This window comes from Pontibacter saemangeumensis (genome assembly GCF_039541895.1).
Classification (GTDB): domain Bacteria; phylum Bacteroidota; class Bacteroidia; order Cytophagales; family Hymenobacteraceae; genus Pontibacter; species Pontibacter saemangeumensis.
In genome coordinates, this window is record NZ_BAABHC010000002.1 from 173,015 (window position 1) to 288,357 (window position 115,343).

The 115,343-nt window shown below is 52.4% G+C and carries 86 protein-coding genes (2 of these 86 running past the window's edge); 36 read left to right on the top strand and 50 right to left on the bottom strand.

All coding sequences use genetic code 11. The features are described from left to right. Nucleotides 1-865: the beginning of a beta-L-arabinofuranosidase domain-containing protein gene (locus ABD920_RS02355; RefSeq protein WP_345156540.1), read on the bottom strand. The gene continues 1,508 nt to the left of window position 1, outside the view; 865 of the gene's 2,373 nt are visible here — the first part of the coding sequence; its start codon is at nt 863-865; the stop codon falls past the left edge of the window. Between the two features lie 365 nt (nt 866-1,230). Here ABD920_RS02355 and ABD920_RS02360 point away from each other — a divergent pair, with 365 nt between their 5' ends. Further along, nucleotides 1,231-2,214 carry an ABC transporter ATP-binding protein gene (locus ABD920_RS02360; protein WP_345156541.1) on the top strand — a complete coding sequence of 328 codons (984 nt, stop codon included), beginning with the start codon at nt 1,231-1,233 and terminating at the stop codon, nt 2,212-2,214. Between the two features lie 266 nt (nt 2,215-2,480). On the opposite strand, the gene ABD920_RS02365 is transcribed toward ABD920_RS02360, so the two are convergent. Then, entirely contained in the window at nt 2,481-2,660 is a 180-nt protein-coding gene (locus ABD920_RS02365; protein ID WP_345156542.1) for a hypothetical protein, read from the bottom strand. Between the two features lie 891 nt (nt 2,661-3,551). Here ABD920_RS02365 and ABD920_RS02370 point away from each other — a divergent pair. After that, nucleotides 3,552-7,718, top strand: a complete 4,167-nt coding sequence (locus tag ABD920_RS02370; RefSeq protein WP_345156543.1) for an InlB B-repeat-containing protein — start codon at nt 3,552-3,554, stop codon at nt 7,716-7,718. Between the two features lie 364 nt (nt 7,719-8,082). On the opposite strand, the gene hrpB is transcribed toward ABD920_RS02370, so the two are convergent. Then, nucleotides 8,083-10,533 (bottom strand): ATP-dependent helicase HrpB, encoded by a 2,451-nt coding sequence (gene hrpB / locus ABD920_RS02375; protein ID WP_345156544.1) that lies wholly within the window; start codon nt 10,531-10,533, stop codon nt 8,083-8,085. Nucleotides 10,534-10,769: 236 nt separating this feature from the next. Between hrpB and ABD920_RS02380 the strand changes: the two genes are divergently transcribed. Continuing rightward, the gene (locus ABD920_RS02380) at nt 10,770-11,639 is read left to right on the top strand and encodes a hypothetical protein (RefSeq protein WP_345156545.1); all 870 of its coding nucleotides are present in this window, start codon (nt 10,770-10,772) and stop codon (nt 11,637-11,639) included. A 427-nt stretch (nt 11,640-12,066) separates the two neighbouring features. Then, nucleotides 12,067-12,612, top strand: a complete 546-nt coding sequence (locus ABD920_RS02385; protein WP_345156546.1) for an REP-associated tyrosine transposase — start codon at nt 12,067-12,069, stop codon at nt 12,610-12,612. Between the two features lie 73 nt (nt 12,613-12,685). Here ABD920_RS02385 and ABD920_RS02390 read toward each other — a convergent pair whose 3' ends face one another. Further along, complete coding sequence (locus ABD920_RS02390; protein ID WP_345156547.1) at nt 12,686-13,057, bottom strand: hypothetical protein; 372 nt, start codon at nt 13,055-13,057, stop codon at nt 12,686-12,688. A 360-nt stretch (nt 13,058-13,417) separates the two neighbouring features. Between ABD920_RS02390 and ABD920_RS02395 the strand changes: the two genes are divergently transcribed. Both ABD920_RS02395 and ABD920_RS02400 read left to right on the top strand, forming a co-directional pair. After that, complete coding sequence (locus ABD920_RS02395; RefSeq protein ID WP_345156548.1) at nt 13,418-14,629, top strand: alpha/beta hydrolase family protein; 1,212 nt, start codon at nt 13,418-13,420, stop codon at nt 14,627-14,629. A 456-nt stretch (nt 14,630-15,085) separates the two neighbouring features. Next, nucleotides 15,086-15,727, top strand: a complete 642-nt coding sequence (locus tag ABD920_RS02400; protein WP_345156549.1) for a c-type cytochrome — start codon at nt 15,086-15,088, stop codon at nt 15,725-15,727. 815 nt (nt 15,728-16,542) lie between these two features. On the opposite strand, the gene ABD920_RS02405 is transcribed toward ABD920_RS02400, so the two are convergent. The 4 genes from ABD920_RS02405 to ABD920_RS02420 form a co-directional block, all read right to left on the bottom strand. After that, nucleotides 16,543-16,962, bottom strand: a complete 420-nt coding sequence (locus ABD920_RS02405) for a hypothetical protein (RefSeq protein WP_345156550.1) — start codon at nt 16,960-16,962, stop codon at nt 16,543-16,545. Between the two features lie 53 nt (nt 16,963-17,015). Continuing rightward, nucleotides 17,016-17,432, bottom strand: a complete 417-nt coding sequence (locus ABD920_RS02410) for an STAS/SEC14 domain-containing protein (protein ID WP_345156551.1) — start codon at nt 17,430-17,432, stop codon at nt 17,016-17,018. A gap of 179 nt (nt 17,433-17,611) precedes the next feature. After that, nucleotides 17,612-18,286 (bottom strand): DUF4403 family protein, encoded by a 675-nt coding sequence (locus ABD920_RS02415; protein WP_345156866.1) that lies wholly within the window; start codon nt 18,284-18,286, stop codon nt 17,612-17,614. Between the two features lie 157 nt (nt 18,287-18,443). Next, a complete protein-coding gene (locus ABD920_RS02420; protein WP_345156552.1) occupies nt 18,444-19,115 on the bottom strand; it encodes a hypothetical protein in 672 nt (223 codons plus the stop codon). 705 nt (nt 19,116-19,820) lie between these two features. Between ABD920_RS02420 and ABD920_RS02425 the strand changes: the two genes are divergently transcribed. Then, nucleotides 19,821-21,308, top strand: coding sequence for a PQQ-dependent sugar dehydrogenase (locus ABD920_RS02425; protein WP_345156553.1), 1,488 nt, complete (start codon nt 19,821-19,823; stop codon nt 21,306-21,308). A gap of 105 nt (nt 21,309-21,413) precedes the next feature. Then, complete coding sequence (locus ABD920_RS02430) at nt 21,414-21,797, top strand: spore germination protein GerW family protein (protein WP_345156554.1); 384 nt, start codon at nt 21,414-21,416, stop codon at nt 21,795-21,797. 472 nt (nt 21,798-22,269) lie between these two features. Here ABD920_RS02430 and ABD920_RS02435 read toward each other — a convergent pair whose 3' ends face one another. Then, nucleotides 22,270-22,488 carry a YgaP family membrane protein gene (locus tag ABD920_RS02435; RefSeq protein ID WP_345156555.1) on the bottom strand — a complete coding sequence of 73 codons (219 nt, stop codon included), beginning with the start codon at nt 22,486-22,488 and terminating at the stop codon, nt 22,270-22,272. 421 nt (nt 22,489-22,909) lie between these two features. Here ABD920_RS02435 and ABD920_RS02440 point away from each other — a divergent pair, with 421 nt between their 5' ends. Beyond that, nucleotides 22,910-23,695 carry a bestrophin-like domain gene (locus ABD920_RS02440; protein WP_345156556.1) on the top strand — a complete coding sequence of 262 codons (786 nt, stop codon included), beginning with the start codon at nt 22,910-22,912 and terminating at the stop codon, nt 23,693-23,695. A 363-nt stretch (nt 23,696-24,058) separates the two neighbouring features. Here the strand turns inward: ABD920_RS02440 and ABD920_RS02445 are convergent, their stop codons facing one another. Next, a complete protein-coding gene (locus tag ABD920_RS02445; protein WP_345156557.1) occupies nt 24,059-25,807 on the bottom strand; it encodes an ABC transporter ATP-binding protein in 1,749 nt (582 codons plus the stop codon). A gap of 386 nt (nt 25,808-26,193) precedes the next feature. Between ABD920_RS02445 and ABD920_RS02450 the strand changes: the two genes are divergently transcribed. From ABD920_RS02450 to ABD920_RS02460, 3 genes are all read left to right on the top strand, one after another. Continuing rightward, on the top strand, nt 26,194-27,003 hold the full coding sequence (locus ABD920_RS02450; protein WP_345156558.1) for a tRNA pseudouridine synthase A: 810 nt from the start codon (nt 26,194-26,196) through the stop codon (nt 27,001-27,003). 372 nt (nt 27,004-27,375) lie between these two features. Then, on the top strand, nt 27,376-28,053 hold the full coding sequence (locus ABD920_RS02455; protein WP_345156559.1) for a hypothetical protein: 678 nt from the start codon (nt 27,376-27,378) through the stop codon (nt 28,051-28,053). Between the two features lie 253 nt (nt 28,054-28,306). Further along, a complete protein-coding gene (locus ABD920_RS02460) occupies nt 28,307-29,143 on the top strand; it encodes an alpha/beta fold hydrolase (protein ID WP_345156560.1) in 837 nt (278 codons plus the stop codon). Between the two features lie 78 nt (nt 29,144-29,221). On the opposite strand, the gene ABD920_RS02465 is transcribed toward ABD920_RS02460, so the two are convergent. Then, complete coding sequence (locus tag ABD920_RS02465) at nt 29,222-29,707, bottom strand: DUF6644 family protein (RefSeq protein ID WP_345156561.1); 486 nt, start codon at nt 29,705-29,707, stop codon at nt 29,222-29,224. 2 nt (nt 29,708-29,709) lie between these two features. Further along, nucleotides 29,710-30,063 carry a DUF6152 family protein gene (locus tag ABD920_RS02470; RefSeq protein ID WP_345156562.1) on the bottom strand — a complete coding sequence of 118 codons (354 nt, stop codon included), beginning with the start codon at nt 30,061-30,063 and terminating at the stop codon, nt 29,710-29,712. A 391-nt stretch (nt 30,064-30,454) separates the two neighbouring features. Here ABD920_RS02470 and ABD920_RS02475 point away from each other — a divergent pair, with 391 nt between their 5' ends. Both ABD920_RS02475 and ABD920_RS02480 read left to right on the top strand, forming a co-directional pair. After that, on the top strand, nt 30,455-31,573 hold the full coding sequence (locus tag ABD920_RS02475) for an SGNH/GDSL hydrolase family protein (RefSeq protein ID WP_345156563.1): 1,119 nt from the start codon (nt 30,455-30,457) through the stop codon (nt 31,571-31,573). Nucleotides 31,574-31,762: 189 nt separating this feature from the next. Then, complete coding sequence (locus ABD920_RS02480; protein ID WP_345156564.1) at nt 31,763-32,470, top strand: hypothetical protein; 708 nt, start codon at nt 31,763-31,765, stop codon at nt 32,468-32,470. A gap of 93 nt (nt 32,471-32,563) precedes the next feature. Here ABD920_RS02480 and ABD920_RS02485 read toward each other — a convergent pair whose 3' ends face one another. Both ABD920_RS02485 and ABD920_RS02490 read right to left on the bottom strand, forming a co-directional pair. Beyond that, nucleotides 32,564-35,029, bottom strand: a complete 2,466-nt coding sequence (locus ABD920_RS02485) for a TonB-dependent receptor (protein WP_345156565.1) — start codon at nt 35,027-35,029, stop codon at nt 32,564-32,566. Between the two features lie 290 nt (nt 35,030-35,319). Further along, entirely contained in the window at nt 35,320-36,048 is a 729-nt protein-coding gene (locus ABD920_RS02490) for a hypothetical protein (protein ID WP_345156566.1), read from the bottom strand. Between the two features lie 536 nt (nt 36,049-36,584). Between ABD920_RS02490 and ABD920_RS02495 the strand changes: the two genes are divergently transcribed. Beyond that, a complete protein-coding gene (locus tag ABD920_RS02495) occupies nt 36,585-39,659 on the top strand; it encodes a PAS domain-containing protein (RefSeq protein ID WP_345156567.1) in 3,075 nt (1,024 codons plus the stop codon). Nucleotides 39,660-40,069: 410 nt separating this feature from the next. After that, nucleotides 40,070-40,588 carry a hypothetical protein gene (locus ABD920_RS02500; protein WP_345156568.1) on the top strand — a complete coding sequence of 173 codons (519 nt, stop codon included), beginning with the start codon at nt 40,070-40,072 and terminating at the stop codon, nt 40,586-40,588. A 7-nt stretch (nt 40,589-40,595) separates the two neighbouring features. On the opposite strand, the gene ABD920_RS02505 is transcribed toward ABD920_RS02500, so the two are convergent. Genes ABD920_RS02505 through ABD920_RS02515 form a run of 3 tightly spaced genes read right to left on the bottom strand, consistent with a single transcriptional unit; the run spans nt 40,596 to nt 43,580 of the window. Next, on the bottom strand, nt 40,596-41,276 hold the full coding sequence (locus ABD920_RS02505; RefSeq protein WP_345156569.1) for an ABC transporter ATP-binding protein: 681 nt from the start codon (nt 41,274-41,276) through the stop codon (nt 40,596-40,598). Between the two features lies 1 nt (nt 41,277). Continuing rightward, on the bottom strand, nt 41,278-42,537 hold the full coding sequence (locus ABD920_RS02510) for an ABC transporter permease (protein WP_345156570.1): 1,260 nt from the start codon (nt 42,535-42,537) through the stop codon (nt 41,278-41,280). After that, nucleotides 42,534-43,580, bottom strand: coding sequence for an efflux RND transporter periplasmic adaptor subunit (locus tag ABD920_RS02515; RefSeq protein WP_345156868.1), 1,047 nt, complete (start codon nt 43,578-43,580; stop codon nt 42,534-42,536). The genes ABD920_RS02510 and ABD920_RS02515 overlap by 4 nt, the downstream gene beginning before the upstream one ends. Nucleotides 43,581-44,372: 792 nt before the next feature. Between ABD920_RS02515 and ABD920_RS02520 the strand changes: the two genes are divergently transcribed. Together ABD920_RS02520 and ABD920_RS02525 are read left to right on the top strand one after the other, a co-directional pair. After that, complete coding sequence (locus tag ABD920_RS02520) at nt 44,373-45,143, top strand: glucose 1-dehydrogenase (protein ID WP_345156571.1); 771 nt, start codon at nt 44,373-44,375, stop codon at nt 45,141-45,143. 243 nt (nt 45,144-45,386) lie between these two features. After that, nucleotides 45,387-48,053, top strand: a complete 2,667-nt coding sequence (locus ABD920_RS02525) for a cation-transporting P-type ATPase (RefSeq protein WP_425568536.1) — start codon at nt 45,387-45,389, stop codon at nt 48,051-48,053. Nucleotides 48,054-48,308: 255 nt separating this feature from the next. Here ABD920_RS02525 and ABD920_RS02530 read toward each other — a convergent pair whose 3' ends face one another. Together ABD920_RS02530 and ABD920_RS02535 are read right to left on the bottom strand one after the other, a co-directional pair. Beyond that, nucleotides 48,309-48,794 carry a hypothetical protein gene (locus ABD920_RS02530; protein WP_345156572.1) on the bottom strand — a complete coding sequence of 162 codons (486 nt, stop codon included), beginning with the start codon at nt 48,792-48,794 and terminating at the stop codon, nt 48,309-48,311. Between the two features lie 12 nt (nt 48,795-48,806). Next, nucleotides 48,807-49,961 (bottom strand): zinc-dependent alcohol dehydrogenase, encoded by a 1,155-nt coding sequence (locus ABD920_RS02535; protein ID WP_345156574.1) that lies wholly within the window; start codon nt 49,959-49,961, stop codon nt 48,807-48,809. A gap of 396 nt (nt 49,962-50,357) precedes the next feature. Between ABD920_RS02535 and ABD920_RS02540 the strand changes: the two genes are divergently transcribed. From ABD920_RS02540 to ABD920_RS02555, 4 genes are all read left to right on the top strand, one after another. Then, nucleotides 50,358-50,768, top strand: coding sequence for a DoxX family protein (locus ABD920_RS02540; protein ID WP_345156575.1), 411 nt, complete (start codon nt 50,358-50,360; stop codon nt 50,766-50,768). Between the two features lie 162 nt (nt 50,769-50,930). Beyond that, nucleotides 50,931-51,380 (top strand): tellurite resistance TerB family protein, encoded by a 450-nt coding sequence (locus ABD920_RS02545; RefSeq protein WP_345156576.1) that lies wholly within the window; start codon nt 50,931-50,933, stop codon nt 51,378-51,380. 458 nt (nt 51,381-51,838) lie between these two features. Then, complete coding sequence (locus ABD920_RS02550; protein ID WP_345156577.1) at nt 51,839-52,894, top strand: AI-2E family transporter; 1,056 nt, start codon at nt 51,839-51,841, stop codon at nt 52,892-52,894. 125 nt (nt 52,895-53,019) lie between these two features. After that, on the top strand, nt 53,020-53,850 hold the full coding sequence (locus tag ABD920_RS02555) for an IS5 family transposase (protein ID WP_345156578.1): 831 nt from the start codon (nt 53,020-53,022) through the stop codon (nt 53,848-53,850). Between the two features lie 92 nt (nt 53,851-53,942). Here the strand turns inward: ABD920_RS02555 and ABD920_RS02560 are convergent, their stop codons facing one another. Together ABD920_RS02560 and ABD920_RS02565 are read right to left on the bottom strand one after the other, a co-directional pair. After that, on the bottom strand, nt 53,943-54,563 hold the full coding sequence (locus ABD920_RS02560) for a cupin domain-containing protein (protein WP_345156579.1): 621 nt from the start codon (nt 54,561-54,563) through the stop codon (nt 53,943-53,945). Nucleotides 54,564-55,237: 674 nt separating this feature from the next. Beyond that, on the bottom strand, nt 55,238-55,606 hold the full coding sequence (locus tag ABD920_RS02565; RefSeq protein WP_345156580.1) for a hypothetical protein: 369 nt from the start codon (nt 55,604-55,606) through the stop codon (nt 55,238-55,240). A 228-nt stretch (nt 55,607-55,834) separates the two neighbouring features. Here ABD920_RS02565 and ABD920_RS02570 point away from each other — a divergent pair, with 228 nt between their 5' ends. From ABD920_RS02570 to ABD920_RS02580, 3 genes are all read left to right on the top strand, one after another. Beyond that, on the top strand, nt 55,835-56,158 hold the full coding sequence (locus ABD920_RS02570) for a hypothetical protein (RefSeq protein ID WP_345156581.1): 324 nt from the start codon (nt 55,835-55,837) through the stop codon (nt 56,156-56,158). 331 nt (nt 56,159-56,489) lie between these two features. After that, a complete protein-coding gene (locus tag ABD920_RS02575; RefSeq protein WP_345156582.1) occupies nt 56,490-57,854 on the top strand; it encodes a Gfo/Idh/MocA family protein in 1,365 nt (454 codons plus the stop codon). Between the two features lie 250 nt (nt 57,855-58,104). Continuing rightward, nucleotides 58,105-58,533 (top strand): hypothetical protein, encoded by a 429-nt coding sequence (locus tag ABD920_RS02580; RefSeq protein WP_345156583.1) that lies wholly within the window; start codon nt 58,105-58,107, stop codon nt 58,531-58,533. Nucleotides 58,534-58,629: 96 nt separating this feature from the next. Here ABD920_RS02580 and ABD920_RS02585 read toward each other — a convergent pair whose 3' ends face one another. Continuing rightward, the gene (locus tag ABD920_RS02585) at nt 58,630-59,193 is read right to left on the bottom strand and encodes a retropepsin-like aspartic protease (RefSeq protein WP_345156584.1); all 564 of its coding nucleotides are present in this window, start codon (nt 59,191-59,193) and stop codon (nt 58,630-58,632) included. A 205-nt stretch (nt 59,194-59,398) separates the two neighbouring features. Continuing rightward, complete coding sequence (locus ABD920_RS02590) at nt 59,399-61,819, bottom strand: ABC transporter permease (RefSeq protein ID WP_345156585.1); 2,421 nt, start codon at nt 61,817-61,819, stop codon at nt 59,399-59,401. 251 nt (nt 61,820-62,070) lie between these two features. On the opposite strand from ABD920_RS02590, the gene ABD920_RS02595 reads away from it, so the two are divergent. Next, complete coding sequence (locus ABD920_RS02595; RefSeq protein WP_345156586.1) at nt 62,071-63,429, top strand: sigma-54-dependent transcriptional regulator; 1,359 nt, start codon at nt 62,071-62,073, stop codon at nt 63,427-63,429. Next, entirely contained in the window at nt 63,419-64,771 is a 1,353-nt protein-coding gene (locus ABD920_RS02600; RefSeq protein WP_345156587.1) for a sensor histidine kinase, read from the top strand. The genes ABD920_RS02595 and ABD920_RS02600 overlap by 11 nt, the downstream gene beginning before the upstream one ends. A 429-nt stretch (nt 64,772-65,200) precedes the next feature. Here the strand turns inward: ABD920_RS02600 and rfbD are convergent, their stop codons facing one another. The 3 genes from rfbD to ABD920_RS02615 form a co-directional block, all read right to left on the bottom strand. After that, nucleotides 65,201-66,052 carry a dTDP-4-dehydrorhamnose reductase gene (gene rfbD / locus ABD920_RS02605; RefSeq protein WP_345156588.1) on the bottom strand — a complete coding sequence of 284 codons (852 nt, stop codon included), beginning with the start codon at nt 66,050-66,052 and terminating at the stop codon, nt 65,201-65,203. 86 nt (nt 66,053-66,138) lie between these two features. Beyond that, a complete protein-coding gene (locus tag ABD920_RS02610; protein ID WP_345156589.1) occupies nt 66,139-66,882 on the bottom strand; it encodes a LytR/AlgR family response regulator transcription factor in 744 nt (247 codons plus the stop codon). Beyond that, nucleotides 66,879-67,943 carry a sensor histidine kinase gene (locus ABD920_RS02615; protein WP_345156590.1) on the bottom strand — a complete coding sequence of 355 codons (1,065 nt, stop codon included), beginning with the start codon at nt 67,941-67,943 and terminating at the stop codon, nt 66,879-66,881. The genes ABD920_RS02610 and ABD920_RS02615 overlap by 4 nt, the downstream gene beginning before the upstream one ends. 278 nt (nt 67,944-68,221) lie before the next feature. On the opposite strand from ABD920_RS02615, the gene ABD920_RS02620 reads away from it, so the two are divergent. The 4 genes from ABD920_RS02620 to ABD920_RS02635 all read left to right on the top strand — a co-directional run bounded on the left by ABD920_RS02620 (nt 68,222) and on the right by ABD920_RS02635 (nt 73,606). Beyond that, nucleotides 68,222-71,263 (top strand): TonB-dependent receptor, encoded by a 3,042-nt coding sequence (locus ABD920_RS02620; RefSeq protein ID WP_345156591.1) that lies wholly within the window; start codon nt 68,222-68,224, stop codon nt 71,261-71,263. Between the two features lie 110 nt (nt 71,264-71,373). Next, nucleotides 71,374-72,048: a YceI family protein gene (locus ABD920_RS02625; RefSeq protein ID WP_345156592.1), complete on the top strand. Its 675-nt coding sequence runs from the start codon at nt 71,374-71,376 to the stop codon at nt 72,046-72,048. Nucleotides 72,049-72,704: 656 nt separating this feature from the next. Continuing rightward, the gene (locus tag ABD920_RS02630; RefSeq protein ID WP_345156593.1) at nt 72,705-73,067 is read left to right on the top strand and encodes a hypothetical protein; all 363 of its coding nucleotides are present in this window, start codon (nt 72,705-72,707) and stop codon (nt 73,065-73,067) included. A gap of 194 nt (nt 73,068-73,261) precedes the next feature. Further along, a complete protein-coding gene (locus tag ABD920_RS02635; protein WP_345156594.1) occupies nt 73,262-73,606 on the top strand; it encodes a hypothetical protein in 345 nt (114 codons plus the stop codon). Between the two features lie 16 nt (nt 73,607-73,622). Here the strand turns inward: ABD920_RS02635 and ABD920_RS02640 are convergent, their stop codons facing one another. Further along, nucleotides 73,623-74,672: a chemotaxis protein CheB gene (locus tag ABD920_RS02640; RefSeq protein ID WP_345156595.1), complete on the bottom strand. Its 1,050-nt coding sequence runs from the start codon at nt 74,670-74,672 to the stop codon at nt 73,623-73,625. Between the two features lie 327 nt (nt 74,673-74,999). Between ABD920_RS02640 and ABD920_RS02645 the strand changes: the two genes are divergently transcribed. Continuing rightward, nucleotides 75,000-78,953, top strand: a complete 3,954-nt coding sequence (locus ABD920_RS02645; protein WP_345156596.1) for a CheR family methyltransferase — start codon at nt 75,000-75,002, stop codon at nt 78,951-78,953. 568 nt (nt 78,954-79,521) lie between these two features. On the opposite strand, the gene ABD920_RS02650 is transcribed toward ABD920_RS02645, so the two are convergent. The 3 genes from ABD920_RS02650 to ABD920_RS02660 form a co-directional block, all read right to left on the bottom strand. Next, nucleotides 79,522-80,727 carry a glycoside hydrolase family 1 protein gene (locus ABD920_RS02650; protein WP_345156597.1) on the bottom strand — a complete coding sequence of 402 codons (1,206 nt, stop codon included), beginning with the start codon at nt 80,725-80,727 and terminating at the stop codon, nt 79,522-79,524. A 210-nt stretch (nt 80,728-80,937) separates the two neighbouring features. Beyond that, nucleotides 80,938-82,290, bottom strand: a complete 1,353-nt coding sequence (gene glf / locus ABD920_RS02655; protein WP_345156598.1) for a UDP-galactopyranose mutase — start codon at nt 82,288-82,290, stop codon at nt 80,938-80,940. Next, the gene (locus ABD920_RS02660) at nt 82,215-83,468 is read right to left on the bottom strand and encodes a glycosyltransferase family 1 protein (protein ID WP_345156599.1); all 1,254 of its coding nucleotides are present in this window, start codon (nt 83,466-83,468) and stop codon (nt 82,215-82,217) included. Before ABD920_RS02660 ends, glf begins: the two co-directional genes overlap by 76 nt. Before the next feature lie 516 nt (nt 83,469-83,984). On the opposite strand from ABD920_RS02660, the gene ABD920_RS02665 reads away from it, so the two are divergent. Further along, nucleotides 83,985-85,766, top strand: a complete 1,782-nt coding sequence (locus ABD920_RS02665; RefSeq protein WP_345156600.1) for a glycoside hydrolase family 2 protein — start codon at nt 83,985-83,987, stop codon at nt 85,764-85,766. A 197-nt stretch (nt 85,767-85,963) separates the two neighbouring features. Here the strand turns inward: ABD920_RS02665 and ABD920_RS02670 are convergent, their stop codons facing one another. Continuing rightward, the gene (locus tag ABD920_RS02670; RefSeq protein ID WP_345156601.1) at nt 85,964-86,221 is read right to left on the bottom strand and encodes a hypothetical protein; all 258 of its coding nucleotides are present in this window, start codon (nt 86,219-86,221) and stop codon (nt 85,964-85,966) included. A 202-nt stretch (nt 86,222-86,423) separates the two neighbouring features. Here ABD920_RS02670 and ABD920_RS02675 point away from each other — a divergent pair, with 202 nt between their 5' ends. Then, nucleotides 86,424-87,050, top strand: a complete 627-nt coding sequence (locus ABD920_RS02675) for an HAD-IB family phosphatase (RefSeq protein ID WP_345156602.1) — start codon at nt 86,424-86,426, stop codon at nt 87,048-87,050. A gap of 191 nt (nt 87,051-87,241) precedes the next feature. After that, nucleotides 87,242-87,520, top strand: coding sequence for a hypothetical protein (locus tag ABD920_RS02680; RefSeq protein WP_345156603.1), 279 nt, complete (start codon nt 87,242-87,244; stop codon nt 87,518-87,520). A 400-nt stretch (nt 87,521-87,920) separates the two neighbouring features. Here the strand turns inward: ABD920_RS02680 and ABD920_RS02685 are convergent, their stop codons facing one another. The 19 genes from ABD920_RS02685 to ABD920_RS02775 form a co-directional block, all read right to left on the bottom strand. Continuing rightward, on the bottom strand, nt 87,921-89,876 hold the full coding sequence (locus ABD920_RS02685) for a tetratricopeptide repeat protein (protein WP_345156604.1): 1,956 nt from the start codon (nt 89,874-89,876) through the stop codon (nt 87,921-87,923). After that, entirely contained in the window at nt 89,873-90,337 is a 465-nt protein-coding gene (locus ABD920_RS02690) for a DUF1569 domain-containing protein (protein WP_345156605.1), read from the bottom strand. Before ABD920_RS02690 ends, ABD920_RS02685 begins: the two co-directional genes overlap by 4 nt. Before the next feature lie 404 nt (nt 90,338-90,741). Beyond that, nucleotides 90,742-92,166 carry a phytoene desaturase family protein gene (locus ABD920_RS02695; protein WP_345156606.1) on the bottom strand — a complete coding sequence of 475 codons (1,425 nt, stop codon included), beginning with the start codon at nt 92,164-92,166 and terminating at the stop codon, nt 90,742-90,744. Nucleotides 92,167-92,451: 285 nt separating this feature from the next. Beyond that, complete coding sequence (locus ABD920_RS02700; protein WP_345156607.1) at nt 92,452-93,495, bottom strand: adenylate/guanylate cyclase domain-containing protein; 1,044 nt, start codon at nt 93,493-93,495, stop codon at nt 92,452-92,454. Next, nucleotides 93,495-93,872, bottom strand: a complete 378-nt coding sequence (locus ABD920_RS02705; RefSeq protein ID WP_345156608.1) for a response regulator — start codon at nt 93,870-93,872, stop codon at nt 93,495-93,497. The genes ABD920_RS02700 and ABD920_RS02705 overlap by 1 nt, the downstream gene beginning before the upstream one ends. A gap of 178 nt (nt 93,873-94,050) precedes the next feature. Next, nucleotides 94,051-96,228 (bottom strand): ATP-binding protein, encoded by a 2,178-nt coding sequence (locus tag ABD920_RS02710; RefSeq protein WP_345156609.1) that lies wholly within the window; start codon nt 96,226-96,228, stop codon nt 94,051-94,053. Next, nucleotides 96,225-98,456 (bottom strand): ATP-binding protein, encoded by a 2,232-nt coding sequence (locus ABD920_RS02715; RefSeq protein WP_345156610.1) that lies wholly within the window; start codon nt 98,454-98,456, stop codon nt 96,225-96,227. Before ABD920_RS02715 ends, ABD920_RS02710 begins: the two co-directional genes overlap by 4 nt. Further along, a complete protein-coding gene (locus tag ABD920_RS02720) occupies nt 98,453-100,573 on the bottom strand; it encodes a tetratricopeptide repeat-containing sensor histidine kinase (protein WP_345156611.1) in 2,121 nt (706 codons plus the stop codon). The genes ABD920_RS02715 and ABD920_RS02720 overlap by 4 nt, the downstream gene beginning before the upstream one ends. A gap of 5 nt (nt 100,574-100,578) precedes the next feature. Beyond that, nucleotides 100,579-101,001 carry a VOC family protein gene (locus ABD920_RS02725; protein ID WP_345156612.1) on the bottom strand — a complete coding sequence of 141 codons (423 nt, stop codon included), beginning with the start codon at nt 100,999-101,001 and terminating at the stop codon, nt 100,579-100,581. A gap of 28 nt (nt 101,002-101,029) precedes the next feature. Then, complete coding sequence (locus ABD920_RS02730; protein WP_345156613.1) at nt 101,030-103,069, bottom strand: sensor histidine kinase; 2,040 nt, start codon at nt 103,067-103,069, stop codon at nt 101,030-101,032. A 503-nt stretch (nt 103,070-103,572) separates the two neighbouring features. Beyond that, nucleotides 103,573-104,844, bottom strand: coding sequence for a threonine ammonia-lyase IlvA (gene ilvA, locus ABD920_RS02735; RefSeq protein ID WP_345156614.1), 1,272 nt, complete (start codon nt 104,842-104,844; stop codon nt 103,573-103,575). Between the two features lie 6 nt (nt 104,845-104,850). After that, on the bottom strand, nt 104,851-105,897 hold the full coding sequence (gene ilvC / locus ABD920_RS02740) for a ketol-acid reductoisomerase (RefSeq protein ID WP_345156615.1): 1,047 nt from the start codon (nt 105,895-105,897) through the stop codon (nt 104,851-104,853). A 129-nt stretch (nt 105,898-106,026) separates the two neighbouring features. Next, nucleotides 106,027-106,635: an acetolactate synthase small subunit gene (gene ilvN / locus ABD920_RS02745; protein WP_345156616.1), complete on the bottom strand. Its 609-nt coding sequence runs from the start codon at nt 106,633-106,635 to the stop codon at nt 106,027-106,029. 14 nt (nt 106,636-106,649) lie between these two features. Next, nucleotides 106,650-108,383 carry a biosynthetic-type acetolactate synthase large subunit gene (ilvB, locus tag ABD920_RS02750; RefSeq protein ID WP_345156617.1) on the bottom strand — a complete coding sequence of 578 codons (1,734 nt, stop codon included), beginning with the start codon at nt 108,381-108,383 and terminating at the stop codon, nt 106,650-106,652. Then, a complete protein-coding gene (gene ilvD / locus ABD920_RS02755; RefSeq protein ID WP_345156618.1) occupies nt 108,346-110,064 on the bottom strand; it encodes a dihydroxy-acid dehydratase in 1,719 nt (572 codons plus the stop codon). Before ilvD ends, ilvB begins: the two co-directional genes overlap by 38 nt. Nucleotides 110,065-110,873: 809 nt before the next feature. After that, nucleotides 110,874-111,992, bottom strand: a complete 1,119-nt coding sequence (gene leuB, locus ABD920_RS02760; RefSeq protein ID WP_345156619.1) for a 3-isopropylmalate dehydrogenase — start codon at nt 111,990-111,992, stop codon at nt 110,874-110,876. Then, nucleotides 111,980-112,576, bottom strand: coding sequence for a 3-isopropylmalate dehydratase small subunit (gene leuD / locus ABD920_RS02765; RefSeq protein WP_345156620.1), 597 nt, complete (start codon nt 112,574-112,576; stop codon nt 111,980-111,982). The genes leuB and leuD overlap by 13 nt, the downstream gene beginning before the upstream one ends. Then, entirely contained in the window at nt 112,576-113,970 is a 1,395-nt protein-coding gene (gene leuC, locus ABD920_RS02770) for a 3-isopropylmalate dehydratase large subunit (protein ID WP_345156621.1), read from the bottom strand. The genes leuD and leuC overlap by 1 nt, the downstream gene beginning before the upstream one ends. Before the next feature lies 1 nt (nt 113,971). Continuing rightward, nucleotides 113,972-115,138: a 2-isopropylmalate synthase gene (locus ABD920_RS02775; RefSeq protein WP_345156622.1), complete on the bottom strand. Its 1,167-nt coding sequence runs from the start codon at nt 115,136-115,138 to the stop codon at nt 113,972-113,974. Nucleotides 115,139-115,304: 166 nt separating this feature from the next. On the opposite strand from ABD920_RS02775, the gene ABD920_RS02780 reads away from it, so the two are divergent. Next, nucleotides 115,305-115,343, top strand: the 5' end (the start) of a protein-coding gene (locus ABD920_RS02780) for a hypothetical protein (protein ID WP_345156623.1). Its footprint extends 1,506 nt past the window's final position; only the first 39 of its 1,545 coding nucleotides appear in the window; its start codon is at nt 115,305-115,307; the stop codon falls past the right edge of the window.

Sequence of the window (115,343 nt, forward strand, 5' to 3'; positions counted from 1 at the left end):
CTGCATCGGCCCAGGCTTTGTCACCGGCCACCTCGGCCACGCGCTTGTATCCGATCACCTTCGGAATCTGGGTATTGGCGTGCAGCCCGTTGAGCGCGTCTTTTCCCTGCAAAAGCGGGTCCAGGATGGTTTGGTGGGAGAATTTCCGGGCCAGATCCAGGTATTTACCTTCTCCGGTGATGGCGGCCACGTCAGCAAACACCTCGTTCATGCCGCCGTGCTCGCTGCGCAGCATGTCCTGCATCTGAGCTTCAGACAAACCATCGGTCAGTTGCAGGCACCAGTCCGCATATTTTACCAGCATGCCTTTTGCCTTCTCATTCCCGGCGATCAGGTAGGCGTCCCGAAGCCCTGCGTACGTTTTATGGATGTTGTACCAGGGCACCCACTTATCGTTGAGGGAAAAGGTCCCGGCATCGATGTTTCCTTTAGCTATTTCGTGCCACATCGCCTCGCCTCCCGGCACGCCCCCGATATAACCGTTTCCGTTCTTCTGCTGGCAGGCTTCCAGTTGATCAACTATATAGGTGAGCCGCTGCTGCAATTCTTTGTTGCCCGTGGAGGCGTACATCAGCGAAAGTGCCGTCAGGTAATGCCCCCCTATATGGCCATCCAGGCCTGTGTTTTCCCAGTTTCCATAGCTTTTTGCTGTCGTCTCTATACCGGCTTCGCGCAGGTAAGGCACCAAGAGCCGGTCCGGGTCCAGGGCCAGGATATACTGCATGTCTGTCTGCTGCGCCTGGCGAAACGGACTCTCCAGCAACGTAACGGAAGTAAGGGGAAAACTCTCCACCTGGCCCGCCTGGCTATAGCTGAGGGTCGGAAGAAAAGAAAGCAGTGCAAAGCCTAAATACCTGGTCATCATATAGGTCCTGTTTAGATTTCAATTATAACCAATGCAAACAAAGATTCAAGATACATATAAAGTGTCACAAAAACACGTATTTTAATTGCCTTGTTGCTTCCTTTTTAATCAGTCAATCATGTCTTTCCTTAAAAAACTTAAATGTGTCAGCCGCATCACATCTGTTCCCCGAGCATAGCCCGCCCACACCTCCCGCCTCGCAGTTGAGGCAGAATCCTTGCAGAGTTTCCATATCTTTGCCTTTTGAAAGGCTTTTCCTACTTGATTTAAATTAAATAAAGCCAGGTTATATATAGCCGTGTGCCCTAGGTCTGCTTAGCCCTCTGAATAATGATTATAAAAAAACGTCAGTCCCCTTCAATCCTATGAATTTCTTAGAAGTAAACGGTGTCAGTATTGAGGAGGAAGGGGCATTTGTTTTGAAGGACATTAGCTTCTCCCAGGGGGAGTTACAGAAAATCGCCATCGCCGGAGAAACGGGCTCTGGTAAAAGCACGCTTCTGAAGATTATTGCAGGTTATATACAGCCCGGTGCCGGTGCTGTTTTCTTTGAAGAGACAAGAGTGAAAGGCCCTGCAGAAAAACTGGTGCCAGGCCATCCGGGAATCGCCTACCTGTCGCAGCAGTTTGAGCTGCCCAAGTCCTTGCGGGTGGAACAGGTGTTGCGCTATGCCAATACGCTGACGGCAGCAGAGGCGGAAACCTTATATGCGGTGTGCCGGATCAGCCATCTCCTCCACCGGAGAACAGATCATTTGTCCGGGGGAGAACGGCAACGCATCGCCATGGCCCGGCTGCTCACTTCCGCTCCCAGGCTGTTGCTGCTCGACGAGCCCTACTCCAACCTGGACATGGTGCACAAGGAGTTGCTGAAAGCCGTTATCCGTGACATCGGGGAAGAGCTGCACATCACCTGCACGCTGATCTCCCACGACCCGCTGGACACGCTCTCGTGGGCAGATGAAATAATAGTGATGAAAAACGGCCAGGTGCAGCAGCAGGCCTCTCCCGCAAAAATTTACAGGCAACCTGCCAACACCTATATCGCCGGGCTGTTTGGAAACTACAACCTGTTACCCCCCGCGCAGGCACACGCGTTTTCCCGCCTGCCTGGCATCGCCCTGCATGGGAAGTCTGTGCTGATCCGCCCGGAAAACCTCCGGCTGGCAGCAAACGAAAGCGAAGGCGTTGCGGGGAAAGTGCAGCAGGTGCATTTCTTCGGCAGCTACTACGAATTGGATGTGCAGCTTCCGGAAGCTACCCTGAGATTAAAAACCAACAGCCTTTCCGTTGCAAAAGGTGAAACGGTATATATAGCGGTAGCTCCCGACGACGTGTGGTATATATAACCCGGGCATACTGCCTCTGCTGCATGATTACAACTTCTGCTTTATGTAATGATGAAGGTGTACAACGAGAGCGCATACAGGAAGTTTTCCTCTCTTTGAGGCCCTAAGAGCCAAGCTTAAATCAAGGAACAACCGTCACGGTTGCGCAATTCTTTGATACAGAACGCCTGTTGCCGGTACCGATAACAATGGCATTTGCGACCTTGCAGGAAGACTGGAGGTACTAGCTGAATGGGGTCTCAGGACCGGAGGAACTGGCCGGACGCTTAGAGCTTGAGATCCCGCCCAACATCATCCGAAACCCGGAGCAGGAAGCACAGCCCACCGTGTTTGAATCCAATATGATTGTTCTTCGGAGCAACAGCGCCGTTCTCGGTGGTGCCGGCTCCGAAGGCAGACCCGACAGCCTTGGTGCCATTGGCACCGGCTGTACCATCATAGCGCAACAGCAACGCAGAGTTTTGGCTTTAAGGCGGCAATAGCGCTGACGATTTAGTCACTTGCGCAATACGGGGTTTCCTGCATCACAGCCAGATGCCTGAACGGCAATGCCGTATCTACCCGCGTATTGGAAAAAATAGGCTTGCATGAGCCGGCTGCGGAAACGGGATGATTTGTTGGCAGATATGCAGGCCTACTCCTTTGTTTTATGTTTATTATCTGAAGCGTTACGCTAACCTGTTTTAGCTCCGTCACCCTGTCAATCAGCAACTGCGCAGAGGTTCTGTTTTCAATAAGAAATAAAATGGATCCCCGAGGCTGGTGCCCAAACTTTAAAGACGAAGAGTGCAGGGACTAATCAAAACTAAATTTACAGTTAGACTCCACACTTTCTTCCTGTCACTTTTCTCTAATAGTCACAAGAGCTATCCGCTCTTCCCTGCAACAGCTGACAGTTTTCATCCTTAGGCATTGCACCACTAAAAAAATATAATTTTTTGACACCTTACCTTAATTATAGCCCGTCCAAAATGGGTATAACAGGACCATATATATCCATTGCTGATTTCCCTTCTCTCAGAACTGTACCATATTTTGTGTTCAAACAAAATTTTAAGCTAAATGATACTAAACAGTAGTAAAACATAATAATTTTCTACTAAAGTATTATATATATCTGATAAATAAATTTATATTGTGGGAATATTTAAATATTTTTTTTAATTGTATTAATATTTAATAAACTGCAGACCTTTTGCTCCCTCCTTATGATGAGACAATTATCTCCCTTCTCTAACTTTGAAAAAGCCATTTTGCTATACATTATTAATCAGGCAGTTAGAACTTTCTGGCTTCAAAGGTACAGGCATATAGCGCTTGTCTGTCTGTTAATGCTGATGCCCGTATTCTCTAATGCACAATGGACGCGTAAATCAGATGCGCTCCGGAAAAGAGGAGAATGCCCCAGCGTATTATACAAAGGCAAAATTTACGTGTTTGGTGGTTTTGGGGAACACCCCAATTTCGAAAGCGCGAACGAAGTATATGACGCCTCCTCAGACAAGTGGGATCTAAGGGCTTCCTTTCCAAGCGGAAAAACGGTCACGCACCAGGGTGTTGCCCTGATTGATGACAAAATATGGCACGTGGGCGGCAGAGCGACGAATGCTGACGGTCCGGTTACCAGCCAGGTACTGATTTATGATATCACAAATGATAGCTGGTCTGCCGGCCCAGAACTAAAAGATCCAGCGAACGGACAGCCTCTGCCATTGGGAGGCGGCGGGGCTGCCCTGATCGGGCGTACCCTGCATGTGTTTGGAGGGTTTGCCCCGTCTATTTGTGGTGATCAAAGTATATACCACTTAACGCTTGATGTAGACAAATGGCTTGCAGACCCTCTGAATACATCCTGGGAAAACAAGCGTGCCCCCATGCCTATCCCGCGCAATCACCTCAATACGGTAGTTTTGGGTGGCAGGATTTACGCCTTGGGCGGGCAGTTCGGCCATGACTGCGGTGGTGCTGATCAAAAATACTGTCATGTATATGATCCTGTTACCGACACCTGGACCAGACTGACTGATTTGCCTGCGGCCCGTTCCCATGCTGAGGGTGGGATTTTCCCGGTTGACGGGAAAATATTTATGGTTGGCGGACAGGGAGCTTCAGATGTTGCTCAGAATACTGTCCTGGTGTTCAATCCTGAAACGAACAACGGGCTTGGTTCCTGGTCAGATGCCACCGAGTTTCAATTACCGAATAACTACTATGGCATCTCTGCAAAAGTAGTAGATAATACCTTTATGATTTCTCATGGTGCCTTGACGAATATTACCAATGAGCGCTTAGAAACATATACAGCCCCTATCTCCCGTAGCATTCCCTATAAATTTGGCTTTGTCGCGCCATGCCTCAGTAAAACCGTTAAGCCCGGTTACCCGGAAGTAGTAAAGAACCTGCTCTTCACAGTTGAAGGAGAAAAGCAATACACCTTAAGTTCCAACGCTGCCTGGCTAACACTGAGTAAAAACGAAACGGGTACAGCCGTGCCGTCTGCCGTTGAGATAGAAGCAACTATAGATGCCAGTAACTTAGCACCAGGCGAGTACGCGGCTACTATCACTGCAACCGGTGCGGGAGAGGGCCCCGGCTATACAAACGGCAGCTTCTGCGTAAATATCGTTGTCCTTTCTGAAGCAGACTCTCATATACTAAGCCTTCATGCAATAGGCAATGGCGCACTGAAAAGTGATCCTGACCAAACAGTGTTTGCCAAAGGCTACAAGGTAACCATCAACGCGACACCGGCACTCGGCTATGAGTTGGAGGGTTGGAGCGGCGACGCATCGGGCAGCACCAACCCACTTAACCTCACCATGGACGGGGATAAAAACATCACCGCCACCTTTACAAAAGTGCAGCAGCCCGGCGGGTTTATAACGAACATTACTGCCGCTTCCGGCAAACTGTATACGCAGACAGACCTGGTAATCTGGGCAAAGACCTATACTGATCGTACTTATCAGGTAACCAGTATCCCAACATCGTTGGGCGGCGCCCTGTTGCTGCAAACTGCTAACGATGACAAATTTAGCACCAGTTCCAATGCGCTCTCCTTTAATATGACACAATCCGGGACAATCTATGTGGCATACGACCCGAGGGCAACGACGCTGCCTTCCTGGCTGAGCGACTGGCAGAAGCTCACAGACCGGGTGGGGGTAGATGACTCCAAGATCAGCTACATGGACATCTACTCCAAGAGTTTTCAGGCTGGAACTGTTACGCTGGGGGGAAACATGCAGAGCCCGGCATCCGGGGCGCAGAACAACTATTTTGTAATCGCGAAGGCGGGTGCAGTACAAGCAACAGGTTATACCCTCACCCTCAACACCACGGGTAGCGGAACTGTGAGCAAGAGCCCCAACCAGAGCAGCTACGCTGCCGGCACCGAGGTGACGCTCACGGCCGCCCCCGCCCCGGGCTACGCGTTCAGCGGCTGGTCAGGCGACGCCTCGGGCACAGCCAACCCGCTGAAGCTGACGATGGACGCCACTAAAGCTGTCAACGCCACTTTCACCCAGTCCCAGATTACGGCGACAAACCTGATCAATGCCGGGGGCGCGCAGTACACGGACGGGGCCGGGCGCTCCTGGTCGGCCGACGCCAACTTCACCGGCGGCCTGACCAAGGCCAAGTCCTTCGACGTGGCCGGCACCTTAGACGACCAGCTCTACCTGAGCTACCGCTACGCCGCCAGCGGGGCGCCGTTCAGCTACAGCATCCCGGCCGAGGCGGGCACCTACACCGTCCGCCTCCACTTCCTGGAGCCCTACTACGGGGCCCCGGGCGGCGTTGCCGGCGGGGCCGGCAAGCGCGTCTTCCACGTCGACGTGGAGGGGCAGCGGGTGCTGAGCAGCTACGACATCTTCGCCCAGGACGGGGCGGGCAAGGCCGTGGTCAAGACCTTCCAGGGGGTGAGCGTCTCCGACGGGGCCCTCCACATCGCCTTCTCCTCCCTCAAGGACAACGCCATCATCTCGGCCATCGAGATCGGCAGGGCGGGCGCCCCCACCACCTACACACTGGACGTAAGCACCGCGGGCAGCGGAACTGTGAGCAAGAGCCCCAACCAGAGCAGCTACGCTGCCGGCACCGAGGTGACCCTCACGGCCGCCCCCGCTGCGGGCTACGCGTTCAGCGGCTGGTCAGGCGATGCCTCGGGCACGGCATATCCGCTGAAGCTGACGATGGACGCCAACAAGTCCGTCACCGCTACGTTTACTCCCGTGCAGCAGGCCAGCTATACGCTTACGGTGACTACCACCGGCAGCGGAACCGTGCTGAAGGACCCGGACCAGGAGCTTTATGTAGATGGCTCGAGTGTAACACTTACAGCCACGCCTGCTGCCGGCTATGCGTTTGCTGGCTGGAGCGGAGATGCCACAGGCGCTGCCAATCCGCTAAGCCTGACCGTTTCCAGTGACCTAAGCATCACAGCCACTTTCACCCAGGTGCAGCAGACGAGCTTCACCCTCGCGGTGATCACCAGCGGCAGCGGCACGGTCACAAAAAACCCGGATCAGGAAAGCTACGACCCCGGCACCGAGTTGACCCTCACGGCTACGCCAACGACAGGTTATGAGTTTGTTGGCTGGGGTGGGGATGCATCAGGGTCTGCCAATGTTGTCACACTTACGATGAATGCAGACAAAGCGGTGACAGCCAGTTTTACTGAGAAACTGACCACCTTGCGAATCAATGCCGGTGGTATTCAAAAGGATATTGCTGGAATAACATGGATCGGGTGTCCTGCTTCAACAAGCTGTAATAGCTATGTATCAGAGGGGAACGCTTATAAAATGAGCTCCTCCGTTGCCGGCGTACCTGCAAACATGGACAATGAAATCTTTGAGACTGGCTGGACAAACACAAATGTGCGCAACGCGAAAAAGAATTCTGTTGCCTTCACCTATACTATACCAGTAACCAACGGGGATTACCTCGTGCAGCTTTACTTTGCTGAATTGGAAAAGACCTCTGCCGGGCAACGGGTGTTCGATGTCAACATAGAGGGTGGTAAAAAAGAACTGTCTGGTTTCGATATTAGCCGTGAAGCAGGGACAGCCTCCGCTGTGATGCGGGAGATTCCGATGAGGATCACTGATGGCACTGTGACCATTGACTTTATCCGGCAGGTGGATAATCCCATCATCAGTGCGATTGCCATTGTGCCTGCTACCGCTGCAGCCACTTCTACTGCCGCAGTGATCGCAGCAACGGAGGAAACCAACGCCGCAAGGATGGTGAAGGTATATCCGAATCCGAATACAGGGGGAACGGGTTATGTGGATATCGCGAACTTCGGCATAAAAGAGGCTGTCAACCTCTCCCTTTACAGCGTGACAGGGCAGAAGTTATATGAAACAACAGCAGCGACAGATGAGCGTGGGGCAGCCAGCACAGAAATGAAGTTTGGTACGCAACTGCGCAGAGGTGTCTATATCATCAGGGCAGTTTCTGCTTCAGGGGCAGCCCATACCCGGCTGTTGATAGAATAAAAAGAGGCCGAAGGAATCACCATTCCTTCGGCTATTGCTTATTTTATATGCATGCCTATATAGCTGCCCAGTATCCGTAGCTTCTACAGGCATCCTCCCACCACCAAAGCGCAGGCCATAGGGTTTGCGCTTTGGTATTTTAAGGGCGAGCCATATAGAATACCATTATCGAATGATTCGTGTGCATTCAATTTTATACACCTACTTTAAATTCCCCTCCTCGGAGGGGTTAGGGGTGGGTACAAGTTGCGCACAGAATTATTGAACAGATGATATCTAAATTAAATCACCGCACTACCAGCACACGAACAGAAAAATTAAACCGGATGCGGCTGAATACTCCGGTGCTATAGGTGAAGCTCCCTCACCCTCTCTCCCACGCTACTTCCGGAAACACCACTTCCAACTGCCTTTTGATCACGCGGTAATTCCCCTTCCAGAAACCCGCCAGATCCGCCACGGTGGTGATCGGTTTCAGCTCCGGGGTGAGCAAGTGCAGCTCCACGGTCATCTCGCCTTCGTCCACTGTCGGACTTTGGTCCCATCCCAGCACATCCTGCAAGCGTATCTCCAGCTTTGGCTGTGCGCCATCGGGTTGATAGGCCAGCGCAGCCGATGAACCATCCGGCAACTTTATAACTGACGGGGCCAGCACGTCCAGCCTCGCCCGCTGTGCCTCGTTCAGGAACTTCGCTTCCAGAATCGGCAGCAGCTCCAGTTGCATCAGCTCATCGGGGTGCTCGATGTCGAACAGGTAGGTGCGCAGCCAGTCCCAGTTGGTCATGAGCAGCGTGGAGGTGCTCACGTCGGGCCAGAATTCGGAGGGGCGCCATTTGCGCAGGCTCCCCACGCGGTTTTGCCATTGCGTCACGTCGTGGTTGAAGTCCAGCAGGTGCTCGCCTTCCTGTTTAATGGCTTCGGACATGGCAGGTACGCGGTGCTTCTCGTCGGGGGGCGGCAGTGGTTTGCTTTGCAGCACGATGCTGCCGATACGGGTATCCAGCGAGGCGGTGAGTTCGCCGTCGTTTACGTCCCAGTGGTAGACCTCCTGCTGTTTCAAGAGCGGAGCCAGGTCGCGGGGGTTGAGCGGCGAGGCCAGGAAAATGCGGCCCAGGTTGTCGCCGGTGCCTGCGTGCAGGTGCGCGATGGCCAGCCAGGGCTCGTGCGCCAGGTCGTCGCGGTGACCGGCGGCTGCATATTGCCCGCTGGCCAACTGGAACTGCGCGTTGTTGCCGGGGCGTGCGTACGCAATGCGCTCGGGGTAGCAATGCGAGAGCAGCACGCCGGTTTCGTAGTCATCAAAAGCACCGTTCTGCGGCTCAATGCTGAACAGCTGGCGGTACGAGCGGGCTACCTTCTCGATCTTGCTGAAACGCTTGCCCTGCCCCTGCTCGCGCCTATACCTGCGGAGGGCCTCAATTCTCAAATTAATGTCGATGCCGGCGTTGCGATCCAGCGGGTCGCGCTCTTCAAGGATGGCGGCAATATCAGAGGCCAGGGCCACCTGGTCGGTTTCCCCGGCTTTGAGGAGCATGTGCGCAATACGCGGGTGACACGGCAGCGCGTGCATTTTCTGGCCGTGCGCGGTGATGCGGCCGTTCTCCAGCGCCTGCAACTGGTGCAGCATGTCGGTTGCCGAAGCAAGGGCAGCGCGCGGCGGCGGGTTGAGCCAGGTCAGGCTGCGGATATCAAGGATGCCCCACTGCGCCATGTCGAGCACCAGGTTGGCCAGGTCGGCTTCCATGATCTCGGGGGTGCGGTGCGGGGCCATGCGCTCCTGCGTGGTTTTGCTCCACATCCGGTAGGCCGTGCCGGGGCCCAGACGACCGGCGCGACCGGCCCGCTGGTCGGCGGCGTCTTTGGAAATGCGCACCGTTTCGAGGCGCGACAAACCGGACTTCGGATCAAAACGGGAGGTTTTGCCGAAGCCCGTATCTACCACCACCGACACGCCTTCTATTGTTAAGCTGGTCTCGGCGATGCTGGTGGCCAGCACCACTTTGCGCTTGCCTTCGCGGTTGGGCATGATGGCGGCGTACTGTTTGCCGAAGGGCAGCATGCCGAACAATGGATGGATCATGACGCCGCGCATTTGTTTGCGCAAAATATCTTCCACTTTCCGGATGTCGTTTTCGCCGGGCAGGAACACGAGGATATCCCCTTCCCGCTCCTGCGCCGCCTGCTGCACGATGCGGGCCGTCATTTCGGGGAGCATGCGGTCGTCGGCGTCGCCGGTATAAATGGTCTCGACGGGGTATTGCCGCCCCATGCTTTGCGCCACCGGGGCCTTCAGTAGACTGGTGAGCTGCGGCATATCCAGCGTGGCCGACATCACCATAATGCGCAGGTCCGGGCGAAGCGTGTGCTGCGCCTCCCGGCTCAGGGCCATGGCCACATCGGCATGGATGCTGCGCTCATGGAACTCGTCGAAGATCACGATGCCCACGCCCGTGAGCGCGCGGTCGCTGTGGATCATGAGGGCGAGGATGCCTTCGGTCACGACCTCGATCCGGGTTTTGTCGGAGATGCGGGTCTCGAAACGGATGCGGTACCCGACGGTCTGGCCTACCTCCTCGCCCAGCAGCTGCGCCAGGCGCTCGGCAATGGTTTTGGCCGCCAGGCGACGGGGCTCCAGCATGATGATCTTCTGGCCCGTCAGCCAGCCTTCCTCCAGTATCGCCAGCGGCAGCAAGGTGCTTTTACCGGCTCCGGGAGGGGCGTTTACGATCAGCGTGTTCTGCGCCGCCAGGTGTTCCCTGACAGCAGGTATGATTTCCCGAACGGGTAGGTCTATGGTAAAGGGATTGAAGGGCAAGAGATATTGAAATTTATGAAAAATAGGTGTCAACTTTATTTACTACTTACAAATCTACGGATTGATACTTGTGTTATGCTTTAAGAATTTGAAATACTATTTTTAGGCAACATATATATTTAGTATTGTATCACACTATTATGAGTAGAAACGATAAAAAAAGACAGGCTCTATTTAACAGATTTTCTAATCATTTAGCTTTTCTTAAGGAGAATAATTTATTAACAGAATAAGAGTTGAAATATGAAAATACATATATATGCCCTATATGTCTAGACCAATTTTCAGATGAAGCATTAGAAGAAAAATCGAGAAATAGATTAACCCTTGAAGATGCTCCTCCTAAATCATTGGGAGGTATTCAAGTTGCTCTAACCTGTAAAAAATGTAATAATAGCTGTGGCCATAAAGTAGACTTCCATCTTACTGATCGTATGTTAGAATTAGACGCAAAAGCTTTTTTACCTAACTCTTCTCAGTTCGTTACAATCACCAAAAATGGTAAAACTGTAACAGGTCAAGTAAAAGTTAGCCCTGAGGGCAAAATCCAAGTGTATCACAGTAAGAAAAAAAACAACCCCTCTGTTTTAGAAGATTATATCAAATCACTGAAACCAAATAGTCCTGAATCCATCGTTGAGTTGATTCATAAAAAATCAAGAGTCGAAAAGAGGCTATTTGGCATGGCTTTATTGAAAACTGGATATATTTTAGCTTTCGCTAAATTCGGTTACACATTTATTCTTGATAAAGTTTATGATAAAGTTAGAGAACAACTCTTGAACCCTGATAAAGAGATATATCCAGAGGAGTTTTGGACAGAACAATCAACATTTTTGAAACAGCATGAAGGAGTACATTTTTCTACTACGAAGGGACTAGAAAGTATATATCCTATTTTTCCCTTAGTAACGCCTTCAATGATTAGAAGATTTGGTACTGCATTACCACTTTCTACAAAACCAATTGAGAAAATAGTAGAAAACATTAAAGAGTTTTCTGCAGGGGATTCAATGAAATTTGATCCAATGAGTGGTGTAGATTACTTATTTGATTTGGAAGCTATCAATAAAGCCATAGCATGGATTGAAAAGCTAAAAGATTGAAACAATATTATATTGTCAGAGATATTATTCGATTCTATTAACTGAAAAGCCCTCTAAGGTCTCAAAACTTAGAGGGCTTTTCAGTTAATGTAATGAACCGATGAACTTAATCTATTGCTAAATCTAAACCTAAATACTTTATCAAAGCCTTTATTCTTTTCTTTCCCCCGCTGGCGCGAGCTTGTAGCTCGTGCTTTTTCTGTTCCACGCAGCTATACCTTCAGTTAAAATAGCAGTTCGAGCTACAAGCTCCTCCGCTGGCGCGAGCTTGTAGCTCGTGCCTTTTCTTTTCCACGCAGCTATACCTTCAGCACGAGTAGCAGTACGAGCTGCAAGCTCGCACTAGCCTAAAATATCCTAGTATAGAATGTCACTAGCGTAAGGCTATCAAAACCCGAATGCTGCTGTAATAAGTATAAGCAGGAACATGAGTAGGAAGTATAAATTTTACAATAAGGAAGGGCTATACTTTGTTAGTTTTGCGGTGGTGTACTGGATAGATGTGTTTACGCGGGAGGAGTACTTTGCTTTACTTACCGATAGCCTGGACTACTGCCGTAAAAACAAAGGTATGGAGATTTATACCTGGTGCATCATGCCCAGTCACGTGCACCTCATCTTCCGGGCCAAAGACAACAACCCCAGCACACTGCTAAAGGAGCTGAAAACCTATACTTCCAAGCAGCTGCAAAAAGCCATAACCGAACATAACAAGGAGAGCCGAAAAGAGTGGATGCTCTGGCTGATGGAGCGGGCGGGCCTGAAGAACAGCAACGTGAAGCACCGGCAATTTTGGCAGCAGCATAACAACCCTATCGAACTGTGGAGCCATGCCGTGATAGACCAGAAAATTCAGTACATTCATAACAACCCCGTGGAAGCTGGCTTTGTGTCGGAGCCACACCATTGGAAGTATAGCAGCGCGATAGACTATAGTGGCGGCAAGGGTTTGCTGAATATTGATATTGCCTGATTAGTGGAGGCACGAGCTGCAAGCTCGCGCCAGCAGTTTCCTTTTTTATGGTAACAAAACCGTTGTTGTAAAGTTAATCTTCGAAGCCTTCCCGCAGTTCTTTTGAGTTGGCATAACATACGGGGCTGCTGTTTTCCTTCCGCTCTGCCTTTTCCTTTACCAGTTCCTCATAGTTGTCCGGGGTAGCTATTATCCTGCACTTCGGGTAAAGCACCACGCCCCGCCGCACGATCTTACTGTTCGGTTCTATTTCGTGCGCGTTTACCCCCTCCGCTCCATAAACATGAATCGTGAAGAAATGATAGTTCGTTTTCTTAGCATAGCCTTCTGCTGTTATCCTACCAGTTATCGTCCGCTCCCCGATAAAGGCTGAGGTCTCTCCTTCTATATAAGGTATGTACACCGACTCCGTCCATTCCACTTTACAACCTACTGTCAGATTCATATTCCTGTGATATGCTTTATTCCCTATACGTTTGGCGCGGCGTAAAATACAGATTATATGTCCCACATGGTTTGGTATATCCTATACCGCCTGTCAAGTATAATGTAAGAGAATCTCATTCCCCACTGGCGCGACGTTACAGCTTATGCTCATCCAGTCCACACAGCTATACATCAGGCAATTTTAACAGTAGGATTTTTAGCTGCCTCACCTCCGGTTCCACTGCTTTAGCACCCCTATATCCTACCGTAGCTAAAAACATGGGCCCTATATACTAATTCTAACTTTATATAAGTATACTTCTAAATAGCGCAGCCCTTTCCCTGGCTGCGGAACATATCACCTTAACCGACGATGGCGATGAGAAACCTATTCAGATCGAGAGGCATTTACCTGCTTCTCACGTTGAGCATGCTGTGGAGCTGCGACTTTGACCGCGACGATGATGTGCCGGAACCGGAACCGGATAATCATTTTGTCTCCTCCACCTATATCGGGGAATTCCCCAAGGAGGTGTTACAGGCCCTGGCCCTTGCCTCGCCGGAGAACCGGGACTTTGCGTCGGTGGTGCAGTACGACGTGGAGTTTTACAGGATTAACTATACCACCCAATACAAAGGCGAAGAAGTGGAGGCCTCGGGTTTGCTGGCGGTTCCCCAGAACACGCCTGCGGTGCCGGGCCTGGTGAGCGCACAGCATGGCACCATGTTCAAGGACAGCGATGCCCCCTCCAACTTCCCGAATACCTTTTCAGGGTTTGAACTGATCGGCGCGGCAGGATATATAACGGTGGTGCCGGACTTTATCGGCTACGGGACCACGTCCGATATTTTCCACCCGTACTACGACGAGGAGCATTCGGCGCAAACGGTAGTGGACATGCTGAAAGCGGCGAAGTATTTTCTGAACGAGGAAAAGATCGCCACCAACGGCAACCTGTTCCTGGTAGGCTACTCCGAGGGGGGCTATGTGACCCTGGCGGCGCAGAAAGAAATAGAAGAAAACCCGGACCACGACCTGTCGCTGACAGCGGTGGCAGCCGGTGCCGGAGGCTACGACCTCACCCTGATGATGCAGGAAATCGTTGCGACGCCCTCCTACGCCGACCCTGCCTTTTTGCCGTTTATCGTGCAGTCGTACAACACCACCTACGGCTGGAACCGCCCCCTCACCGACTTCTTCCAGGAGCCCTATGCCACTAAAATACCGAGCCTGTTTGATGGCACTAAGATCCGGGAGGAGATCAACAGCGAGTTACCGAATGCCCCCGCCTCGCTTTTCACCCCGGATTTTTATGCCGCCCTCCAGAACCCTGCCGAAGAAACAGCCCTGAAGGAGGCCATTGCCGGGAACAGCTTACTGGACTGGGTGCCTGAAACGCCCACCCGCCTGTACCACGGCACAGACGATGAGGCCGTGTTCTACTCTACCACGGTATCTGCCTACGAGGCTTTTACCGCTGAGGGATCCACCAGCGTGGAGCTTGTTCCGATCCCCGGCGGCATGCACCGCACCAGCATCACGCCGATGATGCTCGATGTGTTAACGTGGTTCAATTCCCTGAACCAGTAAATCCCTCTCGGTCCTGCCTTCCCCGGCAAGGCCAGCGCTTGTAACAGGAACAGCCGTTGCGTGATCGCAAGGGCTGTTCCTGTTCTGCTACATGCCTACCGCTGCAAGGCACACCTCTGCGTCGTTGCGCTTACGGCCAGCTATATAGCCTGCTATTTTCAGCGCGTGTTACCTCACCACAGGGTGCCTCGTCTCCGCCACGAAGTGCAGCTGATCAACGCGTCCGTCTGTACCTCCTCTGCGCGGTTGCAACGCCTGCAGTTGGAGCTTCCGCCACGCAACCTTCCGGATTTATATGCTTTTTTTCAAGTACTTGCGATACCTCTGCAAAAGGCAGCTTTCACCCCTGCTTTTATTGATTACACGCAACATATCTGCTTCTGCTTTTTAATTATCTTAGAATAAATTACCTTTTATATGTAGTTGATTATTAGTGTTATAACGCATTCTAAAACTATGAAAAAGCAGTTGGTTTTCGGTTATTTCCTTTTATTCTCAGGCACCGGCCTCTTCACGCAATGCACAGAGGCCCGCACTGAAAACGACACACAGCAGGCCGGAATAGCCCCGGTTGTTCAGGCAGGCACACAGCAGGGTACCTATGGCGGGTTCGAAAGCCAGATCAAGTACGGGGAGCACCTGGTGCTGATCGCAGGTTGCCACGATTGCCACACCCCTAAGAAGATGACCGATAAGGGGCCGGTGGTAGATTTCTCCCTGGCGCTGTCGGGGCACCCGGCCCAGATGCCGCCGCCCGACATAAACCGGGATGAAATACAGAAAAAGGGATTGGCCGTTACGCAGACCCTCACGTCGTGGGTGGGGCCCTGGGGAGTGTCTTACGCCGCTAATCTGACGTCCGATAAAACAGGCATCGGAAACTGGCAGGAGCAAAATTTTATATATGCCATCCGGGAAGGGAAACTGAAGGGTATTGCCTCCGGGCGCCCTTTGCTGCCCCCTATGCCCTGGGACATGTACCGCAACATGACAGACGAAGAACTGAAAGCCATTTTTGCTTACCTGAAGTCTACCAAACCGATCCGGAACGTGGTGCCGGCGCCTGAGCCGCCGATGGCATCCGTTGCAGATAAATAAGCACCGCTGTTACGCAGGCCTGCTTGCTGCGGCAGCCCAACGGGCACAGGCTTGTGCCTGTTTGAAAGGGACGTGCAGCTATATAGTCTGCTTACTGTTTGCCCGGTTTCCGAACCCTGCGGGGATTTTAAATTGGAGGAACGTGCAGGCGGAAAGCCGCCACACGTATATATAACCCATTTTCGCTATACTTACAAAGCCGAAACATGACCCACCCCCGCCCCTCCGAGGAGAGGAATTTCTCAGAAACGGAATCTTTATTGCCCACCTTGGGAGGGGTGGGTTTTCACTCAGCAGATTTATAAATCGCTAATGAGTTATCTATAGATTGCCTGTTGCCATATATAAAATCCGTAAGATTTGGGCATTCTCAAAACCGCCTTTCATAGCTCAACGATGGGAATGATAGGGCATAAGCTTTGGCCCCCTCCGCGGAGAGTTTAGCGTATTTTTATATATAAAGAGCTGGTTAAAATGCAATTTATATATACCTGAAAGGAAGTCTTGGGCAATCAGCATTTCAGAGCTTGGGAAGCGGGGAAAGGGATGGATTCCGCTGAAATCCCCTACCGCTTAGCTGCTTGTCAGTAATCCAGATCTTTGAAGTTGTTTCGCGTGAGGCGGGCCTGATGCCCAATGCCGCTTGTTTAGCGACAGCGCAAATGTGGTGGTACAATGTGGCCCGTTTTTAAAGGCGTATCTTCGGTAAGCCTTTATTCAACTTTACAAACGGGCTGCCATTTCAACCACCTTTACCCCTTCGCTCAAACTGGCGGTATAAAATAAAAAACTCCTTAAGTTGACGGCGGCGGGGCTTATGCCTCGTCGAGCGATACCAGCCACGCTTCGGCGTCCGTGTCGCTTTCAAACATCCGGATCTCAAACTCCCCGCCTATTTGCCTGACGAGGTTTTCGATGGTGATCATCGCAAAAATACTGGCGGGCACTACCTGTGCCAGGTACCTCAGGCCAGCGGCGCGCATCTGGGGCGCCCATTCGTTTTCGGCCCAGTCCAGGGCCATGTCCCAGGAGCCGATGACGTTCCTGTTGCTGTTGAGCAGCTTTGCGCAGGGCTTTTCCTGTATCATCTCCAACATCTTGTAGCCGCCTTCCTTTACGGTCTCCACCGACTGCACCCCGTACCACTGCGCGTACAGATAGGAGTTGCCTCCAACTCTTTTAGCGGTAAAGAACACATCCCCAAACACTTTTTGTAACGATACCTGGTCTTCCATTTCCATATTATTTACCCTCTTCCTCACCGGGTACGTGAATCTACTGCTTCTGGCTACTTCGTGACCAGCGAAAACTGGCGTAACCAGACGCTGGCATCCCCGATGTTATCAAACCCTTTCACTTCGAACGCTTTTAAGTGGGCGAAGAAGGAGGAGGCGGTGCTATCTGCGAAAGAGGCCGGATTGGTGATCATGGCGAAGTGCCTGACTCCTGCCCTGGCGGCCTGTGGCCCCCACTCGTTTACAACCCACTCGAGGGAGTGGTTCCAGCTGCCCACTACCTGCCGCGTATCGTTCAGCACGCAGCTGAAGCCTGCTTCTTTTACGGCTTGCGTGTAGGCCAGCGCACCCGCTTTTACACTGTCTTCCGTCAGGTAGCCGATCCAGTTGGTGTGTACCCACCGGTTCACGTTGTCTACGGAAATAGTTATAAAAACCTTCCCAAAAGCATTTTTCACTTCCTTGCGCATGCCAGCCTCCAATTTATCTGGTAAAGATAGAAAGATGGTTGTTATAACAATGTGAAAATTCCGTAGATACGCCTGATTTTTTTACCGGGGAAATTGGATACTCCCGCTTCAGCGGGAGCCCGTGGGGGCATATCAGCCGGGGCGTCCCCCGGTGACGAGTATCATCAGGCATTGTCGCTTTACACTGAATCTTTTTTCGGTGGTAAGAGGCTGGCCAGATCATGCACCGCTACCTCCAGGTTCCCTTGCACCTGCAAACGAAGCGCAAGCCCTTCTGGCTTTGGAACAATGTCCTGCACCCCCACCGCAGCAACGGCCCCAGTCAGCTTCAGGCCTTTCAGTTCCAGCCCCTGCTCCAGCTGGCTGTTCACCTTTATCAGCTCTGCCGCAATCATGGCTTTCAGATTAACCCTTGTCTTTTGGATGATCTGCTGGTAAGCGACCTTGTTCACCAGCACCTCCAGCGCCGTGTTGTAAAAGCCGCTCGAGGTAGCAGACTCCATGGAAAATTGCCGCACATATAATTGCTGGGAAGCATTGTCATAGGCCAAAGCAACCGACGCGTACAGGTCAACCTTGTCCCGCTTCAGCACCGTGCGCAGTATTTTCAGTTGCACCCGTAGCACGACGTTATAGATACCGGCGCTACTCCCTGCTATGCCTACATCCAGCACCTGGGCGTATGGATTTGATGCTGTGCCTTCATCGTGTGGGGGGATATACATCCCAACCAGCTGCTGTTGCAGCACAGTTTCCAGCGCAGAATAAGAAACCAGGAGGGGCACATTCAGTTGTACAGGATTTTCCATAGCGTAGTGTTGAGGAGGTAGTTTGCGCGCAGCAGCGGCCCCTATAGTTACAGCAGGGGCCCGTGCTTTTAGCTGAGGCCTATGCCTGTTCCTCCGGTATAAAGCTGCCTAAAGGTAAGCAGCGTATATGGAGGCTACAAAAAAACAGCCGTTGCTTTTCAGCAACGGCTGTGTATATATGGGGTAAGCTGAGTTTAATGCATTAAAAATCGCTGCGAAGGCGGTGCTTTGCGCGCCAGTAGTCGCCGGAACTATCGTCCAGGTCGCCCCTGTTGCCGCCTCTTACGCCGTAGCCCCCCTCGTGTCTGGTGTCGCTGCCGTAGTTCCTGTCGGTGTAGCGGGAGCTGCCGTAGTCGTTTCGGGAGCCGGAATAGTATTCCTGATCGCCTCTTCCCCGGCCATCGTCATACCTGCTATAGGAAGATGTATGATCAGCGGACCCATAGCGCTGTGGGCTGTTGCCGTATGCCTGGTAGCTGTCGCGGTCGCTGCTGTATCTGCCCCAGTTTCCCCGGTTGTCATCCCGGTCATCGCTGTACCTGTCACGGTCACGGCTGAAGCTGCCGCCGTAGTTTCGGTTTCGGTCCCAGTCATGCTGCCGGTAACCGGCATCCTCCCCTCTGTAGCCACGGCCTTCACTCCTGCGTCGCGCATAGTCATCGATGCTGTCGCCCTCGTGGTAGGTGTGGTCAATGCCGTACCGGCCACGGTCATTGTCCCAGTGGCCCCGCTCACGCTGGTACTCCTGCTCAAACTCATTCGTCAGATTCTTTGCGCTGTGATAATGCGCGTCATTCCTGCTGTAGCCCTCGTACCTGTCATAGTCAAGTCCGGGTTCGTGGCGGTCGCGTCGGATTCTGTCATGTCTGTCCATAGTTCTTCGTTCGGTTTGTTTAAAAATCTATGCCCTCTTTAACGATTGACACGCCGAACAGGTTAATTTCTGACGGTTAGCTGTTGCGTGCTGTATAGGCTGGCATCCGATTGTCGCACCTGCTCTAAGAAGAAAATTCACTACTCCCATATATCCACAAGACCTATGCACCAACGGGAGCAGGTTGTTATATATAACCTCAGTTGCGATTTATTTCATTGTTAAAACAGGGCCCACCACTGCCCCTCCGAGAAGGGGAATGAACTACTCTTGAGGAAGATTTCCCTCTCGGCGGGGGCAGGGGTGGGTTTTCATTCATCAAAAAACAAACAAGTTATATATCGCAACCTGGATTATATAAAAAGAAGAGCAGCACCATAAGTCCGCAGCAGCAGGTATTTTTGCATAAGCCTTCGCCAACAGAAGCATCCGGGAAAACAGACCAGAGCGCTCTCAAATAAGTTACCGGCTTTTCTGCCGCTTTCTCCTATATCCTTTCTTCCCGGAGCGGGAACGTCCTATATAAAAATTTATCAGGGGAGGCAACGGTGCTTCGCCTCAATGAAAAATCTGTTCTTTGCCAGCCTAAAACTTTCGTTCACTTAGTAAATAGGCATCTCAGAAAACCATGTATAAGTAATTCATCCAGCGCAAGATAGCAGCCGTATAAATTTATAGTTTTTATCAAATTTAGTCAATATCGCTATGAACATACGGCAAACAAATCTCCTAACCCTTCTCCTGACAAGCTTCCTGCTGCTATTCAGTTCCTGCCAGGATGATATCTTTGATGACTTTCTGGATGACCTGATCGACAAGCATGAAGATGAGGACGAGGACGGCCCCACCGTGCTGGACAAAAGACTGAAGGTACGGCCTGTTGTCAGCGGCCTGGTCACGCCGATCAGTATCGCCTTCCTCGGCGCGGATGATTTCCTGGTGCTGGAAAAAAACACAGGGCAGGTGAAGCGGATCAAGGACGGGCAGGTGCATAGCACGGTGCTGGACCTGGCTGTTAACTTCGGCTCTGAGCGTGGGCTGCTCGGTATCGCGCTGCATCCCAACTTCCCGGCGAACAACGGCGTGTACCTGTATTGGACCGAAAGCACATCAGGCACCGATACCAACGTGCTGAGCGAGACACCGCTTCTCGGGAACAGAGTCGACCGCTTCAACTGGGACGGCACAAACCTCACCCTGGATGCGAACCTTCTACGGGTGCGCGCCCTGCAGCAGGACGAGGGCCAGCCGGAACGCAGCAACCACGACGGGGGTGTCCTGCGGTTCGGGCCGGATGGCAAGCTATATGTTTTCATCGGAGACCTGGGGCGGCGTGGCCAGATGCAAAACTTAGTGAACGGCCCCGCAGGCCCCGGCCTACCGGACGACCAGTTTGGCGGTCCGGAGCCTGACAATGCCCACCTGTCCGGCGTGGTGCTGCGGCTCAACGACGACGGCTCTACCCCTTCGGATAACCCGTTTTATGCGGCTGGTGCGGCCATCGGGGGCGAGGCGGGCAACAATATCCAGAAGGTATTTTCCTACGGGCACCGCAACAGTTTCGGCATGGCCTTCGACCCGATGTCGGGCAACCTCTGGCTGCAGGAAAACGGCGATGACTCCTTTTCGGAACTCAACCGGGTGGTGCCGGGCATGAACGGTGGCTGGATACAGATCATGGGCCCTGTGTCACGGATTGAGCAGTTCAGGGAAATAGAGACCAGTACGCAGTATATGGGGCTGCAGCAGATACGGTGGTCCCCGGAAAATATTGCCACTACACAGGAAGAAGCGCTTTCGCGGCTCTATATGCTACCTGGCGCAGTGTACGTCGACCCGGAGTTTGCCTGGAAATACGAGGTGTCGCCCGGAGGCATCGGGTTTATCGATGGCCACGGACTTGGCCCGCAGTATAACGGCGACCTGATCATGGGCGGTGCCCGTGATTTACTGGAAGGCGGCCACCTTTTCCATTTCAACCTGACAGGCAACCGCATGAAAATTGGAGTTGACGACCCGCGGTTAGAGGACCGTGTGGCAGATAACCCCGATAAGTGGACGATCACGGAGAGCGAGAGCCTGCTGTTTGGCAAAAACTTCGGTGTGAGCACCGACATCAAGACCAGCCCGGAAGGTACCCTTTACGTGGTGTCGCTCTCGCTTGGCTCAGTATATGAGATCCACCGCCGCTAAACAGGGAATACTTCGTTAGAATACTGTCTGCTGGTATGGGCATAGCCCCCGTACCGGCAGCGGCTTTTTAGTAGTGCTATAGTTTTATATACAAAAACATATCTGATGGAAAATAACAGTACCTCCGGCAGTGCCTCCAAATCTGCCTTCATAGAGCGGCTGGCCGAAAAGCTTGGCTTGGCCGCCAAAAGTTCACTGATCTATGGTGAGCCCGTAGAGCGGGACGGCGTGACGGTGATCCCAGTCTCAAAAGCAATGTATGGTTTCGGGGGTGGCGCCGGCACCAAAGCGGGTGAAGAAGGGTCGGGCGGCGGCGGTGGTTTAGCCATCATGCCAGTCGGCTACATCGAAATGAAGCAGGGCAATTCCCGCTTCCGTGTTATCCGGGACCCGCAGACCGTGGTGAAAATAGTAGCCATAGCCGGCATTGTGACCCTGCTCACAGTGCGCAGCATCACGAAAGTCCTCCGAAGAAAAGATTATAAGTAGCCGGGTACTGGAAGGGCGTGATGTGGTGCGTACAGCCGGGGCCGCTATTTTCTGAACGGCAAGTGTTTGTAAGTATCTGTAAATCATGCTAATATTCCGAAAACGGCAATTCCTGTCGTAAAGGGAGATTATGCTCCCGGAAGTAGGTCAGTTTCGTTCTGCAGGAAAAAGAACCCTTAAGAAGAGAATGAAGGAGTGTTTCGTTGTAGTCCAGGGCATAAGCGTTCATGCTGTTAAGCGGTTAAAGCGCGTGCCGCTGGCCCAGCCGGGTTGCAAACCTGACTCCAGTATGAGAGACAAGTTTGAAAACCTGCGCCATATATGCAGTTAAAGCCCTCTGCGTTTTTATAAGCTGCCCCTCCCGCTAATTACTACCCTTCAAGGAAAGAATCAGCGGGAGCGAACCTGCCCCTGCCGGCGTCTGCGAATCAACTTGTAAAAGAGGTTACAACCTGCATGCGCAGGGATGCGCTTACTGGTGGTGCCCGGTAGTTTTAGGACAGGTGCTAACGCCCAGGAGCGCATAAAGCGGGCAATAACCCACTAAGCTCGTAAGCAAAAAGATGCCCGCCAGCACCAGCAACACGATGGCGACGGTGCCTGTCACAACGCCTGTATAAAACAATACACCCACAACCACCGCGAGGATCAACCTGATCAATCTGTCGGCATTACCCATGTTCTTTTTCATGACTTTAAGGATAAATGTTTAATGTTTCTGAATCCTGCTATATGCCCACTGCCACAGCCAGGCATGAAAAGTAAGCAGCTGTTTCTCTTACTTTCACGAAACTAATATAGGTACCTAAAAGGCTATAATTCAGTGACATTTATCACAGAGGCAGTGATCTTTATCATGTTTCTAAAAATTTTTCCTCCCCTCCTTTAGGTTCCCATATTTGTTTCTGCCGAAATGATTTCACCAGAGCCCAGGCTAACAGAGCAGGCTTAAGGTTTTCGCACCCGTGCCTGAAGCCCCTTCTATATAGCCTGCCGGTTTCCGGGAAACAACCTTGTCCTGAAAGCATATACAAGAACGTCCTGGTCTGCGTATACAGCGTAGCCATAACTGATATGGCTTTGACACTTACATCTTGCTTGTATGATGTAAAATGGACGTCTCAAACGAAATCATGTACAACCAGAACAGTATTCTGATAGTAGCTCTTCTGTTTTTTGTGATCCTGCTCGCAAATGAAGCGGGCTACCGGCTGGGGCACTACTACACATCCAAAACCGACGAGGATGTAAAGAACCACACAAACACCATACAGGCGGGCACCCTCGGCTTGCTGGCCCTGATCCTTGGTTTTACGTTCAACATTGCGCTGCAACGGTACAACAACAGGAGCCAGGCGGTGATACATGAGGCAAACACCATCGGCACTGCCCTGCTGCGAACGGACCTGCTCCCGCAACCCTATGATTCCATTACGCACGATTTGCTTCAGAACTACATCGACCTGCGCCTGGCCGTCAGCAACACCTCTTTCGCAGAGCTAGACGAGCAGCACGCGCTAAATGCGGAAACAGAGAAAATTCAGAAAATGATCTGGATTATCGCCGTGCGGGCAGCCGAAGTCGACCCCCGACCCGTGACGACGGGCTATTTTATTGACGCCCTGAACAGCATGATCGACGCGCACGGGGAACGCAACGCCCTGCTCCAGCTGCATGTGCCGGAGGTGATCCTGTTCCTGTTGTTTATCGTGTTCATCATGTCCGGGGCACTCATCGGCTACGCCAGCGGCTTAGGAAAAAGGAGAACCACTATCCCCACCATGATGATGACCTTCCTGATTTCGCTCGTCGTGTTCATCATCATCGACCTGGACAGACCTAAAAGAGGCGTCATAAAAGTTAACCAGCGTAGCATGGAGCAACTCAAGAGCATGTAGTGAAATTTTATTATAGACCTTCCGCTGCAAATTTAAAGCTGTCGCCTTAGTTAATTCCAGCTACTTTCACCTCTCGCAGCGAAACCCACTATTGCCACCCTACACCTGCACAAACGGTTTTATACCAATAACAACTGAATACTGCGCATGGAGAGGTTCAGTAGAACCCGCCCATCTCAGGAGGGGAATCTGCAGACAAGTAAAATGTAATGCGCAGGAAGCAACCGATACTGGTTTTTTATATACCTCCGGGGATTTATACCAAGGCGCCTGAACCCTCTTCCATATAGGACTTCATCCTTTTGAATGAAAGGAGCGTGGCATTTACACTGTCCGATGGATGAAAACATATAGGAGCTGGTATTAAATCCTCGCCTGGTAGGTATAGAGCTGGTAGTACCTTCCTTTTTTTTCCAGGAGTTCTTCGTGCCGCCCTTGTTCCACGATGCGCCCCTGCTCGATTACCAGGATCTGGTCGGCCTGCCGGATGGTGCTGAGGCGGTGCGCGATGACAAAGGTGGTGCGGCCCTGCATCAGGGTTTTCAGGCTGGCCTGTATCAGGCTCTCGCTCTCCGTATCCAGGTTCGAGGTGGCCTCGTCCAGGATCAGAATGCGTGGGTCGGCCAGCACGGCCCTGGCGATGGCGATGCGCTGCCGCTGCCCTCCCGAGAGCTTCACGCCCCGCTCCCCGATCAGGGTCTCCAGGCCATCGGGGAAACGGTCCGTAAACTCCTGCACGTGGGCGGCCTGCACGGCCTGCATCAGTTGTACTTCGCTGGCGTTCGGGCGGGGGAAAAGGATGTTGTTGCGGATCGTGCCCTCGAACAGGAAATCATCCTGCAGCACCACGCCCAGCTGGCTTCTGTAGCTTTGCAAACTGATCGTCTGCAGGTCGTGGCCGTCAACGGTTATGGTGCCGCTATCCGGGTTCAGGAAAGAGGCGGCCAGACCGGCGATAGTGGTTTTCCCGGAGCCGGAGGTGCCCACCAACGCGGTGACAGTGCCGGCAGGCGCTTTGAAGCTGATTTCCTTCACCACTTCCTTCCCGGCCTCATATGCAAAAGACACTTTGTCGAATACCACGTCGCCGTATATATGGTCCAGTTGCAGGGTTCTGTGCCCGCCCTCATCTTCCAGGGGCGTGTTCAGAATTTCCTCGGTCCGGTCGAGCCCGGCAAAGGCCTCGGTGAACTGGCTGCCGATGTTGCTCATCTGCACGATCGGCGCGATCATGAAGCCAAGGTAAAGCGTGAAGGCCAGGAAATCTCCGAAGGTAAGCTCCCCGTTCATGATCAGGTAGCCGCCAATCCCCATGATGCCCGCCGAGGCAAGGCCCAGCAGCAGCGTTGCCGCACTCGTGACCAGGCTGGTGGTGACCAGGCTCTCCTTCACATTCAGGAAAAGGCGCGTGACGCCCGCCTCGAATGTTTTGATCTCCTGCGCCTCGGCATTAAACCCCTTGATCACGCGCACGCCGCCTAAGGTCTCCGTCAGTCTGCCTGTAACCTCTGCGTTGATGACGCCGCGCTCCCTGAAGATCGGTCTTATTTTCCCGAAAGCCTTCATCGAGATCACCCCGAAAATAGCAACCGGGATCAGCACATAGGCCGTCATGAGCGGACTGATCACGATGAGCAGCACCAGGCAGATCAGGGCGGTCAGCACCCCTCCGATCATCTGGGCAAAGCCTGTCCCGACCAAATTCCGGACCCCTTCCACATCTGTCATGATGCGGGATACCAACTCGCCGGTCTTGGTGTTGTCGAAGAAACGGATGGGCAGCTGGATGATGTGCCGCTGCACTTTTGCCCGCAGCTGGGATATAAGGTGCTGCGCCTCCACGCTCAGTATCTGGGTCAGGGCAAAGGACGTGATGGACTGCACCACAATGGCAGCGGCCACGGCCAGAATCAGCCATTTCAGCATCGTCATATCCCCGTTCGGGATCACATCGTCGATCAGGTACTTGCTGGCGCCCGGCAGGATCAGGCCGGCCAGGCGGCTGATGATGATCAGGACCAACCCAATGGAAAGGTACTTCCGCCTGGGCCATATAATGGTTTTGAAAACCTGCCCGACGGTTACGTTCTTGAGCTTTTTTGATTTCGACATTTAGATAGAATGAAACCCGAAATTACGACTAATTAAGTTACCGACATTTTTCATAACACCTTTTCAGTTATGGCAGCAAAGGTTTCGCCTACGTGGCCATTCTAAAATGTTTGATCCGAATTTAACTGCTAACAGTGGCTCCTGGAGCTACGTGTCTGGGAGATAAGATGCGGAGGCCCAGACGCTCGCAGGAGCTCCGTGCACTGCGAGGTCTTCGGTGCGCGCGCAGCTCCTGGGTTTTCGAGTGAGCCCCGACGTTAGATGCGGGCTTCCTTACAATTCCTTTGGGCAGGTTTTGTTTCTTTTACTGCAAATATCCTGAAATTTACTGCCATGCAGATCACTAACTTGCAACGCTCTACTTTCACACTAAACCATCGAAGGCCTTGCGCTATTTTTTCCATATAGGCTATAACGGAAGCAACTACAGGGGCTGGCAGCGCCACCCCTATGGCAGCAATGTGCAGCAGGTAATAGAGGCTTGCCTGCAAAAGATCCTAAAGGTTCCGGTCGGGGTTGTGGGATGCGGGAGAACCGATGCCGGGGTGCATGCCCGCCAGTTCTTTTTCCAACTGGATGTAGCTGAGCCGTGGCAGTTCGACATGCTGTTCCGGCTGAATAAAGTTTTGCCCGATGATATTGCCGTGTTCGACATCATCCCGATGGAAGGCTTCCCGCACGCCCGGTTTGATGCGACTGCAAGAAGTTACGACTACTTCATCCATACCTACAAGGATCCGTTCCTGAGCCAGGTAAGCGCCCTATATCTTCTAAGGCACCTGGACTTTGAGGCGATGAAGGCGGCCACTGCCCTACTCCCCCATTATAGCGACTACAGGGCCTTATGCCTTTCACCAGCAGAATACGACAACACCGTTTGCCACGTCACGTCTGCCCGGTGGCTCACAGATGGCAGCGGCGACAGACTGCGCTTCCAAATCTCAGCAGACCGGTACCTTAGCAGGATGATCAGGATCATCGTCGGCAAACTCCTCCGGATCGGGATGGGTACCCTGTCGCCTGAAGAGTTCGAAGGCTACCTTTCCACGAAACGCACACCCAAACACCTCTCTCCGGCTCATCCACAGGGGCTGTACCTGTCGAAGGTTACTTATCCGTTCCTGGATCTTGCCCCCCGCAGTTGCTTCGCTGCCATTCTACAAAACCGGGCAGACGCGGACTGGCAACCCATCTGATAAACTCGGGTAGCCAGCTGCTCTGCTGCGCGCTTCTCATCCAACGAATTTATATAGCGTGTAGATCTCCGAAACCTGCCGCCCACAGAGGGACTTCCAGTACGTGCCGTTTTGCTGAATCCAGGGGTGATGCTTCCCTATTATATAACAAATGCACCTGAAGAGGAGTTATAACTATATACCTTGAGCGTGTGCATTGAGCTTCATCCTTTCTGCTGCAAAAAAGAGATGAAACGACGTACTGCAAGGTAATACCCGGGCTTCACCGCAACTAACACCTGCAGCTTCCCTCATCCTGCCATTTTCCGGCAATTTTCACGCTTTGCTTTTACCATACCTTTCAAAAAATTTACATCAGAAGATCAAATCCCTATGAAATATCAGATCAATATAAATTCCGCCAACACCGTTGAGGAAATGCCCGGCTACTGGACGACAGAAGATTACATCCGGCTCCTGGCAAAGTTTAATTACCCGGATGCAGACAAAGCAGGCAAGGACACATTAAATGAACTGCTGCTGATGGCGATCACGGACTATGAACCCAATGAAGCCGCAGCCATCCTGCTGGAAGATAAACTGAGCGAACAACTGAACGAAGGGCAGATCGAGCAGATATCCAATGACATGCTACTGGATAAGATCGTCGAGGAATACCCGGAGATCAGCCTGCACGCTACGCTCTTCCATATAAACCAGCTCTTATACAAAGCCTTCAACGGGAAATTCCCGAATACAAAGGCCACGCTGCTGGCGTGTACCATCACACCGTTGGAGGAAAACGGCGAGGCAGAACTCACCAAAGAAATGGTTCTAAAACTGCTGGGTGCAGGCCTCACGGACAGGAACCTTGTACAAAGGCTGTTTACGGAGCAAATGACAGGAAGCGTTCCTTTTCCGGAAGCAGCGAATATCCTGTGGGAGCTAAACCCGGCGGCCGGTCACAGCTATGAAATCCTTACTTCGGAAAACTGGATAAGCCCCGATGATTTCACGACACATGACTTCGAGGCGCAGGTAGAAAAAACCGAGATTTTAGAGCAGGAATAATCCTGGAGACGCAACAGGCCGCGTTTTTTCAGCGTCTGCGGCCTGTACGGCGCCATGCGCTTTTCCTGCCGTTCAGCGCCTCTACCCTTCCGCTTTGTCAGGGAGTCCGCACCTCTCCGATGGCGGCTAAGGCCAGCAGGAGGCCCTCGGCGCGAACAGCAGCTGCAACTTTTCGGCCGGGCTGTAGTTTCATATATAGCCGAGCTGACAGGACGCTCGCAATCATTACATCCACTAAAACAAACTTAAGACGATGCCATTTATTGAAACAGAAGACATTCAGAAAGAAGAAAACGTATACATCAACTACCAGGACAGCGGCGAAGGCCAGCCTGTGATCCTGATCCACGGCTGGCCCCTGAGCCACAGGATGTGGGAGAACCAGGTACAGGCCATCGTAGAGGCGGGTTTCCGGTGCATCGCCTACGACCGGCGCGGCTTCGGTGATTCGGACAGGCCCTGGAACAACTACGACTACGACTCCCTTGCCCTGGACCTTCGCACGCTGATCGAGCAGCTGGACCTGCGGGATTGCATCCTGGTTGGGTTCTCGATGGGCGGCGGTGAGGTGGTGCGCTACCTCTCCCGGTTTGGTGATGACCGCATTGCCAAGGCGGTGCTCATCAGCTCCGTTATCCCGCTCGTGAAAAAAACGGACGCTAACCCGGATGGTGTGCCGGAAGAGAAGCTGAACGAGATCATGGATTCCCTCCAAAACAACCGTGTCGCCTTTCTGGCTGCGTTCAGCAAGCAGTTTTACAACTACGCGGATCAAAAGGACAAGGTAAGCAAGCAGCACCTGCAATACGACTGGGGCATCGCTTCTGCCGCCTCGCCCCGCGCCACCATCGAAACTGCCAAAGCCTGGGCCAACACCGACTTCCGGCAGGAGCTGCGGAACGTGCGGGTACCAACGCTGATTGTGCATGGGGATGCCGACCAGATCGTGCCGATTGAAACCAGCAGCGAACAGTCATCTAAAGTGATCCGTGACAACAAGTATGTGGTGATCAAAGACGGGCCGCACGGGCTTTTCATAACCCATAAAGAAGAACTCAACAGCCTGCTGATCGATTTTTTGAAAAAGTGATTTCACTTTGTATTTCATATAGGAAACAGCCGCTGCCTCCCGGTAGCGGCTGTTTCCTATATATACCGATGCGCAGCCCTAATAGGCCAGGAGCCGGCCGCAGGAAATAACGGCCAGCCACACTGCGATGGAGCATACCGCCGCTGCTTTAGCCGCCAGGGGCGTCTGACCGGCAGTCCATAGAGCGGCAGACCGGAAGACATAGCGATGAAACAAGCCCGCATTGACACCGCCTGATGCGAGCAGGATCATCTTTACAAGAAACACAGGATCGGCGGCCAGTGAGACGGCATTGGTGCTAAACAACAGCACACCTGAGGGGATGATCAGGAGCAGCCCTCTCCGGGACCAGGGCAATAAATGCCCCGCTAAGGCTTTGACAGGCAGGTTTCGGGAAAAGCCCAGCAAGCGCAGGTCGAAAAGGAAGGCGGCGCCCACCAGCACTACGATTCCCGCTATGTGTATGATCTCAAGAATAGGGTACAGCCAGGCAGATTGCCGGATGGCCTCAGCCAGCGCGGAATTCTCCAGCCCCTGCAGCATGCCGACCATGGCGCCTGCCACTGCTAACGTAGCTCGAACTTTTTGTCTCCGACGAAAATTCGCTCTGCGCGCATCTCATTCTCCTCTTCCTTGTGGGGATACCCCACTACCCGTACCGTATCATCAGGCTTTATCATATCCGCTGCCAGCCCCCGGTCCCGCATCCTGCTGGTGGGGGCCAGCACCACCGTCCATGTTTTCCCCTCGTGCTCCAGTTTGAGAATGCCGTGTGGGTTCTCATAGGCTATCTCCTGCACTACCCCGGTATAATCCAGTTCCCTGGTCTGGTCGTAGTTGGCCCAGCCATGGTGAAAAAGCGCTGTCGCCATAAACAAAGGCAAGAGCATGTTTACGAGAAAATTAACAGGTAAAGCCATCGCTATAAAGGTTTTAGATGCAACTCTTCCTGTAAAAACGAGAGCTGAAAGAAAAGGGTGCACGGCATGCCTGTAAATAAAAGGTGGTGCCCCTGCCTGTTGTGCAGCAACATATGCCGGTGCCTATCAGGCTATTTCGCCGCAGCCTTCACCAGAGCAACCACAGGTCCGAAACCCTGTGCCGTATATCCAGCTCCTATACCCATATATAAATCCATATATAATCTTATATTAAAAGAGGCGGCATGCAGAGGGGTTGCTTCTCAAATTGATGCGTGCGCACAGCTTCAGAACTGCTCTTACTCCGCATCAAATCCTTCCAGGTGCGTTGGAACAACAAAGAATGTTGCCCATCTTGCACACCGGAAAACTTACCCGAACAACAACCTATATGGATTTCAGACACACGTCCTTGGTGGCAGCAATCAGCCTTCTCTGCCTCAGTTGCTCCTCGCTGCCGCGCAGTACCGACACAACCGCGGAGTTACAGGCCACGGCTTTGCATCCGTACGGAAGATATACCCTGAACAGTGCTCAGCACCTGGAACTGGTGAGTTCTGCCGCGCATTTCGGGTTCAGCTTTGAGGGCAACGAAGCAGCCATATATGCCTCCATCCCAAACGCCGACGGCCATAATTACCTGCAGTACGAGTTGGATGGGGAGTATCAGAAGAGAATCAGAATTGCCGGAAACGCAACAGATCCCATCCTGATTTCAGCGCCCTCCGAAGGAAAGCATACGGTGTGGGTATATAAAGCAACAGAGGCCCATACAGGCCCCATCGAGATCAGGAAAATAACGGGCCGTAACCTGGAAGCTATAGAGGAGAAAGCCGCCCCGGTGATTGAGTTTATCGGAAACAGCATTACGTGCGGCGCTGCCGCCGACCCTTCGGAAGTACCGTGCGGCACCGGGGAGTACCACGACCAGCACAACGCCCTGATGGCCTACGGCCCCCGTGTGGCAAAGGCGGTTGGAGCCAACTATGTCATCAGCTGCGTGAGCGGCATCGGTGCTTACCGCAACTGGAACAGCGACGGGCCAACCATGCCGGAGGTATATGAGCAGGTGGATTTCCGGGATACAAGCCCGCAGCGCTGGGATTTCAGCGCCTTCACGCCGCAGGTGGTGAGCATTGCCCTGGGCACGAACGACTTCAGTAACGGCGACGGCAAAAAGGAAAGGCTGCCGTTTGACAGCACGCGTTTCGTGAACAGCTATATAAGTTTTGTGCAGCAGGTAAAAAAGAAATACCCTGCCGCCCAGATCGCCCTGCTCAGCAGTGCGATGGTGAACGGGAACAACAGGATTACCCTGCAAAACGCGCTGACAGTAGTAAAGGAGCAAATTGATGCGAGGTACCCTGCAGACAGGCCCGTGGCCCTTCACTTTTTCCAGCCGATGCAGGCGAGTGGCTGCAGCGGGCATCCGAGTGTGCAGGAGCATGCTGTGCTGGCCGAAGAGCTGGCGCCTTTCTTCACGAAGCTTCTGGCCCCACAGAGAGAATAGTGACTTTGCTAGTTGTCTTCACAAGATGAATGAACAGAGCCACATGCAGGGTTTGGGGGTGGCTGAAGTCAGCATATATATATATAAACTTACCCGCAGGGAGACCGTGTGAAGGCAGTCTTTAAACCTGATGCCTCCTGCAACCCTGATTGATTTGCTTTCTTATACCCTGCGTCGCACAAGCCCGATATGAACCGATTTTTATCCAGAGAAACTTCGCTGCAGTTGCTGCGCACCATACAGGCTTCGTCACATCGCTTTATATATGAGCATGAGAAACACAGGGTGGTGCTTTTAAACGAAGGAGGCGAAGAACTGGCCTTTTTCAGACTCCCGATCGTGTTTCCACCTCCAGGCACCCCCACTCCGGTGGAAGTGGCGCAGGTGAATTACGTGATGTTGCTAATTCAATCCGGAAACTGCGCGCTGGGCTATTTTGAGGACGGTATCAACCTCGACCATAAAGTGTTCCGCTCCTATATGGTCCGGAAAAAGCAGGGCACGAGCCAGATCAAGTACCTGAAAACCAAAGGCAAGTCGCGGGCGGGTTCCAGGGTAAGGTTAGGCGAAACAGTCGAGTTCTTCGAAAACATCAACGAACGGCTGCAGGCGTACTTCTCAGAGCACGAGGTGCATCGTATTGCTATCAGTTGCTCCAAAACCCTGATCCCTTACCTCTATCATTCCAAGGTACCCACCCCTTTCGAAAAGAACGACGCCCGCCTCTATAAAATACCGAAGCACATCCACACGCCCATTTACGAGGTGATGATGGACGCGCACAAGTTCCTGCTGAAAGGGAAATTGATATATGAGCCGGTGCAACAAGCCCTGATCGATGCGTTGCTGGGTGAGGCAAGCGATTCGCCCGAGGATGTGGACGAGGAGGAGTTCTAACCTCCCCTCCAGGTTTCAGAAATCCTGAAAGGCAAAAAGCGCCGGAACAGCCATTGACTGTTTCGGCGCTTTTTATTAGTTGATTAACCTAATCTATTCACTACCAAGGGTTTTAGGCGCGCCTGTCGGGGCGGCCTGGTGCAGCCGGTAACTGAGCGTGAGGTTCACCTGCCTCCTGCGGCCCTGGTTCTTGCTGCTGGTATAAAAGGACACCCCCTCTACACTCTCGCCCTGGTAAACAGAACGGCTGATGCGTGTGTTAAACAGGTCCAGCGCGTTGAGCGTGATGGTTCCGTTTTTGTTGAAGATGTCTTTGCTGATGCCCAGGTCGACGTAATACAGCGCCTTTTGCCTGCCCTGCGGGGTTTTCTGGGGTGCTTCGTAGTTGGCCCGCACCTGGAAATCAATGTTGTGGGGGAGAGTAAAGCGTGACGTGTGCCGGGTGAACCAGCTGTAGGTCTCGGTGCTGAAATTTTCCTCGAAATTACTGCCGTCGATGATGGCCCGGAAGAAGTTGAAGCTCTGGTCGAATTTATACCAGGTGGCGGGCGTGAACGAACCTGCAAATTCGGCACCGTAGGCATCTTCTGCGGCCAGGTTCTCGGGGCGCAGTGAGGCAACGCCTTCACTGCTCACGCGCCGGATCGTGGCGATCTTGTCCACCGTGTGGCGGTAGAATAAAGTGGAGGAAAGGGAGCCCATCTCAAAATACTTGATGTGCCCTAGCTCAAAGGCATTCGTAAACTCGGGATCCAGGTTGGGGTTGCCGCCCATTACGTTCCGGCTGTCGGACAAGGTGAAATACGGGCTCAGGTCAAAGTAAACGGGCCGGCGCACACGGCGGCTGTAACTGACCTGCACCGCGTTCTCCTTTGGCAGGTTGTAGGTGAAGTGCGCACTCGGGAACAAATTAGTATAGCGGCGCGGGTTCACTTCGTTTGTTTCGCGGAGCGTGGTTTTCACATCGGTGTGCTCGGCACGCAGCCCCACCTGATACGAGACTTTCTTTGTCTTATTGCCCAGGATGCCATATACGGCATTGATGTTCTCGTCATACTCAAACACATTGTCCAGCCCCGGAAGCGGCGTGATGTCACCGGACGCACTCTCATCCCCCACCAGGTAGTCGTTGACCATGTCACGGAAACTGCTCCTGATACCGGCCTCCAGCTTCCCTCCTTCCCCGAAAGGCTGCACGTAATCTATCTGTGTCAGGTACTGCTTTTCATACTCATCGTTAAGCGAGCGCTGCAGCAACGCCTGTGCGGCATCGGGCGTGCCGTTCGGCGAAAAGGTGTTCTGGGTATATACCTGGTCGGAGCTTTCCCAGTAGTCCAGGAAGCGGAAATCCGCGTTCAACTCCTGCCCTTCCCTGGCAAAGGTTTTCTTATAGGTGATGGCGTACTCCGCATTCACCTCATCCTCGTTTTCGTCCTGCTTCCGGGCGGTATAGCTTTGCAGTTCCTGGCTTGCCAGGTAGTCTTCGTAGCGTATATTCCGGATGCGGTTGGCATCACTCCTCCTGAACATGTAGGAAGCGGTGAGGATATTGGTCTCGGTGAAGAAATAATCTAGCCCGCCCCGGATGTTGTTGTTGAATCCGCGCACTCGGGTATCGTATTCCTGCCTCAGAATGGAAGTAGTGCCGTCGGCGGTTAGTTCCTGGTAAAGCGAACCTATGCTGGGCGAAATGCGGTATGCCAGGCCGTAATTTACGAAGAAGTTTATCTTTTTATGGCGGTAATTCACATTGGCTGCTCCCCCGTAATTGGTCGGCTCGCCGGCAATCACTTCAAAAGAACCGTTGAAGCCGCTCTTGCGCTCTTTCTTCAGTACAATGTTGATGATGCCGGACATGCCTTCGGCCTCGTAGCGGGCCGAGGGGTTGGTGATAATCTCCACCCGCTCAATCAGGCTGCCCTGCAGCTGCTGCAAACCGCTGCCGCCTTTGAAACTGACCAGGCCGGAGGGCTTCCCGTCGATCAGAATGCGGACATTCCCGCTGCCCCGCAGTTTCACGCCGCCTTCCGCATCCACTGACACGGACGGAATGTTGCTGAGAATTTCGGTGGCCGAGCCGCCGGCGTTCGCCAGGTCCTGCCCGACATTGAATATCTTCTTATCCAGCGACAACTCCATCGAGCTTTTTTCCGCCTGCACCACTACCTCGTCGAGGGCAGTGGCTGCCGCCGCCTGCAGGATTACATTGCCTAGCTGGCGTGTCGGGTTTTCTGCCGTAAGCCTGAACGGTGGCGATTTCAGCGCTTTATATCCCATAAATTCCACCAGCGCATAGAATTCCCCCAGTGGGGCATCCAGGGTAAACTGCCCTTCCTCATCCGTAATATTTCCGGAAACCAGGCTGTTATCAGCGCTTCTGAATAAGCCCACGCTCGCATAGGGCAGTGGCTGACCGGTCTGGGAATCCACCACCTTGCCCTTCACAGCGGCTTTCCTCCCTTCCTGCGCCTGGCTAAGCAGCGGAAACAGGCCGAAAAGCAGGAGAAAACAGGCAAAGAGGCAAGCGCCCCTTTTATCTGATGGTAAAACTTTATACATAAGCACGTTCTGGTTAACGGTATTGAAGCAAGGCTTCAGCTCTTTGATACAGTAAATTACAAAGCATCCGGAAGAAAAATACTACATCGGATAAATTATATGTGCTATGATGCCATTTGCATCTGATCAGGCTTTGTCTGATGGTACTTATCAGTCTGCCGCAACGCTCGCGCTGACAGGTCGCCGCCGCTCCCAACGAAAGGTTCGCAAATCTCTGTTGTGTAGGTCCGGATAGCTCCGGGAGCGTCTTCACCAGATGCGGAAGCGCCCTTCTAAACCAGAAGCAAGACTTATAGGTTGAACAGCAGGTTGGCCTGCAGGACGGACTGATCCAGCCCCTCGATTCCGGCCACGTTTCTCCAGTAGCGCCACTCAGAGCCTATATATACTTTGCCGGGCTTGCCCTTCAGGTTACCCAGGTCCAGGAAAAGCTGTGGCTGTGTCAGGTACTGGGTGCTGCCGGGGCCGCGGTCACCGATAAAGTCCATGAAGCCGCGGAACCGTAGCTGAATCCTGTCGGTGGCGGGCAGGGGAATATCCCAGCTTGGCGTGATGTTGTAGGTGCCATGGTACTCTCCGCCATGCTGCCTGTAATAGTAGGTTTCGAGCTGCAGCAGGCCGGGGCCCGGAAGCCTGAACTTAAAGGCGGGCCCGGCTGTGTACACGAAGAAATCTTCAGGCCCTCCGAACAGCACGTTGACACCGGCGCCCAGCAGCACATCGCTGATCGGGCCTAGCGCTATTTCCCGGCCGGTCGCTCGGCTCAGGCTCACCTTCGGGTAATACTCCAGGTAAAGGTCCGGGCTCTTCAGGCTTACGTCGTTCGACAAATCCGCGAAGCCGAAATGCTCGAAAGCGCTGTAGGAGCCGAAATGCTCGACGGTGATGGTGGCCAGGTCGCCGGAGCGGTTCAGGTGGCCCCCGTACAGAAACTGCAAATTAGACCCGCCCTGGTAGATGACCTGGGCGCAGGTAGGCTGGCTCAGTAGCAGCGTGAGGGAAAAGAAAAGCAGGAGCAATGTTTTTTTCCTGGCAAAGATTCCAGGCCTGGAAGCGCGTGCGTGCATGCTGTAGGATTATAGTTGTTAAGGCGATTCGAAACCCTAAAGTTAAAGGCTTGTTTTGATTTCTGCTACAACAGCAGCGTTAATCCCCATTCCCCTCCCCATTGTGCCCAACAACCCTGTCTAACAAAAACAGTCTTCCAGAAGCAGCTTTATCCTGCGACCGCTTGTCCTGTCGTGTTCCGGCCAGTTGCGGTAAAAGCTGAAACAGCGTGCGATTCATATATAACCGCAGCTTTCCCTGCTTCCGCCCCCCTCACAACCTGCTAAGCGGCGGCATCGCATGATCAGGCATGCATGGATTGTTCAAGAGCGGCTGGCTCTCCAAAATCTGTTATCCTCACTATCTGGCTGTAGGGGTAATTTCAGCAATTACGTATCTTTGAATAAATCTAACCGCTGAACCAACCAGCACCCGGCTCCACCGTTAATTAGAAAAGCACCATGAACCTTAGCAATGGCCACTCCCCTTCTGCTAAATAAAAGACAACATGACAAAAGCCGCTTCCCTGCCACAGGAAATGCTCCGCGTATTTGAAAACATTCCCGATTTATACCTGATCCTTTCGCCTGACTTTACCATCCTCACTGCCAGTGAACCTTACCTCCGGGCCACCCGCAAAGAGCGAAGGCATATACAGGGGAAACAGCTGTTTGATGTGTACCCGGATAATCCGGCGGCAACGGAGACAAACGGCATGGGTAACCTCCGCCAATCCCTTGAATGGGTTTTGCAGAACAGACAGCCCCACCCTATGCCCATTCAGCGCTACGACGTGACCCAACCGGAGCAGCCGGTACATTTTGAAAGGAAATATTGGCGCCCCTCTAACACCCCTGTGCTGGACGGCAACGGAGACATTTGGTATATTATCCACCGTGTGGAGGATGTGACAGAGCTGGTGATGGCGCATGAGCAGTTAGGCAGGCAGCAGGAGCAGCATACGGCGGAGGAGAAGCTTTCTAATTCCGCCATCGCCGCTGCCCAAACCTTATCCGACCTTGAACGCGAGAAGGTGCGCAATATCTTAATGGATGCGCCGGCGCTTATCTGTCTTTTTGAAGGGCCGCAGCATGTGTTCAGGTTAGTGAACCCGCTTTACCAGCAACTGGTGGGCGAACGCCCCCTGCTCGGCAAGCCGATAGCAGAAGCGATGCCCGAACTGGCAGGGCAACCCATCTTCGGGCTGCTGGACAAGGTGTACCGCACCGGCGAGAGCTTTTACGCCAACGAGATGATCGTACAACTCGACCACAACAACACGGGGGGTTTAGGCAATAATTACTACAATTTTATTTACCAGCCCACACACGACCTGCAGGGGAAGATCGACGGTATCATGGTGTTTGCCTATGAGGTGACTGCGCTGGTGAAGTCCCGCCAGGAAGTAGAGCAGAGAGAACAGGCTCTGCAGGAACTAAACGAGCGGCTCTCGGCGGCTAATGAGGCGTTGCGGGAGGCATATGAGGAACTTTCCGAGACCCAGCTGGCGCTGAGGAACCTGAACCAGGAATTAGAAGAGCGGGTGTCGGCCAGAACCCGTGAACTGGAACGCGCCAAGGCCGAAACGGAGATCCAGCGGAACCACCTGTACGACCTCTTTATGCAGGCACCGGCTCCGATCTGTATTTTAGACGGCAAGGACCTCACGTATGAACTGGTGAACCCGGCTTACCAGCAGCTGCTGCCCGGCCGCAGGCTGCTTGGCAACTCCATGATTTCCGAAGCCTTGTCAGAACTGGTGAACCAGCCATTGGCCACGATGCTGGAGCACGTGTACCAGACGGGTGAAACCGTAGCGGGCAGAGAAGAGCTTATTCCGGTCGCGCGGTATGAGGGAGCACCCCTGGAAGACCGTTATTTTAATTTTACGCTTCAGGCCCGCCGGAATGAGCAGGGCGAGGTAGATGGGATTATCATTCTTGCCCATGAAGTGACGGACCAGGTTGCGGCACGGCAAGCGGTGGAACAAAGCGCCAATCAATTACAGCTGATTACCGACGCCCTGCCCGTGTTGATCGGGTATCTGGACAAAGAAGAAAAATACCGCTTCGCTAACCGGGCCTACGAGGATTGGTTCGACACGGACCCGAAAAACCTGTTGGGCCGCCCCGTACGCGAAGTGGTTGGGGAAAAAGCCTACCAGGGGGTGAAACACTATATAGAGCGCGCTCTTGCCGGGGAGCGGCTGGATTTCGAAAGCCGTATGCCCTACCGGGAGGATTTCGTAAAGTATATCCGCACCAGTTATGTCCCCGATATACGGGAAGGTAAAGTGGCCGGCTTTTTCACCCTGGTGAACGATATAACCGAGCAGGTGGAAATCCGGCAGCAGATAGAGGAAAGGGAAAGGGAGGCACGCGCCCTGGCCGGGGAACTGAAGGCCGCCAACGAAGACTTGTCCAAGTCCGTGAAGGCGTACAAGCGGCTATCCAAACAGCAGCAGCAACTTGTGGCCCTGGTGGAGAACAGCTCGGATTTTATCGGCCTGGCTACCCCCGAGGGAAGGGGTATCTATATAAATAAATCTGGCCTTGAGCTGGTTGGGCTTGAAAAGTCGCAGATAGAGGAGGTAGAGATCCTTGATTTTTTCCACGAGGAGGATAAACCCTTTGTAGAGGAGGTGATTCTGCCAACGCTGCTGGAGAAAGACCGCTGGGTGGGCGAGTACCACCTCCGCCACTTCCAGACCGGGGAGAGCATCCCTATCTACTATAACTGCTTTTCGATCAGGGAGCCCGTAACAGGCGAGTTGTTAGGATTGGCCACCATTATTATTGACATCACCAAAACCAAGAAACAGGAGGCGGAGCTGCAGGAACTGACAACGAAACTGGCTGGCACGAATGAGGAATTGCGCGAGGCCAATGCGCAACTCATACGCACCAACGTAGACCTTGATAATTTTATATATGCCGCTTCCCACGACCTCAAAGCACCCATCTCTAATATCGAGGGGCTGATGCACATACTCTTCGACTCCCTGCCACCGCAGGCGATGGCCAAAGAGGGGCTGGAGGATGTCAGGGGTATGATCGAGGATTCGATCGATCGGTTCAAGCGCACGATCGAGCACCTGACTGAAGTAACCAAGCTGCAAAAGGAAAATAACCAGGATGCCGTTCTGGTAGATCTCCAGGAGGTGATCCGGGATGTAAGGCTGGATCTTTCGACGCAGTTGGAGGAAGCAGGGGCGCAACTGGAAATAGACGTAGCCCGCTGCCCAGGCATCCGCTTAACCGAGAAGAACTTACGCTCCGTGGTTTACAACCTGATTTCCAACGCCGTAAAGTACCGATCGCCGGAGCGCACGCCGCAAATTCTGATCCATTGCCGCACGGAGGGAGAATTCGCTGTTCTGTCTGTCCGTGACAACGGCCTGGGTATGAACCTGAGCAGGAGCCATAAACTCTTCACCATGTTCGGGCGACTGCACGACCACGTGGAAGGCACGGGCATTGGCCTCTACATGGTAAAGAAGATCGTGGAGAATGCCGGAGGCCGGATTGAGGTGGACAGTCAGGTTGGGAAAGGGACTACCTTCACTGTCTATTTCAGAAACTAAGCAGGCGCTTGCCGCTATCTCTGAGGTTTTGCAAGCCTGACAGTGTTCAATTGAGGTGCTGACTCAAAACCAGAGTTGCGATTTACGCACGCAGTTTCATTGTCACTCACGTTACATTTTCCCTGGCGGACAATGATTAACATTCATCTGTATATCATTAAGGATTTCTTCCGTAGAATCATTTCCATTTTGCGTTAAGGGCAATTACTATTTTCTATGCAGGGCCACGCAAGATTTGAGTCGATTTCAGCGTTTTATATATGCCGCCAGTTATATGTAGTGCTGTATATAAACGGTTTTGTCGCCGCACCCCCACCAAGGGCGCAACTTTACCCCTGTGCGCCTATGAATTAAGTAGCCCTTAATGCTTACTTTTGTTATTATTTTTTTGGATACGGAGGATTCTATATATGGAGTACAGGTTTATTCACCACTGGCAGTATGAGCCTGGAGAAGAAGAAAATAAAATTCTCGGATCTGCCATCGCTCTTTCCAGCCAGGCCCGGAACGAAAACTTCCTTTCTGAAATAGCTGCCTTCATCTCTGAACAGACGGGGGTCAAGTACGTGAGCATCGGCCTTTTGTCGGATGACAAGGAGCACATTCATACCTGCGCCTTTCTCAGGGACAGGGAGGTACTGGAAAATATTACCTACTCTCTCAAAGGCACGCCCTGCGATGACGTGCTCACCCAGCGGTTCTGTTATTTCCCCTTGAATGTGGCGCAGAATTTCCCGGAAGACAAAGAAATACACGACCTCCAGATTGATAGCTACCTGGGCAGCCTCCTTCTGTCCGAAGCGAGTGAACCCATCGGGTTAGTCGCGCTGATGGATGTGAAACCAATAGAGAACGCAGCTTTCGCCGAGCACCTGATCATGGTGCTCAGCCCGGCCATTGAAGAGGAACTGAACCGGCTTAAGTTTTGACCATGCGCTAATGCCGGATGATCCTGCCGTCTTCCATCTCGATGATGCGGCCGGTGTTCTCGGCAAAGCTTTGGTCGTGGGTGACGATGAGCAGGGTCTGGTTGTGTTCCTCCGCCAGCTCCTTGAATATATCGAACACCATTTCACTGTTTTTCATATCCAGGTTGCCGGTCGGCTCATCGCCCATAATAATGTGCGGGTCGTTGATGAGTGCCCGGGCAATGGCAACGCGCTGCTTCTCCCCTCCCGATATCCTGTAGGCCTCCTTGTTGGCCAGGTGCTCAATACCAAGCATCTTGAGGCGCTCCAGCGCCCGGTGCTCCACTTCCTGCTCGCTCAGCCTGTTCAGTTTCATGCCGGGCAGCATCACGTTCCTGAGCACCGAAAACTCGTTGAGCAGGTAATGGAACTGGAACACAAACCCGATCTTTTCGTTGCGGATGCGCGCAAGCTCGGCATCATTCCGGCCCGTCATCGACTCCCGGTCAATCAGCAGTTCCCCTTCGTAGTCGGTGTCCATCGTTGACAGGATGTAAAGCAGCGTAGACTTCCCGCACCCCGACTTGCCGATCACGGATACAAACTCCCCCTTTTTTACGGAGAAGGTAATATCCGTGAGTACCTGCACCGTTACCGGGTCATGGAATTTTTTGTTGATGTGCCTAGCTTCCAGTATGATCTCCTGCACGTTACTTCCCCCTTATAATTTCCACCGGATCTACTTTGCTGGCCTTGCGCGCCGGGAAATAACCGGCAAAGTACGTGGTGATCATGGAAAAGAACCCCCCGATAAAATAATACACCGGGTTATAGTTAACCGGGAAGGTTTCTATGGTTGGCAGCGCCTCCGTGTTGAACGGGATACTGTCGATGACGAGCGAGAAAAGAAAGCCGAAAACCAGCCCTACCATCCCCCCAAAAAATCCAATGCTGAGGGCAATAATCAGGAACACCCAGTTTACGTCACTCCCTGAGAAACCGGTAGCTTTCAGGATCGCAATAGAGTCCATTTTCTCGTAGATCATCATGTTCAGGATATTGAAAATACCAAAGCCGGACACCACAAGCAAGGTAACCCCCACCGCATACGATATCATGGACCTTACATTACTGCCCGTCTCGAACTGCGCATTGGCGGTTTGTATGTCTTCGGCATCTATCTGAAATACCTGTGCATATTCCTTTGCTACGGCAGGTGCCAGGCTGAGGTCGTGCAGTTTTATCTGGAGATCGGTGATATAATTGGCAGGCTTGCCCAGCAGTTTCTGGGTGGTGCCAATGGAAGCGTAGCTCTGCACTTTGTCGATCTCCTGTATCCCCGACTGGAAATACCCCACCACCTTCAGAGAGAAACGCTCCCCCTGCACCGTCGTCACCTGCACCACATCCCCTATATCTGCCACCAGAATGTCTGCCAGGCCCTTGCCTAATATAATGCTGTTGGCCACGTTTTTTGCGTCGATGGCAGACCCGGCTGTCACGTAGTCCTGAAAATTGAACAGCCTCATCTCCTCTTCCACATCAATGCCATTGATCATACCCGTTATATCGATGGTGCCCTCGTTAAAGAACACCTGCGCCGTAAGTTTTGGGGCCACGCCCAGTACCCGTGGGTCGTCCTGCACGGCCTGTACCATAGGGCCGCTGTTATAGATTTCCTGGCGGGTGATGCCTGACTTTACGGAACTGATAAAATTATAAGAGTCTTTAAATTCCGAAGAAGCATTCACCGGTTGGTTCTCACTGGGCTTGATCTCGTTGTAGAGGCGCACGTGTGGCGTACGGTTCAGGATCAGGCCATCCAGCATGTCGTTCAGGCCGTTCATAAAGCCGAGCAGCGTGATGAACATGGCAATGCTGAAGGTAACGCCAATGGCAGCCACCAGTGTTTGTCGCCAGCGGGCCAGCAGCATCGATTTCGCTATCCCAAAGATGAGTTTAGTATTCATGGCGCCGGTTTCACGATCACATTTTCTTTCGTCAGCCCATTCAGGATCTCCACCTTCTGGTAATCCTTGAGCCCGGTTTCAACCTTTACTTTCTCTTCGTCCTCCGTCATCACAAAGGAGCCCTCGAGCAGGTACTCGCGCGGTATGGTCAAGGCGTTTTCCTTGGCCCGGATGATGATGTTGGCCTCCGTGGTCAGGTTCGGGTAAAGTGTCGGCGGCGAGGTCACGAAGCTGGCCTCTACCGTGAACGACCTGGTCCTTTCGTTCATCGCCGGGTTTACTTTATATACTTCGGCTTCAAACACCTGCCCTTTGTAGCTATCCAGGTTCAACAGCACTTTCTGCCCGGGCTGCACGCGGGCTATATCATATTCATCTACCTGCAGCTCCAGTATAAACTCATTTTCATCACCGATCACCGCCACCGGGGTTTGTGGGCTTACCATCTCCCCTTCTTCTTTCAGCACGCTGTAGACCTTCCCCTTCATCTCGCTTTTCACGGTATAGTCATCTGACCTGGTCTCGCTGATCTGCAGGTTCTTCTGCGACTGCCGGGCGGCAAAATCAAGTTGCTTTTTCAGGTCGTTGTACCGAAGTATGGCGGACTTATAGGCTGTCAGCGAGTTTTTATAGTTAAGCTCGCGTTGCTCCAGTTCCACACGTGTACCGATCTGGTTGTCCCACAGGTTGCGCTGCCTGACCAGCAGGAGCGAATCGTTATGCTTTTTGCTTCGGGCAAGGTCTATGGCAGCCTGTAACTCATTCAGTTTTTCTGAATTGGCGCTGACCTGTGCATATTCAGCCGCTAAACGTGCGTTCTCGGTGGTGAGGCGTGCTGCCTCATTCTCCACTTTCAGGAGCGGGGCCCCTTTCTTCACCACATCCCCTTCCGTTACCAGCACCTCCTGTATAGTACCGCTCACAGTAGGGAAAACCTGGTGCTGGTTCCTGCTTTTCACCACACCGGATGCATATACCGCCTCTGAAATGTCTTCGACAGTGGGCGTTGTTTTTTCCTGTTTCCCACCGCAGGAAGCTAACATTAACACAATCAAAGCCAAAAGAAAACATCGTTGCATATGGATTAATTTTTTTGGGCCATAGGGCATCTTTCTAAAAACGCAGAAGCATTGCCAGGATTAGCAGAAGAAGCATGTTTAAAGGTTGCCTTAAACGCCTATGCTTCAAATGTAGGATTTTTACCACTATTGAAACATGATTTTGATCAGTCATTTTTCAAAACAGGCGGGTAAGTCTTTTCACAGCAAGTGCTTCCGGCTCTTCCACTTTTTTCTCTTCCATATCACAAAAGGTGTCCATCCTACAGCCTAATTATTATCATGAACAACTTACGGTTCGATATGCGTAAACTGAATAAGCATTTTCAGAGTTGGGGTGATAAAATATTTATTTATATATACTTCAGGAGCAAGCATATCCTTCAAGAGCAAGCCCGGTCCATAGGCTCGCCACCGGAATATCATATACCAGCAGATCCGGCAACATTATAATGAAAAGTCTGTGCACTATTGAACACTCTATATCATAAACCCATGTACGCGTACTGGCTGCCTGTGCGTCAGGCAACCGTATAGTCATTTTTTCTTTCGGATATATGGCTTTGACTGCTCTACCACAGGAAAAGTACTGTTTTCGGTATGGAGGGAGAGCCTAAGACCTTACTATCTCACCAGAACTTATACAAATCTAGGCCACTGCCTTCAGGAGGAACCTGATATGAACTGTCTTTTTTCATGACCTCTGTCATTTGATAAAGACTATTGCTTTTTGATTTTTGCATATAACCTTATCACTGAACCCTAAACCACACGACCATGGCAGTATACACTGAAAATCAGTTCACAGGCAAAGTAGCGCTGGTAACCGGAGCCTCCTCAGGTATCGGAAAAGCAACAGCCCTGCAGTATGCGCGGGAAGGTGCAAAAGTAGTTGTATCGGATGTGAATGAGGCGGAAGGAAATGAAGTGGTGGAAATCATCCAGAGCAACGGAGGAGAAGCCATTTTTGTGAAGGCAGATGTGGCCAACCCGGAGGACTGTGCGCATATGGTAAGCAAGGCCGTGGCCGCATATGGCCGGCTTGACATCGCCTTCAACAATGCGGGTATAGGCGGTGAAACCAACCCTATAGGCGACATGAGCATTGAGGCCTGGAACAAGGTGATCGCGGTGAACCTGAGCAGTGTGTTCTACTGCATGAAATACCAGATACAACAGATGCTGCAGAACGGGGGCGGCGCTATCATCAATAACTCGTCCATACTGGGGCAGGTGGGCTTTGCGAACTCTGCTGCCTACGTAGCAGCCAAGCATGGCGTAGTAGGCCTCACCAAAAACGGTGGCCTGGAATACGCGGCGAAAGGGATAAGAGTAAACGCGGTCGGGCCGGCGTTTATCAAAACTCCCCTGTTAACAGATGCAGGCATGGATGAGGACACGTTTCATATCTTAGCCGGTTTACACCCAATCGGAAGGCTCGGAAAACCGGAAGAAGTGGCCGAGTTGGTAGTGTGGCTAAGCTCTGACAAAGCCTCTTTTGTGACAGGTGCCTATTATGCAGTAGACGGCGCTTACCTGGCACAGTAAACGTGCCTCATACAACATAAAGCCCTCTGCCCTGTTAGCCCACACCTAAGGGAGCAAATGAGATTTAATCTTTATAACAATTTGGCACGTAGCTGGTTAACTCATTACCCTGTACCATATGTACAGTAGTTCTAAGCTAAGACCTATCATACCATGCGTGTAACAGAAGAAAAAATGGCAGGCAGTAAGCGCCCCCCATCTGACAAAAAACGCCAATGGCACCACCTGGAGGCCGCTGAAGTTATGGAACTACTTCAGGTTTCTGCTTACGATGGCTTGAGCGACAAAGAGGTGGAGCAGCGGAAGGAGCAGTACGGCCGCAACATCATGACTCCCAAAAAGCAGCAGAGTGCGTTTGTTCGGTTTATGCTGCAGTTCCACCAGCCGCTGATCTATATATTGCTGGCTGCAACAGTGGTTACTATTTTCCTGGAAGAATACATCGATGCGATTGTCATATTTGCGGTTGTTTTCATCAACGCCATCATTGGCTATGTGCAGGAGTCAAAGGCGCTGCAGGCGATTGACGCACTGGCCAAAAGCATGACGCCCAGGGCACAGGTAATCCGTAACGGGGTGAAGCAGAACATTGATGCCAAGGAACTGGTGCCGGGCGATATTGTCCTGATCCAGTCAGGCGATAAATTCCCGGCTGATGTGCGCCTGGTGCAGCAGCGGGATATGAAAGTGGACGAGTCTGCACTGACTGGGGAATCGGTTTCGGTTGAGAAAAATGCAGCGCCCGTAGGAGCCGACACGGTGCTGGGTGACCGCTTCAGCATGGGCTTCTCCTCCACCATGGTGACGTACGGGCATGGCAAAGGCGTGGTGGTAGCCACCGGTGACCAGACTGAGGTGGGCAAAATACAGAAGTCCATTGCCGGCGCCCAGGACCTGGATACACCGCTCACCATCAAGATAAAAGAGTTCAGCCAGTTATTGCTGTGGGTGATCCTCGCCCTGTCGGCTATCGTTTTTGCCATCGGACTTCTGCGTGGCCAGGGGGCAGGGGAAACCTTTATGGTGGCTGTCGCTCTGGCCGTGGGTGCCATTCCGGAAGGACTCCCGGTGGCCGTTACCATCATGCTGGCGCTAGGCGTTTCCAAAATGGCAAAGCGCCGCGCCATCATCCGGAAACTGGTGGCTGTTGAGACACTTGGAAGCACAAACGTAATCTGTTCCGATAAAACAGGCACGCTTACCGAGAACCAGATGACGGTGCAGCGCATAGCAGCAGGTGACCGGCTCTATACAGTAACAGGTATCGGGTATCGTCCGGAGGGAGAAATCATGGAGGGAAAGCAACAGGTAGAACTTGCATCCAACACGGCCCTGGAGCATTGCCTGAAGGCCGGAATCCTCTGCAACGACAGTTTCATTAAGGAAAAGGATGGCCTATGTACCATCGAGGGAGACCCGACGGAGGGAGCCCTGGAAGTTGCAGCCCGCAAAGCAGGTTTCGACAGGAAACTATTAGAGCAGGAACAACCCCGCGAAGACGCTATCCCTTTTGAGTCGGAGTACCAGTATATGGCTACCCTCCATGGTGGCGCCCAACCGGTTATATACCTGAAAGGCTCGGTAGAGGCCGTGCTGGATCGTTGTGACAAAGCCCTTCAACCGGATGGCCAGCTGAGCGAGGTTAACTGGGCTACTGTAGACGAGCAAGTAGCGAAAATGGCCAGCAAAGGCCTGCGCGTGCTGGCATTCGCCATGGCCGGGGCACCTGCCGGCATGGCAGGCATCGGGCACGACGATACCAGTTCCGGGCTTATCTATATAGGGTTGCAGGGCATGATCGACCCTCCGCGCCAGGAAGCGGTAGAGGCTGTTAAACTTTGCCAGCAGGCAGGGATTGATGTGAAAATGATCACAGGGGACCACGCCATCACTGCCGCTGCCATCGCTGAGCAGGTTGGGTTGAACGGGCGCAGGGAAAACGGCAGGTTAGTTTCCATCACGGGGAAGGAGTTGCAGGAGATCACGGATGAGGAACTGGAGGGCATAGCCGAGAACACCTCTGTCTTTGCCCGGGTGTCGCCGGACCAGAAGCTGCGGCTCGTGAAGGCACTGCAGGCACGGGATAAAATTGTGGCCATGACGGGTGACGGTGTAAACGATGCCCCCGCCCTGAAGCAAGCCAACATCGGCATCGCCATGGGGATAACAGGCACTGATGTTGCCAAAGACGCCGCTGACATGGTGCTCACCGACGACAATTTCTCATCTATAGAGGGCGCTGTGGAGGAAGGAAGAAGCGTTTTTGATAACCTGACCAAGTTTATCGTCTGGACGTTGCCTACTAACTTAGGCGAAGGCCTTGTGATTCTGGCTGCTGTTATCTTAGGTTCGCAGCTGCCGGTGCAGCCAGTGCAGATCCTTTGGATTAACATGACTACTGCTGTTCTGCTGGGTCTCACGCTGGCATTTGAGCGGAAAGAACCGGGTATCATGGATCGTCCGCCGCGCCCCTCAGGGGAGGCCATTCTCACCAGAGACCTGATCATGCGCACGCTGCTTGTCGGCTCGCTGCTGCTGATCGCTTCTTTTAGTTTATTCCTGTACGAGTTAGAACAGGGCACTACGATAGCCGAGGCTCAGACCGTGGCTACAACGGTGTTTATTGTGTTGGAGGCATTTTACCTGCTCAGTTGCCGCTCGCTTGTGAGGCCGCTGCGTGATATTGGGTACTTTAGCAATATGTGGGTGTTCTATGGCATTGCAGCCATGTTTTTCTTCCAGGCGCTGTTTATATACACGCCCGCCATGAATACTCTTTTCCACTCAAGCCCACTAGACGGCATGCAATTGCTGCGCATTTTCGGAGCCGGGCTTATTCTGGTTATCATCGTATCAGTAGAGAAACACCTGAGATATGGCAGCCTGGTGAAAAAAGAAAAGCAGCGGTGATGGACGTTTTTTTGGAAGTGCTCGTGACGAAGGAGGCCTATATAGCCTGTATCAAAGCAATTAACCGCTGTTTAAAATTTCGAGAACCACAGTGTTCATAATTTTGTCAGAACATGATGAAGCGAGAAGCACAACGGGGATACAACTTATGCATCCCCGTTGTGCTTCTCGCTTAATGCTTCCTTACCTGCTTAACCCAAACAGTTGTGGGAGGTACAGTACATGTAGCTTCTCACTAGTTCACCGCTTCCTATATCAATCGTTGTTTTTGCGCAACAGCATGACAGCGGCGGCGGTAACAGCGGCGGCAACTGCCATTTTCGTTACCAGCCCGGTCTTGTCATATTTCCATTCAGCCCCATAGCCCTTTTCGGCAAAAATATTGGGGGCCTTGCCCTCCGCGAAGTCCTCGATAATACCTTCCACTACATTTACCCGATCAGCCAGCAATAGAGGCAGCCAGTGCAGATAGCTGTTTTCGCTGTACCTGAAGGCAAACCGCCTGATCATGCCGCTTAATCCGGAAGGCGGTGCAGACGTGCCGAAAACGGCCGTTATGTTCGGACGCTCAATGGAGTGCAGCACCTCTATGTTAATAGGCTGCTGCGTTGGCCTCTCCCAACTATACCCCTTTTGTTCTTCGTCTGTCCGGTGCTTTATGGGGTAGGTCGGATCATTTTTCGGATCAGCGTCTATCCCCCACCCTTTTATGTGTGCGTATTTTTCTGTTGTATTTTCCATAATTTTTAATCTTTACATTCTGGCTGATGGTGGAATAAGAACCGGCTTGATGCAATTATCCAGTTTGTCGGAGAAGATGCGGTACCCATCGGCTACTTCTTCCAACGGAATGCGGTGCGTAATAAGGCCTTTTGGATTGATCACACCGTTTTGCACGTGCTCGATCAACCGCGGCAGCAGGCGTTTTACGGAGGCTTGGTTGGCGCGGATGGTGATGCCTTTGTTCACTACGTTCCCGATCGGGACAAGATTATCGGTAGGCCCATATACCCCAACAATGGAAACGATGCCCCCTTTTTTCACAGAGTTGATGGCCCAGTGCAGTGCCGTGGCAGAACCGGCCTGCAGCAACAGCTTTCTGCCGGTAATGGTCTGCATGGCATTTCCGGCAGCCTCCGCCCCTACCGCATCTATACAAACATCAGCACCCATCCAATCGGTTGTCTTCTTCACGAAAACTACCGGGTCATCCATCTCCTGGAAATTATAGGCTTCGCATTGGGAGTAGTTGCGGGCAAATTCCAGCCTGTAGTCCTCTTTGTCGATCACAATCACACGGCCTGCACCGAACAGCCAGGAGCATTTTGCAGCCATAATGCCGATCGGCCCGGCCCCGAATATAATAACCGTATCCCCTTTCTGAATACCTGCCATTTCCGCGGCCTGGTAACCTGTCGGCACTACGTCAGTCAGAAGCACCGCATCGTCCGGGTCCATCCCCTGCGGGATAACTGTGGGCCCCACATTGGCATATGGAACCCGCGCGTACTCTGCCTGGCCGCCGTTGTAGCCACCTGCTGTGTGCGAATAGCCGAAAATGCCGCCCACTGCCGTGGCCTGCGAATTCGCCTCATGGCAGTTTCCGTAAAGTTCCTGCTTACAAAACGCACATTGCCCGCAGGCAATGTTGAAGGGCACCAATACGTGGTCTCCTACTTTAAGCTTGGTCACTTCGGACCCGATCTCTTCAACGACGCCGGTAAATTCATGACCGAAGGTGGTACCGACGCGTGTATCAGGAACATTGCCGTTATATAAATGGAGATCGGACCCGCAGATGCAGGAACGCGTTACCCGCACAATCGCATCCTGCGGATGCTCTATTTCGGGCATGGGTTTTTGATCAATACGGACCCGTTTCGGCCCCCTGTAATTCATTGCCAGCATAAGTTTGTTCTCGTGTTTAAATGAATGGTTTTTTGTAGTAAGCTTTGAAATTGGATGAATAGTTAAAGGGCTCAACATCCAAAGTTCTTATCCGGAGACGAGGCTCCCTGATAAATTTCCCCTTAGTGATACTTTGCAACACCTTCTAAGTTACAGCAAGGGAGTCGAAACAGATGATTTCCGTATTTATACTGTGGATTGGTAGATGTGCCTCCGTATTTAAATCGGGTTAGAGGTATGACTTTTTTCGAAGCATATAGGATTAGTATTGATACGTGAAGATCTCATCATATATAAAATTCAACTATATAGGCTATTACACGTTATTTGCTATATCACATGGGCTGGAGCATTTTAGCCGGTTTTAATATGTTTTATCTGTAAAGACATTTTGCCATGGACAGCTTTTTAGGAAAATACAGTCCCTACCTGTACGCTATTTTACGCATCGTTTCAGGATTACTTTATGCCATGCATGGCAGCCAGAAGCTTTTCGGGTGGCCTGGTGACAAGCCTGCAGTGGAACTAGTCTCTTTGATGGGGCTCGCGGGAATCATCGAGTTGGTAGGCGGCCTGTTAATCATGATTGGCCTGCTGACAACGTGGGCAGCCTTTATTGCCAGTGGCCAGATGGCGGCCGCATATTTCATTGCCCATGCGCCTCAGGCGGCTCTCCCCCTTTTGAACGGTGGGGAATTGGCCGTCATATACTGTTTTCTTTTCCTGTACATCGCATCCAAAGGGGCAGGTATCTGGAGCGTGGACGGAGCGCGGAGAACACATCCGGTAACAGCCCTGCATACATAGAACAGCCCCTTTTGCCGCCTTATATATAGTTGGCGTGGACGAGGCGCTTTTCGTCCTCCCACCTGTGTGCTGCTTTGCTAAAGCACCCTGAAAAGTAAGTGGAACCAAAACAAACAAGCCGCTAACGAAGTATCACCATAGCAGGTAAGCACAAAAAATATCATGGAAGGTAATTTTAAGCCGATAGGCAACCCCACCAAGTCTTCTTATACCCCGAAAAATGAGCAGGAGGCATGGATTGCAATCATGCACGCCTGTATAGCGGTCGATGGCAAGGTGGCGGATGAAGAGTTAGAGGAGCTGTCCAGTACTTTAGCCGGTAAAACTATGTTTGAGGGGCATGACGTGCTTGCCTACAGCAAAACTGTTTTTTATGAGCATCCAAAAATTGGCAGCAAAGGCCTGATCGATAACTCCGTCGATAAAATAGCAGTGGAGAACAGGGCCACCCTCTTTGCCCAGACCATCCAGTTGCTGCTTGCCGACTGTGTTGTGACAGACAAAGAGAAAGAGCTGATCCATTACCTCTACTCTGCCCTGGACATGGACCCCAGGCTAGCTAATCAGATTGTAGAGGTGATTCTTATCCTGAACAAAGGCAACGCCTGCTGAACGGTAAACAAGGAATAAGGCGAATAAAACGTTTGGCAGTGTTTCCTGTTTGGGCTGAAGCATATATAAATGCTGTCATCCTCAGAAATAAGCATATCCTATATACGGCTGCCGCATGCTGCTGCTCATATGGACTCCAACTTCGCCAAAATAACTTGCCCTATAACATGATAGCTACTAGCTGAGGCATATAATTGAGTTATGCAAAGATGCTTATCAACTGCTTGGCGTTCCTGAGCTATATAAACATAGTCTCTTTTCACTCCTATCCTCCTACTTTTTATCCCGGCCGCTTCGCCTGCACACAGGCTGGGTACTAAGTATCCATACCAACCATACGAAAACTATCCTTGTCTATTCTCTGACCGGTTGACTCCGGGTGTGCTTTAACTTTTTGCCTCGAAGGTCCGGAATATTGAAAACATCGCCTTTGCTTTTGCGTTTAGTTCTCTTCAAGTATGATGAACAGGCAGCTCGATCTCACGCGTTTTATCAAATATGCACTTGCAGTATTGCTGGTATCCCTGCTCCTATACCTGGGGAAGCCTTTTCTGATACCGGTCGCCATTGCCGCGTTTTTTGCGATGCTGCTCTTCCCCTTGTCCCTGAAACTGCAACGGTACAACCTGAAAAAGTCAACGGCCGCGCTCGTTTCTATCCTGCTACTGCTGGCATCCCTGGTTCTGCTGAGTTCCCTGATCTATTACCAGGGCCAGAAGCTACAAGCAGACCTGCCGGAGCTAGAGACGAAGGTGGAGGAAAGAACGGAAAGACTGCAATGGCTGCTTTATCAAACGACAGATATTTCAGAAAATGAACAGGAAGAGATCATTGAGGAAAAAAAACCAGACATTGCAAAAGCTGTTTTCAAAAGCCTGCGGGACCTTGTGGTGCAGGGACTTTCGATCCTGCTATTCGTTTTCATTGTGCTGACGTACACTTTCTTTTTTCTTGTCTACCAGCAGAAGATCCAGAATTTTTTCATCAAACTCCATCTGTTTGAAAACCAAAAGGAATCTAAGGTAGTGCTTGCGCGCATGTCCAGAATTGTACACAATTACCTGCACGGAACCCTTACAGTGATGGCTGTTTTAGCCGTCGTATATGCTTTTGGCTTTTGGGCGATTGGGATCGAGTACGCGGTGCTATTCGGGCTGATTACTGCGCTGCTGCGTATTGTGCCTTATTTTGGGTCTTACCTTGGCATCGCGCTCCCCATTGCGTTTGCCCTGCTCACCAAAGACTCCTTCTGGTACCCGGTCCTGGTGCTGCTGTTTTTCATGGTCACTCAGCTGATAGAGGCAAACCTGCTGACGCCCTATATAACCGGATCAAAGGTAAAGCTCAATCCCCTGGCCACGATTATGGTTATCTTACTGGGCAACCTGTTGTGGGGTGTGGCAGGCATGATTCTGTTTGTGCCTTTGGTCGCCAGTATGAAGGTGATCTTTGATGAGATCCCAAAACTAAACCCATATGGCTATATACTCGGAAAAGAAGACGATGAGGCCTGATTACCGCGTGTTTCCATGCCTGAGGATCCGCAAAAACCTCAGAAGCTGTTTTAAAAGGTAATTGGGGATAAAAAAAGTACCCACTTCGGTTAAGAAAGTCGAACGACCAACTATTCAGAACCTTGGTGAGTACCAACCAAAAGAAACAAAAAAGGAAGAGTTATCCAAGCGACATCAGCCAAAACGGCTGGAAAAAGCTGCAGCAGGCTATGCCTGTTGTTAAAACAGCGCGCAAGGCTGGCGGCCGTCCCCCCGCTGATATGAGGGAAGTGATAAACGCCATCTTCTACGTGGTGAAGACAGGCTGCAGCTGGCGCAGCCTGCCGCATGACCTGCCCTGCTGGCAGACGGTGTACGGCTATTTCAACCGCTGGGGCAGGGACGGCAGTTGGGAGGCCATCAACTGCTTCCTGGTCAAGAAGGCGCGCGCCAGGGCAGGCAGGCAAGCCCGCCCCACGGCTGGCTGCCTGGACTCGCAGAGCATCAAAACCACGGCCTGCGGTGGCCGCCACCGAGGCTACGACGCGGGGAAGCAGATAAAGGGCCGCAAGCGCTTCATCCTGACCGATTCGCAAGGGCTGTTGCTGGCTGTGTGGGTATGCGCGGCGAGCGTGTCGGAGAAGATGGGGGTCAAGTGCCTGCTGCGCTACCTGCGCCGCTCCTTTGTCCTCAAGGAACTCTGCAGCCAGATGAAGCTGGTGTGGGTGGACGGGGGGTACCGGGGAGACGACCTGAGGCGCTTTGCCGAAAAGCTCTGGGGCTGGTGCTGGCAGGTGGTGCTGCGGACTGATGAGGCGAAGGGCTTCAAAGTGCTGCCAAGAAGATGGGTGGTGGAAAGGACCTTCGCCTGGATGCTACATGCAAGACGATTGAGCAAAGACTATGAAAAAAACAGAATAAACTCCCTGAGTATGGTCTACTTGGCTATGATCAGTGTCATGATAAGAAGATACTAATAGGTTTTAAAACAGTTTCTCAGAATGGTATATAGCTGAGTTTAGCCCTTGAGAGGAGAAGGCAGTGGGGAAGAGCGGGAAAGTCGTTTATATTATGATGCCACGCTCAGTCGCTGCAGAATCGCTTTGCAGGGCACTGCAGAGGTTACCTTGAACATGTGCGGGGTGTGGAGCGGAACGGCAAAAAAATCGCCGGCTGCTAAGCTGTAGGTGTTGCCCCCGGCGATGATATCACAAGTGCCTTCGAGGATCAGGAAACGCTCCTGCTCATCGTGGTGCACTTCCTGATCAGCCGCTTCTTTTATCCAGACGATGGCTGTGGTGGCAGCTGGCGTGTACCCGATTATTTTAGCATATATCTCGTCTGCATCATGCGGCAGCACCATGTCCTGGCGGTTAAGCCAGAGCGCGTAATCCTGCGGACGTGAGTTCGGAGTGATTTCAGGAGGTGAGACTGGCAATTCCCCTTGCTGCATGCGCTCCATGTAATCGATGGTGGCCATCAGCAAGGGCTTGACTACATTTCTCGGCTTTACCGCATGCGCCTGGGCATAACGCTCCATTGCCTGGCTGATGATGTCAAGTTCGTGGCGGATTTGGGGATGGGCAGCAGCCATTTGTTCTACGGCGAGGCTTTCCTGCGGGCTGGCAGCCCCCATGACATACAACTCCAAAACCCCGGACTCTATAAACGCTGTGATCGTAGAGTTCATGCTGATTTTCCTTTTTTTAAACTATATAAATGCCTACCTGATTCTGTTTGTCAGACTTTCCACTGGTATGCACAACGCTGCCGCGGCACTAGCACAATGGCATCCATTCAGATAAATCATCCCTGGTGGCGCTTTCCGCTGAGGCTTAACCGGCAGTCTATGCTGCCCCTGTCCCCATGTTCTCCGGAGGTTCTTCTGGCGCATATATAATGGGCGCAAAATTACGGAATCTTTATTGTTTGGCAATATACGAGAACCGGGCTTTTTACCGATTATACAGGGATGACCTGCGCCCAGATGTACCTCTGTTGCCGGTGGATTAAACCTACTATAATAGATCAGACTGCCGTATATATAACCTAAGTGGCGATTTACTTTCGCTGTTGAAACAAGACCAACCCCTGCAGGGAGGAGAATAAACTACATTAGGTGAAAATTCCTCTCCTGGCAAGGATTAGGGGTAGGTTCTTAGTTATTAAAACTCTATCAGTTTTATATAGCGCAACTTGGATTGTGTATTTTAACGTTTTTGGCACCTGATTCCTACAGGAGGTTAAAAGTTAAAGCGGATTATCTTTTGGGTCCAGCTTCAGAACCTGCCATGCTGGGTCATTCATCCGGAAACAGAAAAAGGAGCACAAGGCTCCTTTTTCTGTTATGCTTTAATCATTTCTTTAATACCTGTCTGATGTATCTGCTTTCCCTACTTTTTCGAAATGGGTAGCCTGTTTAATGGTTTTTTCTTTTCCTTCCGGGTCTTCATATGTGCGCTCTTCCACTTCCACCGAAAGAGTTTTGCCTTTCAGTTCTTTGGAATCCACTTCCTTTTTCTCAATACCCACAGCTTTGAGAAAGGAAGCGAGAATAGGCTGACCGGGCTCACTCAGGTAAAAACGCTGGTTCACAAAGCCTTCCTCGTTTTCCAGGCGGCAGTTTATAAACGGGATCTCCTTGTTCTCGCTTTTTCCCTCTTCTACTTCAGTTACCTGCACCACATGCCGTCCATTTGGCAGGAATGGCTTTTCATCTATTTTCAGTTTCATAGGTTTCTTTTATGCTTCTTCACTTATACTTTTGCTAACTATATACGCAAACATCACACTTTAGTTAAGTTATTCATTTTAAAACTCAGATATATACTAAATTTGTTAGCAAAATTCTCAAAGAGTGTTTTCCCCTACTTAACCTAATTCTTGTAATCGCCCGTACAACCTATTACCCCGGAGAAGTCCGGAGGCCAGTTATGTTAAATGAAAACGGAAGGAAAACTTATGAGCACGAATAACAGGAACATCGAAAACGAAGGAGATTTTGAAAAGGATAAAAATATAAGCGGGCGCCCACAGGGAACGAATACAGGCCCGGTAGCGGGAGGTGCCGATAACACACGCGGAGAGAACAAGCCCAGCAGTGAAGGAAGCAGCGGCGGCGCTAGAAAAGGCAAAGGAAGTCCTGACAACGATGACCAAGCGAACCTGAGCACCACTACCCGTGGTTCTGACAGCGCGGACAAAAAGTTCCGCAATGACCAGCCAAATGCCAGCACGCTGAAAACGCACAAAAGCAACGTAGACATCAAGGACCAGAAGAAATAGTATGCCTCTATAGGCAAGTCTGGCATTCAAAAATCTATCAGAAGACCCGACGCACCGGGTCTTCTGTTTTTTTAAGAAGATGCCAAGGGATGACCACATTTTCTTGTCACGCAGGCTTGTGATGTAATGCTCTTCCTGCGGTCAGTTTGCCGTTGCCCCTCTCCTGATTTCACCGGCAGGAGCTGCATGAATTGCCTGTGTTAAATCATATTAATTGGAGAATATTGTTATATTGCTTTTGGTATTGCCTCGGAATGGCCCTCGTTAAACAGGGGGATGAGCAGTACTTGTCATTTTTCACCCGGATACAAAAACACACTATATCCTACCTATGCAACTATCTCCTCTCAATCGACGCGATTTTCTGAAAGGTGCGACGGCCGCTCTGGCCCTGACAGCGCTTGGAGCACACGGAATGATCCTGCCCCAGCAGTCGAAACCCATGCGGGTTGGGTTGATCGGCGCAGGCTGGTACGGAAAGAGCGACCTTATGCGTCTGATTCAGGTAGCCCCGGTGGAAGTGGTGGCGCTTTGCGATGTGGATGAGAATATGCTGAAAGAGGCAGCCGCCCTTGTCAGCGAGCGCCTGAAGACGCGCAAAAAGCCCCGCCTATACAGCGACTTCCGGAAAATGCTCGCCGACAATAAATTTGATATCGTGCTGATCGGCACCCCAGACCACTGGCACGCCCTGCCCACCATTGCCGCGCTCAAAGCTGGGGCGCACGTGTACGTTCAAAAGCCGATCAGTGTGGATGTGCTGGAAGGTGAGGCCATGTTGTCGGCCGCCCGGAAATATAAACGCGTAGTGCAGGTAGGCACACAGCGCCGGAGCACGCCGCACCTGATCGACGCAAAAAAGAACGTTATTGAAGCGGGCCTGCTGGGGAAGGTTTCGCATGTGGAGATGTACTGTTACTACCACATGCGCAGCAACAACAGCCCGGAAGTAAGACCTGTGCCGGAATTCCTGAACTATGACATGTGGTCTGGACCAGCGCCGCTGCGGCCCTATGACGGGCTGCCGCACCGTCGCTGGCGCAACTTTATGGAATACAGCAACGGGATTGTGGGTGATATGTGCATCCACATGTTTGACGCGGCACGCTGGATGCTGGACCTTGGCTGGCCCAAGCGGATCAGCTCTACCGGCGGTATCTATGTGCAGAAGGAAGGAAAAGCCAATACATCCGATACGCAACACGCGCTCTTCGAGTATGATGAGCTCAACTGCATCTGGCAGCACCGCACCTGGGGCACACCGGCCAACCCAGACTATCCGTGGGGCCTGACCATATATGGCGAGAAAGGTACCTTGATGGCCAGCCCGATGCAATATGATTTTATCCCGGTGGGCGACGGAGAGAAAATTCACAAGGATGCAGTGTATGAAAAAGAAAAGTATCCGGAGGACCTGAACGAGGAAGGGATGGAACTGCATGCCGCTCCGGCCACGAGGTTGCATATGCAGGACTTCCTGGCGGCTATCAAGAAAGGCGGCCGTCCGGTGGCTGACATCGAGGAAGGCCATATCTCCACGGCCAGCTGCATCCTGGCTAATTTATCGATGCTGGTTGGCCGCCCTTTGGTATATGACCACGCCAGGCGTGAAGTTGTAGGCGACCCGGAAGCTACGGCCCTGCTGCAACGCCCTTACCGCCAGCCCTGGGTGCATCCGGACCCTAAAAACGTTTAGCGCGCTATATAAGCCACCGTACTACAGGCCATCGCGGCTAAAGTTTTTACCGCTTCTGCCGGCCCAGGTACAGGTATGCTCGTTTTCAGCTTCCTTTCTACCTGAAGCAGGAAGGGCATATATAAAAGCGTATGCGTAACTTGCACCAAACCGCACTTCCTATGGCAACATACCTTATTCTAAAACGCCAAGGACGAAAAAGGCAGCTGGCCGCAGGGGCGGGAAAGGGATTTAATAAGCAGAGAAGCATATGAGAGTAGTGGGCAATATCCGGCAGATAAAACAGCAACGGGACACCGGCAACCAGGAGGTAGAACTGCACCTGGACAAAGTAGAGTATATCACGCATCGAAAAGACGGCAAGTATTACCAGCCGTTCGATTTTGTGGAGGAGTTGGACACCCCGCTCGTAATTACCGGCGATTGCCTGGCGCTTGCCGGCGCAAAGCATGTAAAGGAAGGCGAAAACTCCTTCGTCTTGTTTGATAAAGTAGCGGACGACTACGTACTCAACGAGAACAAGCAGCTTTCCTTAACGGTAGCGCACGATTTCGATTCGGACACCACGCTTGTAACTTCCGCAACCTATATCGTCACCGTTTCGAACGAGGAGTTTACGCAGCTCAAGAGCGCCCGGAACAAGGCCCGCAAACAAAGCAAAAGCAGAAAGGGCAGGTAAAAAATGTTAGGTGGCCCTGGAAGTTCAATAAAGTTAAAAAATACAGGTTTAGGCTTCATTTTCACTGAGCCGCTGCACTGGGGTGAAAAACAGCCGCTACTTCCTCAGGTACAGAATAAGGTGGGTGTAATCAATTACGCCCCGATTGGCAGAGAGAATATCGGCACCGATAATGCCGTCTACCTCTTCCAGCTTCATGTTCTGGAAGGCCTTGTTTACATGGTCCAGGCTTACCAGGTAAATACTTGAGTTATTTATTTCAAGCTGCCCGATCTTCATCCTGTTGCCGGTTGAGAGCTGCATGCCCATGGCGCCTCCCCCTGTCCCCGTCACGGCCTTGTTTGATTTCCGGGACGTTAAATGGAAGGCAGCCTTTCGCTTCTCCTCCAGTATGGTAGCGCCGGCCCCGGTGTCCAGGATAAATTTTCCGCTCACGCCATTCAGGGAAACCTGCATTTGAAGATGCCCGGAGGGCATTTTTTTCAGCTGTATCCGTTCATACTCCTGGTGCTGCGTCAGTAGCTCGTCCAGGCTCATGTCGGCTGAGACGGTTGTTTGAGCTGGCGCATCGGTTACAACAATTGTTTTGGGCTGCGGTGCATTACAGGCTGCGACCATACCTGTCAGCGTCATTATCAGGTAACAGAAAACCTTGCTCATATATACTCCTGTTTCAGATATGCTTTGGTGAGAACTGAAAAGCGCAGTGGCGTAAGACCTACCAGCGCCTCTCCCCTCTATAAAGTATATCTGGCCGGAAATCGTTTCAAAAATCAGTTGATTCCAGCCTTTCCGCCGAAGAAAACAAGCCCTGCCTCCTATCAAAAAGAGCTGCCTGTCTGGGTAGCTCTTCTTGCTGGCCTGATCAATCTGTCCGCAGGTTTCTGACCGGGTCTGCGGTTGCCGCTTTCATGGCCTGGATGCTGATGGTAGCAAAGGCCACGAGGGCCGCCATGATGCCTGCCGCAAAGAATACCCAGACAGGAATGTCAATGCGGTAAGCAAAGTCCTGCAGCCACTCCCGCATGGCGTACCAGGCGAGCGGAAAGGCAATGACCGCCGCTACCAGCACCAGTTTCATGAACTCCCTGGAAAGCAGCGCCACGATGGTCGCGTTGTCGGCACCCAGCACCTTGCGGATACCAATCTCTTTCTTCCGGCGCTCAGCGGCATAGGCGGCTAAGCCAAACAGGCCAAGGCTGGCAACGAAAATAGCCACCCCCGTGAAAATCCACAGCAACGTTTTCAGCTTGTCTTCCGCCTTGTACATTTTCTCAAAGTTGTCATCCATAAACATGTACTCTATCGGATAATCAGGTGAGAACTTTTCCCAGACAGCTTTCACATGCTCCATGGATCGGGCTATGTGCTCGGCGTCCATCTTTACGGCTACCTTAAAGTTTGACCCGGGGTAGATTTGCAGCACCGTCGGATCGACTTTATCATATAAACTCTTGAAATGAAAGTCTCTTACAACCCCGATGACCTTTCCTTCTTTTAGCGAATCAGGGTTATCCCAGGTTGGCCATAACAAGGTTTGCCCCAGCGCTTTCTCCGGTGTCCCGTACCCAAGTTCTCTCACGGCAGTCTCATTGATGATGAAGGCCTGATCCGCATCTGTTTTGAAGTCTTTTGAGAAGGCTCTTCCGGCTACAAGTTTTACATCCAGTGTAGGGATGTAATCAAAGTCTACATTAAGCAGGGTGGTTCCATGGTGCACCTGTTCCCCGTCTCTGGGCACGATGACGCCGTCTCCTGCCGTGGCATCGCCCGGGAAACCGTAGCCAATGGACACGTTTTTGATGCCTGGCCCTTTTGACAATTCGTTTTTAAACGTCTCATAGTTCTCATACATCGAGTCTCCCCTCAGCTGAAAGAACATGATCTGCTCTTTGTTGAAGCCAAGGTCTTTGTTGTGCAGATACGATACCTGCTTGTACACTATGATAGCGCTGATGATGAGGAAAATAGACAGGGCAAACTGCAGGACGATCAGTCCATGCCGCAACCACTGAATCCTGCCTGCCCTGTTATCCACCACTACTGCGCTCTTCAACACCTTTACAGGCTTGAAACCCGATAAAACCATAGCCGGATACAGGCCCGCCAGAACGCCCACCACCAGTGTCAGGAGCAGTAACAGTAAAAGGATAGCTGGTTCCCTGAACACGTTGAATGCCATTTCCTTGCCGGTGAAGGCATTGAGCGAGGGCAACAGCAAAGAGGTGAGCGCCGCCGAAAAGATAACGCTGACCAGTGTGAGCAGCATGGTTTCACCCAGGAACTGCAGCATTAACTGCCCACGGCTGGCTCCTACTGCTTTCCTTACACCTACTTCTTTCGCCCTCTGCATGGACTTGGCCGTAGCCAGGTTGACAAAATTAAAGCAGGCGATGAGCAGGATAAATATGGCAATCAGACTCAACGCCTTTACATAGGTGATGTTGCCCTTTACAGCCTGATCAAACTTGAAGCCCGCTGAATACAGATACACTTCGTTCAGGGGCTGCAGGAACGGGAGGTATCTGTAAGGCTTATTGTGGGCTTCGTCAATCTGCTTTGCCACAATGGCCCTGAATTTCGACTGCGCTGCCTGCGGATCAGCTCCTTCTTTCAGCTTCGCGTAGGTATAAAACTGCTGCCAGCCCCAGCTCTTCATTCGCTCGGCAGGCAGTTCAGCGGCAGCCATAGGAAAAATAAAATTCACCGGCAGATGAAACCGTTCGGTCGTGCCGAAGACACCCCGTACTATGAAGGGCAGTTTGTTAACCGATACTTCTTTCCCCACCGGATCCATATCTCCAAACACGCGCTTTGCAAACTCATCCGAGATGACAATGGAAGAAGGGTCAGCCAGGGCTTTCTCGGGGGAGCCATATATGAACGGAAGTTGGAACACCTCGAAAAATGCAGGATCAGTATAGAATCGGCCTTTTTCATAGATGCGCTTTTCACCGGCCTCCACCAGGTTGTTCGCGTCGAACTGTAGCATCAGGATGCGCACCACAGTCTCCACCTCCGGTATGCTTTGCTCCAAGGTGGTCCCGAACATGGGAGGCACCACTGCCAACACAGTACCGGCCTCCTCTGCTGATATATCGTTATAGACGCGGTACACCCTGTCCCCTTCCGGCAGAAACTTGTCGTATTGCAGTTCGTCATATACAAACAAACCGATCAGCAGGCAGGCGGTAATCCCCAGGGCCAAACCTGCTATATTGATAAAGGAAAAAGCCTTGTACCGGAATAGGTTGCGGTAAGCGGTTTTGAAGTAGTTTCGGAACATGATGCAGTAGTTTAGGCGTTTATTGCTGTTGATTCACTTGCAACCACGCGTCTGCAGAATAAATGCCAATTCAATATAACACTCTAAATCAGAATGTTATAGAAACCAATAGTTTACCAGCGTGCAAAAGCGCGCAGCGGGTGTGCGATTTTGCACACCTGTAACTTTGTTAAAATGCCCTTTCAACTCATTCTCAGCACCTTGTAATAATGGCATAATTGTAGTTTCTTTCGTTTCTATAGAATGGATGTATGCAACTGAAAAAGGCTTCCGTACTTGTTGTCGATGATGACCCCGACGTGCTCACGGCGGTACGGTTGCTGTTGCGCCCGCAGGTACAGGAGATTGTGACGGAAAAGAACCCGGAGAACATCCCGTCGCTGCTGGCGCACCACTCCTTTGATGCAATCCTGCTGGACATGAACTTCACCAGTTCCATCAACACGGGCAACGAAGGGCTTTTCTGGCTCAAAAAAATAAAGGCGCTCAAGTCTTCCGCTGCCGTCATCATGATTACCGCCTACGGCGACATTGACCTCGCCATCCGCTCCCTGAAAGAGGGCGCTTACGACTTCGTGGTCAAACCCTGGCACAACGACAAGCTCCTCGCCACCGTCCAGGACGCTATTGGGGAAAAGACGAACGGTTCCAAACGCTCCTCCCCCACAGGGCCTGCATCCGTCATCGGTTCAGAGTTGATCGGTGAGTCGGAGGTGATGCAGGATATTTTCTTCAAGATAAAGAAAGTCGCGCCAACTGACGCCAACATCCTGATTCTGGGCGAGAACGGAACTGGCAAGGAACTTATCGCCAAAGCCATTCACCAGCACTCGCTGCGCGCTGACAAACCCTTCGTGAAAGTGGATGTGGGCGCGCTGACGGAGTCTCTTTTCGAGAGTGAGTTGTTCGGGCACAAGAAAGGCGCCTTTACCGATGCCCGCGAAGAGCGTGCCGGACGTTTTGAAGCTGCCAACAAGGGCACCATCTTTCTGGATGAGATCGGGAACATCTCGCTGCACCAGCAATCAAAGCTGCTCAGTGTGCTGCAGAACCGCCAGGTGATCCGGGTGGGTGCCAACGAGCCGGTGCATATAGATGTGCGCCTGCTCTGCGCCACGAACGTGCCGCTGGCAGAAATGGCCAACGAGGCCCGCTTTCGCAAGGATCTCATATATAGGATCAACACCGTGGAGATCACCGTACCCCCATTGCGCAGGCGCGGAGATGATATCCTTTTACTGGCGCGTCATTTTGCCACGGTTTACGCAAACAAATACATGAAGCCTGTTCCTGAACTGGCTAAAGCAGCGCTGGACAAACTGAAAAGCTATCATTTTCCGGGCAACGTGCGTGAGTTGCAGTATGCGATCGAACGGGCCGTGATCATGGCGGATAGCGACATACTGGGGGCATCGGATATTATCTTCTCTCCCATCGAAGCCGCCCCGGAGGCGGAGACTAGGCAGCAGGAGACCAATCTCGAAGAACTGGAGAAGAAAACGATCCTGCGCGTACTCGAGAAGCACAGCGGCAACCTGTCGAGGGCATCAAAGGAACTGGGCATCACGCGTACGGCACTGTACAGACGTCTGGGCAAATATGATCTTTAAGAATTTCGAAGGCAAGGTGATCCTCAGGGTGGTCGTGCTCTGTGTTACCCTCAGCGCCCCTGCGGTCGTGCTTGTAAATGGCTGGCCGGAAGTACTCGTCTTCCTGCTGCCCCTCCTTCTCTACCAGGTATATGAGCTGATCCGGTTTCTGAGGCAGGCGCAGGAAGAATTAAACCAATTCATAGAGTCGGTCCATTACCGCGATTTCTCCAGGTACTTTAATGAGAAGGATGACTCTGCCCAACTGAAGACCCTTCGGAAGGGTTTCAACGAGATTAACACCACCTTTAAGCGCATCAACCGGGAAAAGGAAACCCAGCACCAGCAGTTGCAGAAGATTCTGGAATTAGTGGACACCGGTATCATGACCTATGACCTGGACAGCGGCGAAGTGCTGCTGATGAATGAGGCGATTAAAAAGCTGCTGCATGTTCCGTTCATGAAAACAATCCACTACCTGGGCAAAAGAGACCTGGAGCTGTATGAGCAGGTGCTTGACCTGCAGCCTGGCCAGAACAGAATTGCCACCGCCTATACCTCCCAATTGGACAAGAGCAGCATCAAAGTCCTGCTGACGGCAACAGCGTGGCAGAGCAACGGCAACCGGTATAAGCTGGTGGCCTTCCAGAACGTGAACGAGGCGCTGGAGGAAACGGAATCGCAGGCCTGGCAGAAACTGCTGAACGTGATGACGCACGAAATCATGAATTCCATCGCGCCCATCTCCTCGCTGGCAGACACCTTAAAGAACCGCCTGCAGGAAGCCGTGGTGACAGGGGCCTCCTCCGAGGATTTCGAGGACCTGGAAGTGGGCGTCGGCACCATCAAACGCCGTAGCGAAGGCTTACTGAAATTTGCCCAGACCTACCGCAACCTCAGCAAGATCACGACGCTGAATCTAAGACAGGTTTATATCAGCGATCTCATCTCAAACCTGCACCGGCTCATGCAGCCCACCCTGGCGCAAAAGCACATTATATTCCACATGGATCTCTCCGACCCAAATTTATCCCTGCAGGCAGACCCGAACCTGCTGGACCAAGTCATGATCAATCTGTTGGTGAACGCCATGGACGCTGTGAAAGACACTCCTGAACCGGAAATCACCTTGACTTCTTCTATCGGGACAGACGGGCGGGTGGTGATCAAAGTGATGGACAATGGCGCAGGCATGCCCAGGGCGGTACAGGAAAAGATATTCATCCCGTTTTTCAGCACCAAGAAGCAAGGCAGCGGCATCGGGCTGAGTTTGTGCAAGCAAATCGTAATGCTCCACCGGGGAACGATACAGGTGCAGTCAGAAGAAGGTGTGGGAACGGTGTTTATCTTAAGGTTCGGCTAAGTAGGTCGGGATACAATTTAGTCGCGGTTATATATAGCCAAGCAAAGCTACTATGGCACTGTCCAAAAAGCTGCCAGACCTAAAAAATCCCAGAAATGAGCTGGACGGTCAGCGCCAAGGCCCCAAGGATTAGATAAAACAGGGCTTCCGCCTGCAGTATTCTAGCGATGCGTTTCATATGATTGAAGTGTTTTGCACGCACTTATATACGGCAAAGTGCTTAAACAGAAGCAACTTTGGTTACTATGTTTTTCTACTTTACACATATAAAAGTTACTGGAGCATGTTCCATGAAGGCTGACCAGTGCGCACACCTGCAGCTAATCAACAGAAGCAAGACCTTCTCTTTTAAACGGGCAGTTGCGCTGCTACATAATTGGTCAAGCGGTCTTTCACCGGTTTATATGCTATATTGCTCCCCTTAATTCTCTACATTCGGCTGAGGCAGGTTTTCAGGCTCTCCCGCCAGTGGGGGATTTTAATGCCCAGGTTTTGCTTGGCTTTCGTTTTTTCCAGCACCGAGAAGGCCGGGCGTTTGGCTTTGGTGATATACTCGGAGGTTCTCACGGGCACCACGCGCACCGGTATATGGCTCAGTTCGAAAATGGCTTTGGCGAAATCGTACCAGGAGGTGAGCCCTTCGTTGCTGTAGTGGTAAATGCCGTAAGCGGTGTTGTTGGTCTCGATGATATGGAAAATAACTTCCGCCAAATCCATGGCATAAGTAGGTGTCCCGATCTGGTCCCAGATCACCCGCAACTCGTCCTTCTCCCGGCCCAGCCGCAGCATCGTTTTCACGAAGTTGTTTCCGAACTCGGAGTACAGCCAACTGGTCCGGAGGATGAAGTAGTTAGGTATATAGCCGGGAATGGCCTGCTCGCCCTCCAGCTTGGTAGCGCCATATATGTTCACCGGTGCTGTATCATCTGTCTCTGACAAGGGATGCAGGCTGTTGCCCGAAAACACAAAGTCGGTGGAGATATGGATAAGCGTGGTGCCGAACTCCCGGCACAGCTTGCTCAGGCTGATGACACCGTCGCGGTTGATTTGCCTGCTCACTTCCGGCTCGTCCTCGGCCTTGTCCACGGCGGTGTAGGCGGCGCAATTGATGCAGTAGGCAGGTGCATGTGTCGTAAAAGCAGAGCGTAGGGAATCCTCATCCGCTATATCCGCCTCCTTGCGGGAGAGGAAGATAAAGTTGCCGGCGTTTTTTTCCTTTACCACCGCCTGCAGACACTGCCCCAACTGCCCTGAGGCCCCGATTACGATTGCTTTGTTCATATATGCGTGTTCAGCTGAGACTGTCTCCAGCTATTTTCGGCAATTTACAACGCCTCCGCGCATATTTAAAACAAAAAACAGGAAGACTATACCCAGCGGCTCAGGAACTGGTTAAACGTTTCTTTGTACTGGTCGCTTACCGCAATGTTGGTCTCCCCTATTTGCACCTTGTTGCGGGAAACGGCACTTATTTTGTCCAGCGCCACGATGAAGGAGCGGTGGATGCGCATAAACCTCCGTGACGGCAGCTTTTCCTCCAGCGCCTTCAGGCTCGTCAGCGACAGGATGGGCTTGGCCTCGCTTTCCAGGTGCACCTTCACGTAATCCTTCAGCCCCTCTATATATAAAATGTCGCTGAAGGCGATACGCACCAGTTGGTACTCCACCTTCAGGAACAGGTATTCTTCCTCAGGCGCTGTAACCGGGGCAGCCAACTGCGGAGCGGGCTTCTGTACCAGTTCCGCATAGGCTTGCGCCTTGCTTGCCGCCTTCAGGAAATCAGCGTAGTTAAAGGGCTTGACCAGGTAATCCAGCGCATCCACTTTATATCCCTCCAGGGCATACTGGCTGAAGGCCGTCGTGAAAATGATGCGGGGCCCGACACCGTACTCTCCTTTATCCAGCACGCGCGCCAGCTCAATCCCGCTCAGGTCGGGCATCTGTATATCCAGGAACACCAGGTCCACGGGCTGCTGATGCAGGCCCTGCAGCGCCTCCACGGCACTGGAGTAGCGCCCTACCAATTGCAGAAACGGGGTCTGCTGGATAAAGGCGGCGATCATCCCCAAAGCCAGGGGCTCATCGTCAACGGCAATGCATCTCAGCGTCATGACAGGTTCAGCTTTAAGTGTACACAATATTCATTATCGGGCGTTTTCTCAGTAACGGCTAGCGTGTATTGGCCCGGGTAAAGCAGATCGAGCCTCCTGTTGGTGTTGGCCAGCCCGATACCGCTGCTCTCCTCCATGACTACTCTTTTCTCGGGTAAAACCGTGTTACACACGTCCAGTTCCACCGCCTGCCCCTGTTGCTGTATGGCGATATGAATCCTGCTTGGCAATAGGGCACTCACCCCGTGTTTAAAGGCATTCTCCACAAACGGAAGAAACAGCATAGGCGCCACCAGCACGTCCTGCACCGGCTGGGGCTTCTCAAAGATCACGGTCACTTTCTCCGTCAACCGGAGCTTCATCAGGTTGATGTAATCTTCCAGGAACTCGATCTCTTTGCTGAGCAGGGTAGTACCGGATTGTGTTTCATATAGCACATACCGCATCATCCGGGACAGCGTATGGAGGGCCTCTCGGGATGATTCAATGTTGATCATGGTGAGCGCGTAGATGCTGTGCAGGGTGTTAAAGAAGAAGTGCGGGTTTATCTGGGCTTTCAGAAAAGACAGTTCGGAACTGATCTTCTGCCTTTCCAGGCTTTGCCTGATCTCTGTGTCTAACTGCCACTTCTGCACCGTTTTGATGCTGGTGCTTATCCCCAGCACCAGCAAGGTGGCCAGCATCATCACCGGGTTTACGTACATCCCGCCTTTGTGTGACCTCGCTGTTTCCCCGGGGTTGAAGGCCTGGTGCATCAGCGCCGGCAGGTTCAGCCATTCATCCGTAAGCTTGCTCGCCAGCATCACAAACAACACGGAACCGAGCGCAGCCGCTGCAAACCCCCCTACCCTGTTCTGAAACAGGAGCCGGGGCACCAGCAGGTTGGTGTTCAGGTAAAACAGACCCACCCACAGGGCAAACACGACGCCCTGTTTCACCCAGAACTGGACAGGCAACTCAATGTCCCAGGCCAGGGGCTGGCACAGGAGCAGCAGGAGCCCCAGCAATACCAGCAACTGAATCAGGAGGTAACCGTGGCGATTAATAAAGGTGTTGGCCATACAGAGGTTAATATAGCTATATACAGCCACAAACTTACTATTCATCTATGGCTAAAGTCTTTCTTATCTACTGTTTAACCGATTTCACCGACAGCTTGCCCCTATTTTACCCATGACTCAACCAATGCTCAACCAATGGCGCGGGTATCTTCAGCACAACTGAAACCATCGGCTTATAAGGGCCACTCGTCGGCGTTTGGGAGCAGCCAGTCTATTCCGTTTTTTTATGCGACAGGGATAGACTTGCTTTGTACAGTTATAATTGAAAAAACCACGTCATGAACAAATACTTTTCTTCCATCGTTTTTGCCTGCCTCTGCCAGGTTGCTGTAGCGCAGTCGCCTTCAGGCGGTGGGCCGCTGGCTTCTACCAACATCTCCCGTGCCACGGCGGGCGCTGTTGCGCCAAACGCTGTGGCCGGCAGCATTACGGGCACTGTGGTGGATGCCGCCACACAGCAGCCGGTCCCTTACGCTACCATCGCCTTGGTAAACCCCACCACCAACAAGCCGGTAGACGGCACGATGGCAGACGACAAAGGAAAATTCACGCTGGAGAAAGTGGCGGGCGGTACTTATAAAGTGGCCGTTTCCTTTATAGGCTACGAGGCAAAAACCCTGGACATAGAGGTAACAGACAGAAACGCTTCCGTTGACCTGGGTAAAATAGCCATCAGCTCCACCGCAAAAGCCCTGAATGAGGTAGTGGTAGAGGGGCAGCGCGCCATGATAGAGGAGAAAGTGGACCGCACCGTATATAACGCGGAGAACGACCTGTCCAACAAAGGCGGGGATGCTTCAGACGTGCTGCGCAAAGTGCCCATGCTCTCCGTGGACCTGGACGGCAACGTGTCGATGCGCGGCAGCCAGAACATCAAGGTGCTCATCAACAACCGCCCCTCCACCATCACGGCGGGAAGCGTGGCCGACGCCCTGAAGCAGATTCCCGCCGATATGATTAAGTCGGTGGAGGTCATCACCTCGCCCTCAGCAAAATATGACGCGGAAGGCTCTGCCGGTATCATCAACATCGTGACGAAGAAGAACACCCTGCAGGGCGGCTCCCTGAACATTGACACCGGCGTTGGCCTGAGGGGCGCAAACCTGGGCCTGAACGGGAGCTACCGCACGGGTAAGATGGGCTTCTCGTTGGGCGGCTTTGGCCGCATGGGCTACAACACGCCCGGCAGCTTCGAGAACGTGCAGACAACAATTGTTGACGGCGTACAGAATGTGGTAAGGCAGGAGGCGGCGACAGACAACAACATGATGTTCGGGCGCTATACCTTCGGTTGGGACTACGATATCAATGAAAAGAACTACCTCAATGGATCTGTACAGTACGGGGTGCGGAACTGGCAGGCAAACCAGGACGACCTGCTCTCGCAGCGCTTCCAGGGAGGCTCCCTGCTGAGCAGCACGCTGCGCGATGTGGAGACCACCGACAACTCCGGAACAGTGGATGTGAACCTCAACTACACCCATACCTTCGACAAGCCGCAGCATGAGTTCAGCGTCCTGACGCAGTTCAGCCGCAACAACCGCACGAACGACTTCCTCAACCAGATATATATAGGCGATGGGAACGACCTGGAGCGACGCCTGAAGAATATCAATGAGAGCTTTAACCAGGAATCTACTGTGCAGTTGGACTACACCAACCCGATTGCGAAGAACCAGTTGGTGGAGCTGGGGGTGAAGCAGATTAGGCGCCAGGTTACCAGCGACTACGAGACTTTCATGGCGGACGGCACCGGGCCTTTCGTGAAAGAGGCCAGCACAAACCTGAGCAACGTGTTCAACTACAACCAGGATGTGACGGCGGGTTATCTGTCTTACACCCTCACCACAGCCAACAACTACAGCTTGAAGGCAGGTGCCCGCTACGAGTACACCACCATCAACGCCAACTTTGAGAACAGCGAAGAGGGCGTGAGCATTCCGGCATATGGTGTGCTGGTGCCGAGCATCAACCTGTCGAAGCGGCTGAGGGACGGCAACACCGTGAAGCTGGCCTACAACCGCCGCATCCAGCGCCCGTCGCTGGAGTTCCTGAACCCGAACATTCAGAATTCCAACCCTGCCTTCAGGACCGTGGGCAACCCGGAGCTGGACCCGGAGTTTACAAACAATTACGAGTTGTCTTACAGCACATACTTCAAGACGACTTCCCTGAACTTCTCTACTTTTGTCCGCAACACCAACAATTCGATCCAGGCGGTGCGGCAAACGGCGGAGGACGGCGTGCTGGAGACCACATTCTTTAACATTGGCCAGGAGGAGGCGTACGGGGGAAGTATTTTCGGCAGCATCAACCTGAGCAACAAACTCACGCTGAACGGGGGCACGGACATTTACTACGCCGTGATGAGCAACAATGTGGAAGACCCGGCACAGCAGGCCAGCAACAGCGGCGTGGTCTATAACATCCGCGCGATGGGTAACTACACCCTCGGCCAGGGCTGGGGCATCCAGGGCTTCGGCTTCTACCGCGGCAGCCAGGTGCAGTTGCAGGGCTTGCAGGGGGGCTTCGGCATCTATAGCCTGAACCTGAAGAAGGATTTCAACGAGGGAAAAGGCAGCATCGGTTTTGGGGCTGAGAACTTCCTCTCATCGTCCATGAACAGGCGAACCGAGCTGAACACGCCAACGTTCAGCCAGACGAGCAACAACGTGATAAACAACATGAACTTCAAGGTGAACCTCAGCTACCGTATTGGTAAGATGATGTCGGAAGGTACACGAAGAAGGAAGAAGTCAGTGAACAACGATGACCTGAAGGGCGGCAGCGGTGGCGCGCAGGATGCAGCGGCTGCACCGACTGGCCCGACACAGGGTGGCGGCATGCCACAAGGGACCACTATGCCTCAGGCTGGGGCGCAGCAAGGTGGTAAACCAAGTGTTGCTACGGGAGGAGCAACGCAAGGCGCAAGACCTGCTCAGTTCCCAGGGCAGCAGCCGGCAAGCGTGCCGACAGGCGCACCTGCTCAGGCAGCAGGCACAGACAGCACAGCGGCAGCAGAGCCCGCTGACAGCACCCAACAGGTTGAACTCACCGGCCGATGGAAAGGTACCGTAGGAGAACGCGAGATGACGCTGGACCTGGTAGCGGACGGCAACACATTAACAGGGACCATGCAGACGCCGACGGGCCAGGCGCCACTCTCTAACGGAATAATTTCCGGGGATGAGTTTTCCTTCACACTTACTATGGGAGGAAACGAGGTGCCATATAAAGGCAAAATGGAGGGGAGCGCCATTAACCTGACAGCTGACTTCCAGGGCCAGCCCGTGAACATCACCTTGACACGCGAAAAATAGAATACAGGCCAAAGCACCCGGTTCATCAGCGACCTGCATCAAGCGGAGAACTGGTGGGTGCTCCGGCACTAATAAAACAAATAATCTCTAACCAATAAATTAGTCGACGTATGAAAAACTACCCTGTCCTATTAAGCGCGCTGGCATTGGCCGCCATGCTTCAGAGCTCTAATGTAGCAGCTACAGACAAGCCTTCTACCGGATCTGTTACCGCCGCCGCGGCTGTCACCTCGCTGCCCGTAAACACAGCCGCCAGCACCATGACCTGGAATGCGAAGAAGTTTGGCGGAGAGCACAGCGGTACTGTACAACTGGCCAACGGCACCCTCGACGTGAACGGCCGCAAACTGGTAGGCGGGAGTTTTGAGGTTGACATGACCTCGATCACGGATACCGACATCACAAACCCGGAGTTTAACAAAAAGCTGACGGACCACCTGAAGTCTGAGGATTTCTTCTCCGTGGACAAGAACCCGGTGTCCACCTTTAAAATCACGAAGGTAACGCCTATAGCAAAACCCAAGGCAGGAGCACCCAACTACACCATCACCGGCGACCTGACGATAAAAGGCATCACCAATGCCATTACCTTCCCGGCTACCGTCAGAATTGACGGTAAATCGGCTGAAGCAGATGCTAAAATAGAATTGGACCGCACCAAGTGGGATATCAAGTACCGCTCCGGTATGCTGGGCACGGCAGCAGACAAGGTGATTGACGACACCTTCACCATCGACCTGAAACTGAAGGCAGGCGCCGCTGCGCAGTCGCTTGGCAGCAAATAAAGAAAATAAGGATGGGGCTTTTGGGATGATCTTCCGTTGGTAAAGCTCTAACATGTGAAGGCGTGCTTCCCTCCCTCCCCGATTTTTAAGATACTCTATTTCATACAATCCTTAAGTGAGAAGCCCGGCCCGTTGCCGGGCTTTTCTTTTATCTTCATAGAAGCGGGATTAGAAACTATTCTACGGTGCCTCAGAAAATAAAGCTTTCCCCGTTTGAGTATCCGGCCTTTATAAATAAACCTACTTCTTTCTGCTTTGCCGAAATTTTGTCAGCAATGGCTGACAAAACAGGTCTGCATACAAGTCCTTCGGCTTGCTGTGGAGCATCATTATACCGTGCCCTATACTTAAAGTAATAGTTATAACAACATCTATATATAACAGATCTACAACAAACTAACGCTATGTTTACACATTTTTTACTCACCTGAATATATAGGCACTATTGGGGTCAGAGATGGAAGGCAAGCTCCTGTTAAAATCCACTGCAAGAAAAACTTCACCAGCTTTTGTAACTTTAGATAGGCGCATTCTTTGTTTATCTAAAACAGGTAGCGAAACAGGAGACAGTTGAGCAGACAGCTGGTTCAAATTTATACCGGCAGCGTTACCTTGTGCGGCACCATCCGTTTAAACCATATATAAAAATCAGCACTATGGAAAACAAGGAAGAAAATCAAGCAGCCATCTTTGAGCAGATCTGTGAAGTCAACGACCTGGACCCACAGGTGATCAGGGCAGAGGCAAAACATAACAACAACCGTAAGCACGGGCCCGGTGAAAACATAGACAGGCTGATCCGGACGGCCTTTCGGCATCGTGCCAACGAACTGGTGGCAGAGCTGGATATAAGCTCAAGCAACAGCGTGGAAGAAGGCAAGGAGTACCAAGCTGACGGTGACCCTGCGGCCCCGAGCTTCACCATCAACGAAGCGTATATCCGCACAAAATACAGCGAAGCGGAGGCAAAGCAAATCATCGCAGCACTCGGCCGTGTACAGTTGCCCATACAGTCTTAATAGTTAATGTATCCCTGCATATACCCTATATAAAACGTTCATATATAAAACATTATACCACAGCAATAGCACAGAAGATAACTTCTTTAGAAGAATACCGAGTCATTGGGAAACCAATAAACCGCCGAAGGTTCTGTCAGAAATCTTTTCAAAGGCTTACCAGATTCTCACGTGCTTCTTCTAACTTCACACATATGGAACTACAAGGCACCTGGACAAAAGATGAGGAAGGCTATATGTCGTTTGAGACACCGGAGCTGCAGCGCCTTTACGAAACGGTAACAGACAGCTACCACCGCATCTATAACCGGTATGTGGAGGAGTTGGATGACGATGACGACGCCTATTACAAAGCGCTGGAGGAGGGCTATGAAATGATAACCGATTACAAGAACATAGAGGGCCAAGAGGAGTTCGTGACAAGTTACAGCACCCCTGCCTATATAGCCGATATATGGTACGGGTTTGACGAGGAAACCAACAAACGGGTATATAGCCAGGGCTTTATCCGGATCAGCAGCAGAACCACTTCAGCTTAAAACACCGCCAATCGAATCAGCTGGCCTTTTCGATATGCTCCTGGTCGTTCAGGGCGATTCTGGCCAAAAGCTCACGGAGGCGCTCGATGTGCACCTTCATTTCCTCTGCCCTGCCTTCCTGTAACTCCGCCCAGCGCCGGCTTCCTTTTTCCGTATCGCTCTGCGACATATGCAGCAGTATATTGCGCCGCTCCTCTAGGGTGCGCATCGCTACCCAGAGCGTCTCCTCCAGGTGGGAGGTCATGCTCAGCAACAGCGAGTCCTGCGTATAGGCGTGGCCGGTATGGCACCTGTAGCGTTTCAGTGTGCCGGGTTGGGTGAGTTCCCATAGGCTACCGCCACACTCAGGGCAGCTGTACGGCACCCGCTCCCCTATTTTATTCAGCTCTTCGATGTCGTTCATAGCACTGTTGGTCATAATGCGTTCAGTAATCTGCACTTCCTGCCAGATATCGCCGGGAACATTCGCAGCCTTTTGATTTGGCTCATGGCACAAGGTTACCAGCAGCTCCGCCATTTCATCCAAGGCAACTACATGATCGGTTTCCACCTGCCGGATGACGTTCTGCGGCAGAGGGGCGAATTCAGCGTCCTCAGGGTCCTGTACCACTGTTTTGCCGCCGCTGCGCTTGATCGCCTCCATGCCGGCCACGCCGTCACTCAGGAAGCCCGTTAAGATCACCCCGATGGCATGGGGACCATAATACGCCGCCGCAGACCGTAGCAGAGGATCGATGGAAGGCCGGAACTGGTTTTCGCGCGGTCCCCGCACCACCAGCATTTCCTCCTCCTTCAGGAGCAAATGCCTGTCAGGAGGCGCCAAGTAGATCGTTCCGGGTTTGATTCCTTCCTTATCCACCGCAACCTTACACGCAAGGGCTGCGCGCTGCCCCAGCCGTTGCACCAGGAAAGGTGCGGAGGAATCCAAGCTTAGGTGCTGTACAATGAAAATAGCGGCCGGCAAATCGGCCGGCAGGTGGGCCAGCAGCCTCTCCAGTGCCTGCATACCGCCTGCCGAAGTACCGATTACGATGATTTTATGGCTTCTGCCTGTCACATTCCACATGCTGTTCTTCCCGATAGGTCCCCTTACGTTACGCAGCCTTGTTCTAAACCTTCCTGCGCAAGTAACACTCTTCCCGCGTAACCTACATAGAATAAGAGTGTCCTGAGGCACATAATCATTTGTGTACGAGTCACTCCCCTAAGTGTTAAATTCAACCTTAGAAACAAAAGTAAAAATCCTGACCTTGGCTGATACGCAACAATACCCGTATTTAGAAGAGCGTACTATCGTGAGGTAACGGCTATAAAATTTAAATAATAAGGTAAATTCGCAGGTTGGGGCCTGGAAGCCTGCATACTTGTAATCAGCAACATCAGCTAACTGAAGGTGAACAGCAAAAAAGGAGAATCAAAAGGGCATAAAGCAGATAATGAATTGTTTGTAGTAGGCGTTGGAGCCTCTGCAGGAGGATTCCAGGCGCTGGACGCTTTTTTCAGCAGCGCCCCCCTCGATAGTGTTGCCTATGTGATTGTGCAGCACCTGTCCTCGGAGCACAAAAGCCTGCTGCGGGAACTGCTGTCGCAGCACTCAGTGCTGGAGATAGTGGAGGCGCAGCAAGATGTGCGGGTTGTCCCGAACAAGGTGTTCATCATCCCAAGCGACAAGGAGCTCACGATCAGGGACAACACCCTCCAACTGAGGAACAAGACCAATGCCGCCCGCACCAAAACGATTGACACCTTTTTCAAATCCTTAGCCGCTGACAAAAGACGCCACGCAATCGGCATTATACTGTCAGGCACCGGTGATGACGGCGCTGAAGGAGTAAAGTCCATCAAAAGAGCAGGCGGCATGGTGCTGGTGCAGGAGCCTGAAACAGCCAGGTTTGATGCGATGCCCCGAAATGCCATTGATACCGGCAGCGCGGACTTTGTGCTGGCTCCCGAGCTGATGCACCGGGAGGTGTTTAATTACGTGAAAGTAGCGCCCATCGCTGACGAGATGACCGATCTGGTGAACAACGACACAGAGTCCTCGTTCTTCCAGATCCTCGACCTGGTGCATGAGCATTCCGGCATTGACTTCAGCAACTACAAACGGCCGACCATCATCCGGCGCATCAGCCGGCGCATTGCCATCACCGAGTCCGGTAACCTCATAAATTATATGGACTACCTGCACCTTCACCCGGAGGAAATTGAAATCCTAAGCAAGGAGTTCCTGATCGGGGTGACGCAGTTCTTCCGCGACGCAGAGGCTTACGAAGCGCTGGCCACCACCGTGATTCCGAAGTTGATTGACGGCAAAAAAGTGTCGAACCAGCTTCGCATCTGGGTGGCGGGCTGTTCGTCGGGCGAGGAGGCCTACTCTCTTGCCATCCTGGTTCGGGAGTACATGAACAAGGTGAAGAAAGACCTGGAAGTAAAGATTTTCGCCTCCGACATAGACCGCGAAGCCCTCGATTTTGCCGGCAAGGGGCTTTACACGGCCAGCAGCCTGAGCCAGGTGTCGGAAGATCGGCTGAGCAAGTTTTTTGTGAAGGAGGAAGGAAAGTACCGTGTGAGCCAGCGCATCCGCCGGATGGTGATTTTTGCGCCGCACAATGTGGCAAACGACCCGCCCTTCAGCCGGATTGACCTGGTGAGCTGCCGCAACATGCTGATATACCTCAACCCTGAGCTCCAGAAAAAGGTGATTGAAAAATTCCATTATGCCTTGCGGGAGGGTGGCTTCCTGTTCCTGGGTTCCAGTGAAAGCCTGGGCGAGGTAAAGGGGTTCGCCGAGGTAAACAAAAAATGGAAGATTTTTCGCAACGAGGAACCGGCGCAACTGCTGGGGATGGACTCTTTTGCCAGTGCCGGGCTGAGCAGGTCCTCAATGCCTTTGCAAAATGTACCCAGCTTCACCCGCGACCTGACAACAAAGCAGGCGCTGCACCAGAGCTTTAACGAGCTGCTGAACGAGATCATCCTGGACGAGTATAATTTTGCCGCGGTCTATATAGACGAGAATTATGACGTATTGCATGGCGCCGGCAAATTCAAGAATTACCTTGACCTGCCGGAGCAGACGTTTACGTTTAACCTGCTCAAACTGGTACCACCGGACCTGGCCAGGCACCTGAACCCGATGCTGCGGAAGGCCGTCCGCGAAAAAGAAAAGGTATCCGCGCAGGGAATCCAGGTGCGCGACGGCAACAACCTGCGCCATATAAATGTGGTAGTGAAACCTTACCTGGTCGAGAAGAAGCTGTACCAGCGGTTTGTGCTGGTGCTTTTCTCTGACGAGCAGCCGCGCATTCCGCTCGAGGCAGGGCAACACGCACTGGAACCTGATAAGCTTCAGGACGAAAGAGTACACGAGCTGGAGGTAGAGCTCCAGCAAACGAAAGAGGACCTGCGGGTGGTGGTGGAGGAACTGGAAACCGCCAACGAGGAACTGCAGAGCACCAACGAGGAGCTGCTGTCGAGCAACGAGGAGCTGCAGAGCACCAACGAGGAGCTGCAGTCGCTGAACGAGGAGCTGCACACCATCAACGCCGAGCATCAGTACAAGATAAAGGCGCTGGTAGAGCTCGACGACGACCTGAACAATTATTTCCGAAGCACGAACATCGGGCAGATTTTCGTGGACACCGAGCTTATCATCCGAAAGTACACGCCCGCCGCCACACAACTCATCAACCTCATCGAAAGTGACATCGGCCGTTCCATCTATCAGATATCCAACAACCTGCGCTACGATGAGTTGGTCGAGGATATACACAGCGTTATCACCACCACCCACGTTGTACAGAAGGAAGTTCAGGACAAGAAAGGCGTCTGGTACCAGATGCGGATCATGCCATATATCACCCAGGACCGCAAAATTGACGGGGCTATTGTTATCTTCATCCAGATAAACGAGCTTAAGAACCTGCAACTGCTGCACTCCGGCATCCTGGATAGTTCCCCCAATGCGATCGTGGCTCTCAAAGCAGTACGGAACGAAGCCAATGCCATCTCAGATTTCAAGCTGAGCATTGTGAATTATAAGGCACAGGAGCTTTTCGGGAACCATGAGAGCAACATACTGGGGAAATCGCTTCGGAAAACCTACCCGGCGTTACTGGAGCAGGGCATGTTTGAAAAACTGGTGCAGGTGGTGCATACGGGCGCGATGCTGGATGTGGAACAGCACCAAAAACACGCGGATCAATTCATATGGCTGCACATTGTCGCCGTTAAATTCGATGATGGCCTGGTGCTGACTCTGCAGAACATAACGGAGCGCAAACGCCATGAGCAGGACCTGAAGAAACAGCAGGAGGAGATTAAGGCCAGCGCGGAGCGTTTCAGGACGCTGTTGGAGGCGATGCCGCATATAAGCTGGACGAACAAGCCTGATGGGGCAAAAAGCTCCTTTAACGGGTACTGGTATGAGTATACAGGACTTTCAGAGGCCGAATCAGCAGACTGGGGCTGGACGAAAGCCATCCACCCGGATGATGTGGAGCATGTGCTGCAAAGCTATATGGACTCCCTGAAAAAGGGCAAAGTGTACAGTGCCCAGGCCCGCTTTCTCCGCAAAGCAGATAACCACTACCGTTGGCACCTCATTAAGGATGTACCGATCCGGAACCTGAACGGCGATATAAATCTATGGGTGGGTACTGCAACCGACATCCAGGACCAGAAAGACGCGGAAGAGGCGACCATCCAGCTGCGGCTGGCGCAGCAGCGCGAAATCCTGAAGGCGATTTTGCAAACCCAGGAAACGGAGCGCGATCGCATTTCGGAAGCCCTGCACAACGGGCTGGGCCAGATCCTGTACGCTGCCAAGCTGAACCTGAACAGCATGAGTTCCGAAAGCCCCGATGTCATAGATATAAAAGAGCGCGTCGACCAACTCCTGAGCGAAAGCATCACGGTAACACGCAATATTTCGTTTGAACTTACCCCCTCTGTGTTGAAGGAATTTGGTCTGAAGACCGCAGTCGAGGAAGTGATCTCGCGCATTACGCACCCCAGCCTCAAAATCACGATCGACATGGTCAGCTGTGACAAACGCCTCGACTATACCATGGAGTTGTCGCTGTACCGCATTATACAGGAACTGCTCAACAACATCCTGAAACATTCGCAGGCGACAGAAGCTTCTATCGAACTTACATGCGACCAAAGCTCCGTCATGCTTTGCGTGAAAGACAATGGCATTGGAATAGACCGTGAGGAGTTGAAGAAGCCAAAGGGAATCGGCCTGCACAGCATCCAGAACCGGGTAGACCTGCTGGAGGGTAAACTGGAAGTGGCAACTTCAAAAAACAACGGCACCAGATTTAAAATAGATATCCACCACTAACCCGCTTTTAAGTCAAGAGATTTACCAGGCAAAGCCTTTTACTTTTACATTAACTATGGCATTTTATATATCTGATTATGTATCATATATAATTATGTTTGCAAAGATTAACTGACAACAGCTAAACTCCAATAACGTGGACTCGGTAATTGTTCTGCCTAAGCTTCTAACAATTGTCCACCCCTCCGGCTTCACAACTTTCATGTTCTATAGCTAAGTGTAGTGCTCTCAGGCCGAGAGGCCTCGTTTTCCCCCTCGGCGCTGTGTAAGTGAAGCTGCCCTCGCTCCGCTGCGGGCTGCCTCACTTCGTTCGGCACCGCATCACTTACAAATAGAGGGCCCCTACCCCCGGCACCTCAAGGAAAAACTGGAAACAGTGTCGCTTTGTGCCAGCAACGCATTATATATTCTTTTGCATAATGATCATTATATTTGCGAATTGCGCTAAATTTAATTCCCAAGTCTACGTTCCAATAACAGTTGTTCTCAGCAAAAAAATCTTCGGTCAAGACAAGCATTTGTATGCATATAGACTGACCTTGCTGGGAGGGCTACAGGTATGCAGCCCTCAATCCTTTATTGCATTTAAGTGCATTGTACTGAGCATCTCCTGCGCTTCGAGAAGAACGGCTGCATAGGGCTTATATAGAACCCGCTGCGGAACTTCACCAGGCTCTTCTTCGGCGTCCCATAACCCAGCGCGGTGCCAATGCGCCAGGTTGTCCCAATCGGGGCGGTCGATTATGGGATACAGGCACACGCCCCACAAGGGCACCCCCGCCGCCAGCACTGCTGCACACTCTTCGGCCATATGCCGTATCCAATATGGCCGGTCTACTCCCGGGTGGCTGGTTTCCGTGAGCACAACAGGTCTGTTGTAGCGCTCATATGCTTGCATTAACAATTTGTGTAAAGGCAGCCACCGGGCATCTTTCGGTTCATCTGCCCAACCCAGGAAGTCCTGCGTATGCACCACCCACTGGTTGTCGTAGTAATAGTTGAAGCCCAGTATATCGAGGTAGTCCTCAGTGCCGCCCAGTTCAGGGCAAATGCGTCCGCACAGCATATCCACTGCCTGAAACTGCAGCTCGTGCGCGTGTCGGGCCTCCTCCACCTGTGCGGGCGTGGCCTCCAGCGGCGGCACAACCTGTACCAGCGGCTCTGTCGTGAGGATGCGGATTGAAGGGTCGGCTTCGCGCAGTGCAGCGACTCCTTCGATGTAGGCCCGCATCAGGCCATATTTGACTTCCCAGCCCTGCCCCACGCAATACGGCGACGTGCCGCGCACATCGCCGCCCAACCAGGACATAAAACTCACCTCATTGATAGGCGTGACCACAAGCGGGCCTTCCGGATTTAAGGTGCGGTAAAATTCCACAAACGCACGGCACATCGCAGCAAAACGACGGGCAAACATCGGGTGCAGGGGAGTGAGGTCGTCCGGGTAGCCGAAATGGCACAGGTCCCACACCTGCTGTATGCCCTGCGCCTTCCCACGCTTCAGCATATGGGCGACCACAGACCAGTCGTAGGTGTAAGGCTTCCTCTCGACCTGACTCCAGCGGATACCTTCCCGCACCGTGCGGATATGAAAGGGCTGCAGGTTCCTGTAATCCTGTTCCAGCAGTTGCAAATGCCCGGTCAGTTTCAGAAAATCCACTCTGTTACCGAAAGCATTAAGCTGATCAGTGCATTCGAACCCCGCCATCCAGAAAGACAGAAAGGGGTTTTGCCTGTATAAGCCTGACCGTTTAGTTTTGGGCGTTTCCGCCATATGCACCAGCTTAGTTAACGCTTCGGAAAATGGTGAAGCTGCTATTGACGGGTACAAGAAATCACCGCTTTCTAAAATTTGTCTCAAAAAAACCAATCTTAAAGATCCTGAAACTGCTGTAATCTATCACATCAACACATGATTGCTAATCACCTGATTTCAATTTGATTATCATCAGCTATATATAACTTATTCGTTCATGCACAAACCTTAGTCGTGCTTAACTTTCCCGTTCAGGCTAATCGTGGTTTTGGGGGCGGCAGGTTCGGAAGCAGCCGCGGCCGCCATCTTTCTTCTTGCCATCACAGGAGCCTTTGTCTTTGTCACTGCCGCTGCTTCACCCACTGGTGCAGGGCCGCCCTCTCCAGATAAACGCTTGAACAGGGTCAGTGCCTGCGCCACAACCTGGTCCATGTTGTAATAGCGGTACGTTGCTAGCCGACCGACGAAATGCACACCTTCCTCTGCCTCGGCCAGTTTCCGGTACATGGTGTAGCGTTCCGCATTCTCCGGGCGGGGCACAGGGTAGTACGGGTCGCCTTCTGCCTGCGGGTATTCATATACCACGCTCGTTTTGGGATGCTCCTGCCCCGTCAGGTACTTGAATTCCGTCACGCGGGTGTAGGCGTGCTCGTTGGGGTGGTTGATGACAGCCGCCGGCAGATGCTGCTCTTTGTCGAGCGTCTGGTGCCTGAACTCCAGCGAGCGGTACGGCAGCTTGCCAAACCGGAAACCGAAGTACTCATCCACCGGGCCGGTATAGATCAATTCTTTATATGGAATCACCCCCTCCAACTCCCTGTAATCAGTGTTCAGCATCACCTTGATGTTAGGATGGTCCAGCATGCGGCTGAACATGGCCGTGTAACCGTGCAGCGGCATGGCCTGATAGGTGTCGGTAAAATAGCGGTCATCGCGGCTGGTGCGCACCGGCACCCTTGCGGTCACCGACTTATCCAGCTCCGAAGGGTCCATGCCCCACTGCTTCCGGGTATAGTTGCGGAAGAACTTTTCATATAGCTCACGGCCCACCCTGCTCACCACTACATCCTCCGATGTTTTTATATGCGGCACTTCTTCGGCCACGGAGGCGAAGAAATCCTCCAGCTCGAAACTGGTTAAACTCAGGCCATATAACTTATTGATTGTATCCAGGTTAATCGGCATAGGCACCAACTGCCCGTCCACGCTGGCTAGCACCCGGTGTTCGTAGGGCCTCCAGGCAGTGAAACCGGAAAGGTAATCGAATACCTCGCGGGAGTTGGTGTGGAAAATGTGCGGGCCGTAGCGGTGCACCAGCACACCCGCCTCGTCGTAATGGTCGTAGGCGTTGCCCGCTATATGCTGCCGCTTGTCGATGATCAGCACCCGTTTGTTCAACTGGGTGGCCAGCCGCTCTGCCAGCACACTGCCAGCGAAGCCGGCACCCACGATCAGGTAATCAAACCCTCCTTTTTTCGACACCGTCGATACTTCTGTGCTGCTCATCATGCTGCTTTTCCCTTTCTCTGCTTTGCCGCCTGCGCCATGAGCCGCACCATCTGCCCCCAGGTTTCGTCCCAAGACATATTTGCCATAAAATGCTCCACTTTCTTTCCCCATGCCTCGTCCTGCTTCTGCCCCAGCGCAGCCATTATGGCTACTTCAAACTCCGTCGCCGAAGAAGCGATATGCACCAGCCCTTGTTCCCCATAGGGGCGCACAACGTCCCGGATAGGCGTTGAAACCACGGGCTTTCCCGCCGCCAGGTACTCCGGTGTTTTGGTCGGGCTGATAAAGGCGGTGGATTCATTGATCGCAAAAGGCAATAGGGCCACGTCCCAGCCGCTCAGGTAAGACGGCAGTTCCTTGTAAGACTTCCCGCCCAGGTAGTGGATATTCCGGCGTCGGGGCAATGTGGCCGGGTCAATTTTCACAACAGGCCCGACTATTACCAACTGCCAGTCAGGTTGTGCGTCCGCCAGGTCCTCAAGCAACGCAATGTCCAGGCGCTCGTCTATCACCCCAAAAAAGCCGAGTCGAGGAGATGGAATTGAAGCCTGGTCTGCTGGCTGCTCCTGCCGTCGCCTGGCCTGGCCGAAATGCGCTTTGTCGATGCTACTGGGGAAGGCATGCACAGCAGCGTGTTTATCGCGCTTAGCCTCATAAAGACTCTGGCCACCCGTAAACACAAGGTCAGCTTTTTGAAACAGCGCGAGTTCCAGCTCTTTCAGCCGCGGTGGTGCGAATTTAAATGCCGCCAGTTCGTCCATGCAGTCGTAGACGGTGAGCACCGGCGAAAGGTGTGAGGTGAACCCCAGGGCCATGGGCGTATAGTACCAGAGCGCATAGCTGGCAATCCCCTGCTCCTGCAGCATGCCGTTCAACAGCTCCCGCTGCACATCCTCCAGTTGCTCGGGGGTCAGGCCGTGCGGCAGGCGCGGCACGGCTACCTGCACGCCTCCCTCCCGCTCCGAGAGATCAAGGAAAGGGGTATCGGTATCAACAAACATGGGCTCTTCCATGAAAAACACGCGCCCATGGTTCGCGAAGCGGGACAGCAGGTGCTGCGGCCGCTGGTAAACAAAGTCCCAACGCAGATGCGAAAGGCACACAACGTCTGGCATGTTCAGCAGAAAGTTATCTGGTTCCCGGCTTTTGCTATTTGCTTTGCTAGCCGGATAAGAGCTGTTATAGGCGGGCTTTATGTCGTTTATTTCTATCTCATGGTGCACTGCCGTTTCCGGTGTCTCTTTAAACATAAGTTTATTCTCCTTTTTATGTAGTGTTATGGGGTGCTTTTAAAATCGGCTCTATCTGTGGATGTCCGAATCAGGTATTACGCTAGGAAAGTAAAAAAGTAAATGCTTTAACACCGATATATAAAAATATAATTTACAGGGAATGCACCGGCGGGCTTAACCACTTGAGCATAAACATAAATCCCTATGAACTAAGGCACTATAACTACGAATCATATATATAAATTTTTGAATTATATTGCCATTTCAATTGCACCCCAAAAGGCGGATTAATTGGCAGCAGCAGGTGATAAAACAAAGGTAAGTCTGCAGGATGTACAGGAGGCCGCCTCAGCCCCAGCCTGAATAGCGGACCAACCGTGAACCCGGAGCAACAAGGCAGGCAGCAAGGACGGCAAAGGCGTAATCCCTAACACAGAAAATTCGTTATACTCTCAACCCACTGTGTATACCCTGCTGCTTATGACTACTTCCGCACATTCCAATTTCAGTTCGACAGAAGGTTTAGAGAATCCTATGCCAGCTAAAGGCCCTCAGAATCCGCTGCCACGCGCTGTGCTGCGCCCAAACACGCATTACCTGCTGGACGGGGAATGGGACTTTGCATTAGACCCGGAAGACCGCGGGCTGCGTGAAGCCTGGTACCTTGGCTATAGGTATGAACTCACGGCAAACTGGCCTGGCTCTGTTGAGGCGCACATGGTAGAGGCGAAAGGGCATCCGGCGGTACCCTGGCAGGACCAGGTCATTGTCTGGTATGAGCGTGAATTCGAGCGTCCTGAAAGGGAAGAGAATGCCGCCCCTGCCATGTTCCAGATTACCTTTGGGGCCTGCGGATACGAAACCCGTGTGTGGCTTAACGGCCGCCTGCTCAGCACGATTGAAGGGGAAGAAGTGCACTATGGGGAGTATACCTCCTTCTCATACGAGATAGAAGAAGACCACCTGCTGCCGGTCAATCACCTGACCGTGCGCATTGCGGATACCATGAGTGCGGAAACTACGCGCGGGAAGCAGGAATCGCATGTGTACAAGCGCGGGGGCATCTGGTACCAGACGCACACCGGAGCGGTACGCAGCGTGTGGCTGGAGACCGTGGAACGAAACCGGCTCCGTTCCCGCGTTGGCGTCGTGAGCGTCATCGAGGATTCATTGATCCGGTTTAACCTGACAACCCGCATCCATGACCCCGGGCCGTACACGATCCGGCTCCGCATATATGAGCGGGACAAACACAACGAGGCCCCGCTTTACGAATCCGACTTTCACCTGCACCTGCACGCCGGGCAGAAGCAGCAGAATGTGGTGGTGCACGCACCGGGCATACAATGGTGGTCGCCGGACAACCCGCACCTTTACCGGCTGGCCGCTGACCTGATAGACGCCAATGGCTATTCGGCGAAGATCGTGGCCCATTTCGGGCTTCGGAAAATCGAGGCGCGGGGCCGTTACCTGTACCTCAACAACAAAGCCATTTACATAGATGGCATCCTTTACCAGCCCGGCACCTCCACCTACGAGGAGACGCGGCGCCATATGTATGCCATGAAGGAGCTTGGCTGTAACCTGGTGCGGGTGCATATCGCCGGTATTGACCCGCGTATATACAACCTGGCTGATGAAATCGGGCTCCTGCTGTGGGTGGAGGTGCCCAGCCCCCACAGTTCAACCCAGAAAAGCCGCGAGAACCATTGGGCCGAACTGCTCCGGATGCTCGCCCTGATCGAGACCAACCCCTCCGTGGTGATCTGGAGCCTCTACAATGAGGATTGGGGAGCGCAGGACATTGCCACGAACCCCGACACACGCCAGTATATCATGAATACTTACCACTATATGAAAATCCGGCACCCGCAGTTTCTGGTGGTGGATAACGACGGTTGGCAACACATTTCCTTTGAGGGCAAACTCAAGTCCGACATCCTGACCGCTCACCTCTATACCCCGGAACTGGATAGATGGCGGGAACTGCTGGATGCCCTGACGCAGGGGCAACTGGAGGGGGTGGCTGCCTTCCCGCTGGTGGTTGGGGACCCGTATTTCTACAGGGGGCAGTCGCCGCTGATCGTGAGCGAGTGGGGAGGTTTCGGGTTTGCCGACTACGGCGGGCCGCAGGGGCCGGAAGAGCGGGCGGAGCGCATCCGTATATATAAGCAGGAACTGCGCAAGCGCCCTATAGCCGGGGATGTCTATACCCAGGCCACTGACATAGAGGACGAGCGGAACGGAATCATAGAACCTCACACCGGTAAGTTGCTGGTGCCCCCAGGCCTGCTTCGTTCCCGGGAGGGAGATTAAACCAGTAAACTAACTATATACATCAGGCCACAATCATTTCGAACTTAGGCGCTCGCTATATAAGGGATAACTGATCTGGCTTGGCTGTGTGCCCGAGGAGTCGTTCTTGCTCTAGGGTAAGGTGCCAGTTAGTTTTGGATATATATAAGCTATATAAAGTCCTGTTGCGGTAGAAAAAATGGCGGATTTAAAGTCCTTCAGGTATCCATGAGGTGTTGCACATCCACGTACTCCAGGTAAGGCTCCACAATGGCAAGGGCGGTGGCGTCTTTCCGGAAGGAGGTTGTGATTTGCAGCCCCTCCTTTTCCCAGAGCTCCACAAAACGGTTGTTCAGGGAGTACAGGGAAACACTCCACTCCAGGTGCTGACGCTTTGCAAGCACAGTACCTTCTTTTGCCAGCACCTCGGCCTGGCTCCAGGAGGGCAGGCGCTGAAACATCGAAAACTCTAACATATAAATTTTAATATGGGTGCTGCTCTACCAATAGCAGCACCATGATGGCTTGTTACAAATATCCGTGGAACACTGATCCGCACATTGCGGCCGCATCCGGCTTCAAGTACATTTTTCTATTACAAAACGTTTAAATAAGCAAACAAAACTGCACCCTGCCACGTGATAGTGTCATCTATCCAAAACTAACTTAAAGAAAGCAATGGCACAAAGCGAAGATGAAGTGAAGGTGATTGTTTTCGACCTCAATAAGACTTTCTATATCAAAAGCTCGAAAGACGAGTTTTTCGAATTCATATGTACGAAGCGCCCCAAGCGGTTGGCCTATTATTTTGAAATGGCCTACTATAAGCTGCTTCGCCAGCTTCACCAGATCCGGAAAACGGAATTCAAGGAAAACTTCTTTAATTATTTAGACAATATTCCACCCGAACAGGTGGAGGCGTACGCCACTGAATTTTGGGAAAAAGAGTTTCCCGGGAATTTCAACAAGGAGCTAAAGGAGCATTTCGACAACATGAAAAAGCAGGGTGTCAAGCTTTACTGTGCCACAGGGGGGCTGGAGCTTTATGTGGAACCGCTGTTCAGGTTATATGAAATCGACGGATTTGCCGGCACCCAGGTGAAGTATGATGGTGAAACATACAAGGTGCAGGGCAAGGCCTGCAAAGACGAAGAGAAGGTGTGCAGGATGGAGAAGCATTTTGACGGGAAGCCTTTCAAAGTGATAGAGGCCTATTCCGATAGCAAAGAAGCGATACTAGAGGAAGCCGAAAAGCCATTTCTTCTAAAAGACGAAAAGATTGAGCCCTACAAGAAAAGAAGGTAAGGGATATCTGTTCCCTGTATGCGTTTCGAGTTACTGATGTTTGTCTAATTCGAGCAGTGGGTTTTTGGTTGTGCCCCTGCCCACTCTCCCATATGCGCTGGCGAAGCACCAATTATTGGGTATTTTTTTAAACAATCCCAACGCCAGAACGTTTTGATAGGAGTATCGAAAATTATAAATAAAATAATTCTATGGAAACATCAATGAATGATCTGAAAAACAAAGCAGCAAGAATCAACCCGGAGCATAGAGAAGGACCGGTAGCCAGCATAATAGAAGAGCAAACTGCAAAAATACCCTCTGATGTATATTTATGGGCCGCAATTGGCTCTATCGCTGCATCGTTGGCTTTCAAAATAATGAAGCAAGAGAAAAACGCCCTTTTTGTTGGGCAGTGGGCACCAACCTTCCTGTTGTTAGGTAACTACAACAAGATGGTGAAGCTTTTGGGCCACGATAGCAAATCTTAAATAGATTTCACGTCATGCCGGACTTGACTGGCAGGGTGTAGTTTTTTATGAATGGTGTCTGCGCTGGCATTGCCAGCCCATCATGAATAAAATCAAAGAGCGCCGCAATAGTAAAACCTGGTAGACGGATTTTACTATTGCGGCGCTCTTTCTGATGTAGCAGGCTTCGGTGGATTGGGCAGCGGCAATCTGATTTATATAGCTTCCTGATCCACTGATCCAAAAGGAATAGATTGCTCTACTTCTGCCATTCAACCTGCAAAGACTTAAGTCATCGGATAAAATTTCAGCCAATTTTCGGTTCAGAGACCTCCTGGGAAAATCTTTAACTTCTATATAGATAGAATACTTGCTTTTTTTCATCCTGATTTTGTCATTTCTCCTTCACCCGGAAAAACACCTACTCCACTTCAACACGGGCAACGGCGGCAAGCGGGATATGCACATTGAATTCAGTGTACTCCCCCTCCACTGATTCCACCAACAACTCGCCCCCATGGCTTTTGGTCACGATGTCGTAGCTGAGGGAAAGCCCCAAGCCAGTGCCATACCCAGTGGGTTTTGTCGTGAAGAAGGGCTGAAATATCTTCTTCATCACAGTTGACGGAATACCCGTGCCATTATCCCGCACCTTGATTTGTATATAATCCTGTTGTCGAAGCGTGCTAACCTGCACCTCAGGCTGGTATCTCTCCCCATTTTGTTTCAGCTTCTGCTGGGTAGCATAGAAGGCGTTGTTAAAAAGGTTCAGCAACACCAGGCCTATCTCCTGCGGAATCACTTCTACTCTGCCCAAATGCTGATCAAAACTGGTTACCAACTTTGCATTAAAGCTCTTGTCCTTTGCGCGCAGGCCATGGTAAGACAAAAGCAGGTGCTCGTCTGCGAGGGCATTCAGGTCTATCGCCCTTTTCTCCCCACCTGAGGCCCTGGAATGCTCCAGCATGTTCTTTACAATGCTGTCGGCCCTTTTCCCGTGGTAATGTATCTTGTTCAGGTTCTGCTCCACCAGCATCAGCAGCTCCTCCTCCAGCGCATCATTTAGTTGCCCGTTTTTCATTTCCTCGCGCAGCTCCTGTAGCAGTTCTATGCTTACTTCAGAAAAATTGTTGACAAAATTGAGCGGGTTCTGAATTTCGTGCGCGATGCCGGCGGTCAATTCCCCCAGCGAGGCCATTTTTTCGGATTGGATTAACTGGCTCTGCGCCTCCTTTAACTGCAGATATGCTTCCTTTAGCTCTACGTGGCGCAGCCGGTGAATCTCCGCCTCCTTCTTCTCAGTTTCTATCTGGTTGAGCAGTTCCAGGTTCTTTAGCTTCGTGCTGGCAGTCAGGTTGATGGTTTCTTCTTTAATGCGATGGTATTTCTCATAGCTTGCAAGGGCGCTTTGGAAATCACCTGTTTGCTTGAAAACGTCCGAGCGCGTGAGATGAATGTCGTAGAGCAGGTATTTCAGGTTTGCTTCCTCCGCATTGTGAAGCGCCTGCTGCAGGTAATGATCCGCCAGGTCAAATCTTTTACCGTGTATATATAACTTAGCGAGGCAGGTACACAACCGGCAGAAATTAGCCGGAAAGGGGTTGGAATGCTGCTTTGTAAGCTCCAGGGCTTCCGTCAGGTATTTCTCCGCCTGTTCCGGCCTGTTCTGCTCCAGGTAAAACTCTCCAAGGTAGTGCAAAGACACCAGCCACCCATGTATTTCGCCCAACGCACGCCGGGCCGCAAGGCTCTCGAGCAGGTGTGCCTCCGCTTCCGGGTACTGCTGCAGTTTTTGGAGGATTACGCCCATTCCCATCCGGGCGGCGGCAACACCCGCAGCATCGTTTAGCTGCCGCTGCACGTCCAGGCTTGCGCTGTAGTGTTTTCTTGCTTGCTGCAAGTTGCCGGACTGCATATACAGGTACCCCAACTGCATGTTGCACACCGCCTGGCCTGACAGGTCGCCCATTGCCTGCCGGAGGGCAAAGCTTTGCTGAAATGCGTCCAGCGCCTGCGTAAAGTCTCCGATGCTACGGTATACCAGGCCCAGGTTGTAGAAGGTTCTTGCCCGCCCCTCCTCATCCTGCAACACCTCAAAAATGCCGGCAGCCTGCATCAGCGTCTGGTAGGCTGAAGCGTAGTTTGCCAGCACCACTTCGGCGAAGCCTCGGTTGAGAAGCGCAGTGGCAGCGCCCTTCTGGTAAGCGATTCTTTCCGCGAGCGCATGGGCCTCCCTGCTCTTCTGCAGCGCAAGGGCTGTGTCGGTGTGTCTGGCCTCATAAGCAATGCTATTAAGCAGGTCCACGCGCATGGCAGTATCCACCGTTTCCTGCAGCTGCTCCTCCAATGTTCGGATAACCTTGTCTATTGTGCTCACACACCAAACTGCGTTAAATGATAATCAGCATGTGCGTAAGCAAGAAGCCCCCAATCCTCTCGGGTCATCTTGCCGAAAACCGTGTGCGCTGGGTGAAGCTTCGGGGCAGCCAAAAGCCTTTCGATAATGGCCTTGTATCTTTTCTGTTCAGTCTCCAGGTCGTCTACCACGGAGCCCAATTGCACCACATCCACCTCCGGAAACGTTTTAATGTTCCCTTTATCGCGACCAGGCGGCTTTATGTTATGCAGGAACATCCACTTGAACAAGGTGCGCGTGAGCAGGTTGCTCCTGTCGGGCATGGGGATCTCCGCAAAAGCCATGCGGTTTGCCTCAGTTAAATGCCGCACCATCTGCTCCACATTCAGTTTCCCCCACCTGCCTTTGGTGTCCGCCTTCAACATGTCCACACGTTCAAACAGCCCTTGCTTTATGCCAGGCTCAAAGATGCTGTGTTTCATACAAAACCCTCAATTTAATGCTATATAGGTAAAGCTCCTTTGCCTTTGAAGATAGGCTGTAGGTGCGTCTTTTGGATTAACAGCAAAAGTCCAGGAAAGGCGCGCGTATCTGTTCTGTCTTTGAAAATACAAAACAATCTTCATATATTCAGAAAACATAAACGTTGAAATTTTTATATACTACGCCTGCATAAAAGGCATGTATTCTGAGATGCAGGCATATATAGGATTTGGCTTTCAGCCGCACCCCATCTACTGTAATCCACTATCAGCAGCCGGCGCAGGTCACCTTATGTGTGACAGCTTAAACAGTTCAGTATATAGAATTGACCCTAAACTTTAACCGCAACAGACACTTTTGAGCTTCATTGTTATAGCTAAAAAAGAAAGCCTGCTACAGGTAATCAAAATACGTCTTTCAAAGCCTGCTGTGCAGCGTGATACCCGCACATGCCGTGCACGCCGCCGCCCGGAGGAGTTGAAGACGAGCAGATATATATACCCTTGGCAGAAGTGCGGTAAGGGGAAAATCGCAGCACCGGTCTCGTATATAATTGCCCGATGTCGATGATGCCACCGTTGATATCGCCCCCTATATAATTTGGGTTGTACGCCTCCATCTGCGCAGTGTTCATCACATGCCTTGCCAGTATCAAATCCCGAAAGCCAGGGGCGAAACGCTCCACCTGCTTTTCAATGGCTGCCGTCCTATCGACCTGAGAGCCATTCGGAACGTGGCAGTAGGCCCAGGCGGTGTGTTTGCCATCGGGTGCGCGTCTGCTGTCGAAGAGGCTTTGCTGCGCTAGAAGCACAAATGGCCGTTCGGGGTGCTTCCCCTCGGAGGTCAGGTGCTCGTTCCCGGTGATTTCCTCCAGGGTGTTGCCTATATGCACCGTCCCGGCCCGCCTGCACTCCGGAGCAGTAAAAGGAATGGGACCCGCCAAAGCCCAGTCTATCTTGAAAACCCCCATGCCGTAGCGGTAGCGGCCAAGCTGCCATTTGTAAAGGGAAGAGAAACGGTGCCCCGCTATCTGCAGGAGCTGCCTGGGGGTTACGTCAAACAGTACGGCGCGGGCAGAAGGCAATTGACTTAGATGGGTTATATAGGTATTCGTTTCTATTTTGCCACCCAAGGATAAGAAATACGATGCCAGGGCAGCTGCAATCCTCCCAGATCCTCCTACCGGAACAGGCCAGCCCTTCACATGCCCCACCGCCATCAGCACCAGCCCTATGGCAGAAGTCGTCAGGTTTGTCAGGGGCTGGATGGCATGGGCTGCCATGCCGGCCCACAGGCCGCGTGCTTCCGTGGTGCTGAAAAGCTGGTTTGCCAGCGTAACAGCCGAAGGAAGCGCGTGCAGCCCGAACCTGGCCATTGCCAGCGGATGGCCCGGGATGTGCAGGGGCGCCAGCAAGTCCGGGGCAAGCTTCGGCCAATCCTTGACCAGGGGTTCCATCAGCCTGTGGTATGCGCCCGCGTCAGTTCCTAGCTGCCGGGCCGTCGCCTCTATTGATTTATCCAGCACGGCAGCCGTGCCGTTATCGAAAGGGTGTGCTGCCGACAGTGGCGGAAGCACGTATTTCAGTCCGTGGTCGGTGAGCGGGAGTGTTTTAAAAAAAGGGGATTCCGCGGCAAGGGGGTGTATGGCAGAGCATACATCGTGCATATAACCTGGCAGCGTGAGCTCTTTTGACCGAAGCCCGCCGCCAAGGGTATCTTTTGCTTCGAGGAGCAGCACAGAGGCTCCGGCCTGCTGCAACACGATGGCGGCAGCTAATCCGTTGGGGCCGGACCCTACCACGATCGCATCAAAGTCTTTTCTATCCAAGTGTAGTGTTCTTTAGAAAGGTCCGGCAAGGCAGTAATCGAAAAGGCCAACAGGTGCCGCCACAGCTATTTATATATAGGCCTGCCCGTAAGATACGGCCCTTTTTACTCTTGGTTTATTCGGCAAACAGATAAGCTAAATGTTTTCCTATAGGCCAGTTTCTATACAGCGGCAGGTTCCAGCACATTGTTTGCGCTGCCGCCTAAAATTAACTTGCGCAAAGCAAAGAATGAAGCTGAGGCTATGCGAACGATCGGAGGGAAAGGAGGTAAATGATGAAGCGGATTATTCCAGAACATCGTAAATGACCACCGGCAGTGCTTTGTTCTTCAGTTTCACCTCGCCAATATGCTGGCACCTGAACGACTCTTTCACCTGCTCATATATAGTGGACGGAATCACGATCTGGCCGGGCTGGGCCACTGCCTGCAGTCGCTGTGCGACATTTACGGCATCACCGATCACGGTATAATCCAGGCGCCGGAGCGAAGCCGAGCCGATATTCCCGGAAACCATCTCCCCGGAACCGATACCGATCGACACCTGGGGTTTGAACATTGTGCCTTCCGCCTGAATCTCCGGCACCGACTCAAATGCCTTCCGGACGGCCAGCGCTGCATCAATGGCACGGTCGAGGTGGTAGCTGCCCCTGAAAACGGCCATCACGGCATCTCCAAGGAACTTGTCTATATGCCCTTCCTGCGCGATCACTTCCTTCACCATCAGGTCGAAGAGGTTGTTGAGCAGACTGACCACAGTATTGGCGGGCACGCGCTCCGTTATCGCCGTAAAACCGCACAGGTCAATGAAAGTGACGGTGGCCTCAATGGTCTCATTCAGCAGTAGGCTGGATTCAAACTCCTTGTGAATCATGAAATTCAGCACTGTTTCATCCACATACATCTTCAGGATGTTGTTTTCCTTGATGGCGCGCACGGTTTCCCGCAGTTGGTTCACGTGCTGCATCGTTTTCTCCATGGTCACCTCCAGGTCCTCGAAGTTCACGGGCTTGCAGATGAAGTCAAAGGCGCCGCGGTTCATGGCTGTCCGGATGTTCTCCATATCGCCGTAAGCCGACACGATCACGGCTTTGATGATCGGGTTAGCCTCGGGCAGCTTTGTCAGCAAGGTGAGGCCATCCATTTCAGGCATGTTGATGTCACTCAGCACAATGTCCAGATCGGGATGTTCCTGCAGTTTCTTCAGCGCCTCCACGCCGTTCTGAGCGAATACAAACTTGTAAGTGTTCTCCCTTATTTTCCGCCTGAACTTCTGTTTTATCAGCAGCTCCAGGTCGGCTTCGTCGTCAACTACAAGTATTTTAGCCATTAGGATACCAGTATTTTGAGTTTCTCCTTTAAAAGATTAAAGTCCAGCGGCTTCGTCAGAAAATCGTCGGCCCCGTACTTCATCGCCTGCTGATAGTTTTCCTCGTCACTGTACGCTGTAATCATCATCACAATGGGAGGCGGAGAATTATATTTTTGCCTGATCCTGCGGAGCAGTTCAATACCGCTCATGCCAGGCATGTTGATGTCAGAAAGTATGAGCACGACTTCGGAAGGATGCTGCTCCATATATGAAAAGGCTCCCTCGCCGGAATGAGCGAAAGAGAGGCTAACTTCGCCTTTCTTTATCTCTTTACGGAAGCGCTGTTCAAACAGCGGCTGCACATCCAGCTCATCATCAACAACAAGTACATTCATACTTAGCTTAGAATATCCTATACAATTTAAAAATTATCCCATTATATAATTATATACGGCAATAAAAATTTTAGACAGTTAATTTTATTGGTTTCTGTAGTGTATTAAAGCATTTTCATCTACTACCTCCTTGCCGCATGCACAGCATTGGCATTTGCTGAACCATGAACGCCCCCCACTATGCAGCTGCAACAACTGAAGCAGGTATATAAATGATAAACTCCGAGTACTCCCCCTCCCTGCTCTCCACCCGCAGCTCACCGCCATGGCCCTTGGTGATGATGTCGTAGCTCAGGGACAGCCCCAGGCCCGTGCCCTGCCCGCTGGGTTTGGTGGTGAAAAAGGGCTGGAAAATCTTGGCCCGCACTTTCTCCGATATACCGGTCCCGTTGTCGCGCACCCTGATCTCTAAATTACCATGCTCGCAACTCGTACAAACCCGCACTTCGGGCAGATAAGTATCACCCATTGCTGCTTTCTTTTGCTGCGTAGCATAAAAAGCATTGTTGAAAAGGTTCAGCAGCACCCTTCCAAAATCCTGGGGAACAATATTTACGGGACCCGTCCTCGCTCCAAAATCAGTTTTTATAACCGCACAGAATGCTTTGTTCTTAGCCCGTACGCCATGATACGCAAGGCGCAGGTATTCATCGACCAGTGCATTTATATCTGTCAGCTGCTTTTCCCCTTTTGTGGTGCGGCTGTGCTCCAGCATGTTCTTCACGATCGCATCAGCACGCTTGCCATGATGGCTTATTTTAATGCTGTTTTCTCTCAGACCCGAGGCTATCGCCCCCGCCTCCTTTACTTGGCCAGTATGGAGGTTCTCCTGCATCTCCTCGATCAGCTCCTTGTTTACCTCGGAGAAATTGTTTATAAAATTGAGCGGGTTCTGTATTTCATGGGCTATTCCGGCCATCAGTTCTCCCAGAGAGGCCATCTTCTCTTTCTGGATGAGCTGTACCTGGGTGGATCTGAGTTCCTCCAGCGACTCCTGCAAGGCGGCGGTTCTTTCCTCCACCTGCCTTTCAAGCGTTTCGTTTTGGGAGGCAAGCAGCTCCTGCTTTTCTTTTTCCTGTGAAATGGTTTTCTGCGAGAGTTCTTCTACCTCCTCCAGCTTTTTTTTCAGGGTGTTGTTGATGAAGGCAAAATCAAGACCAAGATAAATAGAGGTCGCAATAGGTATACTCAACACAGATATCACGTAGAGCATGGACCTGAAAGGGCTGACCCCAATGAGGAACTCTCTTGTCAGCACGCCTAATGAAAGGAATATCACAAAAAATAAAAGGCAGGCGACGGCTCCCCAGGCAATAAACCAGGCACCTCTCTTACCTCTGTTGGCAGATTGGAGTGCAACGCGGAGAATATTCAGCTTGATCAGAACCTCTAGAAAAGCTCCTCCTACAATCCAACCCCAACCATATTGCGGTATAATGAAGAATACGCTTATTACCACCAAAATCAGCAGGCCAAGAAATAAAGAGTCTCTCTTTGTGTTGGATAACTGGTAAATGGCTGTCAGCAGGAACATATCAGCAATCAGAAGCAACGAAAAACAGGTATTGTAGAGAAGAAACCGGGATGAAACTACATGCCCATCAACAAAAATCCAGACTCTGATAATGTTCTGCGCTATGAAGAAAAAAGCAAACAAAGCAAAGGAAAGGTTTGCTTTCTGCTGCGGATGAAATACGTAGAAAGCGGTGTGTAAAAAGATCAGCAGGGCACATGCCCCAATCATAAAAGTCCAGAAAATTAAGAGGCGGGTAAAGAAATATTCATGATTTTCAATTGCTGTGATCAGGTTATTTATGCTGATCCTGAGTGCAGGATTAGAGGTTTCGAACATGGTGGTGTAGGACAAGCCAGGCTCAAGTGCATAGCGAACGGCTAAAACCTGGTGAGCTTCCTTCGTGAATGGGACCATAACGGGCCGCCACATGGGATCATACGCTTTCACCTCTCCCGGTTCTATACTTACACTTCCAAAGCGATGAATCAATGTACCGTTCAGGTATATTTCTGAAGCGCCCGATTGCTGAATAAGCAGGGCCAGTTGCTGTTTCCGTACCGTCGTGTCAAGGGACAGGTGCAGGCGAAACCAGCCAATGCCATTTTCCGGAACTTGCGTAAGTTCATGAATGTCCTGCGTGGGGTTGATCGGCTGCCACTGCGCATCATCGAATCCTGGCTCAGCCCACGCCGGGTTGTCGCCTGCCTGGTACTTCCAGCCCGTATCGAGCAATACGCCTTCTTCCGGTATCTGCTGCAACTGAAATACACGATCAGCTTTATGCTGTGCCTTTAGCTGCACAAAAGCAAAGAAAAAGCAAAGTAAGACAGCCGCTTTCATAGCACTATGGGTTGCTTGTTGAATGTTGTGGTATATGGCAGTCTGATGCTAAACTCGCTGTACTCCCCCTCCCTGCTCTCTACCTGCATCTCTCCGCCGTGCCCCTTTGTGATGATGTCGTAGCTAAGTGATAATCCAAGGCCTGTTCCCTGGCCGGCAGGCTTAGTGGTGAAGAAGGGCTGAAAGATTTTGTGTTTCACGCTCTCTGGCATCCCCACCCCATTATCCCGCACCTGGATCTCCACCTGGCTTTGCGATTTGCGGCTGCTGACGCTCACCTTAGGCATATAAGCCCTCTCCTCGCCGTTTGCTCCGGCATGTACCAGTTTCTGTTTCTGTTGCACAGCATAGAAAGCGTTGTTGAACAGGTTAAGTAGCACCCGCCCTATATCCTGTGGTACTACCTCCACCTTCTTCAGTTTAGGGTCAAATGATGTAGAGAGGGTACAGGTAAATTCTTTTTCTAAAGCACGAAATCCATAGTAGGAAAGGCGCATGTACTCATCAGCTAAAGTATTGATATCTGTCAGCTGCTTCTCTCCGGAACTGGCGCGGGAATGCTGGAGCATATTCTTTACGATGCCATCTGCCCGTTGCCCGTGCTGATGGATCCTCGCGAGGTTTTGCTTCAGGTCGGCTGCAATCGTCAGTACCTCCTCTTTATGATCTGCTATGGCCTCCTGTTTCAGTTCCTCTACCAGTTCCGAACTGACTTCAGAAAAATTGTTGACGAAATTGAGGGGATTCTGGATCTCATGGGCAATGCCAGCAGTCAACTCTCCCAGGGAAGCCATCTTCTCTTTCTGGATGAGTTGGGATTGGGTTGCTTTCAGGTGTTCGAGAGTGCTTTGCAGTTCTTCTTTTTGCGCTACCACCTCAGTGGTGCGTTCAATCACCTGACGTTCCAAGGTTTCATTGTGGGACTGAAGAATTTGCTGCTTCTCGACCTCTTGGGAAATTGTCTTCTCCGACAGCTGCTGGACCTCTACCAGCTTTGCTTCCAGGGTGCGGCTGGTGAAGGCAAACTCTAGCGCCAGTAAAATGGAGATGGAAACAGGAAAACTTAATGCGCTTATATTCCACATAATGTCTCCTGTAATAAAGTTTGAGCCTGCAGGTATATAACCGTAGGACATAGCTACAAAAATAAAGTAGAAGACAAAAAAGCTGATCGCTCCCCCGGCCACTATCTTTGCGCCTCTTTGCTTTCTATGTAATGCCAGCAAAGACACTCTCATTGTTTCTAATGGAATCAATAAGATAACCGAAGTAAGCAATAAGTTTGTGTGGTGGTAAAGCCATAATGCGAGGGGAGTATAGAGAAGGAGTGCAGTAGTTATTACCCAAATAAAGATTCCCTTGTGTTTATTAAAAATCATGTAGAGGGCCCTTAGGTAAAAAATATAACTAAGGGAAACACATACATATACAAAAAGTATCAAATATGCTTTAATATCTTGGTGATAGACTTTGAAAGATAAATTAAATAAATAAGACCAAAGTGCTGATAAAAGAGTGTAAAGGAAAAAATACAGGTTGGCCCGCTGCGCGGGGTAAAACCAAAAGAAAGCAAAGTGCAGAACCGCGAGAATCAGGAATGCCCCTGTCCTGAAAAACTCAAAGGGAGAGTCATCCTCTGCTTTCATATAGCTGACAGCCTCATTTATTCCGCTCACCTTCATCATCCAAGCAGGATTGTCTATGCCTCCATACTGGAGGTAAGGGAGGTTCTTTTGCAGCGCAAAACGCACTGCAAGCACCTGATCAGCCCCTCCCCTCAATGGCAAAGGGATCATCAGTCCCAGTGGCAGCTTGTGTGCCTGCACCTCTTCAGGTTTACCGCTCACCACACCCAAGCGCTTTATCAGGCGCCCGTTCAGATATATTTCGGCGGCACCTGTTTGATGCCCATACAAGACAAGCGACTGCTGGCGCACTAAGCTATCTACAGAGAGATGCAACCTAAACCAGACAATGTTGTTTTGCCACAGCTGCGGCAGGTTTTTAATATCTTCAGTAGGATCGATCGGCTGCCACTGCGTATCATCAAAATCAGGATCAGCCCAATCTGGGTTATCACCTGCCTGAAATTTCCACCCTTTATCCAGCAGGATTCCCTCTTCCGGCAAAGCCTCAATCAAGAGCACTTGTGCCATGGTTGTGCTAGCCTGGCCAATAGCCAGGTGGTGCAGCACTAAGAGGAACAGCAGCAGGCAGCGTGGTTTCATGAGGACGTGGGCTTAACAGGTGAACCAACAGGCACCGGCAATTGGATAATAAACTCCGTGTACTCCCCCTCCCTGCTCTCTACCCGCAGTTCACCGCCGTGGCCCTTGGTGATGATGTCGTAACTCAGGGACAGCCCCAGGCCCGTGCCCTGCCCGCTGGGCTTGGTGGTGAAAAAGGGCTGGAAAATCTTGGCCCGCACATTTTCAGGGATGCCGGTGCCGTTGTCGCGCACCCGGACTTCCACCTGATCTGGCAGTTGCCTCGTGCTCAACCGCACCTCAGGCTTGTATCCTGCCAGGCCCTGTTTCTGTTTCTGCAGCACGGCGTAAAAGGCGTTGTTGAACAGGTTCAGCAATACCCGGCCCAGTTCCTGCGGCACCACGTTTACTTTGTGAAGCTGCTCATCGAAATCGGTGGCAAGGGCGGTGTTAAAGCTTTGGTCCTTTGCCCGCAAACCATGGTATGCAAGGCGCATGTACTCGTTTGCCAGCGCGTTCAGGTCCGTCGGCTCTTTCTGACCGGTGCTGCTGCGTGAATGCTGCAACATGCCCTTCACGATGGACTCGGCGCGCCGCCCGTGCTGCTGAATTTTATAGAGGTTCTGAACGAGGTCTGCCAGGGATGCGCGCGCGTCGGCCAACTGGCTCGCGTCCAGTTCCTGCCCTATCTCCGAGCACAGTTCAATACTCACTTCCGAGAAGTTATTCACGAAGTTGAGGGGGTTCTGGATCTCATGCGCAATGCCGGCGGTCAGTTCCCCGAGCGAGGCCATCTTCTCCGACTGCACCAATTGGGACTGCGTGGCTTTTAAGTCCGTCAGCGCCTTCCTGAGCACATCCCGCTGCAGTTCCGTCCGCTCTTTCTGCTCCTGGATTTCCTCATTCAGCCTGGCAAGCTCGGTATTGCGCAGTTTAAACACCTCTGTTTCTTTCATGGCTTGCTCTATTCGGTGTGAGATCTCCAGGTCAAGCACTTTTTTGCTCATCGCTTCGCTGTGGACCTCTTTTTCCAGAGCGGTGTGTTTCTCATAATGCAGAAGTGCCTCCTGGTACCTTCCAGCCTGCTTCAGCACCTGGTAATAGCCTTTGTGAATCTTGGAAAGCGTGTCTTTTGCCTTGATCTCCTCCCCGATGCGCAGGCCTTCGTCTAAGTAAAGAAGCGCTTTTTCGAAATCTGCCCCGGTGTATCTTTGGTCACTGTAGAGTTGGCTGAAGAAATAGAGGATTTCTGCCTGGCCTTTTCTGTCCTGAATCTCCACCCGCACCTGCTGGCTTTTCAGCCAGTACTGGAAAGCCGACTCATAGTTTTTAAGCCCAAAGTTTATGCTGCCGATATGGAAAAGTGCGTTTGCCTGCCCTTTCTTGTCCCCGGCGGATTCAGAGATGGCCAGGCTCTGCTCGCAGAATGACAACGCTTTCGCATGGTCCCCGAGCTTATAGTAGGCCGTGCCGATGTTATCCAGGCATCCTGCCTCGCCCCATTGGTCGCCGCTTTGTTTCCGGAGCCTCAGGCTCTGTTGATAATACGCCAGGGCATTGTAGTAATCGCAACTCTCGAAATAGATCAGGCCGATGTTATTCAGCACGTATGACTCCGTCAGCACAGCCTTTTTCCTCCTCGCATCCGACAGGCTCTGCAGCAGGTAGTCCATGGCCTTGCTGAAGTTACCGAGATACTTGTAGGTGATCCCCAGATCATATAAATTCAACGGGATTCCCTCCTGGCCCGCCAGCTTTTCCCTTATGGTCAGCGCTTTATACAGGTAATCAAGCGAATCCCCGTAATTGCCCCTGCAACGGCTTATGATGCCTCTGTACTGCCATATATCGGCCTGGCCTTTCAAGTCTTTCAGGGTCTCGTAGATCGGAAAGGCTTTTTCCAGGCAGGCTGTTGCCTTGTCATGATCGGAGTGCCTGATATGGCAAAACCCCAGGGTACGCAACCCATCCGCTTCCCCCTTCTGATACCCCACACTCCCGGCAAGACGCACGGCTTCCTCGCTGAGCGAAAGCGCCTGGTTCGAGTCGACAACCATCAACTCCCATGCTTTGCCGTTCAAGGCGTCCACCTTATTCTGAGTGGCTTCAGCAACGGTAGGTATAGCCGGATCCTGCATATGCTTCAGACCATGTAAAGCTCCCACTGAATTCTGTCGGGGTCTTTAAATGCGACGTAGTCTTTGTTTAAAGTGGCGTCTTTTTTAACGCCAGTGTTCTCGACGCCGGCTTCCGTTAAGGCTTTAGCCACCCGGTGCAGTTCTTCCTCATCCTCGCATGCCATCGCCAGGTGGTCCATCCCGATCCGGAAGGGGCTGAACACCGCCTCGTCACCCTCCTGCGCGGTAGCCTCCATGAACCCAATAAAATTTGAACCGATCATCATCCCGAACAGGTGCGGGGTATCGAGTAAAATATCGAAGCCAAGTACGTCACTGTAAAACTTCTTCGACCGGTTCATGTCCTTACACCTCAAAGCGATATGATGAATACCCGAGGTTTTGATGTTGATAGCCATAACGAATTTGATTAGGTGGATATAATTCATTTTTTTAATTCAGGCTGGCTGGTGACGCTCAGGTGGTCACCAGAACAGTTTCATTTACATTCACCACAGGCACCTGTATTATAAACTCTGTATACTGTCCTTCAGCAGTCGAGAAGGTCAGCTTGCCCCCGTGGCCCTTGGTAACAATGTCGTGGCTGAGCGATAGGCCCAGCCCGGTGCCCTGCCCGGTAGGTTTCGTGGTGAAGAAAGGCTGGAAGATTCTGCTCACGGCTGTTTTCGGTATACCCGGGCCGTTGTCCCGCACCCGAATCTCCACTACATCCTCCAGGCGCCGCGTGCTCACTGCCACCTGCGGCTTATACTCCTCCTCCTTTTTGTGCTCCTTTTGCTGCTGCACAGCATAAAAGGCGTTGTTATACAGGTTCAGCAGCACCCGGCCCAGCTCCTGCGGCACCACTTCCACCAGACCAACCTCTTTGTCAAAATCAGTAACAAGGTTGGTGTTGAAGTTTTTGTCTTTGGCGCGCAGGCCGTGGTAAGCCAGGCGGAGGTACTCATCGGCCAGGGCATTGATGTCGGTGGGCTCTTTGTGGCCGGAGCTCTTGCGGGAGTGCTGTAACATACCTTTCACGATGGCATCTGCTCGCTGCCCGTGCTGGTAGATTTTGGATAGATTCTGCTCCAGGTCTGACAGAATGGCCTCTGTCCCAGAATCGTTGCCGGCGCTGTCCTTTTGTTTGATTTCATGGCGCAGTTCCTCAACCAATTCTGAGCTGAGTTCGGTAAAGTTGTTCACAAAGTTTAGTGGGTTCTGGATCTCGTGGGCAATACCGGCGGTTAGTTCCCCCAGCGAGGCCATCTTCTCCGACTGCACCAGTTGCGCCTGTGTGGCCTTTAAGTTGTCGAGGGTGTGCTGCAGTTGCGCTTTCTGTTGTTCCAGTTCATATGATTTACGCTCCAACTCTTCTGTGCGCTTGGCCACCAGGCTCTCCATTTGCTCTGCGTAGCGCCGCAGGGAGGCAGTCATATGGTTAAACTGTTGTGCCAGCGCCCCAATCTCATCATGCACCTCCACAGGCACTTCCACGCGCAACTCTCCTGCATTCACCCGCTGCACCCCCCGCAGCACATAACTAAGGGGCCGCAACAGGTTGCTCTTGAAAAATGCGGGGAACACCAGCACAATAATAAATGTGGAGAGGGGAATGAGGTACGCCAGGATGCGCAGGGCATTTTTCTTGTCTTCGCTTACGCCCACCTGGTTATCTACACCGTAGAGCAGGAAGCTAAGCATCCCCAGCAGCACCAATGTCAGGCACATGAACAGCCCTACCAGCTTGGCAAGGAAAGTCGTCGTTTCCTGGGCGTAAGACATATAGTTGATCACGATCCAGGTGAGCAGCACCAGGTAAAAGGCGTGGTGCAATTGCTCCCACCACACCGGAATAATCTGAAACACCCCCAGATTGGCGTTCAGCCACGTAGCGACGAGCAACAGGCACCAAAGCGCAAACACGCGGTATGCTTTTGTATCACGGCTGATCGGCTCGATGAATTCCTGCAGTACGCTTTCGCGCGTCACCGGCAAGGCGGGTTTAGCGGCCGCGCCTGCTTTCTGCCGTATTCGTATAGACCATATGGCTTTGCGCACGAACACCGTCACGATCCAGACGGCGATTACAAACTGCACCGGGAAAGTCCAGGGAAACCCTACTCTGTGAAACGAAAGCCCTATAAAGAGCACCACCGCGCTTACCAGCAGCACCGCACGCATCTCCCTGGGGTAGGGGTTTTGTCGGTATGAATAGCAGAACAGGAGGTGGTACAGTGCCAGGATTATCAGAATAACACTGTGCACCCATACGATGGGCTCGTAAGCCGGCGTATCAAAAGCGGAATTGCGGAAAAAGGAAACAGCATTGTAGAGGGTGTGCAGGATGAACATCCCGGTGATAAGGAAACCATCTTTCGTTTTGTCCCGGATACTGAGCAGGTACAGCGAGATAACCAGGCAGAGGGTAAACTCAGCGAGGGCAGCAGTACTTTGCGGCCGGAGTTGGAACCACTCCATCATCAGCAGTACAGTGGTTTGCAGAAGCAGGCTCATGGCAGAAGCAGCTTAAACATTCTATGTAAACGCGCTTCAGGGGCAAACCCGGCGCGCAGCTCAGCAACATCCAGTCGGACAAGAGTTTCCTAAATAGCTCCCCAACACCTTTCTTGTTTTCTATGATTCAGACCACCTAAAACCATACAGGGGTTTGTCATATATATGCCCTGCTACATCATGCATGGATGATAGACCGGCAGGCTGTCCAGCCAAAGGCTAACAGCTAATAATTATACGGAAAATATCTTATATTATATAGAGGTGCCTAATATATAAATCAGGGACTGCAGCCAATGTGCTATCCTACTGTTAATAGCTGCTCGTGGGCAGGATTATAACTGAGAAAAGGGTGTGGGTGTGACCATGCCCTCTTCAGCCAAACATTCTGTCTGCTGCATCAGTGCTTCACGAGAAGGATGCCCCTGCCGCAGAGGGCAAAAAAAGAGCCGCCCAATCAAAAGAAAGAGCGGCTGCTACTATAAAACAAACAACTACTACTATTATAAGAACATGTTGAGGAAGTCCTGCTTGCCGTTTAAGTACTCGTAGCCAAAGCCCTCTTCCGTCATTCTAAGCTTTATATCCTCCACATCCTGTGCCTGCTTTACCTCCACCCCAATAAACACCGGGCCTTTCTCCTTGTTGTTTTTCTTGATGTACTGGAAGTGGATGATGTCATCCTCCGGGTGCAGCACCTTGTTCACGAACGTGCGCAGGGCACCGGGTTTCTGGTTGAAGGTGATCATGAAGTAATGCTTCAGCCCCTGGTGCTGCATCGCCCGCTCCTTGATGTCCTCCATGCGGGTAATGTCGTTGTTGCTGCCGCTGACGACACATACCACATTTTTACCTTTGATCTGGTCAGCGTAGTACTTCAGCACGGATATGGAAAGCGTTCCTGCCGGTTCCAGCACCACGCCTTCCTCGTTGTACATCTTCAGGATGTCGACGCACACCTGCCCCTCCGGCACCAGCACCACATCGTCCAGCAGTTCCCGGCATATCTCAAAGGTCAGCTCACCCGGGCTTTTCACGGCCGCGCCGTCCACAAAACTGTCGATGGCGTCCAGCGCCAGGCGCTTCTGCGCCTTCAGCGAGTTGTACATCGACGGGGCTCCCTGCGGCTGCACGCCCACCAGTTTGGTGTGCGGGCTGAGTTGCTTGAAGATGCTGGAGACCCCGGCCGCCAGGCCGCCGCCGCCAATCGGCATGAACAGGTAATCGATGGGAAACGTGGCGGCTTTCAGAATCTCCAGCCCCACCGTCGCCTGCCCTTCCACAATGGCGATGTCGTCGAAGGGGGGCACAAAGGTGCTGCCACGGCTGTCGGAAAACTCCTTGGCCGCCTTAAAGGTGTCGTCGTAGGTGTCGCCGGTCAGCACCACCTCCACCATCTCCTTCCCGAACCCACGCACTTTGTTCACTTTCTGGGCGGGTGTATTGGCTGGCATAAAGATATAGCCCTTCAGACCAAGCAGCTGGCACGCGTAGGCCACGCCCTGGGCATGGTTGCCGGCGCTGGAGCAAACGATCTCCCGCTCGCCTTCCACTTTCGGCAGCGTGCTCATTTTGTTATAGGCACCCCTGATCTTGTAAGAGCGCACCACCTGCAGGTCTTCCCGCTTCAGGTACACATGGGCATCGTACAACTGCGACAGCCAGTGGTTCTGCAGCAAAGGCGTCTTGTTGATCACCCCTTTCAGGTTCTTCGCTGCCCGCTCTACATTCTCAACAGAGACTACGTTGTCTAAAGCGACTGTATCTTTATCCATATGCCTTTACTTAGATCTGGAGCGCAGCTTCCTTACGGTAGCGCCCGTTTGCCATAATTCTGAATCACGCAGTTCTTTCAGTTCTGCCTCCAGCTCTTTCCTGTAACCTGGCGTTGAACCGCGCTGGATGGTGCGCTCTGCTTCCTTGCCGGACGCCACGCTGTCATATAACTCGTTTATCACGGGCAGGGTCGCCTCTCTGAACTTGCCTTTCCAGTCGAGGGCGCCGCGCTGTGCGGTTACGGAGCAGTTAGCATACATCCAGTCCATGCCGTTTTCGCCTACCAGCGGCACGAGGCTTTGGGTCAGTTCCTCTACTGTTTCGTTAAAAGCTTCAGACGGAGAGTGTCCGCGCTCACGCAGCACCTGGTACTGGGCCTCGATGATACCGGCCAGAGCGCCCATCAGCACCCCGCGCTCACCTGTCAGGTCGCTGTATACTTCTTTCTTGAAATCTGTTTCGAAAAGATAGCCGGAGCCCACGCCGATACCCATGGCAACCGCTTTTTCATACGCTTTACCAGAGGCATCTTGGAATACCGCGAAAGAGGAGTTCAGGCCGCCGCCGCTAACGAAGAGCCTGCGCAGGCTGGTGCCACTTCCTTTAGGGGCCACCAGGATCACATCCACATCAGCCGGTGGAACGATGTTCGTCTGCTCCTTGAAGGTGATGCCGAAGCCGTGGGAGAAATACAATGTTTTACCGGGCTTCAGTCTTTCCTTGATCACAGGCCAAAGCGCTATTTGTCCGGCATCGGAGAGCAAGTTGCAAATGATGGTGCCGCGCTCTGCTGCTTCCTCAATCGAGAAGAGGGTTTCGCCTTCCACCCAGCCGTCTTTAATTGCTCTTTCCCAGGAGGGAGAATCTTTACGTTGGCCAACGATCACATTGAAACCGTTGTCTCTCATGTTAAGCGCCTGTCCGGGGCCCTGCACGCCGTACCCAATTACAGCAATCACTTCGTCTTTCAGGACTTCCTGCGCTTTAGAAAGCGGGAATTCCTCGCGTGTAACCACTGTTTCGTCTACTCCTCCAAAATTGATAGTTGCCATTTTGTTTTAGCTGGTTTTAGTTTTATTGATTTTTGATAATATTCTTTTTCAAACTGGTGCAGGGGAGAGGATTCGTAACGCCTATATAGGTTCGCTTCCCTTTTCTTCTCTCCTATCGCTATATATGCCCTACATCGAGAAGATCTTTTCCCGGCTGTTGAGGTACTCGTTCTCCTTTACTTCCTCGCCCGGCTCGGCACGCTCAAACTCCCGTAGCTTCCGGTTAAAGCCCTCGCTGCCTTTGATGATGGCGATGCGGGCGCTGCGCACGAACTCTATCAGACCATATGGCTGCAGCACCTTGATCAGGTTGTCGGTTTCCTCGCGGTGGCCGGTGGTTTCAAACACCGTGTAGTCTTTCCGGATCACCACAGCGCGGGCCCCGTTCTCGCGCAGCAAGCGCTCCACCAGCGCCTTTTCTGCGATCACATCGGTCGGCACCTTGTAAAGCGCCATTTCCTGCCAGATCACGTCCTCGTTGGTGTGGTAGTACACTTTCAGCACCTCTACCTGCTTCTCTATCTGCCGGGTGAGTTTGCGCACCACCTCCTCCGACTCGTGGATCACGATGTTGAAACGATGGATGCCCTCTATCTCGGATGGCGAGGTGTTGAGGCTTTCGATATTCATCTTCCTGCGAGAGAAGATGGTGGCAATCCGGTTCAACAGCCCCACGTGGTGCTCGGTGTATACCGTGATGTTGAACTCCTGCCTGTCTATATGATTCTGATTCGTCATACCCTTGCTTCCGTTTACTTCAACCTGATTTCGCTTACGCTGCACCCCTGCGGCACCATCGGGAACACGTTGTTCTCTTTGGTCACCATCACCTCCAGCAGGTAAGAGCCCTTATGGGCCAGCATCTCCTGCAGGGCGCTTCTCAGGTTTTCCCGCTCTGTTACTTTTTTGCCGGCGATGCCGTAGCCTTCCGCCACCTTGATGTAATCCGGGCTGGTGATATCCACGAAGGAGTAGCGGCGCTCGTGGAAGAGCTGCTGCCACTGCCGCACCATGCCCAGGAACTGGTTGTTCACGATGATGATCTTCACGTCCACGCCGCTCTGCATGATGGTGCCCAGCTCCTGGATCGTCATCTGGATACCGCCATCTCCCGCAAAGGCCACCACCGTTCTGTCGGGGGCGCCAAACTTGGCCCCAATGGCAGCCGGCAAAGCAAAGCCCATGGTGCCGAGGCCGCCGCTGGTGATGTTGCTGCGGGTGTGGTTGAGTTTGGCGTAGCGGCAGGCCACCATCTGGTTCTGCCCCACATCGCTTACGATGATGGCGTCGCCGTTGGTGAGCTCGTTCAGCTGCTGCATCACCTCCCCCATCGTCATCTCGCCGGAGGCCGGGAACAACTCATCCTGGATCACCTGCTCCACTTCCTGTGTCATATAATCCCGGAACTTCTGCAGCCATTCCGGGTGGCTCTTAGCCTCCACCAGCTCTGTGAGCAACGGCAGCGTTTCTTTGCAGTCGCCCCACACCGGCACGGTGGCTTTCACGTTCTTGTCTATCTCTGACGGGTCGATGTCTAAGTGCACCACCTTCGCCTGCTTCGCATACTTGTCGAGGCGGCCGGTCACCCGGTCGTCGAAGCGCATGCCGATGGCAATCAGCACGTCACAGTCGTTGGTGAGCACGTTGGGGCCGTAGTTGCCGTGCATGCCCAGCATGCCCACATTCAGCGGGTGATCGCTTGGCAAGGCCCCTGCCCCCATAATGGTCCAGGCGGCCGGGATGCCGCTCTTCTCGATGAACTGCTTGAACTCCTGCTCCGCTGCCCCCAGGATCACGCCCTGGCCCCACAGCACAAATGGCTTCTTCGCCTGGTTAATCAGCTCCGCAGCCTCCCGTATATATTCTTCACGGATGATAGGCTTCGGGCGATAGCTGCGGATGTGGTCGCAGCATTTATGCTCGTCGTAGCTCAACTGCTGCAGCTGCGCATTTTTGGTGATGTCGATCAACACCGGGCCCGGACGTCCGCTTTTGGCTATATAGAAGGCCTTGGCAAGCGCCTCCGGTATCTCCTTCGCGTCCGTTACCTGGTAATTCCATTTGGTGACAGGGGAAGATATACTGATTACATCCGCTTCCTGGAAGGCGTCTGTGCCTAACAGGTGGGCGAACACCTGCCCGGTGATGCACACGAGCGGCGTGCTGTCTATCATGGCGTCGGCGAGGCCCGTGATTAGGTTGGTGGCGCCGGGGCCGCTGGTGGCGAATACCACCCCCACCTTGCCGGAGGCGCGCGCATATCCCTGCCCGGCGTGGATGCCGCCCTGCTCGTGGCGCACCAGCACGTGGTTCAGTTGCTCCCTGTAATCGTATAAGGAATCATATATAGGCATGATGGCACCGCCCGGATACCCGAAAATGGTGTCTACCCCTTCTTTCAGCAGACCACGTATAAGCGCCTCACCCCCTGATATTGTCTTCTTCTCTTCAAGCAATTCTGGAGCTTGTTTCTCTTGCGTTAACATAAGCCTCTTCTAAATCTGTTATACATCCGTTACTTGCGTCACTCACCGTCCTGATATACTTCTGCAGCACGCCGCGCTTCACCTTGGCCTCCGGTGCCACCCACTTGTCGCGGCGCAGGGCCAGCAGGGCGTCGTCCACGTGCAGGTGAACGGTGTTGGTGGCGGCGTCCAGGGTGATGATGTCCCCGTCTTCCACCAGCGCGATGTTGCCGCCCTCAAAGGCCTCGGGGCACACATGGCCAATCACAAAGCCGTGCGTTCCGCCGGAGAAGCGGCCGTCTGTGATCAGGGCCACTTTATCGCCCAGCCCGGCCCCCATGATGGCGGAGGTGGGCTTCAGCATCTCCGGCATGCCAGGACCGCCTTTCGGGCCGACGTAGCGGATGACGACGACATTGCCTGCCTTCACCCGGTTCACTTTCAGCCCTTCGTTCAGTTCCTCCTCCGAGTTGAACACCACGGCAGGACCTTCGAATTTCAAGCCTTCTTTCCCCGTGATCTTCGCCACGCCGCCCTTCGTCGCCAAGTTGCCATACAGGATCTGGATGTGGCCGTCGGCTTTGATCGGGTTGGAGAGCGGCCGCAGCAGATCCTGCTCTTCGCCCAGCGGCTTCACATCCGCCAGGTTCTCTGCAATGGTCTTGCCTGTCACGGTCATCAGGTCGCCGTTAATGAGCCCCTCGTTCAGCAGCGTTTTCATGACGGCAGGCACACCACCTAAAGAGCAAAGGTCTTCCATCAGGTATTTGCCGCTCGGCTTCAGGTCGCCGAGCACCGGCGTCCGGTCGCTCACTGCCTGGAAATCCTCCAGCGTCAGGTTTACGCCCGCCGCAGAGGCAATGGCAATCAGGTGTATCACCGCATTGGTCGATCCGCCAAGCACCGTAATCACCACCATGGCGTTTTCGAATGCCTCGCGCACCAGGATGTCACGCGGCTTGATGTCTTTTTCCAGTAGGTTCAGCAGGTAATGCCCTGTCTGCAGGCACTCTTCCATCTTCTGCTGGCTCACTGCCGGCGAGGAGGATGTATAAGGGATCGACATGCCCAGCGCTTCGGCCGCAGAGGCCATGGTGTTGGCGGTGTACATGCCTCCGCAGGCCCCCGGGCCCGGGCAGGCGTTGCGGATAATGCCGCGGTAATCCTCCTCCGAAATATTGTGGTTCAGTTTCTTGCCATATGCCTCAAAGCAGGAAACGATGTTCAATTTCTCCCCTTTGAAATTTCCCGACTTTATCGTGCCGCCATATACCATCAGCGACGGTCGGTTCAGACGGGCCATCGCAATCAGCGAGCCCGGCATGTTCTTGTCGCAGCCTACAACGCAAGCCAACGCATCGTAATTATGGGCCCCCGTGATCGTTTCGATGGAGTCCGCAATCACTTCCCGCGACACCAGCGAGTAGCGCATGCCTTCGGTGCCGTTGGTGATGCCGTCGCTCACGCCGATCGTGTTAAAGCGCAGCCCTACCATACCCAACTGGTTCACACCTTTCTTCACTTCGTCCGCCAGCCCGTCGAGGTGCATGTTGCAGGTGTTGCCTTCAAACCCCGTGGAGCAGATGCCGACAAAAGGTTTTTGCAGATCTTCTTCTGAAAGTCCTGAGCCGATGAGCATAGCCTGCGAGGCAGGTAAGCTGTCGTCTTGCGTGTAGATGCGGCTGTATTTGTTTAAGGCCATGGAGATTATGGTTTTTTATCGTGGATCTGAGGAAGCAAAGGAAGCATGCTTAGAATTGCTGCTCTGTCTGCTAACTCTTCACCGTCTTGGTTTTATATATGCTGTTTCGGTTTTATACTTTCCTAAAGTTCTGCCTTTTGCTTTTGCTGCTAAAATGAGTCTGCTAAAAACCTACTATTTCTAAAAGCTCAAAGAAAGTTTTTATAAAACTGACTATCAATTACTTATATACAAGTACCATACATTATCTAAAGAAAAATAGTCCCCGCATTTACGGCTGATTATCAGTGAACGAGCAGCAAAACGGCCTCCCATAAGGCAGATAAATGCGCACGAGCTATATATAGTCAGGTACTCAACACGGCTGCAAAAGGGTGTTACACTATCATATATAGCAACTTCTTAAACAAAAAGCCTTTCGGAGTACCGCGGGCTTTATCAGACTTTCTTACCTGATCAGCAGGTGTATGGCTCTTTCATCCGGCAGCGGAGGGATAGAGCGCATAACGTGTACTGTAGCAGAAAGCAAGCTGCAAACTCAAGTATAAAAGGCGTTGGTATAAATGATAGCCATATATAATATTAATGATAGCCATATATAAAAAGAGCCGTCCCTGTTAAGAGACGGCTGCTTTTATCTGTTGCTTTTATATGCTCAGTTTTTCAGCAAACCATCTCCTCCTCCAGTGAAATGATCACGGAAATAAAAGGAATAATGACGCTGATTTGGGTTTGTTTTTGCATTTCTGTCAATATACGAAAATAAGCTGACTGCAACAAAAAGATCACAATCAGCGGCTGCGAATTGCCTATATAATCGTGCTAAGCCCTACTTCCATGTTATACTTGTAAGGGCCTGTCTCGGCTCCGTCCAGCACGCAGTAGGATATAAATGTGCCCACCTGCTCTGTTGTATAGGGTGAGTGGCTGTTCAGCTCCGGTGTCAGCACTTTCTTTTCGAGTGCGTACTGCACAGCTTCTTTCACCAGGTCCGCTTCTTCCTGCAGGCCGAAGTGCTCGAGCATCATGGCAGCAGACAAGATGGCAGCGATCGGATTGGCGATGCCTTTGCCCTTGGCCTGCGGGTAAGACCCATGGATGGGCTCGAACAGCGACACCAGTTTACCAACCGAAGCAGACGGCAGCAAGCCCAGCGAACCGGCGATCACCGATGCTTCGTCGGAGAGGATATCTCCGAACATGTTCTCAGTCAGGATCACGTCGAACTGCTTTGGGTTCAGGATAAGCTGCATGGCGGCATTGTCCACGAAAAGGTAATCCACCGCCACCTCGGGGTATCCTTTGGCGATGCCCTGCACCACCTCGCGCCATAACCTGGAAGTCTCCAGCACGTTGGCCTTGTCTACCAATGTCAGTTTCTTGCGCCGAGTGGCCGCCGCCTGAAAGGCGAGCTGCGCAATGCGCTCTATCTCTTCCCGGCTATAGGTGCAGTTGTCATAGGCGCTGTCGGCGGTGCGGCCTTTCTCCCCGAAGTACACGCCGCCGGTCAGTTCCCGGAAAATCAGCATGTCGGCACCGGCAATGCGGTCGTTCTTCAGGGGGGAGTGCTCCAACAGCACCTCATAGGCCGTCACGGGCCGGATGTTGGCGAAAAGGCCCAGCGACTTGCGCAGGCGCAGCAAGCCCTGCTCCGGCCTTACTTTCGCCGAGGGGTCGTTATCGTATTTCGGGTCGCCGATGGCGCCCAGCAGGATGGCATCCGCCTCCAGGCAGGCATCCAGCGTCTCATCCGGCAGCGGGTTGCCCGTGGCGTCGATGGCGCAGGCGCCCATCAGGTATTTCTCAAACTCAAATTTGTGGCCGAACCGTTCGGCTACCGCTTCCAGTACACGAATGGCTTCGTGACAGACTTCAGGACCAATGCCGTCGCCCGGCAATACTGCGATCCTTTTATTTAATATGCCCATTGTCTTTTGTTCTCGTAGGTTTCTATGGCCTCTTTCTGACTCACTAAAAAATCAATATCATCGTAGCCGTTAATCAGGCACTCTTTTTTGTAAGGATCAATCTCAAAAGAGACGCTTTCGTTCCACACTGGCACGAAAAATTCCTGCTTCAGCAAGTCGACCACAAATTGCGTCTGCGGCTCCCGCTCTACCTGCTCCAGCAAACGCTGCAGCATCTCGTCAGACACCTGCAAGGGAAGCAGCCCGTTGTTGAGCGCGTTGCCCCTGAAAATATCAGCGAAGTAGCTGGAAATCACCACCCGGAAACCGGCGTCATAGATGGCCCAGGCCGCATGCTCTCGGCTGGATCCGCAGCCAAAGTTCTTACCCGCTACCAAGATCTGCCCGTTATACCGCGGGTTATTCAGCGCAAAGTCTGGTTTCAGGTTCCCGCTGCTGTCGTAGCGCCAGTCGCGGAACAGGTTTTCGCCGAACCCTTCCCGGGAAGTGGCCTTCAGGAAACGGGCCGGGATGATCTGGTCCGTGTCTATGTTCTCTATCGGTAACGGAACTGCGCCCGACTTAATAATCTCGAACTTTTCCATTAATTCAGGTATTGGGTGATGTCAACAATCTTTCCTTCCACGGCGGTGATGGCGGCCACCAGCGGACTGGCCAGCAAGGTGCGGGAGCCGGGGCCCTGGCGGCCTTCAAAGTTACGGTTGGAGGTGGACACGCAATAGGCACCGGCCGGAATCTTGTCTTCGTTCATGGCCAGGCAGGCACTGCAACCCGGCTCGCGCAGCTCAAAGCCTGCCTCCGCCAGCAGTTTGTCGATGCCTTCGGCCCTTGCTTGCTGCTCCACGTGCTTGGAACCCGGCACAATGATCGCCTCCACATGGCTTGCCTTATGGCGCCCCTTCACAAACTCCGCCACTACCCGCAGGTCTTCGATGCGGGAGTTGGTGCAGCTGCCGATGAACACGTAGTTCACCTCTTTCCCGATCAGCGACTCGCCGGGCGCAAAGCCCATATACTGCAGCGATTTATCAAAGCTGGCCGCCTCCCCTGTTGGCACCTCCACCGGAATATGGGAATTGATGGCAATGCCCATGCCCGGGTTCGTGCCGAAGGTGATCATCGGCGATATCTCGGAGGCATCGAAGAAATACTCTTTGTCGAAGGCAGCGCCCTCTTCCGTATAGAGCGTTTTCCAGTAAGCCAGTGCCTCTTCCCAACGCTCACCTTTCGGTGCGTGTTCGCGGCCCTTCACGTATTCAAACGTCGTCTCGTCGGGGGCAATCATGCCGCCGCGCGCGCCCATCTCAATGCTCATGTTGCAGACCGTCATGCGGCCTTCCATGCTCAGCGAGCGAACGGCACTGCCGGCGTACTCCACAAAATAACCCGTGGCACCGCCTGTGCCTAACTTAGATATGACATACAGGATCAGGTCTTTGGCAGATACCCCGCGCCCTAGCTCGCCGTCCACGGTGATGCGCATTTTCTTCGGGCGGCTGATGAGCAGACACTGCGAGGCCATGACCTGCGCCACCTGGCTGGTGCCGATGCCGAAAGCGATCGTCCCAAAAGCGCCGTGCGTGGAGGTGTGGCTGTCGCCGCACACAATCGTCATGCCCGGCTGCGTGATGCCCAGTTCCGGCCCGATCACGTGCACGATGCCCTGGTTCTCGTGCCCTAAGCCAAACAACTCCACGCCGTATTTCGCGCAGTTCTCCGTCAGTTTGTCCACCTGCATGCGCGAGAGCGGCTCCTGGATCGGGAGGTGCTGGTTGATGGTAGGCACGTTGTGGTCGGCGGTGGCCACGATCTGGTTTTTCCGGTACAGCGGCAGGTTGCGCGCCGCGATCTCATCAAACGCCTGGGGGCTGGTTACCTCATGGATCAGGTGCTTGTCTATATAAAAAACATCCAGTCCGCCCGGAATGGAGCGGACTACATGTGCATCCCAAATTTTATCAAATAATGTCTTCTTCATATTAACTGGCAGCAACCAGGTTTTCTTGTTCAACTAAGATATGCAAATCGTGATCCACTACTTCTTTGGTGCGATCCGCCACCTGCAGGAAAGAGGCATAGGCTTTGTCCAAGGTATTTTTATCGAAGTTATAGCCGATTTTCTGCAAACGGTATGCCAGCGCGGCGCGGCCGGAGCGGGCAGTAAGCACAATAGAAGAGTCCGACACACCGACATCGCGCGGATCAATGATCTCATAGGTCTCGCGGTGCTTGATCACGCCGTCCTGGTGGATGCCGCTGGAGTGCGAGAACGCGTTGGAGCCTACGATGGCTTTGTTCGGCTGCACCGGCATGCGCATCATATGCGACACCATCGCAGACGTTTCCGCCAACAGCTTCGTGTTCACGTTTGTGTCGAGGTTGAGGTACGGGTGCTGGCGTAAAATCATGACAACTTCTTCCAAAGCCGTGTTTCCGGCACGCTCCCCTACCCCGTTGATGGTACACTCGATCTGGCGCGCCCCGTTTACCACACCGGATATTGAGTTGGCCGTTGCCAGGCCCAAATCGTTGTGGCAGTGCGTGGAGAGACGGACCCTGTCAACGCCCTTCACGTTTTCGTAAAGGTACTTTATTTTCGCACCGTACTCTTCCGGCAAACAGTAGCCGGTGGTGTCCGGTATGTTCAGCACGGTGGCACCGGCCTTGATGGCGGCCTCGCACACCCTGGCCAGGAACTCGTTCTCGGTTCTGCCGGCATCCTCGGCGTAAAACTCCACGTCCTCCACAAAGCTCTTTGCCAGCGTTACCGCCGCAATGGCGCGCTCCAGCACTTTCTCCTGCGTGCTGCGCAGCTTAAAGTTTATATGTGATTCGGAGGTGCCGATGCCGGTATGGATCCGGGGGCGTCGGGCACCGGACAGTGCCTGGGCCGCCACGCGTATATCCTCCTCCACAGCTCTTGAAAGGCCGCAGACGGTTATCTCCTTTGTCTGGGCGGCAATGGCTTTCACCGCCTCGAAATCTCCCGGGCTCGAAACAGGAAAACCAGCCTCTATCACATCCACGCCCAGTAGTTCGAGCTGCCTTGCAATTACCAGTTTTTCCTCCATGTTGAGTTTGCAACCGGGCACTTGCTCGCCATCCCGCAGGGTGGTGTCAAAGATTTGTATTTTTTGAGCCGACATAGTTAATTTGATCTTAATTACAGAAATTAATTCAGTACTTAGAGGGCAAGTAAGTCGAAAAGCAGGAGCTACAAAAACTATTTTCAGAATAGGCTGTTATTTCTAATCGCGCTAATTTCATTTATAAATTCCTGTCTTTCAATTAAATACGCAATAAAAATATACAATGTCTAACGAAAACACCGATCCCGTTTTTCAGTTGGTT

Excerpts from the sequence above, each read along its gene's own strand:
- leuB (WP_345156619.1), bottom strand. The coding sequence starts at position 111,992 with ATGGGCATATTAAATAAAAGGATCGCAGTATTGCCGGGCGACGGCATT.
- ABD920_RS02475 (WP_345156563.1), top strand. The coding sequence starts at position 30,455 with ATGGATTTCAGACACACGTCCTTGGTGGCAGCAATCAGCCTTCTCTGC.
- ABD920_RS02730 (WP_345156613.1), bottom strand. The coding sequence starts at position 103,069 with ATGAGCCTGCTTCTGCAAACCACTGTACTGCTGATGATGGAGTGGTTC.
- ABD920_RS02660 (WP_345156599.1), bottom strand. The coding sequence starts at position 83,468 with ATGTTTAAAGAGACACCGGAAACGGCAGTGCACCATGAGATAGAAATA.
- ABD920_RS02545 (WP_345156576.1), top strand. The coding sequence starts at position 50,931 with ATGGAAGGTAATTTTAAGCCGATAGGCAACCCCACCAAGTCTTCTTAT.
- ABD920_RS02705 (WP_345156608.1), bottom strand. The coding sequence starts at position 93,872 with ATGAATGTACTTGTTGTTGATGATGAGCTGGATGTGCAGCCGCTGTTT.
- ABD920_RS02520 (WP_345156571.1), top strand. The coding sequence starts at position 44,373 with ATGGCAGTATACACTGAAAATCAGTTCACAGGCAAAGTAGCGCTGGTA.
- ABD920_RS02460 (WP_345156560.1), top strand. The coding sequence starts at position 28,307 with ATGCCATTTATTGAAACAGAAGACATTCAGAAAGAAGAAAACGTATAC.
- ABD920_RS02480 (WP_345156564.1), top strand. The coding sequence starts at position 31,763 with ATGAACCGATTTTTATCCAGAGAAACTTCGCTGCAGTTGCTGCGCACC.
- ABD920_RS02500 (WP_345156568.1), top strand. The coding sequence starts at position 40,070 with ATGGAGTACAGGTTTATTCACCACTGGCAGTATGAGCCTGGAGAAGAA.
- ABD920_RS02370 (WP_345156543.1), top strand. The coding sequence starts at position 3,552 with ATGCCCGTATTCTCTAATGCACAATGGACGCGTAAATCAGATGCGCTC.
- ABD920_RS02470 (WP_345156562.1), bottom strand. The coding sequence starts at position 30,063 with ATGGCTTTACCTGTTAATTTTCTCGTAAACATGCTCTTGCCTTTGTTT.
- ABD920_RS02535 (WP_345156574.1), bottom strand. The coding sequence starts at position 49,961 with ATGCTGGCAATGAATTACAGGGGGCCGAAACGGGTCCGTATTGATCAA.
- ilvC (WP_345156615.1), bottom strand. The coding sequence starts at position 105,897 with ATGGCAACTATCAATTTTGGAGGAGTAGACGAAACAGTGGTTACACGC.
- ABD920_RS02445 (WP_345156557.1), bottom strand. The coding sequence starts at position 25,807 with ATGTCGAAATCAAAAAAGCTCAAGAACGTAACCGTCGGGCAGGTTTTC.
- ABD920_RS02390 (WP_345156547.1), bottom strand. The coding sequence starts at position 13,057 with ATGAATCTGACAGTAGGTTGTAAAGTGGAATGGACGGAGTCGGTGTAC.
- ABD920_RS02600 (WP_345156587.1), top strand. The coding sequence starts at position 63,419 with ATGATCTTTAAGAATTTCGAAGGCAAGGTGATCCTCAGGGTGGTCGTG.
- ABD920_RS02620 (WP_345156591.1), top strand. The coding sequence starts at position 68,222 with ATGAACAAATACTTTTCTTCCATCGTTTTTGCCTGCCTCTGCCAGGTT.
- ABD920_RS02570 (WP_345156581.1), top strand. The coding sequence starts at position 55,835 with ATGAGCACGAATAACAGGAACATCGAAAACGAAGGAGATTTTGAAAAG.
- ABD920_RS02395 (WP_345156548.1), top strand. The coding sequence starts at position 13,418 with ATGAGAAACCTATTCAGATCGAGAGGCATTTACCTGCTTCTCACGTTG.
- ABD920_RS02625 (WP_345156592.1), top strand. The coding sequence starts at position 71,374 with ATGAAAAACTACCCTGTCCTATTAAGCGCGCTGGCATTGGCCGCCATG.
- ABD920_RS02575 (WP_345156582.1), top strand. The coding sequence starts at position 56,490 with ATGCAACTATCTCCTCTCAATCGACGCGATTTTCTGAAAGGTGCGACG.
- ilvN (WP_345156616.1), bottom strand. The coding sequence starts at position 106,635 with ATGACGAATCAGAATCATATAGACAGGCAGGAGTTCAACATCACGGTA.
- ABD920_RS02530 (WP_345156572.1), bottom strand. The coding sequence starts at position 48,794 with ATGGAAAATACAACAGAAAAATACGCACACATAAAAGGGTGGGGGATA.
- ABD920_RS02385 (WP_345156546.1), top strand. The coding sequence starts at position 12,067 with ATGAGTAGGAAGTATAAATTTTACAATAAGGAAGGGCTATACTTTGTT.
- ABD920_RS02510 (WP_345156570.1), bottom strand. The coding sequence starts at position 42,537 with ATGAATACTAAACTCATCTTTGGGATAGCGAAATCGATGCTGCTGGCC.
- ABD920_RS02590 (WP_345156585.1), bottom strand. The coding sequence starts at position 61,819 with ATGTTCCGAAACTACTTCAAAACCGCTTACCGCAACCTATTCCGGTAC.
- ABD920_RS02400 (WP_345156549.1), top strand. The coding sequence starts at position 15,086 with ATGAAAAAGCAGTTGGTTTTCGGTTATTTCCTTTTATTCTCAGGCACC.
- ABD920_RS02700 (WP_345156607.1), bottom strand. The coding sequence starts at position 93,495 with ATGGCTAAAATACTTGTAGTTGACGACGAAGCCGACCTGGAGCTGCTG.
- ABD920_RS02360 (WP_345156541.1), top strand. The coding sequence starts at position 1,231 with ATGAATTTCTTAGAAGTAAACGGTGTCAGTATTGAGGAGGAAGGGGCA.
- ABD920_RS02540 (WP_345156575.1), top strand. The coding sequence starts at position 50,358 with ATGGACAGCTTTTTAGGAAAATACAGTCCCTACCTGTACGCTATTTTA.
- ABD920_RS02710 (WP_345156609.1), bottom strand. The coding sequence starts at position 96,228 with ATGAAAGCGGCTGTCTTACTTTGCTTTTTCTTTGCTTTTGTGCAGCTA.
- ABD920_RS02585 (WP_345156584.1), bottom strand. The coding sequence starts at position 59,193 with ATGAGCAAGGTTTTCTGTTACCTGATAATGACGCTGACAGGTATGGTC.
- ABD920_RS02630 (WP_345156593.1), top strand. The coding sequence starts at position 72,705 with ATGGAAAACAAGGAAGAAAATCAAGCAGCCATCTTTGAGCAGATCTGT.
- ABD920_RS02565 (WP_345156580.1), bottom strand. The coding sequence starts at position 55,606 with ATGAAACTGAAAATAGATGAAAAGCCATTCCTGCCAAATGGACGGCAT.
- ABD920_RS02680 (WP_345156603.1), top strand. The coding sequence starts at position 87,242 with ATGGAAACATCAATGAATGATCTGAAAAACAAAGCAGCAAGAATCAAC.
- ABD920_RS02550 (WP_345156577.1), top strand. The coding sequence starts at position 51,839 with ATGATGAACAGGCAGCTCGATCTCACGCGTTTTATCAAATATGCACTT.
- ABD920_RS02720 (WP_345156611.1), bottom strand. The coding sequence starts at position 100,573 with ATGCAGGATCCGGCTATACCTACCGTTGCTGAAGCCACTCAGAATAAG.
- ABD920_RS02650 (WP_345156597.1), bottom strand. The coding sequence starts at position 80,727 with ATGGCGGAAACGCCCAAAACTAAACGGTCAGGCTTATACAGGCAAAAC.
- ABD920_RS02515 (WP_345156868.1), bottom strand. The coding sequence starts at position 43,580 with ATGTTAGCTTCCTGCGGTGGGAAACAGGAAAAAACAACGCCCACTGTC.
- ABD920_RS02560 (WP_345156579.1), bottom strand. The coding sequence starts at position 54,563 with ATGAACTCTACGATCACAGCGTTTATAGAGTCCGGGGTTTTGGAGTTG.
- ABD920_RS02410 (WP_345156551.1), bottom strand. The coding sequence starts at position 17,432 with ATGCGCAAGGAAGTGAAAAATGCTTTTGGGAAGGTTTTTATAACTATT.
- ABD920_RS02635 (WP_345156594.1), top strand. The coding sequence starts at position 73,262 with ATGGAACTACAAGGCACCTGGACAAAAGATGAGGAAGGCTATATGTCG.
- ABD920_RS02405 (WP_345156550.1), bottom strand. The coding sequence starts at position 16,962 with ATGGAAGACCAGGTATCGTTACAAAAAGTGTTTGGGGATGTGTTCTTT.
- ABD920_RS02775 (WP_345156622.1), bottom strand. The coding sequence starts at position 115,138 with ATGTCGGCTCAAAAAATACAAATCTTTGACACCACCCTGCGGGATGGC.
- ABD920_RS02670 (WP_345156601.1), bottom strand. The coding sequence starts at position 86,221 with ATGTTAGAGTTTTCGATGTTTCAGCGCCTGCCCTCCTGGAGCCAGGCC.
- ABD920_RS02615 (WP_345156590.1), bottom strand. The coding sequence starts at position 67,943 with ATGGCCAACACCTTTATTAATCGCCACGGTTACCTCCTGATTCAGTTG.
- ABD920_RS02455 (WP_345156559.1), top strand. The coding sequence starts at position 27,376 with ATGAAATATCAGATCAATATAAATTCCGCCAACACCGTTGAGGAAATG.
- ABD920_RS02665 (WP_345156600.1), top strand. The coding sequence starts at position 83,985 with ATGCCAGCTAAAGGCCCTCAGAATCCGCTGCCACGCGCTGTGCTGCGC.
- ABD920_RS02435 (WP_345156555.1), bottom strand. The coding sequence starts at position 22,488 with ATGAAAAAGAACATGGGTAATGCCGACAGATTGATCAGGTTGATCCTC.
- ilvB (WP_345156617.1), bottom strand. The coding sequence starts at position 108,383 with ATGTTAACGCAAGAGAAACAAGCTCCAGAATTGCTTGAAGAGAAGAAG.
- ABD920_RS02640 (WP_345156595.1), bottom strand. The coding sequence starts at position 74,672 with ATGTGGAATGTGACAGGCAGAAGCCATAAAATCATCGTAATCGGTACT.
- ABD920_RS02580 (WP_345156583.1), top strand. The coding sequence starts at position 58,105 with ATGAGAGTAGTGGGCAATATCCGGCAGATAAAACAGCAACGGGACACC.
- ABD920_RS02525 (WP_425568536.1), top strand. The coding sequence starts at position 45,387 with ATGGAACTACTTCAGGTTTCTGCTTACGATGGCTTGAGCGACAAAGAG.
- leuD (WP_345156620.1), bottom strand. The coding sequence starts at position 112,576 with ATGGAAAAGTTCGAGATTATTAAGTCGGGCGCAGTTCCGTTACCGATA.
- ABD920_RS02440 (WP_345156556.1), top strand. The coding sequence starts at position 22,910 with ATGGACGTCTCAAACGAAATCATGTACAACCAGAACAGTATTCTGATA.
- ABD920_RS02690 (WP_345156605.1), bottom strand. The coding sequence starts at position 90,337 with ATGAAACACAGCATCTTTGAGCCTGGCATAAAGCAAGGGCTGTTTGAA.
- ABD920_RS02425 (WP_345156553.1), top strand. The coding sequence starts at position 19,821 with ATGAACATACGGCAAACAAATCTCCTAACCCTTCTCCTGACAAGCTTC.
- ABD920_RS02610 (WP_345156589.1), bottom strand. The coding sequence starts at position 66,882 with ATGACGCTGAGATGCATTGCCGTTGACGATGAGCCCCTGGCTTTGGGG.
- ABD920_RS02495 (WP_345156567.1), top strand. The coding sequence starts at position 36,585 with ATGACAAAAGCCGCTTCCCTGCCACAGGAAATGCTCCGCGTATTTGAA.
- ilvA (WP_345156614.1), bottom strand. The coding sequence starts at position 104,844 with ATGGATAAAGATACAGTCGCTTTAGACAACGTAGTCTCTGTTGAGAAT.
- leuC (WP_345156621.1), bottom strand. The coding sequence starts at position 113,970 with ATGAAGAAGACATTATTTGATAAAATTTGGGATGCACATGTAGTCCGC.
- ilvD (WP_345156618.1), bottom strand. The coding sequence starts at position 110,064 with ATGGCCTTAAACAAATACAGCCGCATCTACACGCAAGACGACAGCTTA.
- ABD920_RS02595 (WP_345156586.1), top strand. The coding sequence starts at position 62,071 with ATGCAACTGAAAAAGGCTTCCGTACTTGTTGTCGATGATGACCCCGAC.
- ABD920_RS02420 (WP_345156552.1), bottom strand. The coding sequence starts at position 19,115 with ATGGACAGACATGACAGAATCCGACGCGACCGCCACGAACCCGGACTT.
- ABD920_RS02430 (WP_345156554.1), top strand. The coding sequence starts at position 21,414 with ATGGAAAATAACAGTACCTCCGGCAGTGCCTCCAAATCTGCCTTCATA.
- ABD920_RS02725 (WP_345156612.1), bottom strand. The coding sequence starts at position 101,001 with ATGAATTATATCCACCTAATCAAATTCGTTATGGCTATCAACATCAAA.
- rfbD (WP_345156588.1), bottom strand. The coding sequence starts at position 66,052 with ATGAACAAAGCAATCGTAATCGGGGCCTCAGGGCAGTTGGGGCAGTGT.
- ABD920_RS02485 (WP_345156565.1), bottom strand. The coding sequence starts at position 35,029 with ATGTATAAAGTTTTACCATCAGATAAAAGGGGCGCTTGCCTCTTTGCC.
- ABD920_RS02675 (WP_345156602.1), top strand. The coding sequence starts at position 86,424 with ATGGCACAAAGCGAAGATGAAGTGAAGGTGATTGTTTTCGACCTCAAT.
- ABD920_RS02715 (WP_345156610.1), bottom strand. The coding sequence starts at position 98,456 with ATGAAACCACGCTGCCTGCTGCTGTTCCTCTTAGTGCTGCACCACCTG.